The organism is Rhizobium sp. PRIMUS64, assembly GCF_023006465.1.
Taxonomy (GTDB): domain Bacteria; phylum Pseudomonadota; class Alphaproteobacteria; order Rhizobiales; family Rhizobiaceae; genus Rhizobium; species Rhizobium leguminosarum.
Map to the genome: position 1 here is coordinate 57,672 of NZ_JALBGX010000003.1, position 82,765 is coordinate 140,436.

Genomic DNA, 82,765 nt, shown 5'->3' on the forward strand with positions numbered 1-82,765 from the left:
CCCGCCAGTCCGTATGGATTGTTGTTGGCTAAGGCGATCGCTTCTTCCTCTGTGTCGAACGGCGTCACGCCTACAACCGGTCCGAAGACCTCCTCCTTCGAGATTGTCGCATCGGGAGAGACGTTGTCCAGGATGGTCGGCGCGAAATAGTAGCCGCCCGTCTCCTCAAGCTGCTCGGGCTTGCGACCGCCGGTCGCCAGATGCGCGCCTTCACCGATACCCTGCTGAACCATCTCGCTGATCTTGTTCCATTGGCGGAGATTGTTGATCGGGCCGATCTGCGTCGTATCGAGATAGGGATCGCCGACGGGAATCTTCTCCGTTGCCGCCGCATAGCGTTCGACGAACTGTTGGTGGATGGAACGATGCACGAGCAGCCTCGAGCCCGCAACGCAACTTTGTCCCGCACCGCCGAAGATCGCTGACTGAGCCCCAAGGATAGCTCGGTCGATATCCGCATCGCCGAAAACGATGTTGGCCGATTTGCCGCCGAGCTCAAGAATACACGGCACCACGTTCCTGGCTGCCGCCGCCGCGATCAGCGATCCGGCATGGGCAGATCCGACGAACACGACGATGCCCGTCTTGGCGTGAGTTACCGCTGCTTGACCTGCGGTCACACCCTGCCCGGCGATAACGTTCACCAGACCTCGAGGCGCCCCGCCCTGTTCGCAGAGGAGCCCCAGAATGATGGTGCTGAGGGGCGTCAACTCGGACGGCTTGATGACGACGGCGTTGCCTGCGCAGATGGCGGGAGCGATCTGCCATCCGCCGGTGTTCAACGGTGCGTTCCAGGGCGTGATCTGTACGACGACACCGATCGGTTCCTGGCGCGTATAGTTGAGGTGAGATGTAGGGACGGGAATGACGTCGCCATGCAGCTTGTCGCACCATCCGGCGTAATATTCGAACATTTCCGCGACCTTGACGACTTCGCCACGGATGTCACGGATCGGCCGGCCGGCGGACCGGCTTTCGATTTCAGCGATCTCGGCGGAACGTTCGCGGATCTTGCGCGCGATCTCGTTCATCACCCGCCCACGACCGGATGCAGTAAGCTTCATCCATTCACGCTGCGCGTTGGCGGCGGCGTCCATGGCGCCGTCGATCACCGACTTGTCGGCGTCTTTGAACGTCGCGAACGGTTTGCCACTTGACGGATCGGTCAAGGTCAGTGCTTCACCCGAACCAAGGACTATCTCGCCGTTGACGAAGCTGCCGATCTCCTCCGTCACGACGAAACCGTTGAGGATTTCGCGGATGCGCGGACCCGGATCGCTGATGATATCTACGCCCATAACATCTGTCCTTAGTTTGAAGAGGGTTGGAAAGCGCCCATGCGCGTAAAGTCGTCAGTGTCCTTTAGGTCCGTCGATGTGGACCAAAGCTTCGCGACGAGCTCGGCCATCGGCAGGTCGGCGCCCGTCCGGGCCGCCAGTTCGCTCGCAAGACGGACGTCCTTGCGCATCAGCCCCATTGAAAACCCGCTATCGAACTTGTCCGACATGATCCAGGTGGGGAAATGCACTTCGCTGATCATCGACCGCCCCGAGGCCGCGTTGAGGACGCGCAGCGCGGCCTCGGGATCGATCCCGGCTGCCAAGGCGAGCTTCAGACCTTCGCTGGTCGTGAGCATATGCGCTGCGGCGAGCAGATTGTTGACGAGCTTTGCGACATTGCCGGCACCGCTCGATCCGACGTGCAGCGCCTTTGCCGCCATGGCTTCGATGGCGGGCCTCGCGAGAGCGACGTCTTCGTCGGTGCCACCGATCATCATCGTCAGCTTGCCGGACGCAGCGCCGGATGGTCCGCCGCTGACGGGCGCGTCCAGAAAGCCGTGACCAAGCGAGGCGAGCTTCGCCGCCAGCTCACGGCTCACATCAGGCTCTGAGGTCGACGTGTCGATGATGATGACCCGCTGACCGTTTCGGTTCTTCAGGCCTTCGATCTGTTCGTTCACCACGCCGGCGACGTCCTTGGCTGTCGGCAGCGAGAATACGAGGAAGGTGCTTTCCTTGAAGGCATCACCGATGGCATCGACCGGGACAACGCCTGATTTCTGAGCCAGCGCCTTTCGGCCATCCGACAGGTCGAAACCGAGTGTTCGAAAACCCTTTCCCGCGAGTGTCTGAGCCATACCGAGGCCCATACTGCCGAGACCAATAACTCCCACCGTTTCCTGCTTCGTATCCGACATTGGTCGAACTCCTTTATCTTCCGTTCCGATGCCACGTCGCATCGGTTGACGATCATTTCGGGAGTGACGTTCTCATCAAATTAGGCGGCTCGGTAGTGAGATGTCCGGGAACAATGCGTTGCGGGTGCAGCAACGCCCATCAGGCTTTGAATGCAGTCATTTCAGCGGCGAGGTATCCTGCCAGCCGATCCACCGAGGTGGGCAGGCGACGACGCGCCTTGACCATCAGGTGGGCACTGGCTTCAGAAAGAAGCGGATCGCTGAGCTCGACAACACCGAGCGCCGACCGCAAGAGCTCGGTAGATACGGCGAACCTCGGGAGGAACGTAACGCCGAGGCCTGCGGTCACGAATCTGCGCAGGACGTCGATTGACGGGGTGTCGATCAAAGGCGCGACGGCCACGCCGCTATCCGCGGCTACGCGCCCGACCAGCTGAGTGACCCCATGCCCTTTGCTGAGCAAGGCATATTGAGCACTCGCAAGACACTCTTCGAGCGACACCTGCGGTCTGCTCAACAGGCGATGGCCCAGAGGAGCGACAAGGCAAAGCGGCTGTCGGGAAATAGCAAGAGAGCGGATGCGAGTATCGATGACCGGATTGTAGGCGATCCCGATGTCCGTATCGCCGTTGGCCACACTGTCGAGAACGTTCTCGGTACTTCCCAACTGTACGCCATACCTGATGGTTGGATACACCGTCACGAATGACTTCAGCCCATGTTCAATCATGTCCCCGAGAAAGCCTTCGCCGCAACACAGCCGTATGCGGCCTTGCTGAACACCACGCAATTGGTCAAGTTGCTCCGACAGGAGACCATTGTCTTCGAGAACCCGTTTGCCGTGTTCAAACACCAGCTCTCCGGCGTCGGTCAGCCCCACGCCCCGGCTTGTCCTGTCAAATAGAAGGAGGCCGATGTCCTTCTCAGTGTCGGCGATCTGCCGGCTGACGACGGACGGGGCCACGTTGAGATGTTCCGCCGCGCTGCGGATTGAACCGAAGCGAACGACAGCCATAAACATCCGCAGCGCTTTGGCATCAAGGGTCTCCATCAAGGCATCCTGTGACAGAGGACATCTACTGTCAACGCGCGTTGCTGCTGGAGCAACACCCAGAGACCCGCTATATCGCCTTGAGCTGGCTATCGACGAGCGAGACCCACATCTCGGTCCCCAAGGGTAGGAGGTCGTCGTTGAAGTCGAAATATCCCGAGTGAAGCCCCGGATTTTTGCCTGGCCTTCGAGCGCCAAGCCAGAAGTAGCATCCTGGCTTTTCGCGGAGCATGAAGGCGAAATCTTCCGCAGCCATGCTCGGCAGCGCATCTGCGACGTTGATTCCCGGCATCGTGGATGCAATATTCCTGACGATCTCAGCGCATCGCGGATCGTTAATTGTGGCGGGATATCTGAAGAGATGATCCACCTTTGCCGTGCAATCGAAGCCCGCCGCGACCGACATCGCCAGAGAACGGATACGCGCCTCTATTTTCGCGCCGACGTCTTCCTCGAACCATCGGGTCGTTCCGCGTATGACAACATCCTCCGGGATCACGTTCCAGGCATCGCCTCCGTGAATCTGGGTCGCGGAGATGACTGCGGACTGCAGGGGTGAGACATTCCTGCTCGCAATGCTCTGAAGCGCGGATACGAGGTGCGATGCCGCCACGATCGGATCCGCACCTTCATGCGGCATTGCTCCATGGGCGCCACGGCCCTTTATCTTGATCTCGAACGTCCCGAAGGCCGCCATCATCTGGTCATCCCTGGCCACGCATTGGCCGAGCTCCAGTGCCGGCCAATTGTGAAGGGCGTAGATGCTGTCCATCGGGAAGTCCCGGAACAGACCGTCCTCGACCATCGCCCTACCACCGCCTTCGTTCTCTTCGGCGGGCTGGAAGATGAAATGCACTGTGCCGTCGAAGTTCAGTCGGCTACAGGTGCGTGCGGCGGCAAGCGCCATGGAGACATGGCCGTCATGGCCACAAGCATGCATGATGCCGGGCGTGCGGGAGGCATAGGAAAGTCCGGTCTGCTCCGAAATCGGAAGAGCGTCGATGTCCGCGCGGATGCCGATTGCCTTAGATGAGGTGCCTTGGCTGAGCGTTCCAACCAAGCCGGTTTTCCCGTAGCCTGTCCGGACGGAATAGCCCCACTCGACAAGACGGGCCGCGATAAAGCCTGCCGTCTCATGTTCCTCGAAGCCCAGTTCGGGGATTTGGTGCAGATGATGCCGCCATTTGACCGCCTCATCGATTTCCTCGCTTGGAACGCACTGTTGCATCGGGGTCTCCTGAAATGGGATGCGGCCGTCTCAGAGGACAGCCGCATTTGGTTCTATTGGCCGCCGATGCGCAGAGTGATATCCGCGATAACGACCGAGCCCAGATACGTCCCCAACATCACGCAGATCGCGACGATGACGATCTTCCATCCAGACTTCCTCGCAATGTCGAACTCGCCTTTGGTAAGGGCAAGACCGCCATATGCCAGCGCGGGCGTCGCAAGCGCCAGGAAGTTCATAACTTCCACCTGCGCCAGAACCCAGGCCGAGCCTGGAATGCCAGGGATGGTCACGAGAATGGCAAGCAGCGACGTCCATGCCACGCTTGGGAGGTAGAATGGAACAAAACGGGCAAGCAGAAGACCTGCGACCGAGACGATGTAGAGGACGGCCATGCCTGGCAAAGCAGTAAGCGGGTCGGCACCCGTGGCCACCCAATTGGAAACAAGACCGATCGCCGATGCGATCAGCAGGAGACCTGAATACCTGATCACGTCGATCTTGCGCTCGTCTTCGCCGTCCGCAGGCAAACTGTGCTCGACTGACGAGCTCTGGGCTGAATTCGTGCTCATATCTTCTCTCCTGTCAGCGCGACGTTGGCGGGGTCCTGTGGGCGCGATTTCCTGTAGAGCCACTCCGTCAGGGGAAGGGCTACGAATAGACCGACGTAGAGACCCGTCGCATAGGTGAGGATGTTGCTGGCGGCAGCGAGCGCCAGGATGAGGTCCTTGTTCTCGGGCATGACAGAGACAAGCCCGCCTGTGCAGGCTGCCAGCATGCTGCCTGAGCCGACGCCGCAGGACATCGCGAGGGCGCGATAGTCGAACCATCCCAGCGCGTGGACAAGTGGCGGCATGATCGCGAATACGAACGTACCGATCAGCGTGCCGGTGGCGTAGACACCCATCGCGCCTGCGCCCTCGGGGCTATTCAGACCGTAACGATCAGCGATCAGGGCAAGGTTCGGTTCGCGGTCGATCGAGTAGGTTGCGCCAATTGCCTCGCGCCCCATGCGCATGAGAAAAACCGCTACGGGGAATGCAATGAGGATCGTCCCGAGATTTCCGATCTCCTGCAGGACGAGCGCCGGGCCGGCCTCGATGATTTTCTCGATCTGGGGCCCGACTGTCGTTCCGAATTTCGCGATGAAGGGCATGATCGCGATTGTGATCATAGTGCCCGAAAGTTTGACTGCGCCCGGCGGGACAAGCGTAGCGGTTTTCTTTAGGATGTGTGGGTTGAGCGCGATGCCCATGGCGAATGCGTAGAGGATGGGTAGGAACACGACCGTTCCGATACCGATCGGAACCTTCCGGACCCCGATAATCTCCGCAACTACGACGATGGCCAGGACTATGCCGTGAAGCCACCAGCTACCTGCCGATATTGAAGCTCTATTCATTTTTTCTTCCTCTGGTCGGTCGCGCACCAGTTGTTTTTCTTGTCGTGCGTCGCCGCAGAGTATGAAGTGAGTAGAGGCAATTTGTAGTCCGAGCATGGGGAACGATGCGTTGCTGGTTCAGCAACACATCTGCACAACTGCAAGCGGACCGATCCCGCGTTCTGAACCGCTACACAGCAATCGCCCCAATGGCGTTCGGTGACGTCATGGGCATATTTTCCGCTCCCTTGCGCAAGGCCTCCACAACGATCTTTACGGCCGGCCTTCGTGACTCCCCTTTGCGGATAGCAAGCAGTATGGAGCGCTTGATCGGTGGGTTGAACTGGCGGGTAACCAACTCCGCGCCGTGGAGTAAAGTCCGTATTTGAGGCAGGACGGAGATCGCGCAGCGACTAGCAACCATTGCTGAGATCACGTCAAATGCGTCGAACCTTCCTATTATCTTCGGCGTAAATCCACGCGCTTCGCACATTGCAAAGATGATGTCCGAAAAGGTGTTCGGGCGAGTGTCAATGGCCCAGAATTCATCCTTCAAGTCTGTCAGCTTCAGCTTCTCTTTGTCAGCCAAAGGATGAGACTTATGGAGAACGGCGACGATGCGATCATCGTAGATCGGAAAGACTTCCAAGTTTTCGGGGTTTTTGTCCTCTTTTAAGGTCAGGTCATCGATAATAGCTAAATCGACCTGCCAGCTTCGCAGTGACGCCAAGCTCACCAACGGTTCCATTTCGACCGCCGATACGATCAGCGCTGGATAGTCTAGTTGAAGCTGCCGAATTGTCGGCGGCAGCAAACTTGCCGCGATCGACGGAAATGACGACAGCGTTAGCTCTCCGGCGACAATGCGTTTCATTTCAGCAAGGTCTGTCCTCGCCTCTTCCAAGACCGTCAACATGCGTTCTGCGTGTTGCACCAAGACCTGTCCCGCCGGTGTAATGCCAACGCCACGCCCTCGTCGCTCCACCAGTGTTGCTCCTACCTCCTCTTCAAGAAGGGAAATCTGCTGGGAGACGGCCGACGGGGAGATTCCTATCGCGTCAGAGACAGCGGCCATAGTGCCCCTGATTGCAAGTTCTCGGAGCGTTTTGAGCCTCTGAAAGTCCATATTTTAGGCGATCCTGTTGAAGTCATTGCATCATTCGTGAGCACAAACACAATTCAACACTTTTGCTTACGAATAACATTAAATCATTTAACTAGACTTATGCAAATCCGTCAACTTACCATTAAGTTAATGCAGGCGTCCGCCTACGAAAAAGAAGAGACGCAGAACAAGAATTAGCGCTTGCAGCCGACCATTATCGTAACCGGACAATCCGGAAGAAAGGGGAACTACATGAAAATCGCTATCTCACTGGCTGCCGCTGCTATTTCTCTTATGGTTGGAGCGCCCGCAAGCGCAACTGTGTTGGACACAGTCAAGCAGCGCGGAACTCTCAACTGCGGTACCGACAATACTGCGCCTGGCTTCGGCTATCTAAATACCAAGACCGGAAAAATGGAGGGCTTCGACGTCGACTTCTGCCGCGCAATCGCCGCAGGCGTGCTCGGCGATGCCAGCAAGGTGAACTTTGTCACGGTGACCGACAAGAGCCGTTTCACCGCGCTTCAGACCGGACAGGTCGACGTTGTCTTTGCCCATACGACCGTCAAACCTGCTCGCGAGTCCGCCATCACTATCGACTTCCTACCCATTACCTTCTGGGATGGTACGGGCATCATGGTCAAAACGGCGTCGAAGGTCGCGAAAGTCGACGAGCTCGAGGGAGCCAATCTCTGCACAACGCAGGGCTCGGGCACTGAGGCCACGATCGCAAATCTCCTCAAGGCAAAGGGTTGGAAGAACCAGGTTCTAACCTACGAAAACCTCGAGAAGCTCTTCGGCGCGCTAAGCAGCGGTCGTTGTGATGCAATGCTCACCGACAAGTCGGCTCTGGCCGCATGGCGCGGCAATTCCGCCAAGCCGGATGACTTCTTCATCCTTCCGGAAATCCTTGAGAAGTCGCCCTTCGCTGGCTTCGTTGTCGCCAATGATTCCCGCTGGAGGAATGCTCTTCGCTGGATCACGTTTGCCATGATCCAGGCCGAAGAAGATGGTCTCACCTCGGACAAGATCGACGAAGCCAAGAAGTCTTCCGATCCCAAAATGAAGAAGTTCCTCGGCGTCGAGGGTACGTTCGGAGCCGATTTCGGTATCCCGGCCGACTTCGTTGCACAGGTCATCAAACAGGTCGGCAACTACGGCGAAGTCTATGACCACAATCTTGGTCCAAAGACGCCTTTTTACATCGACCGCAAAGGTACGCCAAATGCACTTGGAAAAGATGGCGGTGCGATGATTTCGCCGCTCTGGAACTAAGACTCTCTCCGCGCGGCTGGCTTGTGGCCGGTCGCGCTTTCCGCCCGCCTGCTGAAATGGAGCGTCTGATGATCGTCGCAAGCTCACTCCCGGTCTCCGATCCGCTTGATCGGCAAAATCTGAGGGCGCGTGCCCTCCGCAAGAAATTTGTTCAGATTGCGATTGTCGTTGCGGTGCTTTTGGTCCTCATCGCGTTCGGCTACGCGATCAGGTCCAACCTGGCAGCGCGCGGAATCGCCTTCAGCTTCAACTACCTATCGACCAGTGCGGGTTTCGAAATCAGTGAGGGCCTGACCTACAATTTCACCGATCCTTTTGGACTGGTTAGCTTTTCGTCCGAGATGACAAATGCGCAGGCTTTGGTGGCCGGCCTTTTTAACACGCTAAAAGTTGCAATTCTGGCCATTATTTTCGCCACGACGATTGGCATCCTCCTTGGAGTTGGCAGGCTTTCGACGAATTGGCTCATCCGCCAGATCTGTTTCTATTTCGTCGAGTTCGTGCGCAATACGCCACTCCTGATCCAACTTACATTCTGGTACGTGGCAGTTGTTCTCCAGTTTCCTCCGATGGCCGAAGCGCCGCATCTCCTCGGCGCCGTCATCAGCCAGCAGGGGCTCTGGGTGCCTTCCATCGTTGCTTCTGAGAATGCCAGCAGCCTCACCATATTTTTGCTGCTTCTGGCTGCCGTCATGGGCGTGTATGCTTTACTCGACCGGAAAAGAAACCACCGCATCGGCTGTCTGACCATCGCCGCGCTGCTCATCGTCGGCACCCTATATCTCGGGTTTCCATTGTCCTTGGAACTACCTGAGGTAGGGCGCTTCAGGGCAACGGGTGGAGTAGCACTTACGCCGGAATTTGCTGCGATACTGATCGCCATCACCATAAACAGCTCGGCCTATCTGGGTGAGGTCGTGCGTGGAGCGATCGAAAATCTCTCGAAAGGGCAGTGGGAGGCAGCCGGCTCGTTGGGCTTTTCCCGGCACGACACGATTAGGGATATCGTTCTTCCTCAGGTTTTCCGTGTCGTTCTCCCCTCATTCGGAAATCAATACATAGGGCTGGCGAAGAATACGTCGCTCGGTATTGCAATAGGCTTTCCCGATCTCTTCAACATCTATGGCACCGTCGCCAACCAAACGGGTAGAAGCCTGGAGGGGGTCATTATCGTCATGCTCGTCTACCTGCTGATGAGCCTCTCGATCAGTGTAGTCGTCAATGTGCTCAACAACAGGCTCGAAATTCCGGGGGTACGATGATGACCGCTGAAAATACATTGAAGTGGCTCCGATTTAACCTGTTCGCCAAGCCTTTTGACACAGCGCTTACGCTCGTCGTCGTTCCGACGATGATTTGGGTCGTGTATTCGTTTTTGTATTGGGTTCTGGCGATAGCCGATTGGACCGTAATCCAAACGAGCGCCAAAGTTCTGATGACCGGCGTGTTCCCTGCCGATCAACTCTGGCGAGCCTGGGTGGCGGCAGGAACGCTGGGCATTATCTTCGGTCTCGCATGCGGGACAGCCATGCCGATCAATCGAAAACGCATGATCATTGCGTTGCTTGGCGCTGTCGCAATCATCCTGCTCGCGGCTAGCGTGTCGACAGAAGCAGCGGTAGCCACAGTGGTCGTGACCGTCGCTTTCGAGGCCGTCTGGATCGCGGCAAGCCGTGTCTCGTCGCTTCGCGCCCATACTGGAAAAATATCGACGGCCTTGCTTGGTTTGGTCGTCATTATCCTTACACCAGTAGGGCCATCGAACTGGGGCGGCTTGTTGCTGTCGGTCCTTTTGACGATCTTCTCCGCCGCTCTGACCATTCCTATCGGCATTCTCCTCGCGTTCGGCCGGCAAAGTAAAGTGGGGAGCATTCGGACCCTTTCGACCGGATACATTGAGTTGATGCGTGCAGTTCCGCTCATTCTGATCGTGTACTGGATCTGGATCTCGCTCCCGTTGTTGCTTCCATCCTGGCAAGTGCCGGACGTGATCAGAGGCTTGTTAGGCTTCGTGGTGTTCTATTCTGCCTACGCGGCGGAATACATTCGAAGCGGTCTGCAAGCTGTGCCGCGCGGTCAGGTCGAAGCCGCCGAAGCACTTGGCTTCAGCGACGGGGACGTAAAGCGCCTAATTATTCTGCCCCAAGCAATGCGTGTCGCCCTGCCGGGTCTCGTGGGGAACGTGCTCGACATTTTCAACTACGCCCCACTCGTTTTCATCATCGGTCTGACCGACTTCCTGCGGGCGGGACAGATGATCCTCGCGAACCCTCAAAACAGCGGCCAAACATATGAAATCTATGTCTTTCTGTTCGTCGCTTATTTCACGATTGGAAGCGTCATCACCTTCATGGCGCGAAGGCTCGAACAGCATCTTGGAAAAGGAGCCCAAAAATGAACGGATCGCACATTCCGAGCGCGTCCGCACCGATCGTCCAGATCGAGCGCTTGAACAAATTCTACGGTCACTTTCATGTTCTCAAGGATGTGGATCTGTCTGTTTCTCGCGGTGAGGTCATTGTCGTCATCGGCGCAAGTGGCTCCGGCAAGTCTACATTGATCCGCTGCGTCAACGGACTTGAGCAATACCAAGGCGGCAATCTCGTCGTCGACGGATTCCGCATGCCGCTCGCCGAGGAACGCGCTGTTGGGGACGACAAGGCTCTGCAGGACATCCGAAAAGGCGTTGGAATGGTTTTCCAGCAGTTCAATCTGTTTCCGCACATGACCGTTCTCGAAAACATTGCCTTGCCGCCGATCCGAGTCCGGAAGCAACCGCGCGCGGCAGCTGAGGAAAAAGCGATGCGATTGCTGGACCGGGTAGGGCTAAAGGATCAGGCGCTAAAATATCCGGCCGCGCTTTCCGGTGGACAGCAACAGCGCGTCGCGATCGCTCGATCGCTCGCCATGGATCCCTACATCATGTTGTTCGACGAGCCGACCTCCGCGCTCGACCCGGAGATGGTTGGCGAGGTTCTCGATGTGATGCGCGAACTCGCTTCCGAAGGCATGACAATGATGATCGTGACCCACGAAATGGGCTTTGCCCGGGAAGTTGCAGATCGCGTCGTTTACATCGACCATGGCCGGATAACGGAGATCGGAGAGCCCAATAGTTTCTTCGATAATCCTCAAAATGAAAGAACGAAGACATTCTTGTCTCGCGTTCTCAAACATTAGTTCGGAGGAAATTGGATGTTGGATCAGGCCCAAAACAGTTTGGGCGGTGTCACTGCACGCCGAGGAAAAGACTACCTTTTACAGCAGGCGCAAAAGCTTTTTGCGAGGGAAGCTGCACTTAAACAGGCTTTCTCTTATGACCCGTTCAAGCTTGAATCCGATGGCGAACTCGTTGCTCACGTCCTCGCGGGCTGCCTGCCGGAGGGTGGCGCTCGCAAATCGGTCCTCGATGCCGCGTTGGAAGTGTTCACCACAGACTCGGCAGCTTTGTCCTCTGCGCTTGCTGACATTTACACCACGGCGGCGAAGGATCTCGATCCTGGCGGCGAAATCGCCACCCTTCATTTCGCCAACGGTCTCCATGGTCTACTTTCGTACCGGGTTACCCGTTCGCTTCTGCTAGGCGGGAGGCGAGAATTGGCCTTTGCCATCAAAGGGCACACTGGTCGCTCATTTGGGTGTGACATCCAGCCGGAAGCTCAGTTGGGCGAGGGACTCTGGTTCGATCACGGGCTCGGCATCGTCATCGGGCAAACGTCAGTCGTCGAAGACGACGTTTCCATGTGGCACGGCGTAACTCTCGGTAGCAGCTTTAATACTCGCGAGGGGCCGAGACATCCGACCGTGCGGCAAGGAGCAGTCATTGGTGCGGGCGCGACTATCCTCGGCGGCATCGTGGTCGGCAAAGGATCTATCGTGGCGGCTGGCTCTGTTGTGACGAAAGATGTGCCTGACGGCGCGACGGTCGCGGGCGTCCCAGCGCAAATCAAGGTAAGAAACGCGTCTTCTTTTACCGGTTTCAGCTTGTCAGTTCAGGAGCGTCGTTCATGATAAACGTACTTGGAATCGACCATCCCCTGGTGTGTGTCAGAGATCTTCCAACGACGAGAGAGCTTTACGGCCAACTTGGCTTTCGGATGAAAGGGATTGGAAAACATCCGTGGGGGACATCGACCTGTGCGATCATCTTCAAGAATTCGCTTCTTGAACTGATGGGGATCTACGACACTTCCCTTCTCGACAGCTATCCTGCAGGCAATTTTCGTTTTGGCCGTTTCGTCCATGAGGCCATCGAGGAGCGGGAAGGTGTGGCCCTCACGGCGTTATACAGCGACGATGCCGAGAGAGATGCGGCCGCTGTTGAAGCCCGTGGTGGAGTATGCCAAGGGACGATCGAGTTCGGCCGTGATGTCGTCCTCGTCGATGGCACGCCAGACAGGACCAGCACTACACTCAAAATTCTTGAAAATGAACAGTTGCCTCGGCTGTCAAATTTCGCATGCCAACAGCATAAGCGCCATTTGATTGAATTCCCCGAATGGATGGATCACCCCAACTCTGCTTACGGGTTCACGTCGGTCTCGATCCTGGCGGAAAAGCCACAGCAAAAGGGTGTTCTTGACTGGCTTTCTACTATTCACGGCCATGACCGCGTCAGCCAAACAGAGTTCGGCTTCTCCGCCCAAACTGGTAACGGTGAATTCTTGGTAATGGATCGGGAAAGCGCCAGTGAAAGGTACGGACGTTTGCCTGACGCCATCGTCACGCCGGACAAACCCTACCAGTTCGCGTTGGACCTAAAGGTTCGTTCGATGGAGGCGCTTAATGCTTGTCTCGCGACGTCGCCGGTTGCTCCCCGTCGGGTCGGTGAGCGCGCCGTTTTAAGCGATGCCGCCAGGCTCGGAGGGGTAATCCTGTCCTTTGTCGAGATCCCCGAAGATGAGTGATATGGAACCTACAGCCATCGGCGCGACTGGCGGTCGCGTCGTTGTCCTCGCCACAGGTGGCACCATTGCCCAAAACGGCCAGAGGCAAGCAACCCTGGGCGTTGAAGCGCTACTGCGCTCAAGTGGCCTCGATGGCGTGACCGAGGCCCACCAAATTCTTCAGCTCACCAGCCCGAACGTCCGTCCTTCGCATTGGATTTCAATAGCAAATGCGGTCTTATCCGCTATCGAGAGAGACGACGTGGATGGTGTGGTTGTAACCCATGGCACAGACACCATTGAAGAAACGGCCCTCTTCGTGGAACTCACATGCCCCACGGAAAAACCGATCGTTTTTACCGGTGCAATGCGGCCCGCGCACAGCCCAGAGAGTGACGGACCAGAGAACCTCCGAAATGCTGTCGCCCTTTGCCGTTCCCCTTCGGCTCGCTCAAAGGGTGTTCTGGTCGTCTTTAGCGGAGAGGTTCACGCCGCTCGGGACCTCACAAAAAGGGATAGCCAGAAGCTGAGTGCATTCGATAGCCCTAACATCGGCGCCGTCGGCACCATCTCTTTCGGACAGTTTGACAGAGACAGTGCGTTGTTACCTTTGCCGCATTTTCCCACTCCATCAGTTCTGCCAGAGGTTCACATTATCTATGGCTACGCGGGGCAGGATGCGAGCCTTGCGGAGTTTGTGAAGCACGCGCAGTATCCTGGACTGGTCATAGCAGGGACGGGTAGCGGCAGCGTTCCGGACAATCTCTTGCCCCTTCTCGCCGGCATGGCGCGGGACGGGGTATTGATCGTGCGCTCCTCCCGAACAGGCGCTGGCCGCGTCGATCGAAACGGCGAAGTGGACGACGATGCAGCTGGCTTCATCGCTGCGGGAACGCTAAATCCGCATAAGGCCCGAGTTCTTCTCATGCTCTGCCTGGCAAGTGGGTTGAACGCTGCCGAAACCCAAAAGATGTTCGAAGATTGTAGCACCGAAACCCCGGCATCAAGCTCAATCCGCGGGTGATCTCGTGCGATCTATCCTTTGTTTTGGAGATTCCAATACTTATGGCCTGAAGCCGAACGCGTATCCCTGGACACGAGATCGATGGGCTCCCGAGGACAGATGGCCGAACATTCTCGGGGCCAAGCTTGGCGTGCATATCATCTGCGAAGGCCTTCCAGGCCGTACCGCCGCGAGCATCAACAAGAACGCTCCCTATCTCGACGCTCTCCCCGCTGTGCCGCTCGTGATGGAAAGTCACTCTCCGATTGATCTCGTCATTGTAATGCTCTGCACGAACGATCTTCAAGCAACCTTCAGCTTGCGGCCAGAACACATCAAAATTGCCCTCGCAGCCGTAGTCAAGGCGGTGCAACGTTCCGACAGAGTCCTTGGGGTTGCTGCGCCAGAAGTGCTTGTCGTCGCACCTCCCCATGTAAACGAAATCGGCTTCCGAAGTGGAACCTTTTCCGGGGCGATGGAAAAATCGCTCGCGCTGGCATCGTATTTCGAGCCGATGGCGACCGCACTCGGCGCAAAGTTCATTGACGCGGCGGCGCATGTGAAAACCTCGCCCATCGATGGGATCCACATTGAGGTGGTTCAGCATCAGCTACTCGCGGCTGCGCTTGCGGAAGCGCTGTGATGGCATGACGAAGATATCGGACGAAGACTGAGCTCGGCCAAGCGGCTGAAGTGTTGCGCTTTGGGCAACGCTTCAGCCGACTTCAAGCACGCTGTTCAGAGAAAAAATACACATAATCGATGAACGTATCTTCATATGAAAGGCAATGCCGCGATGAGCAAAGTTCAACGAGGGAATATCTCCGAGTATCTGCCTGCTGACTGCATGAGCGGCAGCACGCTCTGGATTGGGGGGAAGTGGGAAGCCGCATCCGACGGCCGCACCTTTGACACCGTGGATCCAGCCACCGGCAACCCGATCATCAGCATTTCTCGCGCTGGGGCCGGGGATGTGCAACGTGCTGTCGATGCTGCGAAGATCGGCGCGAAGGTCTGGGCAGAACTTGATGGAATGCAACGCGCCGGCATTATGCGGAAGGCTGCAGAATTAATCCGTGAGCACCGACTGGCGCTCGGTGCTTTGGATTCTATCGACAGTGGGAAGGCGATCTCGGAAACGTCAGGTCGCAACACAGACGGTGCGGCTGGAATGTTCGATTTCTTCTCTGGAATCACGGACAAGATCCGTGGATCTGTGATCGACATGGGGCCCAAAAAGACTGGTCTGGTCGAGCGCGAACCCTACGGCGTAGTCGGGGCGATTTCACCGTGGAATTTCCCTATGACGAATGCGACGACTAAGATCGCCCCCATCCTCGCGTGTGGCAACGCGCTTATTCTCAAGCCGGCTGAGCAGACTCCGTTGTCGGCGCTCCTGCTGGCGCATCTTCTTGATCTCGCTGGCTTGCCAAAGGGAGTCTTCAACGTGATTACCGGCCTCGGTGCAGAAGCTGGCGCGGCCCTGGTCGAACATCCGGATGTGCCGAAGATCAGTTTTACAGGTTCGACTGCTACGGGACGGCGCATTGCGGCGGCAGCCGGCGAGCGACTAAAGTCCGTGACGCTTGAACTGGGCGGGAAATCTCCGTTCATTGTGTTCGACGACGCAGATTTGGACACCGCTGCGAGCGGCGCGGTCACGACCGTATTCATGAATCAGGGGCAGACATGCACCTCTTGCGCAAAGGTATTGGTCGCCCGTCCACTTCTCGCCGCCTTCATCGAGAAGTGCAAGGAACGCGTAGCAAAGATCAGCATCGGCGACCCGCTTGATCCATCCACCGATCTGGGCCCAATCGTCTCCCAGCAGCAACTCGACCGCGTCAATCGCCTGTTGTCGGAAGGCGTTGCTGCCGGGGCAACGAAGCTCGCACTTTCAGCCAAATACAGCCCGATGGTAGGCGGTTGCTTTATCGCTCCTCTGATTGTGACGGATCTCGATCCGGCAAGTTCGCTCGCGCGTGAAGAGATCTTTGGGCCAGTCATGTCGGTTTCTCCGTTCGACAATGACGAGGAGGCCTACGCGGCCGCCAACGACACGGAATACGGTCTAGCCGCATCTGTATGGACAAGCAGCCTTGCCCGCGCGGAAACCGCGCGTCGCGCGATCAACACGGGGATCGTCTGGATCAACTGCGTGCACACGCTTTCTTTGAACACCCCTGTACCTGGCCGCAAGTCCAGTGGCTTGGGTTCCGAATATGGCTGGGAAGCGGTCGACAACTATATGCGACTGAAGACGACGGTGACGATGTTCGGTGACTATAAAGGTCTTTTCTGATGCAGATTGGTAATTTGCTTCAGATCTTGGACGATCTCCTCGCCTTTCGGACAGTATCTTCCGAAAGCAATCTCGAATGCATCGACTATATAAAGGGAATTCTCGAAGGGTACGGCGCGCGTTGCGTCGTACAGCCCGACGAGACAGGAGGGAAGGCGAACCTGTTAGCCTCGATCGGACCGAACGTGCCTGGCGGCGTCGTATTGTCCGGTCACACCGATGTCGTTCCAGTCGAAGGCCAAACGTGGTCGTTTGATCCTTGGAAACTTACGCAAATAGACGGACGTCTCTACGGACGCGGCACGACCGATATGAAAGGCTTTGTTGCGCAAATGATCGTGGCCGCTGGCTTGGCGAAAAACAGGGCCTTATTACGTCCTCTGCATCTAGCGTTCAGTTACGATGAGGAGCTCGGATGCCTTGGCGCTTGGCCCATGGCGACGCTGATGAAGGAGACTTTACCAGACAATGCGGCGGTCATTGTGGGCGAACCGACGGAGAACAGGATTGTCACTAGCCATAAGGGTATTGTGACTTTTGTCACGGACATAAAGGGCCACAGTGTTCACTCCAGCAGGGTTCACGAAGGGGTCAGCGCGGTCACCGAATCCGCACGCCTGATCACTTGGCTCGACGAACTGATGTATAAGGAAGCGGAGACGCGGAAATCTAACTGTTTCGACCCACCTTTCACGACGATACATTGTGGAGTGGTTTCTGGGGGAATTGCTGCGAACGTGGTTGCGCCATCGAGCAGCTTTATCACGGATGTCAGAACGATCGAAGGCATCAGCCCAGCAGACTATCAAATGCTGTTTGAGAAATATGTGTCAGAGGTCGTGCTTCCTAGACTCCGCAATAGATGTCCAGACGTTGACATCAGAATTACCCGACGTTCGCTGACGCCAGGCCTCGATCCGGACCCTGGCAACCTCGCTGAAGTAATCACCCGGCGGATTACGGGTGACAATGGAACCTCAGCGGTTTCATATGCGACAGAGGCAGGAGTCTATCAGAGGGCAGGCTTTCCGGTAGTTGTCTGCGGCCCCGGTAGCATAGAGCAAGCGCATCAAGCCGATGAATACATCCGGCTGGATGAACTTGATCGTGGATTGAGGTTGATGGAGCGCCTCGTCGACGATCTGGCAGCGTGAACTATGGCCGGATCAAAGCTAGGGACGCTTTGATCGCCTGCAACAGCGCACTCGCCGCCGGGGGTAGGCGGCGGCCTCGGCGGGTTAGCAGGTGAGCTTCCCCGGCTTGGAGAAACGCCTCTTCGAATTCTAGCGCTACCAGATTCCCGGTCTCTATCTCGCGCTGCACGGCGAATTCGGGGCTCACGATAACTCCCCCCCACTCTGCAGCGAACCGTTCAAGAACACGCGTGGAGTTGGCCACCAGTTTGGGCGACAACATCACGTGCTCATTGTCTTCTGCAAACAGCAGGACTTGGCGGATTCCAAAACGACCTGGCAGCAAGCCGAGATCGTACTCCGATAGATCCGACACCTTGGCCTTCCGACCAAGCATAACAAGGGGATGATCCGGCTTGGTGACAACGCACATGGGATGTCGTTTCGAGCTGTGGGAATGCAGCTTTGTATCCTTTGGCGGATTATAAGCTAAGCCGAGATGGGCATCGTCCTCCACGATTTTTTGAATGATCTCGTCAGTGCTCCCAAACGACAAATTGAGCTGGACGTTGCTGTGCGTTTGGGAAAACGATCTTAGAATCGGCATGATGTCTTCCCCGAAGCCGCGTCCAAGAGCGATGGATACAGTGCCTCGTTGCAAGCCCAGGATTTCCCACACCCCTTGAATGACTGTTTCGATCTGCAGCCGTTGATCGTTAAAATACTGCAAAAACAGTCCCCCGGCCTCGGTCGGGCGAACGCCGCGGCCGTGACGTTCAAGGAGCGAAACCCCCAGCTCTGCTTCCATTCGCGAGATTTGCCGGCTCAGTGCCGATGGGGATGTATTCAGCAACTCGGCGCCGCCACGAACGGAACCCGCACTAACCGCGGCATCGAGGTAGGCTAGGCTTCGGAAATCAAAGTGACTCATGCGCTTCACGAGCGAAATGCGTCGTCGCTCTATTGATCCGGAGTTTTCGACCAATGCGTCCTCACAAGCAGCTACACTTCGAATTGCCTGTCATACATCGAGTGTTTCATAAATCGCAACGCTCATCTCCAAGGAAGCTGATCACAACGCGCTTCTTTGTGGCATCGTAGACAAAACTACGAACGGAGCTCATATGGCGAACGATGTGTTTGAACTTGGTCGCGACACACGCGGTGAAGTTATCGGCCGCGAGAGGTCGGAAACGGCTCTCGCGAGCGCGACCGATTTTGACTATCCCTTCCAGGAGATGGCGGTGCGGTATTGCTGGGGCGAGGTCTGGAACCGTCCTGGGCTGGACCGTAAAACTCGCAGCATCATCAATCTTGCTATGCTGAGCGCAATGGGTCGAGCGAGCGAACTCGCCTCACACGTGCGTGGGGCGCTGACCAACGGCGTTTCCGAAGAAGAAATGCGTGAGGTCTTCATGCAGGTCTGCATCTATGCAGGGGTTCCCGCCGCGGGCGAGGCGTTCAAAATCGCAAAAGACGCAATCACGGAAGCCAAGAAGGTCTGAAAATGAGTGAAACTCAGATGAATGTCGCAGTAATCGGCCTTGGCCTTATGGGGTTGTCCATCGCAAAGAACGTTGCAAAAGCTGGCTTCCCCCTCAAGGTGTTCGACCTCAATAGGGCGGCCGCGCAATCGATCGCAGGCGTGAACGTGACAGTTGCGGAAAGCCCAGCGCAGGCTGCGATTGACGCGGACGTGGTCTTGCTTTCCCTGCCGGGACCGACAGAGGTTGAAGCCGTTTGCATAGGCAGTTCATCGCTTCTGGAAACCCTGAAGCCCGGTTCGGTGATAGTCGATCTTTCGACCAACGGCGTCGAGACAGTCAAGAAACTTGAAGCAGAACTTGCCAAAAAGGGTATCAAGTTCTTGGATGGACCGGTGAGCGGTGGGCCGTGGGGTGCTGCTGATGGTACCCTGGCAATCTGGGTTGGGGGCGACAAGGCGGGGTTCGAGAAGGCCCTTCCCGTGCTTAAGTCTGTCGGCAAGGCAATTGAGCACATGGGTGCTATCTCCACCGGAACGATTACCAAGCTCGTGCACAACACCGGCGCAAATATTCGCCATTCGATGCTGTGCGAGATCATGGACCTTGGTGTCAAAGCGGGCATTGAACCGGTTGCCCTTTTTAAGGCGATACGCGAAGGCTCGAACGGCCTCCAGCGCACGTTTGATGGGATTGCAGGCAAATATCTCGATCGGTCGTACGATGAACCGGCGTTCCGGCTTCGACATGCGCACAAGGACCTCAGACTGGCGCTCGAATTGGGGAATGCCTTGGAATTGCCGATGGACCTCTCCAAGGCGGTCATGGTGCGCATGGAGCAAGCCATGGCGAAAGGCTGGGGCGACAAGGATAGCGGAGCGGTCGGCCTCGTTGCTCATGAAGAGGCAGGTGTGGTCGTGAAGCCCATAGACAAAACGGTCCTCAAGCAGATTATTTCGAAGTAATCTTACATCTGGTGTCGCATTGGCGTGAAGATTTTCCTTCCCTCAGCGAGTATTCTCGCTCCTTTGGCCCGGCAGGAATGCCGGGCCTTTTTCCGATGGTATTCGGTCTGAAACTGCAAGAGCGCTGTGAATGGTGTTGCGAGAATGGGGATAGCGCCGACGCGGAAGCTCGGCCCCCCTCGAAGCACTCGAGCTTCAAGTTAGTCAGCATCACAGCGGTTGGAGCAAACCGCCGGTTCTAATTGCCATTTGAACATTCTTAGATTCATCATTAGGCTATGCGTTCAATTTTCGAGTAATTTTCTCTCGAATTTTGGTTTCTCTGGATCTCTGTGAGTTCCCATATGAGCTTGAACGTGAATCAGGATGGACCGCTCGACCGCGCCTTCGCTATACTGGAGTTTGTGGCCAGCCAACAGAAAGCGGTCACAGCGGCAGATATCGCCAAAAATCTGGACCTGCCATTGCCGACAGCTCACAGGCTAATTGGCAATCTGGAAGCACGAGGGCTCCTGCAGCGGGCGGCAGGCACCAAACGTTACGTTGTTGGCAATACACTTGTCGTGCTCGCGGGGAAGACGATTGGCTCTGCGTTCCGGACCGCGCGGCGCCACGCAGTTCTCCAAAACGTCGCAGCAGAAATCGGCGAGCAATGTGAGATCGGAATTGTTCGAAACAATGTCGTTGCCTATGTCGATAGCGTCCGGGTGACCGCTCCTCAAGGCCTTCAGTTCGATCCCGGTGGTAGCGCCCCGCTGTATTGCACCTCGACCGGAAAAATCTACATGAGTATGCTGCCGGCAAAAGCACGCGAAAAACTGGTGCGGTCGTTCCGTATTGAAAAGCACACAGACCGAACCATCACCGATCCTGAAGCACTCTTAAGAGTCCTCGAAAAAACAAGGTCCGCTGGCTGGGCGCGAACGAATGAAGAGTTTGTCAAGGGCGTCGTCGGATGCGCCGTTCCCATTCTTGCTCCCGACGGAACGCTAATAGCATGCCTTGGTGTCTCAGTGCCCGTTGCCCGGGTAAGCTACGAGGAGTTGCAGCGTTTCCGCGAACCGCTGATGAATGCGGCGGTGCTGCTTTCTGAAACGATACTTCAGTCCGACAGCGATTTCTCCGAAGAGGTTGACCGTTGAGGTCATTTCCTGACTTGAGTTTGGTACGGCAGGGCGTAGCAGAGGTTGAAGACGAAGTTCGAGACATTAGCACAGCACGATCAATCAAACACTCAGCAAACGCCACGAGTCAGGGAGCAAACAGCAGAAGCCACGCCCTTGCGTCCCAAGGCTGAGTGCCCTTTCCAATTCAGACTTCGGAAACGCGGACGACACCGAATTTAATCTGAGCGGCCCTAGCTTTGGAAGCCGCCAATTTCTGCCTGGATGAATAGAAGGGCGACTGCCTAATTTTGCCTGCTCCCCGTAGATACCGGCGGCACCCAAACACCCTTCGGCGGACCACAAAAGGTAAGTTTGTCGCTGGCGAACTGCGTCTCATCAAGCGCTTTAGGAATCAATAAGTTATTTTGCCGGTCAAACCTAGAATCATGCGACTTGATCGAATATTCTCATTTTTCGGAGTAAATTACACTCATTTAACGAGATGTATGTAGACGAAAGGGTTTTTTGGCCTATGATTTAGAACATTGCTGCATTCGAAAATTTGTGCAGCGCAAAATAACAGACCCAAATAGCCCGACCAAACCTCGGGATCGGAAACGACGTAGTTCATCGCTACGGTGAGCGGGTTTTGCTGGCCGAATTGGAGAGATTGATGACGCAGTATTACGATGTCCAAGCAGTCAGGAAGCTATTTCCTGCCGTCGAGAAGATGACTTACCTCGACTCCGGCTTCCAGACGCCGATGTCGAAGCCGGTCAAGGATGCACTCGAAACCTTCATAAGGGAGGGTTACGAGACGGCCGGTCCGAAATCGGTATGGATCGATCGCATGGAGCAGACGCGGGCGAAGGTCGCAGGTCTGTTGAACGCCATTCCTGAAGAAATCGCGTTCACGAAGAATACGTCCGAGGCGATGAACATCGCTGCCAACGCCCTTCCGCTGAAGGCTGGCGACAACGTCCTTATGATCCATGGGGATCATCCCAACAACGCTTATGCCTTTCTCAATCTTAAGAAGAAGGGCGTCGAAATCCGCGCTATTCCCATGACCGAAGTCGTCAATGCCGACAGCTTTCGTCCGTACATCGACGCCAATACCAAGGCAGTCTCGATGTCGCAGGTCACATTCCATGCCGGACATCGCTTTGACATTGCTGGTGTCGGCCAGCTCTGCAAGGAAAAGAACCTCTACTATGTGCTCGACATCATGCAAGCGGTCGGCGTGGTTCCCATCAATGCGAAGAAGGTCAGCGCAACTTTCATCGGTTGCGGGACCCACAAGGGTCTTCTAGTCCCGCAAGGCCTTGGCCTTCTCTATTGGGATAGGACTCGCACGGAACTTGAACCTGCTTATCTCGCTGCAATCAGCCTTGCCAATCCCCCAGCCGATTTCATCGCCCGCCCGGACGACATGGCTCCGGCTCCGACCGCGGGCCGCTTTGAGCTCGGCAACTTCAATTTGCCGGCAATTCAGGCCCTCGGTGCGGCACTCGATCTGATCAACGAACTTGGCGTCGAGAAAATCCAAGCTCATTGCTTCGATCTCGGCGATCGTCTAATCGCCGGCCTAGACGAACTCGGCGTTGGACTTGTCGGTCCGAGCGACCGCGCCAACCGTGCACCGCACATCTACGTCGCGACCCTGCCGGCTGACGAGTGGATCGATTACTTCACATCCAAGAATGTTCGCGTTTCGCCGGAGCGCGACGGAGTCCGGATTTCACTCGCCATGTTTAACACCGAAGCCGACATCGATCGCTTCCTTGCTGTCGTCAAGGAGCGTAATTCTTCGACAGGCCGATCCTCGAGGGCGGCCTAGCCGAACTTGCGCAGCAGTTCCATAAATCTGCTTACGCCTGAAAACGCATGCAATCCGAGATCTTATATGAGGGGTACCGCGAGCCCGCCGTTATATAATCACTTTGGAGGAAATCTTTCTGCGCCCGTGCAGGACGCGGACGATTTCAATGGCACTGCCACTGAGCCGATAAAGAGTCAGATACTCACCTGAAACGAGATGCCGAATGCCTGGCGCGATATCGTCGCGCGCAACCCCCGAGTAGGGGTGTCGGCCGAGATTGTCCCAGCGTGCTTCAATCGCGTCAAGAACACGGTCAGCCGCAGATATGTTGTCAATGGCTATGTAGGACCATATCTCGATCAGGTCCTCGTCCGCACGATTGGTTCGGATAATTGGAAGCATGGTTAGCGTTCGGGTCGTGCAGATTTTAATCGCTCGAGCGCTGCAGCTTTTACCTCTGCCATTGTCGTGCGGGAGCTTGGGCCGCTTTCGATGCCATCTTGTACGAGCGCTCGCAGATCCTCGACGGTGTAGCCGAGCAAATCTCGTCGCTCCTTCCATTCGCGGACGGCATCACGGATGGCTTCACTCGTCGATGCATATTCGCCAGCATCGACCGCGCTTCGCACAAAGCCCGCCATTTCGGATGTCAGTGCAATCGTAATTTTCTCGACCGTCGCCATAGTTTCCAGCCTCCGATTTTACTGCTGAATGGTATGCGATTAGCGTACCGTACGCAAGTCATGACCATTTCATTCGAAGCAGCACACAACGCCGGGAGCCGATTGATTATCCATTCCGTCCCAGTCGCCAACCAGTGGTCGTAGGTTCGAATCTATTCAAGACCGGCAATGCTCAACGACTGATCGCACAATTATTCATTTGGCACTATCGAATTCCGGATCGACGGGGATCTGCATTGCCGTCACCAGATGGTTAGTCTGGGCGGCAAGGCCGATGACCGAGGGGGGTTCGACATGCTGCGCGTCCGTCATATCGCGGGCGAGATTTGTGCGTCACCTTTGCTTGAATATTTTTTAGGCGCCAAATGTGATTTTGTGACATTTATAAAAGTAATTCGGCACGCTCATTCTGCCCGCAAAATAGATAAATGCTGAAAAATGCGCCATTTGCCTAGCGCTACGCTGAAAGAACATTCCTAAATTACACTTATAATCAATATAATACAAATCGCCTGAGCTGATTTACGACAGGAGAATGGCATTCCGATTTTCTAATTTACGAGAACCCATTGAAAAACGAAAAAATGCCCGATATCGTGGAATAATAAGAAAGCCACATAAAACCACAAAAGGGAAACAGCTTATGAATGACATCAGCAGACGCAATTTCCTCGCCGGGCTTGGTGCGGCTGGCACGGGTGCCGGTCTCCTGCAGATCAACCCGGATTTTCTGTTCTCCTCGGCCTTTGCCCAAACGGGCAAGACGGTGGTGTTCCTGTCGGCGGAAAATATTACGGGCAACTGGGACCCGACCGGCCACACAACGCTATCGCAGAAGAATATCGAAGGCTTCGTCATGGGCTTCCTGACGCGGACGCCGATGACAGTCGAAAAGCCCGACGAAGTGGTCTATGAATTGGCCACCAGCATCAAGCTTCTCGAGCCGAACAAACTCGAGATCAAGCTGCGCGAGGGCGTCAAATTCCACGACGGCAAACCCTTCAAGGCCGAAGACGTCAAGGCGACCTTCGAATACGGCTCCAGGCCTGACCGCCCGGCCCAATTCTATCCCGGCCCGACCGAGACGCTGACGATCACCACCCCTGACGACTACACGGTCATCGTCGATACCTCCAAGGGCGGATATCCGGCCCATTTGTTCATCTTCCTCGCCTCATACCTGCCAATCATGTCGGCGACCGATGTCGCCGGCGGCCCGACCGGCCCGCTGACGCAGCGCCTGAACGGCACCGGCCCGTTTAAGTTCGTCAAGCAGGAAGGTAATGCCACGATCCTCGAAGCCTATCCTGATTATTTCCTCGGTACGCCGAAGATTCCTGGCATCAGCTTCAATTTCGTCGGTGACAGCACGACACGCATGTTGTCCCTGCTCAATGGCCAGGCCTCGATCGCCGAGCGTCTGGAACCGGAACAGGTGACCTCGCTCGATGGCAATGACAAGATCGCAATCAGCAGCGTCGTCTCGGTCGAGAACAAATATCTCTGGTTCCGCTGCTCGAAGGCGCCGTTCGACAACCCGCTGATCCGCAAGGCGGCCTGCCACGCGATCGACCGCTCGATGATCGTCGAAATTCTGGGCTCGGCCGGTCATGCTTCGTCCAATTACGTGTCGCCGGTGAAGTTCGGCTATATCGACCTGCCGAACTACCCGGAATACAGCCCGGAAAAATGCCAGGCGCTGCTGGCCGAGGCCGGTTTCCCCAAGGGTGAGGGCCTGCCGCCGCTGGAATACATCACCTCCGTCGGCTTCTACCCGAAGACCAAGGAATACGGCGAGGTCATCACCGCCATGCTGCAGGAACAGGGTTTTCAGGTATCGCTCTCTGTTCTGGAAATCGCCGCCTGGAACGAACGCCTCTACGATCGTCCGGGCGGCGGCCCCGGCCATATGGTCGATTGCGGCTGGTCCACCGGTTCACCTGAGCCCGACCTCGTACTGCGCACGCATTTCCATTCGACCTCGAAACGCATCACCGGCATCGTCGACAAGGAAATCGACGCGACACTCGACAAGGAGCGCAGCGCCCCGTCACTCGAGGAGCGCAAGAACATCCTGCAGACCGAAACCATGCCCATGCTTGCCGAAAAGGTGCCGGCCCTGTCACTGTTCACTTCGGTGATGATCCACGCGATGGACAAGTCGCTGGCCGGCCTCTTCATCTATCCTGACGGGTCCATGGACGCCTCGAAGGCCGCATTCAGCTGAGGCTGGCTTGCGTTTTCCACGGCGCTGGAGGCCAGCGCCGTGGAGGTTTTCGTTTCGCTCATGATGTCAACAAACGACCGCGACCGTCGCCGCTCAGGACGGTTCGCTCCGATTGCTGCCAGGATATGATATGTTCATTCTCAGTTTTCTGGTTCGACGGCTGGCGCAAGGCGCACTGATCGTCTTTCTGGTGACGCTGCTTATCTTCACACTGCTGCGCGTGGTTCCCGGCGATCCGGTCCGGCTGATGGCCGGCGGCATGGCGCCCGAAGCGCTGATCGAGCAGATCGCCAAGGACATGGGCCTGCGAGATCCCATCCTGGTTCAGTTCGGCCGCTATATGAGCGGCGTCGTCAGGGGCGATCTCGGACAATCCTTCGTACGGCCCGCGAGCGGCGCTTCCACAGGCGGTTCCAGTTTCGGCGATTCCACCCGCGGCGAACGCGCCGAAGTGCTGACCCTGATCGGTGACACCCTGCCGATGACGCTGCAACTCGGCGGCCTGGCAATATTTTTCGCCCTGATCTTCTCGTTCTTGGTCGGCATTCCCGGCGGACTGGCGCCCGGACGATGGCCGGATCGCGTGGCCTTCTACATTTCTTCGATCTTCATATCGCTGCCGAACTTCTGGCTCGGCATCGTCCTTGCCATGCTTCTGTCTGTCAAACTCGGCTGGCTGCCGGCGATCGGATATGCCGGCTTTGCCTATACCATCCTGCCGGCGATCGTTCTGGCCGTCGAGCTGGCGCCGGTGCTGATCCGGACGCTGACCGGATCCGTGGCTACCGTGATGATGGAGCCTTTCATCGCAGTCGGAAACGTGCGCGGTCTCAGCCGCAGCCGCATCATTGTCGCCCATGCGCTGCGGAACGCCTCCGTTCCCCTGCTGAATCTAATCGGCATCCAGATCAGCGGCCTGCTGGGCGGCGTCCTCGTCGTCGAATTCATCTTCGATTATCCCGGTCTCGGACTTTTGACCATCAACGCCGTGTTGCAGCGTGACTTCCCGCTGATCCAGGGGATCGCCATCGTCACCAGCGCGATCTTCGTCTTCATCAACATCGCAGTCGACCTGATTGCCACCATGATCGATCCAAGGTTGGAATATTGATGAGCGTGACAGAGACAGACATCCCGACAATCCCGGTTCCGGCAACACAACGCGGCGCTTCAGTGGCGCGGCGTATCTGGCGGATTGCCCTTGCCTCCAACGAATTCCGTGTCGGCGCTGCCATTTTCATCGTGCTGGTTATGGCGGCCCTGCTTTATCCGCAACTGAGCGGCATCGACCCCACGAAGATGAGTGTCGCCACGCGCCTGCATGCGCCGCCGTTCATGGGCGATAAATGGAACTGGACGGCGCCGCTCGGCACCGACCAGATCGGCCGCGACATGCTGGTGCGCAGCCTGGTCGGCCTCCGCTACTCGCTGCTCATCGGTCTTTCCACCGTTCTGGTCATGCTACTCATCGGCTGTTCGCTCGGCACGATCGCCGGATATTATGGCGGCCGCGTCGACATGGCGATCATGCGCCTGACCGATGCCCAGCTGTCGATCCCGATGATCATCCTGGCAATCACCGTGCTCGGCGTCTCGCGCCCGACAATCCCGGCGATCATCCTCGTTCTTGGCCTGTCGAGTTGGCCGGTCTATGCCCGCGTCACTCGCAGCGTCGTGATGACCGAGCGCAAGCGGGAGTATGTGCGTGCCGCTGAAATCTACGGCGCGTCCGATTTCCGCATCATGGTGCGCCTGCTGGCGCCGCTGGTGCTGCCGCCAATCATCTTCGTCTCGGTGCTCGATGTCGCCCGAATGATGATCTTCGAATCCATCCTCGGTTTCATCGGGCTGGGTGTTCAGCCGCCGACGCCGACTTTCGGCAACATCATCGCCGACGGCCGCAAATACCTGCTCAACGCCTGGTGGATCGCCACCATGCCGGGCGTGTTCCTGTGTCTGTGCCTGACCAGCATCAACCTGATGGGCGCATCGCTTGAACGGGCTCGCAATCGTATCTATGGAGGCAAATCGTGACCGGCACACCGCTTCTGAAGGTTCGCGATCTGAGCGTCGGCCTGGCAACGGGCGACGGCATGCGTCCGATCATTTCCGACATCGACTTCGATCTGGCCCCGCGCGAAATTCTCGGCATAATTGGGGCGAGCGGTGCCGGCAAGACCGTGCTCTCGCGTGCACTCGTCAACTGGATTGATCCGCCACTGACGGTTACGTCAGGATCGGTCGTCTACAAATCCCAGAACATCCTCGATCTGCCGGCACAGAAACTGCGCACGCTGCGCCGCGAGATCGCCTATGTCGGTGCCAATCCGGCCGGGGCTCTCGATCCGACCCTGCCGGTCGGCCAGCAGATCGTCGAGAAACTGCGCGCGGTCGCACCGGAGATTGCGCATGAGGAAGCCAGGAAGCGGGTCATCGATCTGCTTGGCGCGGTGCGCATCCCTTCGCCGCAGATGCGCTATCACGAATATCCATCGCAATTCAGCGGCGGCATGATGCAGCGCGCCCTGATCGTCGATGCGCTGGTCAGCAATCCGGCTTTCCTCGTCGCCGACAACGTCACCCAGCCGCTTGATGTCACGGTCGCCGCCCAGGTGCTGCGCCTGATGCGCGAACTGACCACGCGTTTCGACACGGCGATCGTCTTCATATCCTCGTCGCTGCCGCTGGTGAGCGACGCTGCCGATCAGATCCTGGTGCTGGCCGAAGGCAAGATCGTGGAGCGGCAGGCAACGAAGGCACTCGTCGACACGCCGCAGCATCCCTATACCCGCGAGCTGATCAGCCAGATCCCGAAGATCTGGACGAGCGAAGCGGTCGCCATCGAGCTACCGGCCGAGACCCGCGAGCCCATCATCAGCATTCGCGATGCCACCCGTTCCTACCGGGTGCGCAAACGCGGCACCTTTGCCAGCTACAGCACCGTGCGTGCCGTGCGCAACGTCACCTTCGACGTCTTGCCGGGAGAGAATTTCGGCATCGTCGGCGAATCCGGCTGCGGCAAATCCACGCTCATGCGTCTGCTCAGCCGGCTGGAACGGCCCGATAGCGGCCAGGTCCTCTGCGACGGACAGGATATCACCAGGCTTTCCGGCAAGGGGCTTTTGAAGTTCCGCCGCGATTTTCAGCTGGTGCTGCAGGATCCCTTCAATTCGCTGCCACCACGCACCGCGATCGGCGCCATCATCGAGGAGCCGCTGAAGACACACGGCGTTGCCAGGGGCGCAGAGTTACGCGACCGCGTGCTCTCGGTGATGCGCGAGGTCGGCCTGCCCGCTACGCTCTACGACGAGCTTCCGCTGGGTTTGAGTGCCGGCCAGCGCCAGCGCGTCAACGTTGCCCGCGCCATGGTGCTGGAGCCGAAAGTGCTGATCATGGACGAGACGCTGTCGTCGCTCGACCAGACCGAGCAATTCAAATTGCTGAAGCTGTTCGAGCAGCTGCAGGCCCAGCACGGCCTGACCTATGTCTACATTTCCCACGATCTGGCGATGGTGCGCCGTGTCTGCAATCGTGTTGCCGTCATGTATCTCGGCGAGGTCGTCGAGATCGCCGACAACAGTCGGTTGTTCTTCGATCCCGGCCATCCCTACACCAAGGCTTTGCTCAGCGCCGTGCCGACGCTGGAAGAGCGCCGTTACAAGCCGGAAGACTGTCTGTTGGAAGGAGAGCCGCCAAGCCCGATCGACCTGCCGCCCGGCTGCAGTTTCGCCAGCCGCTGCCCGAACGCATTCAGCAGCTGTCACAAGCAAAGCCCGGTTTTGACCGCCCGCGGCAACAAGGACCTTGCTGCTTGCTTTTTGGTGGAAAACACGCTTTCCCACGCGGCAGCTTGAAACCGTAAATTGCATCGAAACCCGGGAGGATCAGACGATGAAAGAAGCAACGACCACGGCGGGACACGCTGGTTCGACAGACTTGCCGATGGGCCTGTGACGGGAAGCCCTCATGACTGACCATCCCCAGGCACGTCTGCAACACATTCTCGAAGAGCTCGCCAAGCATGGCCGGGTCACGGTCAAGGAACTAGCGACGGAATTTTCCGTCAGCCCGGAAACCGTGCGCCGCGACCTGAAGCAGTTGGAAATGGAAGGGCACCTGCGCTGCATCTATGGCGGCGGCGTGACGCCGCGTCGGGATGCCGATCAGCCGATCTCGCAACGCATGCGCGTCAATGCTCGTGAAAAGGCAAAAATCGCAACCCTCGCTGCCAGAGAGCTGCGCGACCATACCAAGATCTTCCTCGACAGCGGCACGACCATGCTGGCGCTGTCACGCTATCTCGTCGATCGGCCGCTGATCAATATCTACACCAACTCGCTGGATATCATCCAGACCTTGTCGGGGGTGGAATCCAATAACGTGGTCGCCGTCGGCGGCGTTCTGCGGCCGAGCTACCGGGCGTTTCTCGGAACCGATACGCTCAATGTGATCCGCGAACATCTCTTCGATATCGCCTTCGTCAGCGCGGTGACGGTCGATGTCAATCTCGGTTTCATGGACCTCGGCGAGGACGAGGCGCTGGTGCGCCGGGCGTTGCGCCGCCACGCCAAGCAGGTCGTGATGCTCGCCGACAGCAGCAAGTTCGGCCGCCAGGGTAATTTCTGCACCTATAATTTTCGTGACGTTGATCTGCTCATCACTGATGCGCCTCCGCGGGCAGATTTTCTTGAAAAGTTGGAAGAGGCGCAAGTGAAGGTGATTTATGCTTGAAACCCGTAGCGAGCCGGCATCCCTGCCTGAGGTCGATGCCGAAGCCCTGCACCGGATGATGGAGGAAGTCTCCGTCTTTGGCGGCGGGCCGGGTGGTGCGATGACGCGACTGACCTTGTCACGGGAAGACAAGGCCGCCCGGGACTGGCTGGCGAATTGGCTGAAGAATTCGGGCTTGCGTCTCGAGACCGACCCGATGGGCAATATGTACGGCTTCCTCGACTGGGCCGGGCCGGATGCGCCTCTGGTCATGAGCGGGTCGCACCTCGACAGCCAGCCGAACGGCGGCCGCTTCGATGGCGCCTACGGCGTGATTTCCGCCTGCGCGGCGATCGATGCCATACGCAAGCATGTGGCCGCGGTTGGGGTCACACCAAAAGTCAATTATTGCATCGTCAACTGGACCAACGAGGAAGGCGCCCGTTTCCAGCCAAGCCTTCTCGGCAGCGGCGTCAATGCCAGCGAATTGACACTCGATTTCGCGCTCGCCCGCAAGGATGGCGACGGCATTTCTGTCAGGCAAGCACTTGACGATATCGGTTATGCCGGCATCTTCGGCCCCGTTATTCCCGATGCCCTGATTGAGCTGCATATCGAGGGTTCCGCCGAGCTGGAAAAGAAAGGCATGCGCTTTGCCGTCTTCAACCGCTTCTGGGGCAACGTTAAGTACCGGCTCGCCTTCATCGGCCGCCAGGCGCACACCGGCCCGACGCCGATGGCCGAGCGCCATGACGCGCTCCTGGCTGCGGCCTACCTGATCGCCGAGTTGAAGGGCTTTGCCGATCAAGCCGGGATCGACCTGCACACCTCCTGCGGCCGTCTCGAGGTCTATCCGAATTCCCCCAATGTCGTGCCCGGCGAGGCGGTGATGTTCATCGAACTGCGCTCTGCCAAGCCCGAGGTGCTTGCCTGGGCGGAAGCACAGCTCAACGAGAAAGCTGACCTCTGCGCCAAGAAGGCGGATGTCGGCTTCGAGGTCCGCTCGATCGACCGCCGCCGCGCCGGGAACATGGACGGGCGACTGGTTGCCCTTGCCCAGGATACGGCGGCCGGCTTCGGCCTTGAAACCTTGCTGCTCGACACCATCGGCGGACATGACGCCGTCAGCATGACGACCGTTTCCCCGGCAGTCGTCATCGCCGTGCCAAGCGTCGGCGGCGTCATCCATCACCCGACGGAATTTACCACGCCGGAAGACCGGTTGTTGGGCGCGGAAATCCTCAGCGCCATGCTGTGGAAATTCTGCCTCGACGGCAACATCCTGAAAACCATGGACTGAAGGATTGGGAGCATGAAGGCACTCGGGCAAGCATCCACAGTGGATGAGAAGGCGGCGGAAGCCGCCATCCGGGCCGTTCCGGACTGGGCAAACGCCGATATGCGTTATGCGCCGGGCATTGCAGGCGTCGCCTCGCCGACGCACCGCGCCGTCGACAGCCAGAACTGGTTCGTTGCCAGAGGAGATGCACCCGCTGCCTATTTCCTGAAAATTCTCCATACGGACCAGTCGGATTTCGTCGATCTGGAGAGGTCCGTTAGCGCCGCGCGTCAGGCTTCAACCCTGGGCCTGACGCCGGCGCCCCTCTGGCACAGCCCGGAAATGTCAGCGGTCGTTTTCGACCGCCTGCCGGAAACCTGGCATACCGCCAGAATGGACGACCTGCGCAAGCGCAATGTTCTGGAAAGTGTCATCGCCGCCAAGAGCACCCTGCATGGCAGCAGGCCGCTTGGCGAAACGTGGACGGTGTTCGACCGCATCCGCGTCGTCGAGAAAGCGCTTGCCGATGCAGGCATCGCAGAGGTCGCCGCAGACGGTTGGTGGATGCGCGAATGCGTCGGAGATATCGAAGCGGCGATCATCGCCACCGGCTTCGATGAAAAACCAGCCCATGCCGACGGCCTTGCCTCTAACATCATGATCGCGCCGGATGGTAGAGTGCAACTGGTCGATTTCGACGAGGCCCGCAATGTCGATCCGTTCTACGATATCGGCATCCTGCTCAACGAGGCCTTCCAGTTCGACGACGAAATGCAGCCGGCGCTCGAGATTTTCGAGGGACAGTTTCGCCAGACATCGCTCAACCGCTGCCGCCTTTACGCCATTGCCGACGATCTCTTCTGGGGCATGTGGGGCATCCTGATGGACAGGGTTTCGCCGCGCGGCGGTATCGAATTCCTGAAATATGCGCAATGGCGCCTTTTGCGCTGCCGTATGGCGCTTCGCAATCCGCGTTTCGAATTCATGCTCCGCACACTCTGAGAGATCAAGCCATGGAAAAACGATTGGGAGAAGCGGCAAACGAGGCGGAAGCGGAGATCGAATCCCTGTTACGTGAGATTGAGCCGTGGTCGGGTCGCGAACTCCACTACGGTCCGGTGCATGGCGGTATCAGCAATTCGAACTGGCGGGTCAGGGTCGCAGGCGAACAGGGCGGTTTCTTCGTCAAGGTTCCTGGCCGCGGCACCGAGATGTTCATTGACCGCAACGCGGCGCTGGACGCCAGCCGACGGGCGCAGGACCTCGGCATTGGCCCGAAGATTTACGAGTATCTCGCTGACAGGGGTGTCGAGATCGCCGACTACATCGAAGGTCGGCGTGCCTGCACCAACCGCGATTTCCAGGATCCGACCGTGCGCAAAGCCGTCGTCGGGCTCTACCGCACCTTCAACGATTCAGGCAGACTGCCGCTGACTAAGACGATCTTCGACATGATCGACGAGCATATCGAGCAGGTGCGCGAACTGGGCGGCGCCTTTCCGATCGATTTTGCCTGGCTTTACAGGCAATACCGGCTGGCGCGTGCAGCTCTCGAAGCCTCCGGCATCGATCTCGTTGCCTGCTTCAACGATCCCATGGCGGGTAATTTCATGGTCGCCGACGACAAGTCGCTGATGCTCATCGACTACGAATATGCCTCCAATAACGACCGTTGCTACGATATCGGTATCTGGTGCGGCGAGATGTTCTTCTCCGATGCCGTGGAGGCAGAGGTAATAGAGGAATATTTCGGCCGCTTCGATCCGCGAATGAAGGCCCGTCTTGCCGTGCACCGGGCGCTTGCCGATGTGAAATGGTCGACTTGGGCCATGGTCCAGAATGTCGTCTCGGCGCTCGATTTTGATTTCTACAAATACGGCGCTTGGAAACACATGCGCGCTCGCGCGGCCATGCAGGATCCGCGCTGGGTCGAGTATCTCAAGGCGGTTTGATCCGGTGGATTTTTCAAATGATCGGCGGAAAGCCTGACTCAAATTCCGAGCGCATTTCTTAGGCGCGCGATAATCGCATGAGCATGCCACTCTGGCACAGTGTGGTGGCCGTCGTCCGCGCTTCGCGCCGGGTGACTGCCGAATATTTGATTTTGCCCGTCATCGTCTTGCCGCTGATGTCCTGCGTCTCGCAATAGCGCCAGACTTTCTCAGCAAGCGGCTTCAGCTCAGCCATCGCGGGTTCGAGATGATGAAGGCGGCGCCCGCAAAATTAGGCCAGGAGGCCGGCCCTTCGGGCTTGGTTCACATCCCCTTGAGGCGGCCATGGAACGCTGCCTATTCATCCGCTGTACGCACTCGTTTGCGACTTGATGTTTTCGGCGAGCCTCGCCGCTGCAGTCTCCAGGACACCTTTCGAGCGGACAACGAGGCGAAGGGATGGGATGGGGAAATAACGCTCCACGAGCGGCAGCCATATCAACGCTCCGCGCTCCGTCTCCGCACTGATGTCGAAGGGGTTGAGAAAAGGGTTCTGTCGCAAAACTTTTCACCGGGTTTGCAACCAGCATTGTAGGCGTAGATCTGGGGTTGAGATGAGCAGGCAGATTGAGTTTCACGATCATGGTCGATTTCAAAGGCAGTCATTACCCGAAAGACGTGATTTTATACGCGGTATTTTTCTACGTGAGATATGCGGTCTCCTATCGTGATCTGGAAGAGATTATGGCCGAGCGCGGCGTTACCGTTGACCACGCGACGCTGAACAGATGGGTCGTGAAATATTCGCCCCTGATTGCCTGCCAGGCCCAGCGGCGCAAATCCGCAACCAGCAGCTCCTGGCGGATGGACGAGACCTATATCCAGGTCAAAGGCAAGTGGACCTATTTCTATCGGGCTGTCGACAAATTCGGCAAACCCCTTGATTTCATGCTGTCTGAGCACCGCGATGAGGCCGCGGCCAGCGCGTTCTTCGCCCGCACGATTAAGAACAATGGCTGGCCCGAAAAGGTCGTCATCGACAAGAGCGGCGCGAACCTGGCAGGATTGCAAAACATCAACTGGCGGCTGCTGTTGTATGGATGGTTCTGGCTGATCGAGATCCGGCAGGTCAAATACCTCAACAACACGATTGAGCAGGACCACCGGTTTATCAAGAAGCTGACCCGCCCCATGAAGGGGTTCAAATCCTTTCAGTCTGCGTCAGCAACACTGGATGGTATCGAGGTGGCTCACATGATCCGCAAGCGCCAATTTTCAACCAGTGGCCAATCGGCACTTCAGCAATTCGCCGCACTCGCTGCATAACTGTGTCCAGCGATGGCCGCTTCTGCGGCCTTTTAAAAAGTTTGCGACAAAACCGCTACCTATCATATTCCCTGGCGAGCATAAATGGACGGACTGATAATTTTCAGGATGCGGCGATAACGACAATTGCGTCCTGTTCATATATCTAAATGAGTAATGGTTAATTCCGAAGGAAGTTCGGAACTTCCAAAATACGCAGCTGCCGGTGCAATGTAGTTTCGAGGCGCCGGCAACTTACAACGATATTTGTTCAAAACAAAACAAGCAAAAATAGGAGGATAGGTCGTGAACCATCGGAGGATTGTTCTTGCGCGCTTTGCGCAAGCGTTGGCTTGCAACAGGACTCATTCGGCGTGCATCCCTCAGGCGCCGGGAAGAATTCCACCACCTATTGTGCAGATTCACGCGAGACGCTCCTGATGCCGGACATCGGCAAATAATGGCGCGCGAGGGGTTGCGCGCAGCCGAGGCAATCTGTGTCGATGTGTAATGGCTCGAGGCTTGCATGCAACCCCTACCATATCCACCCATTGTCGAAATTGTTAACGCTGCCTTTCATATGGCAGAGCGGAGGCTACGATGACCACGGCATGTGATGAGAAACAAATCGAATTGAAGCCGATTTCGAGCTGCAGACGAGAAGTCGAAGTCGCGATGGTGGAAATGCTCGTCAGTTTGCAGAAACGTGGATGGTCGGCTGCGGAATTGGCACTGGCGCTCGCAGATGCCTCCGAAGATCTCGTCATGATGATTGCGACCAAAAGGCTTCGACCGAATTAGGTCGTGGTGACGATTTAACGATTTGGGATTCTGCCGGAGGCGCAAATCAGATTCAAGGCTGACTTTTGGAGATCGGCCGTGGATTGTGATGCGCTTCGGGATGGCCAGTGGGAACGGATCAAGGATTGTTTGCCGGGCGGCACGAAGGGCAAACGCGGCCCGCGCACGAACAACCGGGGTCGGAACAAGAGCGGTGCGAAATCGTACGATAGGGCGAACGGGACCGAACGCCCATGTTGCACTTGGTGTAGATCTCCAAGTCATTGAAGTTGATGCTATCGAGATGAACTGTTCCACATCTCATCGGAGGCGTTCGAGCTTTTGACAAACTTTGCCAAAATCGGCTAAGTTGCCTTCAAATGGAGGTTATCAATGGCCACGATGAACGTATCTCTTCCAGGCCCGATGAAGGATTGGGTGGAGGCCCAGGCCAGGACCGGGCGATATTCGAATGCTAGCGACTACGTGCGCGACCTGATCCGACGCGACCAGACGCGAAACGACAAGATCGCCGCCATGCAAAGCTTCGTCGAGGCCGGGCTCCAAAGTGGTGTCGGCATCCGATCAAAGGATGAACTCTTTGCTGAAGCGATGGCTCGTGCCAGCAAGTCATGAGTTTTAAGCTTTCTGCCGAAGCGGAAGAGGACATTATTGCGATCGCCGAGCAAGGTGTCCGTATGTTCGGGGCAGGCCAGGCAAAGCGATACCACAATGAACTTTTCGCATTATTTGATCTGATAGCTGTCAATCCACGCATCGCGCGCGAACGGGATGAGATTCATCCGCCCGTTAGAATTCATCCCTTCAAAGCGGATCGAAGATGATGAGACAATTTTTGTAATACGAATTCGCCACGCGCATGAAGATCGGGCAAGTGAATCAATTTAGCGCACCTCGGATGGAACTGTGGGATTTGGTGTGTCTCAGGTTCGAATCGGGTCAAGAGCTTCCGGTTCGAACGAATCTTCCAAGAGGATTCGTCTGGATCAGGTGTTGCGCCGCCAATTGCCAGGCGTGGTGCCGACTATACCTGCAAAGACGCGCGTGAAATGGCTTTGGTCGGCGAAGCCGCAGGCGATGGCCACTTCGGCGAGCGGAGTATCTGAGTTCCGCAGGAGGTTGCGGGCACGGTCTATTCGCTCACGAAGGACCCATTGATAGGGCGTCATACCGGTCGTCTCTCGAAAAGCGCGAATGAAATAGCCGCGCGACAGGTTGCACATCTGCGCGACTTCGGAAATCGACACGTTGCCGTCGAGGTTCTCAAGAAGCAGACTTTTCGCCAGATCCTCATGCGTCCGCGAGAGGCTGCCCGACCTATCGGAGGCTACCGTTGGCCGGCCGCCGTAGCGCTGGACCAGGTAGGTACCGATGGCTGTCGTCATTTGCTCGACGAACAGCGCGTTGGCTTCGTCCGGCTTTTCGAGTGCCGGGATCAGCGCCCGAGCGAGATTAGCAAGCACAATATCTTTTGACGCGGTTTCAACTGACAGCGACGTCACGCCGGGCATCTCAGCATCATCGGCAATTTTGCCGAGGGACGCTGGCGAAATCTCAAACAACACGAAATCGAAAGGACCGCGGAGATCCGCCTTGTAGGCCTCCGAAAGGTTGCGAATATAGATCGAGTTCTCGGTAAAGTCGTGAGCTTCCGCACGATGTTCGTGGAAGATGCGCCGCGTGTGGCCACCGAGCGAGGAAACCCCCACGACGAAACCTCGATCGCTTGCCGGTGTCATAACCTGATCGAGTTTAGTGTTGACTGTCGCCTTCCGAAAGATATCGATGTCTGAACCAGGTAGGCTTTGGTTGATCGACAACTGCTTCAACGAGCACCCGAACCCGTCGGTCGAGTTTCCAGTGGAAGATTGGTGGCGGAGGGGGAGAACTTGGACCACGACGCACTTCTTTCATTTTTAGACACTCGAACACGGGACATGCCGGCTTGGTAGCTTTCCCACGCTAAGTTGCCACACGACAATTTGTTAAATCGGCCCCGCGAGGATCCTTTTGTTCAATATTGCCGTTTGAAACCTGTGTAGGAAACTTCGAAGCGCAGCATCTCGTCGGGACGGCTATACAGTCCCCAGCCAGGATGATCGAGACACATGTGAGTGAAGCGTTGACGGTCAGTGAGAGAATTGCGGCGTGTTTTGGGATTAGTGCTGCAAGGGCGCTGGCAATCAGGCCTCTTTACGAGGCAAAGCTCGCTGTCGTCCATCTCGAGCACTCCTATGACAATGGCGAACATACAATCCTCCTGCCGGCTGATGACGCCTTTCTGGTCATGCTTTATCTCGTCGACGTTGATCATTGTGACGTCCGCCCGGACGGTGCACGGACACCTCTGAAGGCCTATTCCAGAGGTTCTATGTGTCTTATCAGTCTGAGGAACGGCGCCGCAATTTCTGTTCGTGGCCGCTTCGAAGCACTCGCGTTTCATATCCCAAGCGCGCTTTTTATCGAGCTCGCTGAGGAAGCAGGCGAGCCGCGTATTGATGACCTCATAACCTGCCGCGGGATTGACGATCAGGTGGTCCGCAATATCGGCGCTGCACTGATACCGATGTTCGACATGCCGGACGAAGTCAGGGACACACTGCTTCCTCATATCGGATTAGCGCTAAGCGCCCATCTTGCGCATCGTTATGGGCGGTCCCCCATCCAGCACCTTTCGGGCACCGGTCAACTGTCTCCGCTGCAAGAAAAGCGCATCAAGGCGTACATAGCTGCGAACCTATCAGGCGGCACACCGGTCGATAAGATCGCCGAAGCGTGCGGGTTTTCAGTCGATGAGCTCTGTTCCGGATTTTTGAGCACGACCGGGCAGTCAGTTTCGGAATGGATCGCGTCATATCGAATGAGCAGAGCCCAATCGCAACTGAGCAGAACCGGTGAAACTATTGCCCGGATCGCTGCAGAGTGCGGCTTTCCTGACGAAAATGAATTCGTCGCAACCTTCACGAGGGCCGAGGGAGTGCCTCCTGCGGCTTGGCGCTTGCGCAACCGACACTGACGGAAACACAATCGCGCAGCACTGCTCTTGAGCTAAGCTTCAGAACAGAAAACTCACGGCGATGGCCATATTGGTCGAGCTTGTGTGGCCGGATCCGGGTGCGGCCGAAACGGCCTCACCCGGACAGTCCAATTAAGCCTGGACAAATGCCAAGAGGTCGGCGTTCAGGACATCGGCATGGGTTGTCAGCATGCCATGCGGATAACCCTGATAGATCTTCAGGGTGCCGTTCTGCACCAGCTTGACGGAAAGCTTGCCGGCGTTGTCGATCGGCACGACCTGGTCGTCGTCGCCGTGCATAACGAGCGTCGGAACAGTGATTGCCTTCAGGTCTTCCGTCTGATCGGTCTCGGAGAAGGCCTTGATCCCGTCGTAATGGGCCTTGGCACTGCCCATCATGCCCTGCCGCCACCAATTCTGGATAACGCCCGGATAGACCTTGGCGTCAGGGCGGTTGAAACCATAGAACGGACCAGTGGGAAAATCGACGAAGAGCTGCGCGCGGTTCTCAGCTACGCCCTGGCGGATGCCATCGAACACTTCCAATGGCAAGCCGCCCGGATTTGTCTCGGTCTTGAGCATCAGCGGCGGGACGGCGGAAACCAGAACGGCCTTGGCAACGCGGCCAGCGGGCTGGCCAAATTTTGCAACGTAGCGGGCAACTTCTCCGCCGCCGGTCGAATGGCCGATATGAACGGCATTCTTCAGATCAAGCGCTTCGACCACGGCGAAGGCATCGGCGGCATAGTGGTCCATGTCATGACCGTCAGAAACTTGAGCAGAGCGGCCGTGACCACGGCGGTCATGGGCGACAACGCGGTAACCCTTCGACAGAAAGAACAGCATCTGTGCGTCCCAATCGTCCGAAGAGAGCGGCCAGCCATGGTGAAAGACGATCGGCTGGGCATCCTTCGGACCCCAATCCTTGTAGAAGATTTCGACGCCGTCCTTGGTGGTGATGTAGCCCATTCTATTGTCTCCTTTGATTGAGGTGGGGGTGGAAGAAATGTTGGCAGCAAACCCGAAAGATGTGGGGAATGCCATGGCGGCTGCGGTGGCAGCGCCGGAAAGCAATGCGCTGCGGCGGGTGATGGAAGGGAAATTCTCGGTCATTGTCGCGTACCGTGATCCTTTGATGGTTGTGATTCGAGGGTAGTGGGGATGCCGCTCTCCCGCGTTGCTAGGCGGCCCCCGGCCGGTTGATTGTGAGGAAATGCCGGACGACCGGCTTGTCCGTTCCTGAGTGATAGGCGAGGACCTGGCCCTGTAGGTCAGCATCGGCATTTGAAACCCGCTTGTGCTGACGAAGATGCTCTGCCCAGGATTCGACCATGAACCATTCGACGATCTTTTGCGGATCGGCGGAGTCTTCCGTCACCCCCCATCCGTAGGCGCCGTCCCGGCGTCGCTCGTAGGACATCTCATCCAGCGCATGCAGGAAGGCTGTGCGATGATGTTTTTCGACATGGTATTCGATGAGGATCAGAACAGGTCCGCGGTCGTGGGCGACAGGCTCGGCGACCAAGGGTTCTGGCCAGTGATTGGACGGCACCATATCCGCGTCGCCGGCCGGCAGCTTTAAACGATGCATGATGAAGCCTGCAACGAGCAGTCCCACCGCGCCGATCAGCAGCGCTCCCGGCACCCCAGCAGCTTCACCAACGGCGCCCCAGCCAAGGCTACCTGCCGTCATCGCGCCATTGAAGACGGTGAGATAGACCGCCAGCCCGCGACCGCGGACCCAGTTTGGGAGCACGGCCTGCGCTGCGCCATTCAGCGTGGTCAGGGCAGTGATCCAGGCGCCTCCGAGAAAGAGCAGAACAATGATGGCGACCCATTTCGGCGGCGCGAGCGACAAAGCGCCCATGACGAGTGCTGTGATAACAGCGGCACCGAGCAGCAGGCCATCGGCATTAAAACGCTCGCGCAGTTTAGGCATGAGCAATGCGCCGCCGATCGCGCCGGCGCCAACGGCGCCAAGCAGGATACCGTAGAAGCCTGCGTCACCGCCGAGCAACTCTCGGGCGACGAGCGGCAGGAGTGCCCAGATGGCACTCGCGAAGGCAAAGAAGATCGCCGCACGCAAAAGTACGACATGCAAGGGCTTGCTGGCGCGGGTGTAGCGCAGGCCTGCACGGAACGCGCCGAAGAAGCCTTCCGCCAATGCATCATTCGCGTTCTTTGCCCGCGGCCACCAGACGAGCGCCGCGATGACGACGAAATAGCTCGCAACATCCGCGCCATAGGTGACGCCCGCGCCGAAGGCAGCAAGGAGCAGGCCGCCGGCAGCCGGCCCGATCGACCGGGCGATATTGATGCCGAGCGAGTTGAGCGCGACGGCGTTCTTGACGTCTTCTCTCTTCACCAGTTCGGGTACGATCGCCTGCCAGGTCGGCCCCATCAACGCGGCGCCGATGCCGCCAAGGAAGGTCAGGCCGATCAGCGCACCGACCGAAAGCATGCCGGTATTTGCCAGGATCATGAGGCTTACGCTGACCGACGCGAGCAAGATCTGCACGGCGATCAGGAATTTGCGGCGATCGAGAATATCGGTGAGCACGCCTGCAGGTATCGCCAGGAGGAAGATCGGCAGGGTTCCGGCCGCCTGCACCAGCGCGACGGCCGCCGGCGAGGCCGATAGATCGGTCATGAGCCAGGAACTGGCGACATCGCGCATAAAGCTGCCGGTATTTCCGAGGACGGTTGCCGCCCACAGAACTGCAAAGACGGGCTGGGCAAGGGGGGCAAAGCTGCTCCCGGAGGATTTGGTAGTGCTCATTTGCCAGCTCCCTTGGTCAGATCAATTGTCGCGACAATGATGAAAGCGCCAGCGAGCCCGAGATGTTCGAAGAAGGCATTGGTTGCCATCATGCGGTCCATGCCCGGGGGCAGCTCCCAGAAACGAAGGGCGATAAGGGTAGCAAAGAGTGTGAACCCGGCGAGCGCCAGCGCACCTGCCCAGCGAAGGATCCCCGATACCACCATGGCCGAAGCCACTAGTTCGAAGGCGATAACGGCGACCGCGAAGAATGCCGCCGGATGCAGACCGAAATGGTTCATTTCAGCGATTGCGCCCTGGAAATCGAAGAGCTTGGTGAGCGGCCCCTGGATATAGGCCGCGCAGAGAGCGAGGAGCGCGACGAACCGTGTCGCTGGTGCAGTGATGATCCGCGCAAGAGGAGAGCCCCGGTGACGGCTGGACGAAAAATGATCAATCATGTCTGCTCCTGTCGTGTTGTCGATCAAAACAAGCGGCTTTGTTTGCCGCTGGTGGAGCGATATTGGCCAGAAAGATTATCGCCAACAATTGCATCAATTATTTCGATTTAATTGCGATTTTCGCAATAAACGATCCGATAGAGCAAATTGGGCAGCGGAGGCCGCTGCCACTCAATGCGGGCGCGATACCGCGCGGCGTCACACGGCCCAGCAGGCACAACCAAGCGCGCCGAAGAAGCCCTTGAGATCGGCAATCGGCAGCTTCGATGTCCAGGCGCCGGCGTGGTCGTGACCATGGACATTGCAGGAACTGGCGCAACCGCACGTCGAGATCGCGGTACGGCGCAAGGAGTTCATGCCTGCGCCCTGCGGTTCGCCCCATGCCGCGTAGCCGCCGAACGTGCGCACGGGAGACCAGTCCGGCATCGCAGGAGGCACGTCGTTCTCGTCGAGTGACTTGAAGTCGCCCGCACCGAAGACGATCTTGCCGCCGACCATGGTCAACTGCGAGGACAGAAACGAGATCTCATCCTCTGGGCAGGTGAAGAAGTCCCTATCCGGCACGACGAGATCGGCGAACTGGCCCTTCTCGATGCGGCCCTTCTTGCCTTCCTCGTTAGAGAACCAAGTGACCTTCTCGGTCCACATGCGCAGCGCCGTTTCACGGTCGAGGCAATTGGCGCGGGGATAGAGCTGCATGCCGCCGACGGTCTTGCCCGTTACCATCCAGGACAGCGAGACCCACGGATTATAGGAGGCGACGCGCGTCGCATCGGTACCGGCAGAGACGTTGATGCCCTTATCGAGCATGCGCCTGATCGGCGGTGTCGCTTCTGCAACGCCGTGGCCGTATCGCTCGACGAAATATTCGCCCTGATAGGCCATGCGATGCTGCGTGGCGATGCCGCCACCGAGCGCTGCGATACGGTCGATCGAGCGATCGGAAATCGTCTCTGCATGGTCGAAGAACCAGTTCAGTCCCTCGAGCGGGATGTCCTTGTTGACCTTCTCGAACACATCGAGCGAGCGGCTGATCGTTTCGTCATAGGTGGCGTGAAGCCGCCAGGGCCAGCGGTTTTCGGCCAACACCCGAACGACGTCCTCCAGTTCGCCCTCCATTTCCGGCGCCATTTCGGGCCGTGGCTGGCGGAAATCCTCGAAGTCAGCCGCGGAGAAGACGAGCATTTCGCCAGCGCCGTTGTGGCGGAAGTAGTCATTGCCCTGCTTGTATTTGACCGACTGCGTCCAGTTAAGGAAATCCTGCTTCTCTTCCTTCGGCTTCTGCGTGAAGAGATTGTAGGCCAGACGTACTGTAAGCTGGTCCTCGTCCGAGAGCTTCTGGATCACCGCATAGTCGTCCGGGTAATTCTGGAAACCGCCGCCGGCATCGATAACGCCGGTGATGCCCAGCCGGTTCAGTTCGCGCATGAACTGGCGGGTGGAATTGACTTGATATTCGAACGGAAGCTTGGGCCCTTTCGACAAAGTCGAATAGAGAATGCCGGCATTCGGCTTGGCAAGCAAAAGGCCCGTCGGATTGCCGTTGGCGTCGCGGGTAATCTCGCCGCCTGGAGGGTTCGGCGTGTCCTTGGTATAACCGACGGCGCGCAACGCGGCACCGTTCAGCAAGGCGCGGTCATAGAGATGCAGCAGAAAGACAGGCGTATCCGGTGCAATAGAATTGATCTCGTCGATCGTCGGCAGGCGTTTTTCCGCGAACTGGTGTTCGCTGAAGCCTCCGACGACACGCACCCATTGCGGAGCAGGCGTGATCGCCACCTGTCGTTTCAGCATGTCCATCGCATCGGCGAGCGACCGCACGCCGTCCCAGCGAAGCTCCATGTTGAAGTTCAGGCCACCGCGCACGACGTGCGTGTGGTTGTCGATCAGACCAGGCAATACACGCTTGCCCTTGAGATCGACGATCTTCGTATCGGGTCCGGCAAGCACCATGACGTCACGGTCGGTGCCCACGTCCATGAATAGGCCGTCCTTGACGGCGATTGCGGTGGCGTTCGGATTCGCGCGATCAAGCGTCGTGATCAATCCATTGTGAAGAACGATGTCTGCGTACATGGAAGCGGCTCCGGTCTTGTTGGGATCGGCGGCATTGGCCGGTGAAAACAAGTTTGAAAAGGCGAGGCTCGATGCTGCGCCCAGGAATGTGCGGCGCGTCGTCATCAGCTTTTCCCCGATGTCGGATCGTCGCTCGGGGAGGGCGTCTTCGCTATATTCAGCCCACCTTTCGGGAGGTGACCGAACACGTGCGGCTTGACCTGATGAAACCAGGAGACGGCGGCAGGCTCGCGAGCCCAGATGCTCTTTGCCAGCGGCACGAGCTGCTCGCCGACAAGGATGCCGAGCAGCCCGATGAGCGCGACGACAGGCGGCGCAGGCGAGCGGACATTGAGCAGGCTGTAGATCACGCCCACCAGCAGGCCGGCACCAAGTGAAAGAAGATAGAGTTTCATGGGGAACCTCGCGTGGTGAAAGAAAATCACTCCGGCAGGACGCAGCCGGCCGGAGTGATTGACGGTTTACTTGGCAGGGTTCGGGCCGATCCGCTTGCCGTGCTTGACGCGTTCGGCACCACCGTGGACATGCGTAACAGCATAATCGATGCCCATGCCGTAAGCGCCGGAATGCTCCTTCACCAGCGACGTGACCGCGTCGTAGGTTTCCTTGCGGGCCCAGTCGCGCTGCCATTCCAGCAGGACCTGCTGCCAGGTGACCGGAACGACGCCGGCCTGCACCATGCGGTCCATCGCATATTTGTGCGCATCGACGGAGGTGCCGCCGGAAGCATCCGCAACCATGTAGATTTCGTAGTCGGTATCGTTCATGCAGGAGAGCGCGAAGGTCGTGTTGCAAACCTCCGTCCAGAGGCCAGCGACGACAATCTTCTTGCGGCCATCGGCAGCCTGCTTGGCAAGTGCGTCGCGGACGTTCTGGTCGTCCCATGAATTCATCGATGTGCGCTCAAGGATGTCGTTCTCGGGAACGACGGCGAGCAGTTCCGGGAAAGTGTTACCCGAGAAGCTGTCGGTCTCGACGGTGGTGATTGTGGTCGGGATGTTGAAAATCCTGGCGGCCTTGGCAAGACCGACGACATTGTTCTTCAATACCTGGCGGTCGATCGACTGAACGCCGAAAGCCATCTGCGGCTGCTGGTCGATGAAGATGATCTGACTGTTCTGCGGGGTGAGGACCTGAAGCTTGCTGGACATCTCGTATCTTCCTTTGGCTGAGTTGAAGGTAGGTAATGGGGCAGGGAAGGCGGCACGTCTTGAAAGTTATGCCGCCTTATTGTTGGAAAGCGACGTCAGGCGGCGAGCGGTGCCAGCCCGGCCTCGATCTGTTCACGATAAGGCTCGTACCGTGCCGGCAGCTTCAAAGCCTCGCCGAGGCGTGCCGTATCTTCGTCGCGGTCGAAACCGGGTTCGTTCGTGGCGATTTCGAACAGGACGCCGCCGGGTGTCCGGAAGTAGATGGCCCAGAAGTAATCACGGTCGATGACAGGTGTTACCTGGTAACCCGTGTCCATCAGGGCCTTGCGGACTTCGAGCTGCTTTGCGCGGTTCTCGACGGCGAACGCGATGTGGTGCACCGAACCTGCGCCCTGCCTTGCGAAAGGTGTGTTCGGAAGGACCTCGAGGTCGATCGTATCCGCACCATTGCCGCCGGGGATGATGAAGCGGGTGACGGCACCATCCGTTTCGGCGCGCTGGTAGCCCATGAACCCAAGCAGTTCGGACGTGGCAGCGGTGTCATGCAGGCGGAACTTAGCACCGGTGAAGCCCCGGATGCCAACGCTTTCGTCGATGCCGGCACCAGTCCAGGCCTTGCGGCCATCATTTTCCGTTTCGACAAGGGCAAACCCTTCGCCGTCCGGCCCTTTGAACAGGAGGCGGGCAGCGCCGAAGGCAGTGTCGGTAAGCAGGTTGACGGCTCCTTTTGCCGACAGGCGATCCTGCCAGAAGGAGAGTGAGCCCTTAGGCACTGCGAACTGTGTTTCGCTGACTTCGCCAACGCCTGGGCGGCCGCGCATTACGTCGGGAAAAGGGAAGTAGGTCATGACGGAGCCGGGGGTGCCGGCCTCATCACCGTAATAGAGGTGGTAGACGTTGGGGTCGTCGAAATTCACGGTCTTCTTGACGCGGCGCAGGCCAAGCGTGTCCGTGAAGAACGCGTTGTTCTGCCGGGCATCCGATGCCATCGACGTGATGTGATGCAGTCCCTTGATATCCTTGATCATGATGCTCGCCCTTCCGCGGCTGCGTTGGTTTGTCTGGTGTGATTGAAAACCTACGCCCGTTGATCATCGGTCGGAATTGCAATAATAATTGTCAGTGAATTGCCTCAGGTGAAATAATCAATGAACGACTACAAGCTGCTTCGAACCTTTCTGCTGGCCGCCGAGAAACGCAACTTCGCGCAGGTCGCACGCGAACTCGACATGACCCCGGCCGCCGTCACGCGGGCGATCGCGGCCCTGGAAGAAGACCTGGGCGTGCAACTCTTCATGCGGACCACGCGCCAGGTGTCGCTGACGACCGACGGCGCGATCTTCGCCGCCCAGATACAGCCGGCGGTGCAGGCGTTGGACAACGCGCGCAAGGACGTGATGAATACCCACAAGGCCGATCATGGCCGCCTGCGAATCAGCGCGCCGACCTGGTTCGGCCAGCAGGTCCTGCCGCCCATCCTCTCGGCCTTCAAGGAACGCTACCCGAAGATCAGCTTCGAGATCTCGCTTGCGGATGGACTCGTTGACATCATCGATGACGACTATGATCTGGCAATCCGCATTTCCGCGGCACCCTCGGACAAGTTCACGATCTGGCGCAAGATCAGCGTCGTGCGCCGTATCCTCGTCGCAGCGCCAGGCAGCCGGTTTTCCGACATGAAGCATCCGAACGAGCTCATTCCAGACGATTGCCTGGCCTATAGCGGTGACAGCAAGCGGGAGACCTGGACGCTGTCGGACGGCAGTGGTAGCGCCACGATTTCTGCGGGCCGGGCATTCAGCGCCAATAGCGGAGAGGTGTTGGCGAGGATGGCGGCCGACGGCGTCGGGGTCGCCATGCTGCCCAAGTTCCATGTGGCCGAGCACCTGAGGACCGGACGGCTCGTCCACGTCCTGCGGGACTGGGCGCCGCCAGACTTATGGTTGACCCTGTATTACCCCCCGTATCAGGTGCTGCCGCCCCGTATCGCCTCGTTCTCGAAGTTCTTCGAGCAACAGATCCCGGCGTTTATATCGGTAATTGAATGAACTGAGTTTTTAAAAGGTTTTCGAAAGGGATATTGCTGCACCCGACGGGCTTGGCTTTTCAACTGGCTCTATTGTCCACCAAGGGGCCGCTAGTTCGAATCCTTTCAAGGCGCCGAATTTTTTTGGGCGGCAAGGTCTTCAAATCTGCGAGCGTATTTCATCAGCGATAGGTTGACGTTCCTCAGAATGGGACCTGACCCTGAAAAACTGTATCAGCTTAGCGTTGGTGCGGGGATCAGCAAATATGCGGAATTTAGTCTTTGATAGGTCGCTTATTTCGTTGCCGGCGCCGATGTCTCGCAGCGAACCGATTTCGGGCGTCCACAGGCAAGCATTCGGTTAAGAATGGTGACGCCGATCGTAGCTTCTGTCTGCTGCGCACGGAATGAACGAGCACGTAGCCGCGGACCGATGACGCCCTTGTATCGACCCATCGCGGTTTCAACCAAAGCTCGTTTGCCATAGCCGGTGGATGTCTGCCATGTCAGCCGGCCATCTATCTGCATGGAGGCGATGTGGTCGTCTCTCTGGCAGCATGCTTGGGCGTTGGGCCGTTCAACAGCGTTCGAGCGCGGTGGAATGACACCCTTGCGCCTGGGCTGTGAAGTAGGACAGCGTCATAGGTGGGAGTGCCATCGTAAGCTCCATCGGCAGTGAACTGGTCGATCTCTTCGTCGATCTGATCCAGTAACGGCTCCAGCTTCGAGGCATCGCCGACTTCCTGATTTGTCAGACTATGTGCAATGATCTCGCCACTGTCGGCATCAACAGCCAGGTGCAGCTTTCGCCAGCCACGTCGGGACTTTGCACCATGTTTTTCTTCCAGCCATTGGCCGGCGCCATAGATCTGCAGTCCAGTGCTGTCGACCAGAACGTGAACGGGGCCATCCGCCACATGCTGCTGGTCGTTGCTTCTGGCCGATGGCTCCCAAGTTCTGGCCCGTCGGCTCAGCGTGGTGTGATCGGGCACTGGCAAACCCAATCCCATCATGTCGAGCACCGAACTCAGAAGCCCTTCGCTCTGGCGCAAACGCAACCCGAATACCATGCCCAGCATCAAAGTGGTTTCGATCGCCAGATCACAGTAACGCGGCTGGCCCCCTCTCGTCTTGCGACGTGGCGCGGCCCAACCGATAAGTGCTTCCGGCGTTACCCAAAGGGTTAAACTGCCACGGCGGCGAAGACCCGCCTCATACTCCGCCCAGTTCGTCACTCTGAACTTCATTTTACCGATGTGATGGCAGCGGGCGGCGTTATGTTTGTGTGGCATGCTTGACCAGTCAAGCTATTTTCGATCCCCGCCGCATAGGCGCAAAACGTTGAAATTTGATCCCTGCACCAAACGCCTCGCTGAGGTCGAAGGCGAGGACGGCTACCAGCTGATTTGGTCTCGCCCCAACCAGGATTGAGATCCGGCGAAGGCCCCGCCACCGAGCGGGGCCTCTCCCGCTCTGACTTTTTTCCGCCGTTCTTCCTTATTGGATGAAAATGGATGGAAAAATGGAGCCTAGTATGTCATATCCCATTCGGATGGAAACGGATGGGATAATGGATGACGACCCTTGATCTCGCGAAATTGCGTATCACGCCTGAGATCCTGTCGTTGATCGCCGAGATCGACGAATTCAAAGGCGCATGGCGAGCGCTCGGTCGTATCGCGCCAGATCGGCTCTCCAGCTTGCGCCGGGTCGCGACGATCGAAAGCATCGGCTCTTCGACCCGTATCGAAGGCGCAAAACTGAGCGACCGAGAAGTCGAAAGACTGCTCTCGAACCTCCGTATCGGCTCGTTCACAAGCCGAGACGAACAGGAGGTCGCAGGCTATGCCGAGGTAATGGAAACGATCTTCTCCGCCTTCGACGCGATCCCGCTTGACGAAAATCACATCCGCCAACTCCATCGCGATCTACTCGCTCACTCGACTAAGGATGAGCGACACAGGGGAAACTGGAAAACCCTTGCCAACAACGTCGAAGCCTTCGACGAAGATGGACGAAGCCTGGGCGTCGTCTTCGCGACAGCATCCCCCTTTGATACGCCAGGCCGGATGTCGGAACTGGTGTCCTGGCAACAGGCCCAGGAGAAGGATGGGACGTTCCACCCTCTGCTCATCGTCGCTGTCTTCGTGGTGGTCTTTCTGGAAATCCATCCATTCCAGGATGGCAATGGCCGCCTGTCGCGAGCCTTGACCACTTTGCTGCTCCTTCGGGCGGGTTATACCTACGTGCCATACAGCTCTCTCGAAAGCGTTGTCGAGCAGAACAAGGAAGCCTATTACCTCGCGCTTCGCCGAACGCAGGGCACGATCCGGACAGATCAACAGGACTGGAACCCGTGGATCGAGTTTTTCCTCCGGAGCCTGCAGCGCCAGAAGCAGCGACTCGAGCGCAAGATCGAGCGTGAACGTATCCTGCTGGGCGACCTGCCGGAGTTGTCGGTCTCGATCCTCGAACTTGCGCGTGAGCGCGGGCGCGTTACGGTGATGGACGCGGCCAAGGCCACAGGCGCAAGCCGCAACACCGTCAAGGATCATCTTCGGGTGTTGACCGAGCAGGGGCATCTGACGCTTCATGGAGCGGGTCGCGGGACCTGGTACGGCCTAACTTGAAGCCGGAGTGATTGGTCCGCCGATGCGTCGGGATCGGAGCCATGGCCCAACTGGGCCGTGTTGCGTGGATCGGCGCGGATCTGATACCAGGCGACCGTTTTTGGTCCCAGGATATTTGGATGCCGCATAAGTTCAATGAAGACCGCAGGCACAAGATAGCCAAGCAGAAGTTTAAGGTCACGAACTGGGCGGCTTATAATGAAAGCCTTCGCCAGCTTGGTGATTTGACTGTCTGGGTGAGCGATGAGGCGCTTTCTCAATGGTCGGCCCAGCGCCGGACGTCTCGTGGCGGCCAGCCGAAATACTCGGACCTGGCGATTACGATGTGCCTGACCGTGCGTGTTGTTTACGAATTGCCTTTGCGTCAAACCCAAGGCCTGATGCGCAGTATCGCGGCGCTGTGCCGGATTTCTCCACCCTGTCGCGCCGGAGCAAGGGACCGGCTTTGCCGCCAGTGCGGCGGCGAACGGCCTGCTGGAGAGGCCGGTTCATCTGGTGGTGGACAGCACCGGTCAGAAGGTCTTTGGTGAAGGCGAATGGTTGGAAAACAAGCACAAGATCAAGGTGAAACGCAAAAGATGGCGCAAACTGCACCTTGGTCTCGATCTTGTAAGCGGAGAGATTGTCTGCTCCGATCTGACCACAGACGATGTCGGTGATCCCACAGCCCTGTCAGATCTTCTGGGCCAGATTGATGGTCCGGTCGGCAAGTTTATCGCCGATGGCGCCTATGATGGCGCGGCGACCCGTGATCTTCTGACGACACGCCTTGGTGAGATCGTCGAGGTCATTATCCCGCCTCCCAAGACCGCCGTTGCCAGTTCTCAATCAGCGCTCAATCCGACGGTTCGCGACCGGCATATCGCCGATCGAGACCAAGGGCCGGATGGCCTGGCAGAAATCCACCGGCTACAATCAGCGCAGCCGGGTAGAGACCCAAATGGGCCGATGGAAGACGGTCATTGGGCCGAAACTCAAAGCCAGGAACCTCGACAATCAGAAGACCGAAGCAAAAATCGGCGTCCGAGTTCTCAACCGGATGACTGAACTTGGCCATCCCGAGTTCAGTCGCGTTGCATGAAAAATCCAAAGGGTAGGGCTATCACGTCAAAAAGCTGATCGCTGCAACACGGCCAAGGCGGAGCGGCCGGAATAGAGCCCGGCGCGACCGTGGCCGTGGGCAGCCGTCTTGAATGAAAGTAATCAAATCTGTTTTCAACATCCCGCGGCGTCAACATGTAGTCGATGAGCGCGTCACTTCGGATCGAAAATTCATGGCGAGAGGATAATTAACTTGATTATTTGATTCAGGTTTAATACCAATAAAAATGCAACTGCCGGACACAGTTTGCCACCACCGAGGCCGGAGTTCGTCGCTCGCCTCATCGATTGTTCACGGATGTCCAAGGAACGAAAATGTCGATTCAATCTACCAGACGTTTAAATCAGGAAATACTGGAACTGCCGGCGTCACGCTTCACGAATGGGCAAGGCGGCGGCGCCATTGTTGAAGGAAGCTATGCTGTCTACAGAGATCTTACCGGCCCCGGGGACGACGATTGGTGCGGCGAAGGTTACTTCGTACCATGGTGCCCGAATACCTGGTGACCTAGATTCTGATTTGCTTCCTTAGTAACGCAATTAGCTTTCCGCTCATCCGGTCTTCTAGCGTGAGCGGAAAGTCCATCATCTGGACTAGGACACCGCCGAATACAGGCGGAAATTACATCGCCACGGCGATCCGCTACGAGATTCCTGCCAATGTACAGATCACGTTTTATGGGACCGCTGCGGATATGCGCCGGAGACGGGCGGCTTCAAGTGCAGAAGCTGTCCTTCACGAAAAAGGATGACGCGTTAGCATTTAATACCGCTGATATCCAAGGCGAGAGTACCGGCGCGTCCATAGGGGTAACCGATCAGCGTATAGTAATAACGAATGCTTTCGGCTCCGATGCCAGGGTGTACATCCACAGCGATGAGGGCGGTATCTCGATATACAGTTCTCTATCGGAAGTCATGGCGCGTCATAGGCCCGGGGTCAGCGCCGATTCTCTGCTCAAAGATTGCTTAGGCGTCGTGGAGTACGAATTCGGAACGCTGCTGGAAAACGTTAGCACTTTGCCTGCCGGCTCGACGGTCGAGATACATCCGGACGGAGGCAATATCCGCCTTATCTATTCCGCAGATGCTTTTTCGGATGACGTTGAACAGCGAGACGATATCGCCGAAACATTCGAGGCAACCGTTGAGAGCCTGATCCGCAATATAGAGCAGCCTATCGTTCAGCTTTCCGGAGGCACCGACTCCACCGCGATTTTACTTGCCGCAAGGGCGGTGAAGAACCCCAAAAACATTCTCGCTGTCACGTGGTATGACCCAAATGGAAGCGCGCATCAGGACCTGCAGTATTCGCAAAACCTATGCAGCCGCTTGGGCATTCGCCAGGAAGTCATCACGGTAGACCCCAGTCTCTTGCTCAGCGTTCCAAACGCTGTCGAATTACCGCCGCGTGTGTCGACCAGCATGGCGTTTGCGGAATTCCTAAATTACAAGTTCGACCTCCTGAAGGAAAAAACATCTGCGAAAGATATCTGCGTCCTGAACGGGCATGGTGGAGATCACCTGTTTTTCGACCCAATGCCATCCTCTGTCCTCATTGACGCTTTTGGTCAAAATGGGATCGCATATGCGCTTAGGAAAGCAAGGGAATATTCGAGGCTATATTCGATAAGTTTCCCGCAAATATTGGGTAGCCTCTTCCGATCAGTTGCGAGAAGGCAATATTCAAACGGGTACCCGTTGCCCTTCAAACGTGATCTCCAGATGATCTCTTCGATCGGACGCGGAGAAACAAGCTCCCGCAACAAGCGGATACCCGCCAAGGAACAACATATCCGGACAATCCGCAGGGCCGTTTACGAAAACTCTCTGTCGATCACGCCTCAACATGGTGTTCGTGTTCGACACCCCTTCACCGAGGGCAGATTTCTGGCGGCGTGCTCTCGCTTTCCAGTCCATGAGCTATTCAACGAAAAACACACGAGGCTTCCATTTCGTGAGTCGCTTCTTCGCAGATACAACGACACCGCGATCCTGAGAAGCGACAAAGGTCAAATAACCAGCGCGTTCCAACGTTCGCTAAAACTCAAAAGAAAATGGATCGCCGATCTAATACTGAACGGAGTGCTCGCCAGATCCGGTTTCCTAGAAGAGCAGGCCATACTTAACATGATCGATACAAGTTCGCTCGGCGTGGGCGGATTTAGCAGCGCGCTTTTGAGAATTATATCGGCAGAGCTCCTCGCGCTCTCAATCTATAAATAGTTGGGCATCCGGATGCAATTTGGTTTTGCAGAGCACGTACATCACCTGCTGCTGGTCGACGAGTACATACTGCTGGACGAGGTGCGAGACCGGTACGTCGTTTTGGACAGGGAGTGGAGCGAGCGGCTGTCGCTGATACTTGCCGATTGCGAATCCGATCCGGATGGCGCCGCGATGTTTCTGAACCGCGGGCTTCTTCACGCAAGAACCGGCGGCCACCAATTCGTATCGACCGTTAGCAGCGCCGATTTCGGCATCGACAACTATGAATGGAGGTCCACTTCGCGGTTTCGAAGCGACCAGCGTGAACTGAGGGCGTTTCCGGCAATAGCATTCGCGATCGCTCGCAGCTATTGGATGCTGAAGAGGCACGGCCTGCACGGCGCTCTACAGAAGCTGCGCCAGCTCAAAAAGACCGCCCTTTCCAGAGACGTTGTACAGACTGCCCATGCTATCGAAAAAGCCAAGATCGCCGCAGATATGGTCGCCCTCTGCGCAAGGTGTCTTCCGTTCAGACACCAATGCTTGGAAGCGTCGCTGGCGGCATCAATGTATCTGCTCTCCGCCCGTGTAAACGTCGATTTCAAGATCGGCGTTCAGCGATACGACTTCCTGGCGCATGCGTGGATTGAAGTTGGGGGTCAAGTGATCGCCGACGATCCTTCGCTTCCGCACCGGATGCCAACACTTTTAGCCATATAAGGTTGAACATGAACAGATTGCTTGAGACATTCAAGAACGATTGGCTGATACCTTATCAGCGCGCTCTGACCCTGGTCAAAAAAGAGTACAATGGATTTCCGTTACATTTCGGCCTGGTGTCCTTGTTCTCGTTGGCCTTAAGCGCGGCCGGGATGGCTGTTCCATACCTGCTCCGATGGACAATCAATCTTATGAGCCTGCCGCCGCAGGAAAGAGGCGCCTACCTCGTATTCCTTGCCGCCGGCGCTTATGCTGTCGTTTGGACTAGCACCAAAGTCTTTGAGTTTCTTAAGGGGACGCTATCCGCAGCGGTTCTGGCTCGATGCGATGCCGCAATCAACCGCGGCATCTATCAGCACATTGTTCAACTCCCGCACGAACAGCAGATTACGCTCGATAGCGGAAGGGTTCTAGCAGATATCAAGAGCAGCGAGAGCAGTTTCAGCCTCATAAGCCATTCAATATTTTGGGTTTTGCTTCCTGTGCTCTTCCAGGTGGCCTTCGTATTCTGCATCCTTTGGGGTGTAATGGATTTACTGTTCGCGACCACATTTACGGCGGCGATGGCCGTGCTGTTCTGGATCTCCTATTGGGTCGCCAAGAAGACGAGATCGATCCACTCGAACATGTACGAAGCGCAAAACGCGATCTCAAGATATCTCAGCGAGCGGTTGAACGCACTGTACGACATCAAGATCAACAACGCCTACGATCGGGAACGCGACTCGCTGAATATCCTTCAGAAAAACAATGTCGACACAATCATTAATTCCAACAGGCAGATGGGCTGGTTATTGGCGTTCCAGTCAGTTTGTGTAGGCGCCGTGCTGCTGATATTCACGCTTTACACCGTGTATTATACGCAATCCAGCTTGAGCAATGTCGGTGACTATATATTGGTCGTCGGATATGTCGTCCAGATTACCGGGCCGTTCACAATGATCGTCGGGTCGCTGCTCCAGCTCGAACGCAGTTACATCGCTCTGGACCGCGGGTTCCGTTATCTCGACATGCCGAAGGAGAGCGCCGACCTCTTGGAGGAGGATGCGAAAGCCAATGGTTCGTCACGAGGATTCGCGGGTGAATACCTTGATATCAGGCAACAGGACCGTGTTATTCTTCAGGATGCTTCGTTCGAGTTCCGTGCAGATAGGTTCTACGCAATCTCGGGCGCGTCGGGTTCCGGAAAAACAACCTTGCTGAATGCGCTGCTGGGCTTGATCCGGCCATCTGGAGGCCAAATCCAATTCAATGGCCTAGACGTTGCCCGGATCGGCTCTCAAAAGGTCCTGGAACACGTCGCCGTCGTGCCCCAAAATCCTCTGGTTTTCTCCGGAACTCTTCGTGAGAATTTGTCCTATGGTGCCGGCGCGTCGATCAGTGAGCACGACCTGAAGGACGTGGTTGCGCGCTTGAAACTCGATGAGCTGAGAGACGTGAGCGCCGGGCCAATTCTGGATATGGTCGTTGGCACGCAAGGGAAGGAACTGTCGGGGGGGCAGCGTCAGAGAATCGCAATCGGTCGAGCGCTCCTTAGACGACCGCAGATTATCGTCCTGGATGAGCCGACTTCCGCGCTCGACCTACAGAGCGAGCACGAAATAATCGCTGCGATACGGGCCTATGTGCCGACCGTGATTGCCGCCAGCCACCGTGAAGCTGTTTTCGAGGTGGCCGATGAGATCTTCGTTTTCGATGGAAAAGGCAATTTGACAAAGTCCGCGCCTACCGCTTCAGAGTTTGACCCTGACACGATCCGATCAAGCGGTGCGAGACAAAGTCCCGCGGATCAAGCTGCTTATTGATCAGGCGCCGGCAGAACGTCTGGTGGCAGGCCTTCCGGATAGCGGTCGGGAATGCATTGCCAGACATAGTGCTCTAGCGACGCTTGAGCATCCTTGCCCGGCACGATCGCCTCCTCGGTATATTGATAAGTCAGCTCGTCCAACGAAAACTTGGCTCTCGCGACGATCTCCACCGTTCGTACTAGCGCCTCGCGGTAGCGCGGAAAAAGGCGCTCCATTTCTTCCGGTGGCTTCAGATAGCGATCGGCATGGCGCTCGCGCTCGAAGCCGACCTCGTCGATCGTCGTGCGGGTGCGAATGCAGGTGACAATGTCCTGCAACTGCCGGCGGCCATGGAAAAGGACGTCATTGGTGACGACCGTTTTCACCTTGAACCGGGCCGCAAGATTGGAAATCTCATGCAGCCGCAGCTGATCGTTTTGGCGACGACGAAGACAGAGCGACACATAGGCGTGATCGCCAAACAGCTCGGCGATCTTGCGCAGCTGGATCCCAAAGGCGTCATCCGGCAGATCCGGCACCAGAATGCCGATCATGCCTTCGGCATAGGCGATGACGTCGTCCCGGTGAAGGATGCAGTTGTTCTTGCCGCCGCGCGACTTTCCGAGCGTGATAAGACGGGTCAGCCGGGAATAGGCAGCCCGGTCGGTCTGCGATCCCCGCCGCAAAAAGTGCTGCCGCTGCACCATCCACCGTACTCGCCCCGCCGTCGGCAAATTCATGCAGGGCGCCGTAGGCAAGGCCACCTCCTGGCAGGACCGCATCGATTTCCGGCACGCCGAAGGAAAGACAGCCAGCCTTTCTGGCGGACACGCCCTCAAGCGAAGCGATGCGCTCGCGCAGATCGGAAATCACCCGTTCACGGGCAGCAGTCATCGTTCACGGCTCCCTTCAAGGTCGTGTTGGCGGCCGACATCATCTCGATCAAAATGCGGATGTTCTCTATCTGTTCCCGCCGACTTGTGCGTGGACTGGCCGCAGTCGATGCGGCACGCGTCGTGGCCGCCCGTGCCGATCAGCTCTTCGATAGCGTCGATGACATGTGGCGGCGCGCGAGCGTTCCGGCAGCATCGTTGGTCGAACTCGCGGAGGCCGATGCTTTCCTGCCATCGCTCGATCTTCAGCGACGCGATGCGCTCTGGGCGATCAAAGCTTTGCGCGATGAGCCGCTGCCGCTCTTTGTTGCTGCGGCCGAGCGCGCGATGAAGACGATCGCCGAGCAGCAGGAGCCGGATGTCGCACTCCGGCAGATGACTGATGGGCACAACGTCATCCAGGACTACAGCCATACTGGTCTGCCCCTGCGCGAGCACCCGATCGCATTCTTGCGCAAGGACCTTGCCGCTCGAAGCATCGTCACCTGCGGAGAAGCCATGTTGGCTAGAGATGGCCGTTGGTTGATGACCGCAGGCCTCGTTCTCGTCCGTCAAATGCCAGGATCGGCAAAAGGCGTGATGTTTCTGACGATCGAGGATGAGACCGGTCCGGCGAACGTCGTCGTCTGGCCGAAGCTCTTCGAGCGGCGTCGGCGCATTGTGCTCGGATCAAGCATGATGGCGATGAACGGCCGCATTCAACGGGAAGGGGAGGTCGTGCACCTCATCGCCCAGCAACTGTTCGATCTGTCGGGCGACCTATCCGCCTTGGCGGATCGTGACGGGGAGTTCAAACTGCCGACGGGTCGTGGCGACGAGTTTTCCCATGGGTCGCCGGGAAGTTCGGATTCGCGAGATCGGGCGCCGGCGGTCAAGCCGAGGGACATTTTCATTCCCGACCTTCATAGCGATACGCTGAAGGTGAAGAGCCGAAATTTTCACTAAGGAATCCAGTGTGACAGCTCTCTTCGATGGAGAATGCGACGGTTCGAATCCCATCAAGGCGGCGGGTGTTGCGTCGGGTCTGCAACAGAGAACGTTGGCCCTCAATGGACGATCAAGCAGCCTCTGCCATTTTCGCTTTAATCCATCCGGCCAAGGTTTTAACGCCGGGATTTTGCCGGAGGTGATGAGCGATCCATAACTGCAATCTGTGTGGCCCGAGGATGAAACTGAAGGGAGCAACAAGTTGTCCTGCATCGATCTCTCGCTGAACCAGATATTTGGGGGCCATGGCGACACCCGCCCCAAAAGTAGCGGCTTGGAGCATAAGATAAAAATGCTCATATTCCTCCGCAATCTGAAGTTCCGGAATTTCACTTCCAACGGCTGAAAGCCACTCTTCCCAAGCTCCTTTCCGCGTTGCAGTGCCCAAGACCTGCGCCGTTCTCAGATCGGCAGAGGATTTCAAGGGATGGCGCAACAGATAATCCGGGCTACAAACGGGCCCGATTTCCTCGCCAATCATGTCTAGAATCACGACATCGTCGGGCGCGCTATACATAGTGTTCCGAATTGCTACGCTGATACCGTCCCTGGCGACGTCGACTTCTCCATAGTTTACATTGAGACGGAAATGGATATCCGGATTAAGTGCCTTGAATTCAGGTAGTTTTGGAATCAGCCAGCACTGCATGATAGTTGCTGAGCACGACAAGGTCAGGGGGCCAGCCGAAAGACGCGCTACCGCCAAGTTAAGGGACCGAAACCCTTCGCTGAGAGTCTGCGCCATCTCGGCCCCCGCCGGCGTGGGCTCCGATGATTTAGAAAGGCGCCGGACCAGCGTCGTCGCGTACAGGCGTTCCAATTCGCGAACGTGACGGCTTATGGCGCCATGGCTCACATCGAGTTCTTGTGCGGCTTTTGTCATACTTCCCAGCCGTATCGTCGCTTCGAACGCACGAAGAGCATGCAAGGGAAGATTTCCATAGGACATGTGACAGCCTCCTTACATACTGCAATAAACAGGATCCCCAGTCAGCAGGACGATGTCAGCTTCACGCACAGCAAAAAAGGTCTGAATTAGCAGACGCTCGACATTTTACACGGGAATATGCTGCCAGCACAGCGATTGGACAGGCATGGAAGACAACTCAATGATTTATTTTTATCTGATGGTGTGACTCAAACTCACATCAGTCGGCTTGCATTGTGCCTGTTTTCAGGGAGCCGCGCGTGTATCATCGCCAGAACGATCATGGGAGTACGGAGGAGGGTCCGGTACGCTTTCGATCGGGGAGGAGATATCGTGACCAATTTAATGCGCCTCGAGGCTGACTATATCCTCGAGACATACATGCCACCGGAACAAGCAGCGGAAATAATTGCCGGTGAACAGTCGAGTGGTACGTTTGTCGCGGTACCTGGCGAAACGCCCGAGTTAAAAGCGTTGGCGGCTGCAAAAGTGGAGTCCCTCGAGACCATCGCAACGTACAATGCTGTTCCAGCCCTCGACGGTCGATATCCGACTGACGCCGCGATGCATTTGCATCAGGTGAGGATGACGCTGTCCTGGCCCATTGCAACTGTTGGAACATCCCTTCCCAACATTCTGGCGACAGTCGCTGGCAATCTTTTTGAACTTGCCTGTGTAACTGGTCTCAGGATCGTCGACATTCGATTTCCCCCGCCGTTCTTCCAAAAATACAAAGGTCCTGCGTTCGGGATTGAGGGAACCAGAGTACTTAGCGGCGTTCAGACGGGGCCGATGATCGGAACGATTATCAAGCCGAGTGTCGGCTTGACAGCAGAGCAAACCGCTTCTCTGGTCCAAGAACTCGTCAATGGCGGGATCGATTTCATCAAGGATGACGAGCTGCAAAGCGACTCTTCAGTCTGCCCGTTTGAAGACCGCGTTGATCGCGTGATGCGGGTGATCAACGGGGCCGCAGAGCGGACGGGCAAAAAGACGATGTACGCGTTCAACCTGACCGGCGATATGGATGAGATGCGGCGACGTCATGACAAGCTTGTCTCAGCTGGTGCAACATGCCTGATGGTTAGCCTGAACTCAGTCGGCATGGCGGGTTTCGTGGGTTTGAGGTCGTTCAGCCAGCTCCCGATCCACGCCCATAGAAACGGCTGGGGTTACCTGACGCGTCATCACTCGCTGGGCTGGTCTTATGTTGCATGGCAGAAGATTTGGCGGCTGGCCGGCGCGGACCACATGCACGTCAACGGTGTCGACAACAAGTTTTCCGAAGACAATGAATCTGTCATTCGGTCGGCGCGTGAATGCCTGACGCCTATGTCGGAAGACAAGCCTTGTCTGGTCATGCCGGTATTCTCGAGCGGGCAGACCGTGCGCCAGGCCCACGCGACATACGCGGGCTTGCAGTCAGACGACCTGATCGTCACAGCCGGCGGCGGGATCGTGGCTCATCCAAAAGGCCCTGCGGCGGGCGTCCAAGCTCTTCGGGATGCGTACCAGGCCGCCACCTCAGGAGTAAGTCTGGAGTCTGCCGCGAGGCGGAGTCATGAATTAAAACTTGCTCTGGAACCGGGCGCATGATTAGCGCGCTCGCATCGCTACCTTCGGGTCCGTTGGTTTCCTTCTACGGCGACGATTTCACGGGATCGTCTGCTGCGATGGAGACATTTGCCTGGCAAGGCATCAAGACGGTGCTTTTTCTCGATGTTCCCTCGGCAGAACGTTTGGCAGAATTTTCCGATTACAGATGCATCGGTATCGCCGGGATAGCGCGCTCCAAAAGTCCGGCCTGGATGGATGCTCATTTGCCCGCAATCTTCGAACGTTTGGGAAAAACGGGCTCTCCCATCGTGCACTACAAGGTTTGTTCGACCTTCGATTCCTCGCCGCAGATTGGCTCTATAGGGAAAGCGGCCGAGCTGGGTGCGGAGCTGTTCCCGGGTCCAATCCCGATGTTGGTCGGTGATCTTGGGATGGGACGGGTTCAGGTTTTCGGCCATCTCTACGCTCAAGCCAGTGGCCAGTATTATCGGTTGGATCGTCACCCAACGATGGCCAATCATCCATCGACACCGATGCAAGAATCCGACCTGGCCCAACATCTGGCTTCGCAGACCAGTTTGCCCATATCGAATATTGACTTCCTCCGACTGAAAGCGGGTGATCCAACAGAGATCATCCCCCAGAACGACCTAGACAAGTCGCAAATATACTCAATTGATCTGCTCGATGAGGAGACGTTGCGCGCCGCAGGACAGGCCATCTGGACCGCGGGCCGGAAGCAGAAGTTCGTTATCGGCTCGCAAGGCGTGCAGGCGGCACTCGCGGCTTATTGGCGTTCAGAGGGTCTCTTGACGGATCCTCAGATCGAAACATCGGTCCAGGCAGTGAACAGGATTGCTGTGGTGTCTGGATCGGTTTCGCCCATGACTGCCGCACAGATCGAGCACGCGACGTCTCATGGTTTTGAGGCCATTCGGCTCGATCTTGGTCGGGTGTCAGATCAGAGTGCGTGGAATGGCGAAATTGATCTTGCGGTGCGTAAATCCAAGTCCGCTCTGTCCGAAGGTCGCGATCCCCTGGTGTTTACAGCCAAGGGTCCCGACGACCCCGCTGTCCGGCAGTTCAAAGATAAATTCTACCACGACCGGGCGACGGCTGAGGCCGCCAACGATCTCATAGGAAGCAGCCTTGGACAGATACTCGATAGGCTGATCATCGAAGCGGGCTTAAGTCGTGTGGTTTTGTCGGGAGGAGACACGTCTAGCCATGCTGCGTTGAGGCTCAAAATCGACGCCTTGACCAGTGTTGCAAAGCTGGCTCCTGGCGGTCCGTTGTGCCGGGCTCATTCTGCAGACCCGTCCAGAAATGGAATCGAGATCGCAATGAAGGGCGGGCAGGTGGGATCTGTCGGCTACTTCGCGGCGGCAAGAGACGGTCAATGAAAGCTTTGCCTCGCTCAGATCCGTGAGGACGGAGCGTGTGCCGGTGTAATGCCGGTAAATTTTGGAGTTAGGGAGGAAACGACTTGCCAGACGAGAATGAAACAAGAGTTGCACTTGTGACCGGTTCCGCAATGGGCATCGGATTTGCGATTGCGCACCAACTCGCGTTGGACGGCTTTGCGGTTATCATCGCCGACATCAACAAGGAAGCCGCAGAAAAAGCTGCGGATGAGCTGAGAGCTGCCAAGCTCAAAGCAGAGTCAGTCGTGATGGATGTCGGCAATCCCGCTTCGATCGCGGAGGCATTTAAAGCTGTTGAGGCCGAACATGGTCGCTGCGATGTCCTCGTCAATAATGCCGGCATCGCCAAGACATTTCCATTTATCGACTTTCCCTATGACAACTGGGCTGCAACGATCAACATCAACGTAACAGGGTCACTGCTGTGCAGTCAGCATGCCGCGCGGCTTATGCAGCGATCGGGTTGGGGCAGGATCATCAACATTGCGTCTGTGGCGGGCGAGCGAGCCGTGGGTCATGGCCGGACCGCATACGGCGTCTCAAAGGCAGCTGTCATCGGGCTAACGCGTCAGATGGCCGCCGAGTTGGCGATCTACGGAATTACCAGCAACGCCGTTGCACCCGGTCCGGTGGACACACCGCTGACCGAGGTTCTCCACTCTGCGGAGTTCAGGGCGACATACACGGCAGCCATTCCGGCCAAGCGTTACGGGAAACCGAGCGAGATTGCGTCGACCGTCTCGTTTCTGGCGTCTGAGGGCGCAAGCTATGTGAACGGTGCGATCATTCCAGTAGACGGCGGCTTTCTCGCAGCCGGGGCGCTCCCGACTTAGACCGGGATCGCTGCGGCAAAGTGAGCCGTGCGGAGGCTTTAAAATGCGCGTCGGTGTGGCGTACGGCCGTTTTGGGACAAATGCCCCTCAGCTGCCGGCACCTCACGCGACGTAGAATTGAGCAGAAATTCAACAGTCAACAAAACAACGTGCAATACCTGGGAGGTAGGGCGCGCAGAAGGGGTGTGCCTAATGGAAAAAATCCAATTTAAGCAGGGTTCTTCGTCAATTCCTTTCTTCAAGACGATGCAAAAAGTCCCGGCTGGGATGATGCTGATCCCGCTCATACTGGGCGTTCTGATCAACTCATTTGCACCAGACGCGCTGAAGATTGGCGGTTTCACCCAAGCATTGTTCAAAGACGGTGCCCTGGCTCTGATCGGACTGCTGATCTTTGCAACCGGTGCGCAGATCACCGGGAGCCACAGTGGCAAGGCAGCCGCTGCCACTACCGGCGTGGTGCTACTGTGCAAGACACTTATCCCGGCGGCGATCGCCGTTGTTCTGGGGCTCATATTCGGGCTTGAAGGCTTCTGGGGGGTCTCGATCCTGGCCTTGCTTGCGATTATGGGCAACAGTAACGGAGCCCTGTGGCTGGCTTTCGCCGGCGAGTACGGCGACGAGCGAGACACAGGTGCCTATGTCGCCAGCGCCTTCGATGATGGTCCGTTTCTCGCCATGATCTTTCTGGGCGCATCCGGCCTCGGGCAGATCCCGTTCATGGCTCTCGTTGCAGCGATTGTCCCGTTTGCTCTGGGTCTGATGGTCGGCGCTGTCGATCGCGAGTGGACCCGTGTACTCGATAGCGTGCCGAGCATCACCATCCCCTTTATGTCCTTTGCCGTTGGAACCGGCATCAGCTTGGGCACAGTACTGACGGGTGGAGTGCAGGGCCTATTCCTTGGCGTTGGCGTCGTTGTTTTCACAGGCGGGCTCACGTACCTCGGCTATCGCTTTTTGTTGCGCCGTGGTTCGAAGAGCGGCATTGGCTTCGCTGCAGGTACAACTGCCGGCAACGCTGTTGCCGTGCCTATGGCCGTCGCCGTCGCAGATCCCCGCTTCCTGCCCTTCGTAGAATCGGCCACCGCGCAAACTGCGACAGCAGTCCTGGTTACCGCCATTCTGGCCCCAATCGTCGCTTCCTGGGTTCTCAAGCGCTCCGGCGGTCTCACTGTGCACGATCCTGTGGCCGCGAGTGTGGTGTAACGAGCCTCCTGTAGGAGAACGGGTACGTGATTTTACTTCTAGACCCACTCATCGCCCCGGTGAAACGCGCTGCCAGCCAGCGCGTTTCAAAGAGCGATCTTCAGGTCGAGGATCCCGGTCAGGAGCAGCAAGAAACGAGGCCTGAACCACGAGCTTTGAATGACATTTCATTGACATGTCAGCAATATGTCACTATCGTTATGTTGGGAGACGGCGCGGGCGAGCAAGAGTGGCTCAGTCCGGTACAAAAATCTGAATTGATAAATGAGCTTGATGTACTGCCACATCTGAATGTGATGCAGCTAAGCAAATTAGACCAGAACGCGACCTCGCGGGAGGCTGCCTGGTGCCGTTAATGGCACTGTGACCTCGCTGCCAACAGGCGAACCGGACTTGCACGAAAAAGCCTGACAACGGCGACGCCGATTTCGCGGCGGTGCCCGGACAAATGTACATCATTCGTTGGAGGAGGAGCCGCGACATGAGTGCTGAGGTAACTGCAGCAAGTATGCCCCTTGATGATTTGGACGGCGGAAATCTTGCCGCCAGGGTCTGCGGCATCGATAAAAAGTTCGGCGTGGTGCACGCACTTAAAGGCGTTTCCATTTCGTTTAATCGTGGGGATGTTCACGCGATCGCGGGCGAAAACGGCGCTGGCAAATCAACGCTCATGAAGATCTTGTCGGGCGTGATCGGCGGCTACGACGGACATATCGAGATCGAAGGCGAACGCTGTCGTTTTGACAGCATCCGCGATTCTGAAAAACACGGCGTGTTTCTGGTTCCACAGGAACTCAATGTCGTGCCGGAATTGCGGGTTGGTGAATACCTGTTCCTCAATCGGGAACCTCGCCGCTGGGGCATGGTGGATACGAAGACGCTATGGGCAGACGCGGTCCGCTGGCTGGCAGTCTTCAAACTCGACCTGTCTCCGCTGCTACGCATGGGCGACCTGAGCACGCACCAGCAGCAACTCGTCAGCATCGCTCGGGCCATGACCCAAGGTGTGAAATTGCTCATCCTCGATGAGCCGACGTCGAACCTGACCGAGCGTGAGACCGAACTGATGTTCGAGCAGATTTCCGATCTGCACAAGCACGGCGTGACCACCATCTACATCTCTCACCGGCTCCACGAGTTCGAGCGCATCGCAAACGCGGTGACAGTGATGCGCGATGGCGCGGTCGTCGATCATTTCCGCCTCCAGGGGCAATCAGATACACCACGTCGCGTCGTTCAGGCCATGGTCGGGCGAGACCTGACGGAAATGTATCCCAAGCTCGCTGTCGTAGCTGGCAAGTCAAAATTATCTCTGCGGGAATGGACCATTCCAAATCGCGGGCCGGGGCGTGCCAATCTCGTTGAAAATCTGAATCTCGATGTCCGCGCAGGCGAGGTCCTCGGGATATTCGGCCTGCTCGGTTCCGGAGCCTTCGACCTGACGCGCTCGCTCTTCGGAGCCCATGAGGCGAAGGTGCGGGGTAGGATGGAGATCGGCGGCCGTGCCGTCAGCGTCGTAAGTCCCAGAGACGCCATTCGCAGCGGCATCGCATACATTCCCGCCGAGAGAAAACGCGACGGGCTGATTGAAGCTCACTCGATCACGAGCAATATGACCCTGGCCGCACTCAGTCGTCTCACGCACTTCGGGGTTCTTGATCGCTATGCCGAACTGAAGCGCGTGCAGCAGTATGTGACGAGCCTCAAGGTCAAGTGTGGGTCTGTAGAACAGCCGATTTCGCAGCTTTCGGGCGGAAATCAGCAGAAGGTCGTTGCGGCGAAGTGGCTGCTCACCGCACCGGAGGTCTTTATACTCGAAGAGCCGACGCGAGGCGTGGACATCAATGCACGCGTCGATTTCTACGCGCTTATCAACGACCTCGCTGCGGCGGGCAAGGCAATCATCATCGTATCCACCGATTTGCCGGAGGTGCTGGGCATGTCGGACCGTGTGTTGGCCATGCTCGAGGGGAGGATCGTGCGTGAATGGCCCCGGGGCGAGGCAACGGAGGAGGACGTGATGACAGCAGCTGCAGGTGGATCCAGGCAATGAACATGAGCGCGAGGACAACAGTGACGGCACAAACGACAACGAACAAGGGAGGGACATTCCGGAATCTGCCAGAAATGTTGTCTCATGGCGAGCTTCGGCTGCTGCCGCTGATCATCGTTCTGATGGTGGTCTGGATGGTGATGCAGTATCTCACTGGCGGGCTCTTTCTCAGTGCCCGCAATCTTACCAATTTGAGTGGCCAGGTCGCTATCACCGCACTGCTGACATCCGGCGCCGTCTTGATAATGATCCCGGGCTTCATCGATCTTTCTCTAGGCGCAACCGTTGCCGCCGCCGCCGTGATAGCCGCAATGGCTGGGGCCCAGTTCGAGCTTCCGCTTTGGCAGACCATCGTGGTCACCTTGGGCTTCGGCTTGGTGATCGGTCTTTGGCACGCTTTTTGGATCGCGTGGATGAAGGTGCCTTCCTTCATCGTGACCCTTGGCAGTCTGCTGGCCATACGCGGCTTATCGCTCGTCATCACCAATGCCGAGACGATATCGCCGAGCCCGGATATCCTTGTGATCTCGGACACGTCCTTGTCGGCAACGCTGAGTATTGTCGTCTTGATGGCCTTCTGGCTCGCCTTTGCACTGCTGCAGTTGCGGGAATGGAGGGCTCGGATGCAAGCTGGCATCAAGTCGTCATTTTTTTCCGTCGTCGGCATACCGGTGGTGTCGGTCGGGATCTTTGCATGCGGTGTCATGGTCGTGGCCGTTAGCTACAGGGGTTTGCCTCTGCCAGTGGTTTTCGTTCTGGCGGTTGTCGCCCTGACCGGCTGGCTGCTGCGTTACACTGCGTTCGGCCGACGGCTTTACGCCATTGGCGGTAATCGCCAAGCGGCCTTGCTTGCCGGGATCAATATTCGGGCACATGTCTCGATGGTATTCGCTTTCATGGGGCTGCTCTACGGTTTGGCCGGGCTTGTTCTGGTTGCGCGTCTCGACAGCGCGCCGCCGGGCGCAATGCAGGGGCTCGAACTTAACGTCATCGCCGCAGCCGTGATCGGCGGAACCAGCCTCATGGGTGGCAGGGGAACCGTGGCTGGTGCGGTCATCGGCGCAATCCTGATGGAAAGCTTGTCCAACGGAATGAGCCTCATGAACCTGCCTTCGGCCTACCAGTCCATCACTGTCGGTCTCGTACTTCTCTTTGCAGTCTACGCAGATATGCGCGGACGCGGCGGAAGATTTGGAGACTGATCGAAGCAATCTTCGACAACACGCTGGCTATCGAATTGTCGCCGATGAAGTGCGACAGAAACTGGGAGAGAGAAACATGACAGACAAAGTGGAGAAGTCCGGCATCACACGCCGGCACACGCTCGGCATCGCCGGTGCAGGTTTGCTGGCAGCGCTAGTGAACTTCAAGGCCGTTCATGCGCAAGACAAGAAACTGAAGGTCGGCTTGATCATGCCGAATTACGATCAGCTTCGCTGGAAGAACGCCGACCAGGCATTCTTCGAAAAGCAGGCTGCCGAACTGGGTATCGAGGTCCTTGCCCAGGCCTCCAACGCGTCGGAATCGCTGCAGGCGAGCCAGGTTGAGAACATGCTCACGCAAGGCATCGATGTTCTCGTCCTTACCCCGGTCAATGCGAACGCGGCCAACGCGCTGATCCGCAAGGCCAAGCAGGCCAGCGTTCCGGTTATCAACTACAACTTCCTGATCAATAAGGGCGACGTTGTCTGCTTCCTTGGCCGTGATGCGGTGGAAATGGGCGAAAAAATTGCCCAGGCCGCTGTAAGCGCCCACCCGAAGGGCAACTATGTAATCGCCGCCGGCGAGGAATCGACCAGCGTTGCCAAAGAGACACGTCAGGGCTTCCTCAACGTGCTCAAACCCTTTCTGGACAAGGGGGACATCAAGCTGGTGTCTGACCAGTTCAACAAGAATTGGTCGACCGACAGCGCGCGTGCGCAGGTTGAGAACGCTCTGACGAAGAACAATAACGATGTCGTCGCCGTCCTTTGCGGCAACGACGGCACCGCCTACGGAGCCGTCCAGGCCCTGCAGGCACAAGGGCTCGGCGGCAAGGTCTTCGTCACAGGTGTCGATGCCGAGCCACGCGCACAGGAACTCATAAAGCAGGGCCTGATGGCGCTGTCCAACTTCACGGCCTTCGACCAGATGGGCGTCGAGGCTGCCAAGGCCGCCTTTGCGGTGGGGCAGGGCAAACCGATCGAAGCCTCCGCCACGGTTAACAATGGCCTCAAGGATGTGCCCTGGATCAAGATCCTGAACTTCAATGTCACCAAGGACAATCTCGATCAGGCTAGCAAGGACTTTCCTTGGTGGTTCGCCAAACAGGGTTGAACCCTTGCAGATCCTCAGGCGCCCCACGGCGCCTGAGGTAAACCTGGAAGAGTAAAATGCTTGTCACGGAAGAAGACGCTACGTGGAGACGATCGTAAACAACCAGTTGAATCATGCCGGAAACCAGTCCGGTCTTGCCACCCAGCTCGGAGCGATGATTAGAAGTATGCGAGTCGTGGATTTGTCGCCGACGCTTGAGCGTGGAATTCCAAACTGGCCGATGCATCCGCCGCTCGTGATCGACAAGGCGAGACTGAAGGCGCGCGATGGATATTACAGCCAGTTGCTGATGATTTCTGAACATACCGGCACGCACGTCGACGCGCCTGCGCATTTTCACGATGACCTTATGCACGTGACAATCGATACCTTCCCACCAGACGTGCTTATTGCGCCCGCAGTGCTCTACGATTTTTCGGACAAGGATCTCCAGCCAGGAGATTTGATTTCTTTGGACATGGTGAAAACCTACGAGGCGGAAAAAGGCGTGCAGGTCGGAGAGGGCGAAATTCCGCTGATCAACTTCGGCTGGATGCAGCGTTTCTGGCGCACCGACGATCAGAGTATCTGGTTTGTCAAGAACGCTCCGGGAATCCAGGAGGATGCGATCATCTACTTCAAGGAGAGAGGCATACGCGCGATCGGCTGCGATACCGTTGCATGCGATATGGCCGTGATCGATGGTGTCGGTCAAGAGACGACAGGGCACACCACCCACTGGTTGCCAAACGGCATATTGATTATTGAGATGCTCACGAACCTCCATCAGCTTTCTCTGCGCAGCCTCTTTGTCGCCACTCCTATGAAAATCAAGGAAGGTTCGGGGTCGCCAATTCGTCCTGTCGCTTTCTGTGAACCGTGAAACGTGCTCTTATTAAAGTCAGCAGTTGGCAGCTTTACTTGAGCGCGCGTTCGTTCAATTTACGGGGGCTAACATTCGCGGCGTCTGCAATCGAAACTGAAATTGCTTGGCTGATTGTGAAGGAGAACCTGCATGAAACACAATTCTAGCCCCGATCATGAAGATGGCGGCCCGAAGCGTGTTCTGCTGCGTGATGAAGCATACCAGACGATCAAAGAGTTCCTGCTCACCGAAGAGTCTGAAGAGGTCCTATCGGAACGAACGCTTGCGTCGCGGTTCAAGCTGGGTCTTGCGCCCGTGCGATCTGCAGTCGAACGTCTTCGGGCGGAGGGATTGCTAACGGCGATGATGAACAGCGGTCTCCGCCTCCCGGAAATCACCGCCCGTGAAATTTTAGATTTCTACGAGATGCGGATGGTGATCGAGGTGCATGTCGTCGCCTCGCTCTCAGGCAAACTTTCGGATGATCAATTAAAACAACTGTACGCGATACTGGACGAGCAGGATATCTGCGCGGAAATACGCAATACGAACCGCTACCACCAGCTTGATCTGGACTTTCATACAACGCTTGCCGAACTGCATGGAAATTCCGAGATGGTTCGGGCCCTGCAACAGATGCGCGACAAAATGTACAGGCTTTCGCGGCGCCTGCACCGAATTCATCCCGAGCGGCTGAGTTTGAACGCGCAACAGCACAGGGCAATTGTAGACGCAATTCGCGAAGGCGAGATCGATAAGTCGCGCAAGAGTATGCAGGCGCATCTGGCCTGGGGACGTGCATTCACCCTCGATCCCAACGGGCGAATGGGAGGGGACTGGCAGCGATTAACGGTCGCTGCAGGCTGATCCTAAAACTGGCGAAGGCTGTAGATTGTGTCGTACGCGAGAGGAAAGCTTGGACTGATCGGAGGAACGTTGCGGAGGGTATTGCGCCCGACTGTTACAACCCCAGTTTGAGCTAGCCATGGCGCGAACAACGCCAAATTCGCTCGACAGCCTGTGCTCAATAACAACGAAGCCATCTAACTGATCGTATGGTCGCTGATCGACTGCCTAAGCCGGCGAACGTCGCGGACGGGCGGAGCCCCGAATCGCCGCAGATATTCGCGGCTGAACTGAGAGGCGCTTTCATAGCCGACCGCATAGGCGACGTCGGAGGCACTATGGTCGCCGGCGAGCAGCAACTGGCGCGCCTCCTGAAGGCGTATCTGCTTCTGATACTGGATCGGGCTCAATCCAGTCAGCGCGAGAAAGTGGCGATGCAGGCTCGCACGGCTCATGCCAGCAGCTTCGCACAGAGCCTCGATCCGCAGCCGCGTATTACCGCGGTCGCGGATCCATTCGACCGCGCGGCGGATGCCGCCGATCGCGCCTTCTGGGCGGGCGATGTGGCGCAACAGTCGACCTTGCGGGCCCTGCAGGAGACGATAAAGCAATTCGCGTTCGGCCATCGGCGCGAGCGCCGGGATGTCCGCAGGCGTGTCGAGCAACGCCAGCAGTCGCAGCAGCGTGTCGCGCAACGGCGGAGTCATCGGATTGATCGCGATGCCGCTGCCTGGTGCGTCCGCGTCGCGCACCGCCGGCATCGTCGATGCGACCTCGGCCAGAAGTGCCGGATCAAGGACTAACGAAATCGCCACATAAGGACTGCCGTCGTCAGCGTCATGGATCTGGCCGCTCAAAGGCAGATCGAGTGCGCTGACCAGATATTGAGACGCGTCGTAGCGCAGGAGGTCGTCGTGGATGGCCACCTCTTTCGATCCCTGCAGAATGAAGCAGATCATCGAGCGGTAGAGACACGGTGACGTTCCCGAGGTCGTTTGTCCTACGCCGATTTCCAGGCGCGGGATCGGCGTCAGGGTCATTCCGGTCCGCCCGTGGCGGAGCGCGATATCGCGATGCGGCTGTAGGTTGTCGGTCATGCCAAGGAGTATGACACCATTTCTCCCATCTGCAAAGCGCTTGAGACAATTAGGCAAGCAATTGAGAGCATTAGGCGGGGCGTCGGACACAGCAATCGCCTATTTGACTGGCAGCGAATGCGACGCCTCAGCGGCGTGCCGTCTGGAAAAATCAATTCACAAGGAACCTAGCCATGTCTCAGAAGATCGCTCTCATTACCGGCGCCAGCCGCGGCCTCGGTCGCAACATGGCGCTGCATCTCGCCAAGCGTAGTGTGGGCGTCATCGGTACCTACCGAAACAGCGCCGCAGAAGCCCAGACGCTGGTCGACGAGATCGAAGCCCTGGGCGGAACGGCGGCGATGCTGGCACTCGACATCACCGATACGGCAAGCTTTTCCGGCTTCGCGCAGGCTGTCACCGACACGCTTAGGACGACCTTTGGGACCGACCGGTTCGATTATCTGGTCAACAACGGCGGCGAGGGCCTCTACGCAATGGTTGCCGAGGCGAGCGAGGAGCAGTTCGACCAGATGGTCGACATGCACCTGCGCGGGCCGCTGTTTCTGACCCAGAAGCTGCTGCCGCTGATCGTCGACGGCGGGCGCATCCTCAACGTGTCCTCGGGTTTTGTTCGCACGACCATGGCGGGCTACGGCCTCTATGCCGCCGCCAAGGCGGCGATGCAGACGCTGACCAAGTTCATGGCGGTCGAACTGGGCGCTCGTCAGATCCGCGTCAACGCGATCGCGCCGGGCGCCATCGCCACCGACTTCGCCGGCGGCCGCGTGCGCGACGACAAGCATATCAACGACTTTGTTGCCGGTAATATCGCGCTCGGCCGCGTCGGCCAGCCCGACGACATCGGTGGCGCGGTCGCCGCAATTCTGTCCGATGATCTCGGTTGGGCCAACGGCACGACGTTTGACGTGTCGGGCGGCCAGTCGCTCTGATCTCCATTCCAGCACATCGAGACACCGTCATGACCGAGCAAAGCCTCACTCTCGTCAGCCACCCGCTGTGCCCATTCGTTCAGCGTGCCGCGATCGTCCTCCTCGAAAAGGGGGTGGCGTTCGACCGGGTCAACGTCGAACTATCGGCCAAGCCTGACTGGTTTCTGGCCCTGTCGCCGACCGGCAAGGTGCCGGTGCTGAAGGTGCGCCAACCGAACGGTGGGGAGGCGATCCTCTTCGAAAGCGTGGTTATCTGCGAATATCTGAACGAGACGCAGGGTGGCGCGGCGATGTACCCCGACGATGCATTGCTGCGTGCACGGCATCGCGCCTGGATCGAATTCGCCACCCAGACCTTTGCCGAGGGCTGGCAGTTCCTTCACGCAAAGGACATGGCGACCGCCGACGCCAGGCGAGCCGCCTTCCGTGATCGGCTGAGCAAGATCGAAGCGGAACTGGGCGACGGCCCGTATTTCGCCGGGGCGAACTTTGGTCTGGTCGATGCGGTCTACGCACCGCTGTTCCGCAATTTCGGGATCATCGATCCGGAAGTGGCGGACCCGATCTTTGCTGGCCTGCCACGTGTGACGGCGTGGCGCGCGGCACTTGCCGAGCGATCCAGCGTCAAGAACGCCGTGATCGACACCTATCCCGACCTGTTTCGCGACCACCTGCGCCAGCAAGGCGCGATGATCGCGGCTTAACAACCAGAATTCCAAGGAGAGATACCATGACCAACCCATCCAATAGCGCGCTGATCCTGATCGAATATGTCAACGACTGGCTCTCCCCGACCGGCGGCATTTATCCGGTGTTTCAGGACCGGGAGCAGGTCGACACCGCGATCGCCAATTCGAAGATCATCCTCGAAGAGGCCCGCCGTCGCGGCCTGCACGTGATCCACGCAGCGCTGAAGTTCGAGCCGACCTTCAAGGTGCTGGGCGAGGCCAAGTACGGCCTGCGTAAGATGACGCGCGACCATGGCGCGTTCCTGGGCGAGCAGGCCGATTTCTTCCCCGGCTTCGAGCCGGCGGAAGGCGAGCATGTCGTTCGCGAGCGCGCCGGCGGCAGCAGCGTCTTCGTCGGAACCACGCTCGACGGCTACTTGCGCAACAACCGCATCGACGAGATCTACCTGTCGGGCTTTTCGCTGCGCCAGTGCGTCGAGTCTTCGATGCGCAATGCCCACGACCTCGGCTACCACACCAACGTCATCTACGACGCGTCGGCCGGCTATACCCGCAAGCAAAAGGACGACTTCGTGGCCGAGATCGCACCCTTCTACGCCAACGCTATCACCACGCAGGAATTCGTGTCGCACGAGTGAACTACCACCGCCCGGCCCTTTCAGGGTCGGGCCTTGGTTTATCAAAGCTTCGGAGGCACTACGATCATTGGATTGATGGTCGAACTCGCAGTCACGCCTGACAGCGGTGCAGCATTCGAACGTGCCTTCGCCGTTCAGGCGGCTGCGGTACAGGCCAACGAACCGGGCAACCGCCTGTACGAACTGTTCAAGTCGACCACTCTGTCTGACAGCTACACGCTCGTTGAAATCTACGAGGATGATGCCGCGCTTCAGGCGCACCGCGCATCGCCGCACATGGCGGCCAATCGACCACTGACCGCGCCCTTTCTGGCCGGGCCGCCCGTCATGCAGGTGTTCGAGGTCATCGCGCACCGCCTCTGACCGGTGCGTTGGCCGGGCTCTTTTACCGAGGCGAGCCCATGGCTGACTTACCCGAAAGTCGCATCGGTTGAGTTTGCCGAACCGTCGCTTACATCTGGGCGTGGTTGCCCAATACTTGGACGACTATTTCTCGCATAGAACGAAGGTAACCTTAACTTTAGAGTTCCATAAAATCCATTATGCGATCTTTCTGACCTAAAACGTGAACCCCATAGCAACAAGCCGGGTGCTGGCCTCGAAAGCCCTCGCCGCGCCAGAACCGTTGACACCGCTATTTCAGTGTTAGTGGCGTAATGGATTGTCGGGAACCTGTGCGAAAGTCTCGGGACGAACTACTTGTCGCCGTTTCTCTTCAAGAACGTTGAGCGCATAGACCGTCCTCAGCCCCATCCGATTGGCCACAAATTCTGCTCCGGGAATGGTGCGGTGATCGGAAATGACGGTGGGTGTAGACTGGTAGTCCGGTAGGCGCTATTCGTGATGTACCAGCATATCACCAAACCCTTCCGCGGATTTTCCAAGGCCTCTTATATTGAAAAAAGTGCAACGCAGCTTTGCCGTCGAGTACAAAACCGGCAGACGAAAACTCGATCCCAAGTCGAACTCGATCTGGGGAAACACGGATCTAAAGTCCGCCGCTCGAGACCTGGAGGAAGAGGCAATGACTTTTCTGTCGGGCAGCTCTCAGAATGGCAAATCCGACAATGAAATGTCTTTACCAAAAGTAGATCAGCCCGAGTCGTTGTTGACACCGCCTCCCGGGCCGTCGACAACTGCATCAGATACACAGGAGATAAGCATGGCCGACGAGACTGATACGGCAATGAGTGCCGCTGTTCCGACCGTTGTCGAAACGCCCATCGCGCCGAAAAAACAGCGCAAACCGCGCGCCAAGAAAGCGGCGGCACTCGAGACCGCGTCAGCTGACGCTTTGGCAGAGCCAACGGCTGCTCTGACCGGCGCCGGTGGTGGGAAGAGGAGAGGGCGCAAGGCAAAGGTGATCGAAGCTGCGTCCAGTGCCAAACGTGCACGTGTGAGCCGTGCTCCAAAGGCTGAGCAGACAGCCTCGGCCGCGCCGATGACCGCGATCGATGAGATGGCAGACCTTTTGCAGTTAGAAGAGGAAAATCAGCGGCTGCGCAAGCTGTTGGCTGAAAAACTTCGCGCTGAAAATGCCGATTTGCGCAAACGGCTCAAGCTCGATTGATATATAAGCAGCCGGTCAACCGCCGGCCGCATTTCCATGCGTATTGAGATAAACAATTTGGCAACGGTGAATGCTGTTGCCGGAACTAAAACTCACTGCCTGCTTGCGGGATAAAACGCGAGGTCGGATAGATGGCGTCTCCCTGGAAACTTCTTGCCCGACTGATCTCCCCGGGACGCGAACACAAGAGAGAAAACGGCTCGACCGAGAAGGTTACGCCGGACGCGTTGGCTATTTCGGGTCCGACTGAAACGCTTGCCGAGGAGAGCCTGATTAGCGCTGCTCGACCGGCAAGTGAGGAGCTACCTCGTCACGATCATGCCGCTGCAATCTCCGCAGTGCCAGTGCATTCCGAAGAAGCCGAAAACAATGTCCGCGACAAGGTCCACGGCGATGTCGCCAAAATGGTGGAGGTCGCTAATCCGGCTATACCCGGTGGTACTGGTATCGACGTCACCGCTGCACATGATACCCCTAGGATCAAGCGAACTGTCGAGGTCGCACCGCGCAAGCAAAGGAGCCGCGGCAAGGAAGCGGTGGCGATAGCGAACGATCGTCAGGTTATCCACACTGCAAACGAGATGAGCCTCGATGACGAGATCAAGGTGCTGAGGGGTCAGTTGGCCAGAAAGCTAACGCTGCAAAACGCGCAGTTGAGAAAAATGCTAGACCGGTTTGAACGGTGAGCGTGCCTGCCCATTTAACCCCGGATCGATTGCAAGCCTGTTGCAGGAGAACGAATCTCAGATTTGAATAGGGTGTCGCCGGTTCGAGTCCTTTCAAGGCGTGGGATTTGAACCGACGACCCTGCTGTTACAAGACCTATCTGTTTCAAATGCTTTAGTAATCAGACATGGCTGGTTGCGTTCGCTTACTTCACAATGCGATAGGCGATATGCCGAGCGAGCGGCGTGTCGAGCATGCTGGTGGGCTCAAGCGTGATCTGATTGGACATCGTGTCGAACAGCCGAGTCCCAGCACCAAAGAGCACCGGCACGATATGCAACTCGATTTCGTCGACAAGCCCGCCGGCCAGTGCTTGGCGAAAGACGTCGGCTCCACCCATGAGGCTCACATCCTTGCCTTCGGCCGCCGACTTCGCCTGCTTCACCGCGTCGGGAATTGAACCAGCCGCGTGATAGATTCCAGTGCTGTGCGAGGCGAGTAAAGGCCGGTGGGTGCGCCGTGCAGGATATGGCTGATGATCACCTTCGCGTTCTCGAGCGGTAGAAGATCAGATAGTTGCCATGAACGCGTCGGCGGATACCATGGTGCTCGTAGCGGGGAACGAGGGCGAAACCGTTGGGGCTGTCGACGAGGTCTTCGCACTTGCTGCGGAGCTCCCGGACGAATGAAAGGGCGCGGCGTGGATTGTCCCATGCGATGTAATCGGCGATCTGCTCAAGATCGTTCTCCGCTTCGTCGGAAAATTCAAGGATCATGCCGATTTTTCGGCCTGATCAGCCATCACACTGTACTTTGCCTCGAGCCGTTCGAAGACATCGCTCGCTGGCTTAGTCCGGCCCGCCTCGGCATCGGCAATGCCGCGCATGATGGAAGCATCCAGTGCGGCAAGCCGGGTCTCCCGGTCCTGAACCAGTCGGACACCTTCGCGGAGGACTTCGCTTTTCGAGCCATAGCGACCTGTGTCGACAAGTTGCTGGATATAGGTTTCGAGCTGCTTTCCCAGATCGGCACTAATCATTCTGCTCTCTCTCTCTCCTGCTGTCCGCGCCGGCCATTGCTACCTCAGCAATCTGGCTGAAGCACCTTGACCGCAGGACCATCGCTCCATCCGCAAAAACAATGCAGGCGTCGTCATCGGTCGGGTTTGGGCGGCATCAAATTGCCGAACTCCATCGGAAAAGGAAATATGATCGTCGAGGTCTTTTCGCCGGCGATGACGTTCAATGTACTCAAATAACGAAGTTGCATGGCCTCGGGTTTCCTGGCGAGGGTTTCGGCTGCTTCAAGCAGTTTGGCTGCAGCCTGCTGTTCGCCTTCGGCATTGATGATCTTGGCGCGCCGCTCGCGCTCGGCTTCCGCCTGCCGGGCAATTGCGCGGATCATCGATTCGTTGATGTCGACATGTTTGATCTCCACATTGGCGACCTTGATGCCCCAGGCATCGGTCTGGGCGTCGAGGATTTCCTGAATGTCGATGTTGAGCTTGTCGCGTTCCGCCAGCATCTCGTCGAGGTCATGTTTGCCGAGCACCGAGCGCAGTGTCGTCTGGGCGAGCTGGCTCGTCGCCATCATGAAGTCCTCGACCTGGATCGTCGACCTCTCGGGATCGACGACCCTGAAATAGATCACCGCGCTGACGCGGACCGAAACATTGTCATGCGAAATGACATCCTGGCCGGGCACGTCGAGCACCCGCGTGCGCAGGTCGACCCGCATCATCTGCTGGACATAGGGGATGAGCAGGATCAAGCCAGGCCCCTTGACACCGGTGAAACGGCCAAGCGTGAAAACCACGCCGCGTTCGTATTCCCGCAGGATCTTGATCGCAGATGCGACGACGACGAGCAGAATAAAGATGATCACAAGATAGAAGGCGAGATCTGCAAACATGCCCATGACTTTTTCTCCTGCATTCTGAAGGCCGTTAGGCCTCCTGCGAACTGCGGACCACTTCGAGCGTCAACCCATCCCGGCCGGTCACTTTCACACGGTCGCCGGCGGCAAGCGGCTCAGTTGAAATGGCCTTCCAGCGTTCGCCATGAGCGATGACGAAGCCCGAGATGCCCGTCCAGCTGTCGACCTTGCCTGAAATTCCGATCATCTGCTCGCCGCCGGTGACGACATCGTGCCAGCGCGAGATGAAGGCGAGACGGGCAATGACAAGGCTAAGAGCGAGGCAGGCGACGGCGATTGCGCCAAGCACCGACCAGGAAACTTTAAGCCCGGGTATGTCCGTGTCGAACAAGATGGTAGCGCCGAGCACCAGTGCGATGCCGCCGCCGACGCCGAGTGCGCCGAAGGACGGCGAATGCGCCTCGGCCACCGTCAGACCCACGCCGAGAATGATCAGCCCGAGGCCCGCAAAACTCACCGGCAGCAAGGCCAGAGCATAGAGACCAAGCAGCAGGCAGATGCCGCCGATCGTTCCCGGCACCAGCGTCCCGGGCGTCAGAAATTCAAAGATCAGGCCGTAGATACCGACCATCATCAAGATCAGCGCGATGTTCGGATCGGTGATCACCGAAAGCAGGCGGGTTCGCCAGTCCGGTTCAAGTTCCTGGACGATGAGACCCGATGTTTCGAGCCGGACATCCGTTTGACCGACCCGCACGACCCGGCCCTGCGCCTGTGCGAGGAGATCGTTTATATCGGCCGCCACGAAATCTATGACCTTCTCACGCAGAGCGGCGGCGGAGGAAAGGCTCGCGGCCTCGCGCACGGCGCGCTCCGCCCAGTCGGCGTTGCGATTGCGCAGTTCCGCAAGACCGCGGATATAGGCCACCGCATCGTTGATCGCCTTCGCCTCGCCGGCATCGCGCGGCACTTGCCGCTGCTTGCCGGTCGTATCAGGGCTGTCGTTTCGGTCACCATCGGATGGTCGGCCGCCAAGTGCGATCGGCGTCGCCGCACCCAGATTGGTGCCTGGTGCCATTGCCGCGATATGGCTTGCGTAAAGAATATAGGTGCCGGCGCTGGCGGCTCGTGCTCCGCTGGGTGCAACGAAACTCGCGACCGGTATCGAGGAGGCAAGGATCGCACGAATGATGTCGCGCATCGACGTGTCGAGACCGCCGGGCGTGTCGATCTGCAGGACAACCAGGCTGGCGCCACGTTCATTGGCCCGTTGAAGGCCGCGTCTTACATAGTCGGCCGTCGCCGGGCCAATCGCCCCGTTCATCTTCAGGACTATGGCGACACGCTCAGCTTCAGATGCGGGCGTCGCCAGGCCCAAAGCCAAGAACAACGTCAGCAGCAAAGCAAGGATTGACGGCATCCACCGCCAAAGCTCCAAACGCCACACAATCGTCCGCCGGACTCGCATATTCTGAAATATATGGCAGAACTGCGAAACGGTAAGAGACAAGTCTTTTCTCTGCGCCAGTCAAGCGCGGCTAGAAACAATTGCAAGCGTCCCCCCCGCAGCACAATCCCATCCGCATGTGATCAGTTCGAGCGCTGCGACAGAGCAGGTCTCGGACCTCCGAGGGTTCGCCGATAGCGAAAAAAAAGCCGCTCGGCGGTTAGAGCCGAGCACGATGGCGCAGGACATGATTGAACCGATGGACGCCGAAGGTGTTGAACGCTTCCATATCCTCAGCCATGACCTTGGTGGCCCGGCCTCCGTCGCGCCGGCCTATTTGGCAGGTGACAGGGCAATCTCCCATTTCGTTCTTCGGGCTTTCGCGTTTTGTCAATCAGTTATAGGTAACGCCAACTCGCTTATGAGATTGTCGATCATCCACCTCCCACCCTGCCCAGGCGGGCGTGATCGCTTAAAAGCAATTGACAGGGGTATTGGCTTCCACCCATCCGGTGAATTCTCAACTTCGGTCCGAGGTCTCCGGAGGCGTCCTGTCTTCAAATCCTCTTCGACGAGATGGACTGGCATCAACCCCCACCCGAGGCCAGCACGCAGGAATTCCTGTTTCGAGCCCAGGTCGGCCACCCGCCAGACCTTCTGCGAAAACACCCCGAAAGTTCGCCCAGTTGATCGAGAAGTCTTGTCTGATATTATAAGCTGGTTGTGCTGAGTTAACGCCGAATGCGTGATCGGTTCTCGTTCCATTGAAAGAGGATGGCTACTTCCGACGACGAGACACATGGGTATGTCGCAAAGCGGTGTCGTCACGAATTCGGAGGGCGCGTCGGGCAAGGTGCCAATGACCGCAAACGAAGCCTGGCTGTCCCAGACGGTTTGCAACGTCGATCCGAGCGACTCCGAATATACCGAGAGAGCGGTATGGGGAAATTCCCGCCTGAACCTGTCTATGACGGCTGTCAGTCTCGATGTTGGCAGCATCACATCCACCGCGAACGCAAGTTCCGCTTCAATGTGACCCTGAAAGTTCGCCGCCTTGGCTCTGAACGCATCGGCTGCATCGAGCGCAGCCTTAGCGTCCGGCAACAATGCCCTGCCATGTTCAGTCAGTTCGGTGCGCCTACCATTCTTCCGGAATAGGGCATAACCAAGTTGCGACTCCGTGGCTATGACGGCCTCGCTGACCGCCGACTGCGCCTTGCCGAGGAAGCGTCCGGCCGCTGAAAGGCCTCCCTGCTCCGCTACGGCGACAAATGCCCTTAGGCGCTCAAGCGAAACGTCTTTCATACCAGCCCCATCGGAAAGTCCGATAAAACATATCGAGTTTCATCGGCTTCTCAAGCGACCTCTTGATGCTTATTCGAAATGAACTGCAGCGCCGAAAGCAATGGAGACATCAATGCCAGACTCTACACCAATTGAGATCGCCAAGACGTTTTTCGGCCACTGGAATGCCAATCGCGTCGACGAGGCCTTGGCAATGCTCGCTTCCGACGTTGTCTACGACAACGTCCCGCTCCCTAATATCGTCGGCGCTGACGCCGTCGCGAAGTTCCACAAGGAGTTCGGCATCGGTACCGCATTCACCTTGGATTGGCAGGTGAAAGCGATCGCGGCAGACGGCAACGTCGTCCTGAACGAACGTGTTGACATCTTTCGTCACCAGAGTGGTGGTACCATTACGCTCCCCGTCATGGGGACCATCACGGTGGTTGACGGGAAGATTACCGTGTGGCGCGATTATTTCGACGCAGGTGATTTCGACCGGCAGCTGTCGCAGATCAAACTCTAAGCAGCAGAGCCAAGTCCATAAACACATCACCCTCCGCCGGGCCTTTCCAGCCCCGGGGCGCAGCCGTGCGCCCTCGCGCAAAGGACATCTCGGGCACGAGAAAGTCCTATCGTCGACAGACGAAACATTCGTCGCCCGATCCCTGCTAGCGAGCGGAAGCTCTCGCCTTCTTGGGGACCGAGATACCGCTTTCCCGCTCAAGTTTTTTGCGAGCCAGCTTGCGGACACGCCTGATACCCTCGGCTTTTTCACGAGCACGTTTTTCGGAGGGTTTTTCAAAACGCTCCCGAAGTCTGGCCTCCCGGAAAACGCCCTCGCGCTGCAACTTCTTTTTCAAAAAACGGAGCGCTTGCTCAACGTTATTGTCACGTACCATAACTTGCATTCTAAACTCCCAAGGTCACTGACGCGCGCCTCATTAGATCTATGCACATTGATGATCAAGACTTGGAAGACAGTTTGTCTAGATTCTCTGTCGCAACCGCTTTCAAAAGCACGGTCGCAAATGGCTAGAGTAAGCTCTGCCCGCGATTGGCGGGTCAGAAGTTCATATCCTCTCAAGAGCTAGGTTTTGTCAGGCCGCTGCGCATGAGAAACGCCAACGGTGATTGGTCTCGTTGCGTAAGTTTCGGATGCAAGATCACAACCGAATCCGCCGGGATTTTCCTCTGACCTGAGTCCCCCTTCAGTTTTCGGGGATCAGGGCATGAACGTCCATTACAATCGCAGCTCCTGTCGGCGCGGCTGGCGGGTCTCATAAACCATATACTTGGATCGTTCGATACCGGCAGGCGCGGAACGTTGAAAGCGGCCACGATAGTGGTTAGGGCTCACTCCGATCGTTCGCACAAAGGCGCGGCGCATCGCATTGACGTCGCTAAAGCCGCACATGGCGGCGATCTTCTGCAGCGGCTGGGCGGTATCCTCCAGCAGACGGCGGGCAGCGTCGGTTCGCGCCGCCGTGACGAAATCCGCTGGCGTCATGCCGAGCTCGCGGCGGAACACCCGGGCGAAATTGCGTTTGCTCATGCCGATTTTCTGCGCCAGATCATCTACAGCGAGCGAAGCGCCGAGGTTTGCCAGCACATATTCCTGCGCCTTCTGGATCAGCGTCGTTTCAGACATCTGGCCGACGAGATGGGCGCTGAACTGCGATTGTCCGCCTGGACGCTTCATGAACATCACCATGTAGCGGGCAACGATCATCGCGACATCGCGCCCGTGATCTTCTTCGACCAGCGAGAGCGCCAGATCGATGCCCGATGTGACGCCCGCAGCCGTTATGAGTGCACCGTCGCGAATATAGATCGCATCGGGATCGAGATCGATTGCCGGAAAGTCCCTGGCGAACTTGCCGGCACATTCCCAATGCGTCGTTACGTTCTTTCCGTCGAGCAGCCCCGCAGCCGCCAACAGGAACACGCCGGTACAGATCGACCCGAAGCGCCGGACCGTCGGCACCCGCCGCTGCAGCCACGCGATAACCTCGGGATCGATCGTCTGGAACGACGGATCGCCAGCGACAAGCAGCGTGTCGATCGGCTCGTCCGGGTCGAAGATCGTCCGGTCGGCGAGGAAGCGGAGTTTGCCCGTTCCGTTGACGGACGCCGCTCCTGTCGACATGATCTGTATGTCGTATGCATCCGTGTCGCCAAGCCTTTGGGCGGCTTCCCAGAAGACCTCGGCGGGGCCGACGATATCCAGAGACTGGACCCCGGGCGGGGAAAGAATAACAATGCGCATTGCCTTGACCCCTGTTGCGATGCGGATCCGGAAACGCCCGCATGTTCAATCCATGCAATTAGCCTGCCAGCTTACGAAAGGCTGCGGCGGATCTGCCGGCTGTCGAGATGAAAATTCCGCTGTGCCGGTGCCACGCCGGCCTCGATCCTCTGCCAGGCGGCACTGAGCAAGGCAGGGGCGTTCCGCCTGGCGAAGGCGAGGCATTCGTCCGGCGAAGGACTGGCGCCGAGCAATGTCCGCAGCGCAAGCCGGTGGACGAAACAGTGGCCGCCATTGCCGGCGTCAAACTGGAGCGCGTCGATATCCTCGCGCCATGTGAGGTGCAACTCTTCCACCTATGCCTCGAAACGCCGGAAGAACGTGCCCGTCAGCGATCCGAGCAGCGCCCAGAAGACGAGGCTGGTCATGGCTGCGGCGGCGATAAACTGATGTTCGAGCGCCTCCGGAGCCAGCGCATGCCGGCCCTCTGGCGCGGCTGGCGCACCGATCACATGCGGGGCCGCGATCAGCACGATGGCGGCGACCGCCGTCCATGGCTTCCTATGAAAGGCGATCAGGGCGAGGCCGCAAGCCGTCGCAGCCGCCGTCGCTATCCACCAGACC

At 57.6% G+C, this 82,765-nt stretch carries 78 protein-coding genes and 10 pseudogenes (1 of these 88 running past the window's edge); 53 read left to right on the forward strand and 35 right to left on the reverse strand.

Annotation, left to right across the window (positions count from 1 at the left end; genetic code table 11):
* The 7 genes from MOV76_RS02565 to MOV76_RS02595 all read right to left on the reverse strand — a co-directional run.
* On the reverse strand, nt 1–1,298 hold the 5' portion of the coding sequence (locus MOV76_RS02565) for an aldehyde dehydrogenase family protein (RefSeq protein ID WP_247263731.1). The gene continues 241 nt to the left of window position 1, outside the view; 1,298 of the gene's 1,539 nt are visible here — the first part of the coding sequence; its start codon is at nt 1,296–1,298; its stop codon lies beyond the left edge, outside the window.
* Between the two features lie 11 nt (nt 1,299–1,309).
* Nucleotides 1,310–2,239: an NAD(P)-dependent oxidoreductase gene (locus MOV76_RS02570; RefSeq protein WP_258719691.1), complete on the reverse strand. Its 930-nt coding sequence runs from the start codon at nt 2,237–2,239 to the stop codon at nt 1,310–1,312.
* A 97-nt stretch (nt 2,240–2,336) separates the two neighbouring features.
* A complete protein-coding gene (locus MOV76_RS02575) occupies nt 2,337–3,248 on the reverse strand; it encodes a LysR family transcriptional regulator (protein WP_247263733.1) in 912 nt (303 codons plus the stop codon).
* A 70-nt stretch (nt 3,249–3,318) separates the two neighbouring features.
* Complete coding sequence (locus MOV76_RS02580) at nt 3,319–4,476, reverse strand: M20 aminoacylase family protein (protein WP_247263734.1); 1,158 nt, start codon at nt 4,474–4,476, stop codon at nt 3,319–3,321.
* A 53-nt stretch (nt 4,477–4,529) separates the two neighbouring features.
* Nucleotides 4,530–5,048: a hypothetical protein gene (locus MOV76_RS02585; RefSeq protein WP_247263735.1), complete on the reverse strand. Its 519-nt coding sequence runs from the start codon at nt 5,046–5,048 to the stop codon at nt 4,530–4,532.
* Nucleotides 5,045–5,878, reverse strand: coding sequence for a DUF3100 domain-containing protein (locus MOV76_RS02590; RefSeq protein ID WP_247263736.1), 834 nt, complete (start codon nt 5,876–5,878; stop codon nt 5,045–5,047). Before MOV76_RS02590 ends, MOV76_RS02585 begins: the two co-directional genes overlap by 4 nt.
* Before the next feature lie 169 nt (nt 5,879–6,047).
* Nucleotides 6,048–6,983 carry a LysR family transcriptional regulator gene (locus MOV76_RS02595; protein WP_258719692.1) on the reverse strand — a complete coding sequence of 312 codons (936 nt, stop codon included), beginning with the start codon at nt 6,981–6,983 and terminating at the stop codon, nt 6,048–6,050.
* A 231-nt stretch (nt 6,984–7,214) separates the two neighbouring features.
* Here MOV76_RS02595 and MOV76_RS02600 point away from each other — a divergent pair, with 231 nt between their 5' ends.
* The 10 genes from MOV76_RS02600 to argE all read left to right on the forward strand — a co-directional run bounded on the left by MOV76_RS02600 (nt 7,215) and on the right by argE (nt 17,582).
* Complete coding sequence (locus tag MOV76_RS02600) at nt 7,215–8,237, forward strand: transporter substrate-binding domain-containing protein (protein ID WP_247263791.1); 1,023 nt, start codon at nt 7,215–7,217, stop codon at nt 8,235–8,237.
* Between the two features lie 68 nt (nt 8,238–8,305).
* Entirely contained in the window at nt 8,306–9,499 is a 1,194-nt protein-coding gene (locus MOV76_RS02605; RefSeq protein ID WP_247263738.1) for an ABC transporter permease subunit, read from the forward strand.
* Complete coding sequence (locus tag MOV76_RS02610) at nt 9,499–10,635, forward strand: amino acid ABC transporter permease (RefSeq protein WP_247263739.1); 1,137 nt, start codon at nt 9,499–9,501, stop codon at nt 10,633–10,635. Before MOV76_RS02605 ends, MOV76_RS02610 begins: the two co-directional genes overlap by 1 nt.
* Nucleotides 10,632–11,417 (forward strand): amino acid ABC transporter ATP-binding protein, encoded by a 786-nt coding sequence (locus tag MOV76_RS02615; RefSeq protein ID WP_258719693.1) that lies wholly within the window; start codon nt 10,632–10,634, stop codon nt 11,415–11,417. Before MOV76_RS02610 ends, MOV76_RS02615 begins: the two co-directional genes overlap by 4 nt.
* Nucleotides 11,418–11,432: 15 nt before the next feature.
* The gene (locus tag MOV76_RS02620; protein WP_247263740.1) at nt 11,433–12,248 is read left to right on the forward strand and encodes a serine O-acetyltransferase; all 816 of its coding nucleotides are present in this window, start codon (nt 11,433–11,435) and stop codon (nt 12,246–12,248) included.
* Entirely contained in the window at nt 12,245–13,144 is a 900-nt protein-coding gene (locus tag MOV76_RS02625) for a VOC family protein (RefSeq protein WP_247263741.1), read from the forward strand. Before MOV76_RS02620 ends, MOV76_RS02625 begins: the two co-directional genes overlap by 4 nt.
* Entirely contained in the window at nt 13,137–14,147 is a 1,011-nt protein-coding gene (locus MOV76_RS02630) for an asparaginase (protein WP_247263742.1), read from the forward strand. Before MOV76_RS02625 ends, MOV76_RS02630 begins: the two co-directional genes overlap by 8 nt.
* Before the next feature lie 4 nt (nt 14,148–14,151).
* A complete protein-coding gene (locus MOV76_RS02635) occupies nt 14,152–14,769 on the forward strand; it encodes a GDSL-type esterase/lipase family protein (protein ID WP_247263743.1) in 618 nt (205 codons plus the stop codon).
* Between the two features lie 153 nt (nt 14,770–14,922).
* Nucleotides 14,923–16,428: an aldehyde dehydrogenase gene (locus tag MOV76_RS02640; protein ID WP_247263744.1), complete on the forward strand. Its 1,506-nt coding sequence runs from the start codon at nt 14,923–14,925 to the stop codon at nt 16,426–16,428.
* The gene (gene argE, locus MOV76_RS02645) at nt 16,428–17,582 is read left to right on the forward strand and encodes an acetylornithine deacetylase (protein ID WP_247263745.1); all 1,155 of its coding nucleotides are present in this window, start codon (nt 16,428–16,430) and stop codon (nt 17,580–17,582) included. Before MOV76_RS02640 ends, argE begins: the two co-directional genes overlap by 1 nt.
* A gap of 1 nt (nt 17,583) precedes the next feature.
* Here the strand turns inward: argE and MOV76_RS02650 are convergent, their stop codons facing one another.
* Nucleotides 17,584–18,546, reverse strand: coding sequence for a LysR family transcriptional regulator (locus tag MOV76_RS02650; RefSeq protein ID WP_247263746.1), 963 nt, complete (start codon nt 18,544–18,546; stop codon nt 17,584–17,586).
* Nucleotides 18,547–18,685: 139 nt separating this feature from the next.
* On the opposite strand from MOV76_RS02650, the gene MOV76_RS02655 reads away from it, so the two are divergent.
* The 4 genes from MOV76_RS02655 (at nt 18,686) to MOV76_RS02670 (ending at nt 22,956) form a co-directional block, all read left to right on the forward strand.
* On the forward strand, nt 18,686–19,066 hold the full coding sequence (locus MOV76_RS02655; protein ID WP_247263747.1) for a carboxymuconolactone decarboxylase family protein: 381 nt from the start codon (nt 18,686–18,688) through the stop codon (nt 19,064–19,066).
* Entirely contained in the window at nt 18,985–20,010 is a 1,026-nt protein-coding gene (locus MOV76_RS02660; RefSeq protein WP_408987978.1) for an NAD(P)-dependent oxidoreductase, read from the forward strand. The genes MOV76_RS02655 and MOV76_RS02660 overlap by 82 nt, the downstream gene beginning before the upstream one ends.
* A 344-nt stretch (nt 20,011–20,354) precedes the next feature.
* Nucleotides 20,355–21,152 carry an IclR family transcriptional regulator gene (locus MOV76_RS02665; protein WP_247263748.1) on the forward strand — a complete coding sequence of 266 codons (798 nt, stop codon included), beginning with the start codon at nt 20,355–20,357 and terminating at the stop codon, nt 21,150–21,152.
* A 637-nt stretch (nt 21,153–21,789) separates the two neighbouring features.
* Nucleotides 21,790–22,956: an aminotransferase class V-fold PLP-dependent enzyme gene (locus MOV76_RS02670; protein ID WP_247263749.1), complete on the forward strand. Its 1,167-nt coding sequence runs from the start codon at nt 21,790–21,792 to the stop codon at nt 22,954–22,956.
* A gap of 90 nt (nt 22,957–23,046) precedes the next feature.
* On the opposite strand, the gene MOV76_RS02675 is transcribed toward MOV76_RS02670, so the two are convergent.
* The 3 genes and pseudogenes from MOV76_RS02675 to MOV76_RS02685 form a co-directional block, all read right to left on the reverse strand.
* Entirely contained in the window at nt 23,047–23,340 is a 294-nt protein-coding gene (locus MOV76_RS02675; protein ID WP_247263750.1) for a type II toxin-antitoxin system RelE/ParE family toxin, read from the reverse strand.
* A gap of 2 nt (nt 23,341–23,342) precedes the next feature.
* Complete coding sequence (locus tag MOV76_RS02680) at nt 23,343–23,621, reverse strand: type II toxin-antitoxin system ParD family antitoxin (RefSeq protein ID WP_018517194.1); 279 nt, start codon at nt 23,619–23,621, stop codon at nt 23,343–23,345.
* Nucleotides 23,622–23,816: 195 nt separating this feature from the next.
* A pseudogene (locus MOV76_RS02685) lies at nt 23,817–23,942 on the reverse strand (carboxymuconolactone decarboxylase family protein); the annotation flags it as partial.
* Nucleotides 23,943–24,264: 322 nt separating this feature from the next.
* Here MOV76_RS02685 and MOV76_RS02690 point away from each other — a divergent pair.
* The 8 genes from MOV76_RS02690 (at nt 24,265) to MOV76_RS02725 (ending at nt 33,789) form a co-directional block, all read left to right on the forward strand.
* Nucleotides 24,265–25,848, forward strand: coding sequence for an ABC transporter substrate-binding protein (locus MOV76_RS02690; protein ID WP_247263751.1), 1,584 nt, complete (start codon nt 24,265–24,267; stop codon nt 25,846–25,848).
* 130 nt (nt 25,849–25,978) lie between these two features.
* The gene (locus MOV76_RS02695) at nt 25,979–26,959 is read left to right on the forward strand and encodes an ABC transporter permease (protein ID WP_065277041.1); all 981 of its coding nucleotides are present in this window, start codon (nt 25,979–25,981) and stop codon (nt 26,957–26,959) included.
* On the forward strand, nt 26,959–27,882 hold the full coding sequence (locus MOV76_RS02700; RefSeq protein ID WP_247263752.1) for an ABC transporter permease: 924 nt from the start codon (nt 26,959–26,961) through the stop codon (nt 27,880–27,882). The genes MOV76_RS02695 and MOV76_RS02700 overlap by 1 nt, the downstream gene beginning before the upstream one ends.
* Nucleotides 27,879–29,702, forward strand: a complete 1,824-nt coding sequence (locus tag MOV76_RS02705) for an ABC transporter ATP-binding protein (RefSeq protein WP_247263753.1) — start codon at nt 27,879–27,881, stop codon at nt 29,700–29,702. The genes MOV76_RS02700 and MOV76_RS02705 overlap by 4 nt, the downstream gene beginning before the upstream one ends.
* A gap of 112 nt (nt 29,703–29,814) precedes the next feature.
* Nucleotides 29,815–30,579, forward strand: a complete 765-nt coding sequence (locus MOV76_RS02710; RefSeq protein WP_065277039.1) for a DeoR/GlpR family DNA-binding transcription regulator — start codon at nt 29,815–29,817, stop codon at nt 30,577–30,579.
* On the forward strand, nt 30,572–31,858 hold the full coding sequence (locus MOV76_RS02715; protein WP_247263754.1) for a Zn-dependent hydrolase: 1,287 nt from the start codon (nt 30,572–30,574) through the stop codon (nt 31,856–31,858). The genes MOV76_RS02710 and MOV76_RS02715 overlap by 8 nt, the downstream gene beginning before the upstream one ends.
* Nucleotides 31,859–31,870: 12 nt before the next feature.
* The gene (locus MOV76_RS02720; RefSeq protein WP_247263755.1) at nt 31,871–32,839 is read left to right on the forward strand and encodes a phosphotransferase; all 969 of its coding nucleotides are present in this window, start codon (nt 31,871–31,873) and stop codon (nt 32,837–32,839) included.
* An 11-nt stretch (nt 32,840–32,850) separates the two neighbouring features.
* The gene (locus MOV76_RS02725) at nt 32,851–33,789 is read left to right on the forward strand and encodes a choline/ethanolamine kinase family protein (RefSeq protein ID WP_113543139.1); all 939 of its coding nucleotides are present in this window, start codon (nt 32,851–32,853) and stop codon (nt 33,787–33,789) included.
* A 135-nt stretch (nt 33,790–33,924) separates the two neighbouring features.
* On the opposite strand, the pseudogene MOV76_RS02730 reads toward MOV76_RS02725, so the two are convergent.
* A pseudogene (locus MOV76_RS02730) lies at nt 33,925–34,036 on the reverse strand (DNA polymerase IV); the annotation flags it as partial.
* 374 nt (nt 34,037–34,410) lie between these two features.
* Here MOV76_RS02730 and MOV76_RS02735 point away from each other — a divergent pair.
* The 5 genes and pseudogenes from MOV76_RS02735 to MOV76_RS02755 all read left to right on the forward strand — a co-directional run bounded on the left by MOV76_RS02735 (nt 34,411) and on the right by MOV76_RS02755 (nt 36,762).
* A complete protein-coding gene (locus MOV76_RS02735; RefSeq protein ID WP_247263794.1) occupies nt 34,411–35,094 on the forward strand; it encodes an IS6 family transposase in 684 nt (227 codons plus the stop codon).
* Nucleotides 35,095–35,673: 579 nt separating this feature from the next.
* The gene (locus tag MOV76_RS02740; protein WP_247263756.1) at nt 35,674–35,874 is read left to right on the forward strand and encodes a hypothetical protein; all 201 of its coding nucleotides are present in this window, start codon (nt 35,674–35,676) and stop codon (nt 35,872–35,874) included.
* 78 nt (nt 35,875–35,952) lie between these two features.
* Nucleotides 35,953–36,051, forward strand: a pseudogene (locus tag MOV76_RS39990) (IS5/IS1182 family transposase); the annotation flags it as partial.
* A gap of 195 nt (nt 36,052–36,246) precedes the next feature.
* Nucleotides 36,247–36,489, forward strand: a complete 243-nt coding sequence (locus MOV76_RS02750; protein ID WP_028739446.1) for a type II toxin-antitoxin system ParD family antitoxin — start codon at nt 36,247–36,249, stop codon at nt 36,487–36,489.
* Nucleotides 36,486–36,762 (forward strand): annotated as a pseudogene (locus MOV76_RS02755) (type II toxin-antitoxin system RelE/ParE family toxin). Before MOV76_RS02750 ends, MOV76_RS02755 begins: the two are co-directional and overlap by 4 nt.
* 98 nt (nt 36,763–36,860) lie before the next feature.
* Here MOV76_RS02755 and MOV76_RS02760 read toward each other — a convergent pair.
* On the reverse strand, nt 36,861–37,694 hold the full coding sequence (locus MOV76_RS02760) for a helix-turn-helix domain-containing protein (RefSeq protein WP_247263795.1): 834 nt from the start codon (nt 37,692–37,694) through the stop codon (nt 36,861–36,863).
* Nucleotides 37,695–37,996: 302 nt separating this feature from the next.
* Between MOV76_RS02760 and MOV76_RS02765 the strand changes: the two genes are divergently transcribed.
* On the forward strand, nt 37,997–38,890 hold the full coding sequence (locus tag MOV76_RS02765; RefSeq protein ID WP_113543160.1) for an AraC family transcriptional regulator: 894 nt from the start codon (nt 37,997–37,999) through the stop codon (nt 38,888–38,890).
* Nucleotides 38,891–39,022: 132 nt separating this feature from the next.
* Here the strand turns inward: MOV76_RS02765 and MOV76_RS02770 are convergent, their stop codons facing one another.
* Nucleotides 39,023–39,859, reverse strand: coding sequence for an alpha/beta fold hydrolase (locus tag MOV76_RS02770; protein ID WP_247263757.1), 837 nt, complete (start codon nt 39,857–39,859; stop codon nt 39,023–39,025).
* A gap of 28 nt (nt 39,860–39,887) precedes the next feature.
* Here MOV76_RS02770 and MOV76_RS02775 point away from each other — a divergent pair, with 28 nt between their 5' ends.
* On the forward strand, nt 39,888–40,046 hold the full coding sequence (locus tag MOV76_RS02775) for a hypothetical protein (protein WP_247263758.1): 159 nt from the start codon (nt 39,888–39,890) through the stop codon (nt 40,044–40,046).
* Nucleotides 40,047–40,070: 24 nt separating this feature from the next.
* Here the strand turns inward: MOV76_RS02775 and MOV76_RS02780 are convergent, their stop codons facing one another.
* The 6 genes from MOV76_RS02780 to MOV76_RS02805 form a co-directional block, all read right to left on the reverse strand.
* Nucleotides 40,071–41,669, reverse strand: a complete 1,599-nt coding sequence (locus MOV76_RS02780; protein ID WP_247263759.1) for an MFS transporter — start codon at nt 41,667–41,669, stop codon at nt 40,071–40,073.
* Complete coding sequence (locus MOV76_RS02785; protein WP_065275889.1) at nt 41,666–42,109, reverse strand: DoxX family protein; 444 nt, start codon at nt 42,107–42,109, stop codon at nt 41,666–41,668. The genes MOV76_RS02780 and MOV76_RS02785 overlap by 4 nt, the downstream gene beginning before the upstream one ends.
* Before the next feature lie 198 nt (nt 42,110–42,307).
* Nucleotides 42,308–44,290, reverse strand: a complete 1,983-nt coding sequence (locus MOV76_RS02790; RefSeq protein WP_247263760.1) for an amidohydrolase — start codon at nt 44,288–44,290, stop codon at nt 42,308–42,310.
* A complete protein-coding gene (locus MOV76_RS02795) occupies nt 44,290–44,580 on the reverse strand; it encodes a XapX domain-containing protein (protein WP_247263761.1) in 291 nt (96 codons plus the stop codon). Before MOV76_RS02795 ends, MOV76_RS02790 begins: the two co-directional genes overlap by 1 nt.
* Nucleotides 44,581–44,646: 66 nt before the next feature.
* Entirely contained in the window at nt 44,647–45,336 is a 690-nt protein-coding gene (locus MOV76_RS02800) for a hydrolase (RefSeq protein ID WP_018517690.1), read from the reverse strand.
* A gap of 95 nt (nt 45,337–45,431) precedes the next feature.
* Entirely contained in the window at nt 45,432–46,364 is a 933-nt protein-coding gene (locus tag MOV76_RS02805) for a VOC family protein (RefSeq protein WP_247263762.1), read from the reverse strand.
* Between the two features lie 120 nt (nt 46,365–46,484).
* Here MOV76_RS02805 and MOV76_RS02810 point away from each other — a divergent pair, with 120 nt between their 5' ends.
* Nucleotides 46,485–47,384 carry a LysR family transcriptional regulator gene (locus MOV76_RS02810; RefSeq protein WP_247263763.1) on the forward strand — a complete coding sequence of 300 codons (900 nt, stop codon included), beginning with the start codon at nt 46,485–46,487 and terminating at the stop codon, nt 47,382–47,384.
* Between the two features lie 272 nt (nt 47,385–47,656).
* On the opposite strand, the pseudogene MOV76_RS02815 reads toward MOV76_RS02810, so the two are convergent.
* Nucleotides 47,657–48,654 (reverse strand): annotated as a pseudogene (locus MOV76_RS02815) (IS5 family transposase).
* 282 nt (nt 48,655–48,936) lie between these two features.
* Here MOV76_RS02815 and MOV76_RS02820 point away from each other — a divergent pair.
* The 5 genes and pseudogenes from MOV76_RS02820 (at nt 48,937) to MOV76_RS02840 (ending at nt 55,826) form a co-directional block, all read left to right on the forward strand.
* Entirely contained in the window at nt 48,937–49,992 is a 1,056-nt protein-coding gene (locus MOV76_RS02820) for a Fic family protein (protein WP_247263764.1), read from the forward strand.
* Between the two features lie 119 nt (nt 49,993–50,111).
* Nucleotides 50,112–51,073 (forward strand): annotated as a pseudogene (locus MOV76_RS02825) (IS5 family transposase).
* A gap of 740 nt (nt 51,074–51,813) precedes the next feature.
* Nucleotides 51,814–53,319 (forward strand): asparagine synthase-related protein, encoded by a 1,506-nt coding sequence (locus tag MOV76_RS02830; protein ID WP_247263765.1) that lies wholly within the window; start codon nt 51,814–51,816, stop codon nt 53,317–53,319.
* Between the two features lie 12 nt (nt 53,320–53,331).
* Nucleotides 53,332–54,021, forward strand: coding sequence for a lasso peptide biosynthesis B2 protein (locus MOV76_RS02835; protein WP_247263766.1), 690 nt, complete (start codon nt 53,332–53,334; stop codon nt 54,019–54,021).
* An 8-nt stretch (nt 54,022–54,029) separates the two neighbouring features.
* The gene (locus tag MOV76_RS02840) at nt 54,030–55,826 is read left to right on the forward strand and encodes an ABC transporter ATP-binding protein (RefSeq protein ID WP_247263767.1); all 1,797 of its coding nucleotides are present in this window, start codon (nt 54,030–54,032) and stop codon (nt 55,824–55,826) included.
* Between the two features lie 11 nt (nt 55,827–55,837).
* Here the strand turns inward: MOV76_RS02840 and dnaE2 are convergent.
* Together dnaE2 and MOV76_RS02850 are read right to left on the reverse strand one after the other, a co-directional pair.
* Nucleotides 55,838–56,515: pseudogene (dnaE2, locus tag MOV76_RS02845) on the reverse strand (error-prone DNA polymerase); the annotation flags it as partial.
* A pseudogene (locus MOV76_RS02850) lies at nt 56,451–56,702 on the reverse strand (damage-inducible mutagenesis protein); the annotation flags it as partial. The pseudogenes dnaE2 and MOV76_RS02850, both read right to left, overlap by 65 nt.
* Before the next feature lie 80 nt (nt 56,703–56,782).
* Between MOV76_RS02850 and MOV76_RS02855 the strand changes: the two are divergent.
* Nucleotides 56,783–57,646: pseudogene (locus tag MOV76_RS02855) on the forward strand (OB-fold nucleic acid binding domain-containing protein); the annotation flags it as partial.
* A 112-nt stretch (nt 57,647–57,758) separates the two neighbouring features.
* Here the strand turns inward: MOV76_RS02855 and MOV76_RS02860 are convergent.
* Nucleotides 57,759–58,637: a LysR family transcriptional regulator gene (locus tag MOV76_RS02860; protein WP_247263768.1), complete on the reverse strand. Its 879-nt coding sequence runs from the start codon at nt 58,635–58,637 to the stop codon at nt 57,759–57,761.
* A gap of 324 nt (nt 58,638–58,961) precedes the next feature.
* Here MOV76_RS02860 and MOV76_RS02865 point away from each other — a divergent pair, with 324 nt between their 5' ends.
* From MOV76_RS02865 to MOV76_RS02910, 10 genes are all read left to right on the forward strand, one after another.
* A complete protein-coding gene (locus tag MOV76_RS02865; protein WP_247263796.1) occupies nt 58,962–60,212 on the forward strand; it encodes a ribulose-bisphosphate carboxylase large subunit family protein in 1,251 nt (416 codons plus the stop codon).
* Entirely contained in the window at nt 60,209–61,576 is a 1,368-nt protein-coding gene (locus MOV76_RS02870) for a four-carbon acid sugar kinase family protein (protein WP_247263769.1), read from the forward strand. The genes MOV76_RS02865 and MOV76_RS02870 overlap by 4 nt, the downstream gene beginning before the upstream one ends.
* 83 nt (nt 61,577–61,659) lie before the next feature.
* Entirely contained in the window at nt 61,660–62,430 is a 771-nt protein-coding gene (locus MOV76_RS02875; RefSeq protein WP_247263770.1) for an SDR family NAD(P)-dependent oxidoreductase, read from the forward strand.
* A gap of 192 nt (nt 62,431–62,622) precedes the next feature.
* A complete protein-coding gene (locus tag MOV76_RS02880) occupies nt 62,623–63,636 on the forward strand; it encodes a 2-keto-3-deoxygluconate permease (protein WP_247263771.1) in 1,014 nt (337 codons plus the stop codon).
* Between the two features lie 26 nt (nt 63,637–63,662).
* On the forward strand, nt 63,663–63,992 hold the full coding sequence (locus MOV76_RS02885) for a hypothetical protein (protein ID WP_247263772.1): 330 nt from the start codon (nt 63,663–63,665) through the stop codon (nt 63,990–63,992).
* 125 nt (nt 63,993–64,117) lie between these two features.
* Nucleotides 64,118–65,689 (forward strand): sugar ABC transporter ATP-binding protein, encoded by a 1,572-nt coding sequence (locus MOV76_RS02890; protein WP_247263773.1) that lies wholly within the window; start codon nt 64,118–64,120, stop codon nt 65,687–65,689.
* Nucleotides 65,686–66,891 carry a sugar ABC transporter permease gene (locus MOV76_RS02895; protein WP_247263774.1) on the forward strand — a complete coding sequence of 402 codons (1,206 nt, stop codon included), beginning with the start codon at nt 65,686–65,688 and terminating at the stop codon, nt 66,889–66,891. The genes MOV76_RS02890 and MOV76_RS02895 overlap by 4 nt, the downstream gene beginning before the upstream one ends.
* A 76-nt stretch (nt 66,892–66,967) precedes the next feature.
* Nucleotides 66,968–68,005: a substrate-binding domain-containing protein gene (locus MOV76_RS02900; RefSeq protein WP_247263775.1), complete on the forward strand. Its 1,038-nt coding sequence runs from the start codon at nt 66,968–66,970 to the stop codon at nt 68,003–68,005.
* 82 nt (nt 68,006–68,087) lie between these two features.
* Complete coding sequence (locus MOV76_RS02905) at nt 68,088–68,867, forward strand: cyclase family protein (protein ID WP_247263776.1); 780 nt, start codon at nt 68,088–68,090, stop codon at nt 68,865–68,867.
* 132 nt (nt 68,868–68,999) lie between these two features.
* Entirely contained in the window at nt 69,000–69,716 is a 717-nt protein-coding gene (locus MOV76_RS02910; protein WP_247263777.1) for a GntR family transcriptional regulator, read from the forward strand.
* Nucleotides 69,717–69,892: 176 nt separating this feature from the next.
* Here MOV76_RS02910 and MOV76_RS02915 read toward each other — a convergent pair whose 3' ends face one another.
* Nucleotides 69,893–70,792, reverse strand: coding sequence for an AraC family transcriptional regulator (locus tag MOV76_RS02915; RefSeq protein ID WP_115156436.1), 900 nt, complete (start codon nt 70,790–70,792; stop codon nt 69,893–69,895).
* Nucleotides 70,793–70,965: 173 nt separating this feature from the next.
* Between MOV76_RS02915 and MOV76_RS02920 the strand changes: the two genes are divergently transcribed.
* The 6 genes from MOV76_RS02920 (at nt 70,966) to MOV76_RS02945 (ending at nt 75,307) form a co-directional block, all read left to right on the forward strand.
* Nucleotides 70,966–71,724: an SDR family NAD(P)-dependent oxidoreductase gene (locus MOV76_RS02920; RefSeq protein WP_247263778.1), complete on the forward strand. Its 759-nt coding sequence runs from the start codon at nt 70,966–70,968 to the stop codon at nt 71,722–71,724.
* A gap of 29 nt (nt 71,725–71,753) precedes the next feature.
* The gene (locus MOV76_RS02925) at nt 71,754–72,428 is read left to right on the forward strand and encodes a glutathione S-transferase family protein (protein ID WP_247263779.1); all 675 of its coding nucleotides are present in this window, start codon (nt 71,754–71,756) and stop codon (nt 72,426–72,428) included.
* Nucleotides 72,429–72,454: 26 nt separating this feature from the next.
* On the forward strand, nt 72,455–73,051 hold the full coding sequence (locus tag MOV76_RS02930; protein ID WP_131609565.1) for an isochorismatase family cysteine hydrolase: 597 nt from the start codon (nt 72,455–72,457) through the stop codon (nt 73,049–73,051).
* A gap of 75 nt (nt 73,052–73,126) precedes the next feature.
* Nucleotides 73,127–73,414 carry a putative quinol monooxygenase gene (locus MOV76_RS02935; RefSeq protein WP_210299141.1) on the forward strand — a complete coding sequence of 96 codons (288 nt, stop codon included), beginning with the start codon at nt 73,127–73,129 and terminating at the stop codon, nt 73,412–73,414.
* Between the two features lie 532 nt (nt 73,415–73,946).
* Nucleotides 73,947–74,621, forward strand: a complete 675-nt coding sequence (locus tag MOV76_RS02940) for a transcriptional regulator (protein ID WP_247263780.1) — start codon at nt 73,947–73,949, stop codon at nt 74,619–74,621.
* 131 nt (nt 74,622–74,752) lie between these two features.
* The gene (locus MOV76_RS02945; protein ID WP_247263781.1) at nt 74,753–75,307 is read left to right on the forward strand and encodes a hypothetical protein; all 555 of its coding nucleotides are present in this window, start codon (nt 74,753–74,755) and stop codon (nt 75,305–75,307) included.
* A gap of 185 nt (nt 75,308–75,492) precedes the next feature.
* Here MOV76_RS02945 and MOV76_RS02950 read toward each other — a convergent pair whose 3' ends face one another.
* From MOV76_RS02950 to MOV76_RS02975, 6 genes and pseudogenes are all read right to left on the reverse strand, one after another.
* The gene (locus MOV76_RS02950) at nt 75,493–75,732 is read right to left on the reverse strand and encodes a dihydrofolate reductase family protein (protein WP_247263782.1); all 240 of its coding nucleotides are present in this window, start codon (nt 75,730–75,732) and stop codon (nt 75,493–75,495) included.
* A pseudogene (locus tag MOV76_RS02955) lies at nt 75,729–76,063 on the reverse strand (type II toxin-antitoxin system RelE/ParE family toxin). The gene MOV76_RS02950 and the pseudogene MOV76_RS02955 overlap by 4 nt, the downstream one beginning before the upstream one ends.
* Nucleotides 76,060–76,326 (reverse strand): type II toxin-antitoxin system ParD family antitoxin, encoded by a 267-nt coding sequence (locus MOV76_RS02960; RefSeq protein WP_065275895.1) that lies wholly within the window; start codon nt 76,324–76,326, stop codon nt 76,060–76,062. The pseudogene MOV76_RS02955 and the gene MOV76_RS02960 overlap by 4 nt, the downstream one beginning before the upstream one ends.
* Before the next feature lie 113 nt (nt 76,327–76,439).
* Nucleotides 76,440–77,204, reverse strand: a complete 765-nt coding sequence (locus MOV76_RS02965; protein WP_247263783.1) for a slipin family protein — start codon at nt 77,202–77,204, stop codon at nt 76,440–76,442.
* A gap of 28 nt (nt 77,205–77,232) precedes the next feature.
* The gene (locus MOV76_RS02970; protein WP_247263784.1) at nt 77,233–78,582 is read right to left on the reverse strand and encodes a nodulation protein NfeD; all 1,350 of its coding nucleotides are present in this window, start codon (nt 78,580–78,582) and stop codon (nt 77,233–77,235) included.
* Between the two features lie 417 nt (nt 78,583–78,999).
* Nucleotides 79,000–79,914 carry a LysR family transcriptional regulator gene (locus tag MOV76_RS02975; RefSeq protein WP_247263785.1) on the reverse strand — a complete coding sequence of 305 codons (915 nt, stop codon included), beginning with the start codon at nt 79,912–79,914 and terminating at the stop codon, nt 79,000–79,002.
* A gap of 112 nt (nt 79,915–80,026) precedes the next feature.
* On the opposite strand from MOV76_RS02975, the gene MOV76_RS02980 reads away from it, so the two are divergent.
* On the forward strand, nt 80,027–80,419 hold the full coding sequence (locus MOV76_RS02980) for a limonene-1,2-epoxide hydrolase family protein (protein WP_018517424.1): 393 nt from the start codon (nt 80,027–80,029) through the stop codon (nt 80,417–80,419).
* Nucleotides 80,420–80,564: 145 nt separating this feature from the next.
* Here MOV76_RS02980 and rpsU read toward each other — a convergent pair whose 3' ends face one another.
* The 4 genes from rpsU to MOV76_RS03000 form a co-directional block, all read right to left on the reverse strand.
* Complete coding sequence (gene rpsU, locus MOV76_RS02985; protein ID WP_018444470.1) at nt 80,565–80,804, reverse strand: 30S ribosomal protein S21; 240 nt, start codon at nt 80,802–80,804, stop codon at nt 80,565–80,567.
* Nucleotides 80,805–81,136: 332 nt separating this feature from the next.
* Nucleotides 81,137–82,162, reverse strand: coding sequence for a GlxA family transcriptional regulator (locus tag MOV76_RS02990; RefSeq protein WP_247263786.1), 1,026 nt, complete (start codon nt 82,160–82,162; stop codon nt 81,137–81,139).
* Nucleotides 82,163–82,233: 71 nt separating this feature from the next.
* On the reverse strand, nt 82,234–82,497 hold the full coding sequence (locus MOV76_RS02995) for a hypothetical protein (RefSeq protein WP_247263787.1): 264 nt from the start codon (nt 82,495–82,497) through the stop codon (nt 82,234–82,236).
* Nucleotides 82,498–82,765, reverse strand: a 268-nt coding sequence (locus tag MOV76_RS03000) for a CbtA family protein (protein ID WP_247263788.1), incomplete at its 5' end; no start/stop codon positions are given.

Excerpts from the sequence above, each read along its gene's own strand:
- MOV76_RS02870 (WP_247263769.1), top strand. The coding sequence starts at position 60,209 with ATGATTAGCGCGCTCGCATCGCTACCTTCGGGTCCGTTGGTTTCCTTC.
- MOV76_RS02570 (WP_258719691.1), bottom strand. The coding sequence starts at position 2,239 with ATGCGACGTGGCATCGGAACGGAAGATAAAGGAGTTCGACCAATGTCG.
- MOV76_RS02710 (WP_065277039.1), top strand. The coding sequence starts at position 29,815 with ATGACTGACCATCCCCAGGCACGTCTGCAACACATTCTCGAAGAGCTC.
- MOV76_RS02860 (WP_247263768.1), bottom strand. The coding sequence starts at position 58,637 with ATGTCCTATGGAAATCTTCCCTTGCATGCTCTTCGTGCGTTCGAAGCG.
- MOV76_RS02840 (WP_247263767.1), top strand. The coding sequence starts at position 54,030 with ATGAACAGATTGCTTGAGACATTCAAGAACGATTGGCTGATACCTTAT.
- MOV76_RS02900 (WP_247263775.1), top strand. The coding sequence starts at position 66,968 with ATGACAGACAAAGTGGAGAAGTCCGGCATCACACGCCGGCACACGCTC.
- MOV76_RS02610 (WP_247263739.1), top strand. The coding sequence starts at position 9,499 with ATGACCGCTGAAAATACATTGAAGTGGCTCCGATTTAACCTGTTCGCC.
- MOV76_RS02630 (WP_247263742.1), top strand. The coding sequence starts at position 13,137 with ATGAGTGATATGGAACCTACAGCCATCGGCGCGACTGGCGGTCGCGTC.
- MOV76_RS02750 (WP_028739446.1), top strand. The coding sequence starts at position 36,247 with ATGGCCACGATGAACGTATCTCTTCCAGGCCCGATGAAGGATTGGGTG.
- MOV76_RS02680 (WP_018517194.1), bottom strand. The coding sequence starts at position 23,621 with ATGGCGACGGTCGAGAAAATTACGATTGCACTGACATCCGAAATGGCG.
- rpsU (WP_018444470.1), bottom strand. The coding sequence starts at position 80,804 with ATGCAAGTTATGGTACGTGACAATAACGTTGAGCAAGCGCTCCGTTTT.
- MOV76_RS02655 (WP_247263747.1), top strand. The coding sequence starts at position 18,686 with ATGGCGAACGATGTGTTTGAACTTGGTCGCGACACACGCGGTGAAGTT.
- MOV76_RS02945 (WP_247263781.1), top strand. The coding sequence starts at position 74,753 with ATGGCGTCTCCCTGGAAACTTCTTGCCCGACTGATCTCCCCGGGACGC.
- MOV76_RS02695 (WP_065277041.1), top strand. The coding sequence starts at position 25,979 with ATGTTCATTCTCAGTTTTCTGGTTCGACGGCTGGCGCAAGGCGCACTG.
- MOV76_RS02665 (WP_247263748.1), top strand. The coding sequence starts at position 20,355 with ATGAGCTTGAACGTGAATCAGGATGGACCGCTCGACCGCGCCTTCGCT.
- MOV76_RS02720 (WP_247263755.1), top strand. The coding sequence starts at position 31,871 with ATGAAGGCACTCGGGCAAGCATCCACAGTGGATGAGAAGGCGGCGGAA.
- MOV76_RS02795 (WP_247263761.1), bottom strand. The coding sequence starts at position 44,580 with ATGAAACTCTATCTTCTTTCACTTGGTGCCGGCCTGCTGGTGGGCGTG.
- MOV76_RS02640 (WP_247263744.1), top strand. The coding sequence starts at position 14,923 with ATGAGCAAAGTTCAACGAGGGAATATCTCCGAGTATCTGCCTGCTGAC.
- MOV76_RS02600 (WP_247263791.1), top strand. The coding sequence starts at position 7,215 with ATGAAAATCGCTATCTCACTGGCTGCCGCTGCTATTTCTCTTATGGTT.
- MOV76_RS02965 (WP_247263783.1), bottom strand. The coding sequence starts at position 77,204 with ATGGGCATGTTTGCAGATCTCGCCTTCTATCTTGTGATCATCTTTATT.
- MOV76_RS02785 (WP_065275889.1), bottom strand. The coding sequence starts at position 42,109 with ATGATTGATCATTTTTCGTCCAGCCGTCACCGGGGCTCTCCTCTTGCG.
- MOV76_RS02690 (WP_247263751.1), top strand. The coding sequence starts at position 24,265 with ATGAATGACATCAGCAGACGCAATTTCCTCGCCGGGCTTGGTGCGGCT.
- MOV76_RS02585 (WP_247263735.1), bottom strand. The coding sequence starts at position 5,048 with ATGAGCACGAATTCAGCCCAGAGCTCGTCAGTCGAGCACAGTTTGCCT.
- MOV76_RS02605 (WP_247263738.1), top strand. The coding sequence starts at position 8,306 with ATGATCGTCGCAAGCTCACTCCCGGTCTCCGATCCGCTTGATCGGCAA.
- MOV76_RS02960 (WP_065275895.1), bottom strand. The coding sequence starts at position 76,326 with ATGATTAGTGCCGATCTGGGAAAGCAGCTCGAAACCTATATCCAGCAA.
- MOV76_RS02910 (WP_247263777.1), top strand. The coding sequence starts at position 69,000 with ATGAAACACAATTCTAGCCCCGATCATGAAGATGGCGGCCCGAAGCGT.
- MOV76_RS02620 (WP_247263740.1), top strand. The coding sequence starts at position 11,433 with ATGTTGGATCAGGCCCAAAACAGTTTGGGCGGTGTCACTGCACGCCGA.
- MOV76_RS02820 (WP_247263764.1), top strand. The coding sequence starts at position 48,937 with ATGACGACCCTTGATCTCGCGAAATTGCGTATCACGCCTGAGATCCTG.
- MOV76_RS02575 (WP_247263733.1), bottom strand. The coding sequence starts at position 3,248 with ATGGAGACCCTTGATGCCAAAGCGCTGCGGATGTTTATGGCTGTCGTT.
- MOV76_RS02625 (WP_247263741.1), top strand. The coding sequence starts at position 12,245 with ATGATAAACGTACTTGGAATCGACCATCCCCTGGTGTGTGTCAGAGAT.
- MOV76_RS02880 (WP_247263771.1), top strand. The coding sequence starts at position 62,623 with ATGGAAAAAATCCAATTTAAGCAGGGTTCTTCGTCAATTCCTTTCTTC.
- MOV76_RS02890 (WP_247263773.1), top strand. The coding sequence starts at position 64,118 with ATGAGTGCTGAGGTAACTGCAGCAAGTATGCCCCTTGATGATTTGGAC.
- MOV76_RS02735 (WP_247263794.1), top strand. The coding sequence starts at position 34,411 with ATGGTCGATTTCAAAGGCAGTCATTACCCGAAAGACGTGATTTTATAC.
- MOV76_RS02835 (WP_247263766.1), top strand. The coding sequence starts at position 53,332 with ATGCAATTTGGTTTTGCAGAGCACGTACATCACCTGCTGCTGGTCGAC.
- MOV76_RS02790 (WP_247263760.1), bottom strand. The coding sequence starts at position 44,290 with ATGACGACGCGCCGCACATTCCTGGGCGCAGCATCGAGCCTCGCCTTT.
- MOV76_RS02615 (WP_258719693.1), top strand. The coding sequence starts at position 10,632 with ATGAACGGATCGCACATTCCGAGCGCGTCCGCACCGATCGTCCAGATC.
- MOV76_RS02980 (WP_018517424.1), top strand. The coding sequence starts at position 80,027 with ATGCCAGACTCTACACCAATTGAGATCGCCAAGACGTTTTTCGGCCAC.
- MOV76_RS02930 (WP_131609565.1), top strand. The coding sequence starts at position 72,455 with ATGACCAACCCATCCAATAGCGCGCTGATCCTGATCGAATATGTCAAC.
- MOV76_RS02590 (WP_247263736.1), bottom strand. The coding sequence starts at position 5,878 with ATGAATAGAGCTTCAATATCGGCAGGTAGCTGGTGGCTTCACGGCATA.
- MOV76_RS02675 (WP_247263750.1), bottom strand. The coding sequence starts at position 23,340 with ATGCTTCCAATTATCCGAACCAATCGTGCGGACGAGGACCTGATCGAG.
- MOV76_RS02670 (WP_247263749.1), top strand. The coding sequence starts at position 21,790 with ATGACGCAGTATTACGATGTCCAAGCAGTCAGGAAGCTATTTCCTGCC.
- MOV76_RS02700 (WP_247263752.1), top strand. The coding sequence starts at position 26,959 with ATGAGCGTGACAGAGACAGACATCCCGACAATCCCGGTTCCGGCAACA.
- MOV76_RS02725 (WP_113543139.1), top strand. The coding sequence starts at position 32,851 with ATGGAAAAACGATTGGGAGAAGCGGCAAACGAGGCGGAAGCGGAGATC.
- MOV76_RS02975 (WP_247263785.1), bottom strand. The coding sequence starts at position 79,914 with ATGAAAGACGTTTCGCTTGAGCGCCTAAGGGCATTTGTCGCCGTAGCG.
- argE (WP_247263745.1), top strand. The coding sequence starts at position 16,428 with ATGCAGATTGGTAATTTGCTTCAGATCTTGGACGATCTCCTCGCCTTT.
- MOV76_RS02895 (WP_247263774.1), top strand. The coding sequence starts at position 65,686 with ATGAACATGAGCGCGAGGACAACAGTGACGGCACAAACGACAACGAAC.
- MOV76_RS02925 (WP_247263779.1), top strand. The coding sequence starts at position 71,754 with ATGACCGAGCAAAGCCTCACTCTCGTCAGCCACCCGCTGTGCCCATTC.
- MOV76_RS02580 (WP_247263734.1), bottom strand. The coding sequence starts at position 4,476 with ATGCAACAGTGCGTTCCAAGCGAGGAAATCGATGAGGCGGTCAAATGG.
- MOV76_RS02805 (WP_247263762.1), bottom strand. The coding sequence starts at position 46,364 with ATGATCAAGGATATCAAGGGACTGCATCACATCACGTCGATGGCATCG.
- MOV76_RS02740 (WP_247263756.1), top strand. The coding sequence starts at position 35,674 with ATGACCACGGCATGTGATGAGAAACAAATCGAATTGAAGCCGATTTCG.
- MOV76_RS02990 (WP_247263786.1), bottom strand. The coding sequence starts at position 82,162 with ATGCGCATTGTTATTCTTTCCCCGCCCGGGGTCCAGTCTCTGGATATC.
- MOV76_RS02915 (WP_115156436.1), bottom strand. The coding sequence starts at position 70,792 with ATGACCGACAACCTACAGCCGCATCGCGATATCGCGCTCCGCCACGGG.
- MOV76_RS02865 (WP_247263796.1), top strand. The coding sequence starts at position 58,962 with ATGCGCCTCGAGGCTGACTATATCCTCGAGACATACATGCCACCGGAA.
- MOV76_RS02770 (WP_247263757.1), bottom strand. The coding sequence starts at position 39,859 with ATGGGCTACATCACCACCAAGGACGGCGTCGAAATCTTCTACAAGGAT.
- MOV76_RS02715 (WP_247263754.1), top strand. The coding sequence starts at position 30,572 with ATGCTTGAAACCCGTAGCGAGCCGGCATCCCTGCCTGAGGTCGATGCC.
- MOV76_RS02595 (WP_258719692.1), bottom strand. The coding sequence starts at position 6,983 with ATGGACTTTCAGAGGCTCAAAACGCTCCGAGAACTTGCAATCAGGGGC.
- MOV76_RS02935 (WP_210299141.1), top strand. The coding sequence starts at position 73,127 with ATGGTCGAACTCGCAGTCACGCCTGACAGCGGTGCAGCATTCGAACGT.
- MOV76_RS02810 (WP_247263763.1), top strand. The coding sequence starts at position 46,485 with ATGAACGACTACAAGCTGCTTCGAACCTTTCTGCTGGCCGCCGAGAAA.
- MOV76_RS02780 (WP_247263759.1), bottom strand. The coding sequence starts at position 41,669 with ATGAGCACTACCAAATCCTCCGGGAGCAGCTTTGCCCCCCTTGCCCAG.
- MOV76_RS02970 (WP_247263784.1), bottom strand. The coding sequence starts at position 78,582 with ATGCCGTCAATCCTTGCTTTGCTGCTGACGTTGTTCTTGGCTTTGGGC.
- MOV76_RS02920 (WP_247263778.1), top strand. The coding sequence starts at position 70,966 with ATGTCTCAGAAGATCGCTCTCATTACCGGCGCCAGCCGCGGCCTCGGT.
- MOV76_RS02800 (WP_018517690.1), bottom strand. The coding sequence starts at position 45,336 with ATGTCCAGCAAGCTTCAGGTCCTCACCCCGCAGAACAGTCAGATCATC.